This window comes from Chitinophaga skermanii (genome assembly GCF_003259335.1).
GTDB classification, from domain to species: Bacteria; Bacteroidota; Bacteroidia; order Chitinophagales; family Chitinophagaceae; genus Chitinophaga; species Chitinophaga skermanii.
Genome location: NZ_QLLL01000007.1, coordinates 173,014 through 288,356, shown reverse-complemented (window position 1 = coordinate 288,356; position 115,343 = coordinate 173,014). Strand labels below are relative to the sequence as shown.

Here is a 115,343-nt window from a genome sequence, read left to right as displayed (position 1 = left end):
ACGGTTGATCTATTGGCAACACATTGCGTAGGAGATTACTTTCTTCGTTTTCCCCAGCATAAAGAAACCATTACACAATCGTACATGGATAGCGGCAATATGTGGTTACAACGAACTGCTATTCTCTTCCAATTAAACTACAAGGATAAAACAGATGAAGACTTATTGTTTGAGTACATCCTGGCATTAGCCAGTTCGAAGGAGTTCTTTATACAGAAAGCGATTGGCTGGGCCTTGCGTCAATATGCTAAATTAAAGCCCAATGTAGTAAAGCATTTCGTAGAACATCATACACTTGCACCGTTGAGTAAACGGGAGGCATTGAAACATTTCTAATAGCTTTTTTTCATAATGGAATTAACAAGGCGCCGACATTGCATGGCGCCTTGTGTTTTTGTATGTATGCTAGGATTGAGACATGTTGCGTTTCTTCCAAGTTTTGATGACCGCACGTTTTAGGGAAATATGGCGACTAGGAGTTTCCAGCGACTTCATAGCGGTTGTATAAGCATGAAAGATCGTGGCTTCATCAATGGTGCCTATTACACTGCCGTTTGCTTCGTTCATAACGGGGAGTATAGCTTGCTTGGATTCGGCTAGCTTCATCAGCGCATCGTGTAAAGAAGCATGGCTTAGCACTGCTACAGTATTGGTTTTATTGATGAATGAAATGGATTTTAAGGGGTCATCAACTGCCAATAAATCGGCCGTATCAATCATCCCGGCTAGTTGTTGTTGATCGTTTACCACCGGGATGGAAGCCGGGAGATTATATTGATATATATCGTATAACCTAGCGCGTAGTTCACCAATTTTTTCGGCGGTGCTGATGTAAGTAGAAGGCGTGAGGATTTGTTCTTTTACAGCGATAGATTGCAATACATTCGGCAAATACGTATCAGGCGTATGTATACCCCGGCGGGCAATTTTCTCCGTCATAATGCTGTTCTTCATCAACATAAAGCTTACGAGGTATGCAGCTGAACAAGCAGCCACCAACGGCAATAATGCATTGGCGCTTCTTGTGCTTTCCAAAGCGAAAATGATACTTGTTAAAACTGCCCTAGAAGCACCGGCAAACATAGCAGCCATACCAATTACAGCTGCCATCGCAGGGTGTAAATGCAAACCAGGGAATACCATTTCTACACCCAGTGCCGTTAACACCCCTAATGCGCCACCCATTGTTAACAAGGGTGCTAATGTACCACCCGATGTGCCACTACCTAGCGAAATCGACCAAGCAATAAACTTCATCAAACTTAACACTACCAAAAGTTGCACAGCGGCTTGGCCACTTAATAAGTCGTTGATATTTTCGTACCCAACACCCAAAACTTGCGGGTAGAAATAACCTGTTATACCTACAGCAACTGCGCCTATAGCCGGCCACCACATCCAGTGAATGGGTAGCTTCTCGAATATATCTTCAATAAAGTAGATTGCTTTTGTAATGATTGTTGACAATAACCCGATGATCAAGCCCACCATGGAATAACCCAGTAAAGCCGTATTGGAAGGAGCTTCTACAGCCGCCATGTGGAATACGGGCGCGCTACCAAAATACAAATAATGGAAAGCAGCGCCGGTAATACAACTGAGTACAACAGGTACAATACTTCGAGGTGAATATTCAAATAGCAATAACTCGATAGCCAGGATAACAGCCGCTAACGGCGTACCGAAAATGCACGACATACCGGCTGCAGCACCTGCTGCTAAGAGTATTTTGCGTTCCGTGGTGGAAATACGTAATGTTTGACCGGTTACAGAACCCCAAGCACCACCGGTGGCAATAATGGGGCCTTCTGCACCAAAGGGGCCGCCTGTTCCGATGGAAATGGCCGCGCTGAGGGGTTTTAAGAAAGTAACGATCGGCTTGATTTTACTTTTATTCGTTAGCACTTGCTCCATCGCTTCCGGTATACCATGCCCACGAATGGCCTTCGAACCGTAACGCGCCATCATCCCAATAATTATAGCACCCAGGATAGGCACGGCCATTACAAACATGCCGAGCTGGTGGTGTAGGGGAGAAGCTTCATGAAAAGAAAATTTTCCATAGAAAGATATATTCGTAATAAAGTTAATTAGTAACAACAAGGCTTTCGCGATGATGCTAATAATAGCCGCATTGAAAACAGCGATGGCAGCTATATACAAAACCCGCTTCGTTTGAAACCCTGTAGTGGGCTCCATATCGGCACTTTGCAAGGCAGCACCCATAGATGGAGAAATGGGAATCCCTGTTCCGTCCTTCCGAACGGAAAAAATATCATTGAACATGTTGAATTATTTAGTTTAAAGCCTGTACCATGGCCCGTATAAGCTTGGCGGCATATGCTTCAATCGTCCCTAGAAAACGAAAGCGTACAATTTACATTTGTGAAGGTATAACAGGTGTTTCGAATAACCTATTAAGTGTAAACCTCACAAATATTTTTGAACACTTTAAGGAAGCCCAAATGCTTTCTGTATACTTGCAAAGTTTTTGTGCTAAACCAACCTAAAAACCTGTAGAGATGCCATGAATGTGGGATTTCAAACAAACAAAAAATAAGTACTTTAGCCCGTTTTAAATTAACTAGTAGTAATTTTAGTAACCATAACTGTATGGCAAGAGAGTCAACCTTTAACCCGGAGCACCAAGCTTCTAATACGGCTAGTAAAATCGTCGTTGCCTTTGAAAGACTGTCAGAAGCGTTCCGCGTGTTAATGTGGAATGAAGCAAAGCAACACGGTATTAGCAGTACCATTCAAATTCAACTTCTCACCTTCTTATTACATTATCCGAAGGACAAGAAGACGGTCACCAACTTAGCAGAGCACTTTAATTTAACGAAGGCCACCATTAGCGACGCAGTAAAAACGTTAGAGCAAAAAGGATTCGTTCAGCGTAAAGTATTGTTGAACGACACACGTAGTCACACGCTAGTGTTGACGAAAGAGGGTAAGCAAATTGCGCAGAAAGTGGAGCGTTTTGCACAGCCTATTCAACATTCGGTAGGTAGTATTGCTGCTACTAAGCAAGCTGAATTATTAGAGCAATTGTTGGGTATCATTCACGGGTTGAATGACCAGCAGGTATTGAATACGCAGCATATGTGTTTCAATTGCAATTCGTATGAAAAGAAGGGGAAGAATCACTATTGTGAATTCGTGAGCAAGACGCTCAAGCCGCAGGATTTGCGCGTTGAGTGTCCTGATTTTGTGGAAGCGTAAATCTTTTTATAGCTCTGAAGTTTGGCGGTTGCTTCTATACCAACGAACAGCCAAGAAAATGATGATTAAAAGTGGAGCACCAGCCAAGTACAAGATCCCTGAGTTGAGACCTTTTGCTGGGCCTTCGCCTAACTGTTGTGCTGTTTTGGTACATAGGGAGCATTGTGCCATTACTCTCGAGGACATTACCAAGAGCACCATCATTATCAACAAGCCAGCTAACTTTTTCATTGCTATTCCTATTTGATTTTGTTTATGCAAAAATACAAATTTCATGCGTACCTAGGATGAACTAGGTGCGCATGTAAATTTGCGAATATTGTGGTAAAATAAATCTGATTTAAATCATCTCCCCCAAAAGAGTTAACACGAAGAGATCACGATCATTTGAACCTTTTTACAGGCCTTATTTTATTGATAATAAGGGTTGATCATGATGTACACCACAACGCCTGTTACAGCTACATAGAACCACATTGGCCATGTAATTTTTGAAATCTTGCGGTGTCTTTCCACGTCGTTTTGGAAGGCGCGGAGTAGGGAGAATAATACAAACGGTACAATAACCGCTGCTAACACGATATGTGTTAATAAAATAAAGTAATAAACATACCTGGTAGCACCTAATACGGCCTTTTCAGAAGCATCTAATACCAAGTCGTGGTTTAAATCACCATACATGGTTTTAGGAGCTAGGAAGTGGTAGGTTACGTAGCTCAATAAGAAGATGGTGGATAAACCCACGGCAATTAGGTTGGCTACTTTATGTGCTTTGATGTATTTGTTCTTTACAAACCATAAGCTCGCTACTAGCATTACAGCTGTTGCAGAGTTAAGGATCGCATGGAAGAGTGGTAGAATACGAATATCGAATCCAGCTTCAATGCCTGGGTGAGGCAAATAGAACAGGATGGCTACCAATAGAGGGATGGCAATCGATACTATTGCAATAGGTACGTTGAGGTTTTTATTCTTCAAATCCATGTAAATATCTTGTTGTAATCCTAAAAATTAATGATTGCCGCCAGAGAACAAGCGTTTGAACAGGCCGGGTTTATGACGGTCTTTCGCGATATTTAACACCGCTATATCATTCGCACATTGGCCTACAGCAACAGAATCCAATCCATCGTAGTACCCGCGGATATAACGACTCTTATCCAACAATATAATCTTCTCGCTATGCACAAAATCATCTGGTCCACCATCACCTTGTGTGGCAGATACGAAGAACTCGTGGCGCGCTAAATCATAAATTGTTTTCTTATCACCCGTTAAGAACCACCAGTTCCGTTGTTCAATATCGAAACGGTTAATATACCGGCGTAATTGATCAACGGTGTCGCGTGTTGGGTCTACCGAAATAGAAATGAAGTGAACGAGGGTATCGTTCTTTGAGAATGCTTGTTGTAATTGCTTCATGCTTTTGGTGAGGCGGGGGCACACCATGGGGCAGTTTGTGAAGAAGAAATCAACTACAACAATTTTGTCGTTAAGGTCGTCCAAGCTAACTTCTTGTCCTGTTTGATTGGTAAGTGTGAAGTTTTTTACTTGGTGATAAATGGTATCGTAAGTGGTCTTACCGTCCTTAAACACAGTATCCACACCTTCGGCAATGTAATACCGAGGTATGGATACAATATTTTTACCGTAATGATCCACTATCAAATACCCTGTTAGCGGTACTAAAATCGCTAACGCCAATCCTAATAATGCACGTCTAGAGATGACAGTAAAATTTAAACGGTTAGAGAAATGTCGTATTAGTGGCCACCGTGGGCAGGTTTAGCTACTGGTGCTTCTACTTTAGGTGTACCAGGTGCTAAATCTTTACGCATGTTTTTCCATGATTCGCCATCGTATAAGAATGCGATAATGAACCAGATAAACAGTAAAAGTGGCAACAAGATCGTTAAGATCAAGTTTTTTACTTCGTGACCTAAGTGCATGAACTCAGCTACGATAAAGAATGCTTTGAAGAGGGTGAGGATGATAAAGATACCATTCAATACCCATCTTGCAGGGAAACCAGTTTCCAAGTGTAAGAATGCCAAAGCAACTTCTACTACAGTGATACCTAACAAGATCCAGAATGTCTTCCAAATGTGTTTGGTAGATACATCTGCTTGTTCGTGTTCAGTATGTTGAGAATATGTATTTTCCATTGGTGAAAAATTCAAAAAAAATCAAAAAAAGTCTTCGTTACAAAATCAATTACAGTAATGTCCTTGCGGACGGCGTATGCTTACAATAAGTAGAAACAAGTGAATACGAATACCCAAACTAAATCTACAAAGTGCCAGTATAAACCTACTTTTTCCACCATTTCATAGTGACCTCTGTGTTCGTAAGTACCTTTCAACACGTTGATCAAAATGATGATATTCAACACCACACCAGAAGTTACGTGAAGACCGTGGAAACCGGTGATGGTAAAGAAGAAGTCAGTGAAGTTAGAATTCATAGGAGCAGAACCATCAGCGTTATGGAAAGGATTGCTACCCCACCAAGCGCCTACTTCGTGTAAGTGTGTCCATTCCCAAGCTTGGCAGCTTAAGAACGCGATACCACCAACGATGGTCCAGCTGAGCCATTTAACAACTTTCGCTTTTTGCATGTGATGACCAGCGTGTACTGCTAACACCATGGTAACAGAACTCATGATCAAGATGAAGGTCATAACACTCACGAAAACGAGTGGCCAATCTACTCCGTGCATGAAAGGGAATGAATGGAAAACCTCGTTCGGGTCAGGCCAAGCGGTGCTTGAGAAGCGGACAGTTCCGTATGCGATCAAAAATGCGCCAAATGTAAACGCATCAGACATAAGGAAATACCACATCATCAACTTACCGTAGCTCACGTTAAAGGGAGAATGCCCCCCGGCCCACCATTTTTTCTTCGCTGTTACTGCTGATTCCATTTGTATTGTTTGTAAATTTTTTAGCTTCTTTGAAATTGATTGTTTATTTGCTTTGCCCTAGGGACTTAGCGGGAATATTATCTTGCCAAAGTTAAGAAGATCAGCAGATAGATCCACAAAGCGTCCACGAAGTGCCAGTAAGTAGCTGCTACTTCTAGCGGCACTGGGTTATAGCTCTTTATTGTTGTGCTGTATGCTTTTGCAAAAATAACTGCTAAAGCTACAATACCGCCCAATACGTGTAAGATGTGCATACCGAGGATCACGTAGATAAATGAAGCGGAAACCGGTCCATTCAACGGTAGGTTACGATCGTACATTTGTGTAAAGCCGATATACTGGCATACCGCAAAGCCTAGGCCTAAAATAGCGGTGAGTGTCAGTAATTGCTTATAACGAGCGATATTTCGATCTTTAAATTGCTTTAAAGATAATTGGATTGTTAGACTGCTAGCTAAAATCAAGGCAGTAGAAAGCCAGAAGATATGTGGCAATTCAAAAGCTGTCCAGTTAGCCTGTGCGCGTTTAACCACGTAAGCACTCGTGAATGCAACGAACATCATGGTGATGCTACCCATTGCGATCCATAAAGAGTATTTATGTGGATGAATCTTGTTCCTTTGTGCACTCATTGTTACCATCTCCTCGCTTTTTATTGTTTACCGGCTAATAAAGCCAAGAATGTTATCGCTAGGTAAATATAAGAACCCAACATCAACCTCCTTGCAGATGGTACATCCGATTTCTTCACTAACATCAATGCTAAGTAGAAATAGTAAATACCTGCTAAGATTGTTAAAACAGCTGATATAGGTTGGCAAATATTCAACAAAGAAGGTACGACACCGGCAGGAATCAACAAACCCGCGTATACGGCAGACTGTAAGGCGATCGACCTGTTCGGACCTTTATCCGATGGTAATAACCTGAAACCAGCCCTAGTATAATCGTTATGTGCTACCCAAGCAATTGCCCAGAAGTGAGGGAACTGCCATAAAAATTGGATAGTGAATAACGACCAACCGCCTTCTGAAAATTCTCCAGCCCCGGCTACCCAACCAATTAATGGAGGTAAGGCTCCTGGAAATGCACCGATTAATACGGCGAATGAATTCCATTTCTTCCAAGGTGTATAAACAAAGCCATACAATATCAAGGAAGCTAAGCTTACCCATGCACTCAACCAATTAAAGGCAAAGCCCATGATTAACACACCCGCAACACCCGTAATTACAGCAAAAATAGAAGCTTCCAATACAGAAATTCTACCTGCCGGTAAAGGGCGAGGCGCCGTGCGTGCCATTAACTTGTCGGAGTCTTTTTCAATTACCTGGTTCACAGTACTACCAGAACCCGATACTAAAACACCTCCAAGAAATAATAAAAGAACTTTTGTTACATCAAACCCAACGCCTGGCACCAGCAAGTAAGCCACAACACATGTAAATACAACCAAAAAAGACAGCGTAAACTTCATTAGTTGGAAGTAATCCTTGATCCGGCTTGCTACGGTGTATGAAACAGACAATTTTATGGTATTTTCTTGCAACATTTTATTTCAATATATGAGCTATGTTGCCATAGCTCATATTTCACAATATCGATGTACTACGTATAATCTGCTTAGTGTTTCGACTCATGCGCGCCTACTGGTGTAGTTTGCGGAATGAAGTCAACGCCATCCTTGCTGTAGTCATATGGCCATCTGTGTACTTCAGGAATCTCACCAGGCCAGTTACCGTGACCAGGATTGATTGGTGTAGACCATTCCAACGTTGTTGCACCCCATGGGTTCAACTCTGTTACTTTACGGCCTTTGTACATGCTATAGAAGTAGTTCACTACGAACAACAACTGAGCAAAGAATACAATGATTACTACAGATGAAATGAAATGGTTTAATTCAGCGAATTGCTTAAATGATTCCCAAGTAGAATAGTCATAATATCTACGTGGCATACCAGCCATACCTTCGTAGTGCATTGGCCAGAAGATCAAGTAAGCACCTACCAATGTTACATAGAAGTGAATGTAAGCAATGGTATTGTTCATATAACGACCAAACATTTTAGGGAACCAATGATAGATACCCGCGAACATACCGAAGAAGGCAGATACACCCATTACGATGTGGAAGTGCGCAATTACGAAGTATGTATCGTGTAAGTGGATATCGATAGAAGAGTTACCTAACCAGATACCTGTTAAACCACCAGAGATGAAAGTACTTACGAAACCGATAGAGAAAAGGGCAGCAGGCGTAAAGCGAATATTACCCTTCCAAATCGTAGTAAGCCAGTTGAACACCTTGATGGCCGAAGGAACGGCGATCAATAACGTTAAGAGTACGAATACGGAACCCAAGAACGGATTCAAACCAGTTACGAACATGTGGTGAGCCCATACCAAGAACGCCAAAATAACGATCGCGAACATGGAACCAACCATCGCTAAGTAACCGAAGATAGGTTTACGTGAGTTAACCGCCAAGATCTCAGATACCATACCCATCGCAGGAAGGATGATGATATATACCTCAGGGTGACCCAAGAACCAGAATAAGTGTTGATATAAAATCGCAGAACCACCTTCGTTCGGTAATGCTTTACCAGCTACAAACAAATCAGATAAGTAGAAGCTAGTACCAGCATGACGATCGAACAATAATAAGATAGCACCAGATAATAATACAGGGAATGATAATACGCCCAATACAGCTGTGAAGAAGAATGACCAGATAGACAATGGCATTTTCGTCATGCTCATACCTTTGGTACGCATGTTCAAAATAGTTGAAATGTAGTTCAAGCTACCTAATAACGATGATACAATGAACAACGCCATAGAGATCAACCATAAGTCCATACCGATTTTAGAACCGATGGAAGCATCGCCCAAAGCACTCAATGGAGGATAAGATGTCCAACCACCAGATGCAGGACCTGTTTGAACAAATAAAGAACTCATCATCACCATGCTCGCTAAAAAGAAGAACCAGTAGCTAAGCATATTCATGAAAGGAGACGCCATATCACGGGCACCTACTTGCAATGGAATTAAGAAGTTTGAGAACGTACCTGTTAAACCTGCTGTTAATACAAAGAATACAAGGATCGTACCGTGCATCGTTACCAATGCATAGTAAGCCTCAGGTGAAATTCTACCGCCTTTTGCCCAATGACCCAAAATGCTTTCGAGCCAAGGGAACGTTGCATCAGGATAACCTAATTGCAAACGAAACAGTACTGAAAATAATGCGCCGATGATAGCCCAGATAATACCTGTTAAAAGGTACTGCTTAGCAATCATTTTATGATCCAAACTGAAGATGTACTTCGAAATGAAGCTGTCCTCATGATGGTGGTCATGGCCATGACCATCGTGGTGATCGTGTGTCATTGCGCCGTGCACTCCCTCATGTTGACTGTGCAATGTTGCTTCGTTACTCATAATCGGTTCTGTTTATTAAAGGGCCAAAAACGGGGCAAATCGTTGTTGGCAATTATTGCTTGAATATTTTAAAATCTCTCTCAAAAACTAATCAATCACAAAATTAGTGCTTTGCTTCAGCTACTACTTTTTTAGCAGCAGTGCTATCAGCAGCTGGTTTTGCTTCTGTAGCTGGAGCAGCAGGAGCGTCATCAGCGTGAGCGATGTCGTATTGTGATTTTTGTTTAGCGTACCATGCATCAAACTCCTCTTGCGTTTCTACGATGATGTTAGCTTTCATTGAGTAGTGACCTACACCGCACATCTGGTCGCAAGAAATTTCATATACGAAGTCAGGATTACCTGTTTTTTCCTTCATTTGTTTTGTCGTGAACTTAGGAGTAAACCACAAAGTTGTTGGAATACCAGGCACCGCATCCATTTTCAAACGGAAGTGAGGAAGACCAACGTCGTGGATTACATCACGAGAACCGATGATTAATTTCACTGGTTTACCTACTACTAAGTGCATTTCGGTAGCCATGAAGTCATCTTTGTTCAAGTTATCTTCCCAATCTTGACCAACAGGGTTGTTGATTTCGTTGATAAGGTGGAAGTTTTTACGGCCCATTAAGCCGTCTTTACCAGGGTAGCGAATCAACCAGTTAAATTGTTTACCTGTGATTTCTACTACCATTGCATCTTTTGGAGCGTCTGAAGTGATACGGTACCAGTGACGGATACCGAAAGCAACCAATACTGTTAATACGATTGCTGGAACAGCGGTCCAAAGAAGTTCCAATTTATTATTGTGAGGATAATAAAATGCTTTTCTACCTTCTTTCTCTTGGTATTTGAATGAGAACCAGAAAAGAAGAATTTGAGTGGCTACGAAAACGATACCCGTGATGGCTAACGTTACGTAGATCATTTGATCAATACCTTCACCATGGTCGGATGCTGCTTCTCCTAAGATTTTATCCTTTAAGAGATCATTACACCACCATACACCGATCAGTCCTAAGATCAGGAACGCAATCAACAAGAAACCGTTAATACGGTTGCTTTGAGAACGCGCATTTTTTTCTCCCTTCAGAATGGACACATACTCGCTAGCCTTCGAGATCTGGAAGATGACCACGAATATGAGGACAACAACTAAGACTGCTAAAAATCCTGACATTGCTATTTGAAATAATTAAGTTATCTAATTGCTTTACGTTGTTTCTTACTTACAATCCCAACACACGATTAGGTGTGGTGAATGATTGATTCTCTTAAGTAAGGATGATTTTTTGGTGTTAAAGGCGCTTTTGTTAATTGACGACCAGCTAATAGCATGATCAAACCAACAAAACCAACACCAATACCTAACTCAAACCATGGGAAATGTAATTCATTGTTTGAAGTTGCCGGTGCTACCATTTGGAAGAAATCCACCCAGTGACCAACAATGATCAATACAGAAATGAATACAAGTGCTGTATAGTTACGTTTAACGCTACGTTTCATCAAGAATAACAACGGCACAATAAAGTTAACGATCAAGTTAAGGAAGAATACAGGTCTGAATTCACCCCAAACACGTGGTTGGAAGTAAACTGTTTCCTCAGGCATATTCGCGTACCAGATCAACATATATTGTGAGAACCAGAGGTAAGTCCAGAAAATGCTGAATGCAAATAAGAATTTACCAAGGTCATGCATATGCTCTTCGTTTACGTTTGGTAAGTAGCCTTTTGATTTCAAATAAACTACGAACAAAACGATTACAGCGATACCAGATACCCAAGTAGAAGCAAATGTGTACCAGCTGTACATAGTTGAGAACCAATGGGCATCAATGCTCATCAACCACAACCATGGTGTAGTAGAACCAACGCTCAAAGAGAATACTACAATGAAACCTGCACACCAAACGGTGTTTCTCCAAACCAATTTCTTGCTTAAGTCTGGTGTCATTGTCCATGTATCTTCTTCTAACGACATTCTACGAATTTTCACCGTAAAGAATGACCAAAGACCTAAAGTTAAAACTAAGGCTACTGTAAAGAAGGTAGGATTTAAAAATGCGCTTTTCCAACTTAATAAGCGATCGTGTTCAACGTGCTCTTTGTTTACCCAGTGGTAGATGTGTTCTTGACCACCATAAACAATTGCCATTAAAACTACGAAAGTGATAATTGCCATTACTGGCACTACCATTGAAATAGCTTCTGGTACCCTACGGAAGCTGATTTGCCAACCGCCATGAGCCAGGGTTGTAACGCCAATGAAAAAGGTACTCGCAAGCGTTACCAACATGAAGAATGATACGTTTTGCAACAAACCTGCCCAAAAACGTGTACTATGTTCGCCATGAAATACGAAGAACCCGATCAATAAAGTCAGCAAGCCAATAGCCAAAAGCACGAAGCTGGTCGTTTTAAATCTTGCCGGTACTACAAATTGGTCTTTCATTACTGTATATTAAAATACTTAATAGAAATTCTGTTAATTAATAAACCGCTAATTACTTAGCAGTTGAGTCTGCCGTTGCTGCTGGTGCTGCTGCTGCTACTACCGCAGTTTCCGGATGTTGTACGCTCTTAATATAAGCAACTACTTTCCAACGTTGTTCTCTATCGAGTTGACTAGCGTAGCTACCCATCATGTTGAAACCGTAAGTAATAACATGGAAGATGCGTCCTTCAGAGTACGCTGCTACTTTACCTGCTAAGAAGTTAGCTGGAGCAGCAGAGTATGGACCAGAACCACCATTGTAAAGAGGTCCGTTACCATCCAATTTTTGACCATGGCAGATACCACAGTAAATATCAAATAAGCGTTTACCTTCTGCAAGGTCAGCCGCAGTTAAGTTCACCAGTGGATTCTTCATTGCGTTTGCCTGTGCAGTATCTGCTTCTTTCAAATGGTAAGGCAACATTTCCCCTCTTTTCACTGTACCTTCCACGGGCTTCATATTGGCTAATTTGCCATTATAAAATTCATATGCGCGGGATTCGTACATATCTGGCATATAAATCTTGCCGGGCTTTCTGTGATCCTTGCCGCAAGCTGCTAGGAGTGCTCCGCCAGCCAAAGCAGCTACAATCAATATGTTGGAAGTCCTTTTCATCAATTTATTTATTACTTACTTTCTAGTCTTATTAGTTGAATATTAAGCAGTTACTGCTTTATTATAGAAGGTATCTTCTTTGTCATACCTACCAAACCACCAGCCAGTTTCAGCTACTTGCTCGTTGATTTCTTTTGCACCAACGCTCGCTAAAAACGCTTTCACTTCTTCTGCATTCGTTTTTTCAGTAACCTCGATCGCCATAATCATCAAATCATCTGTTTGACGAGGGTGGAAGATGTGTTTCTTTACGAATGGTGCCAATTGGCAGAGATAACAAAATGTAAGTACCATACCCACTGCTGCAAATAATACTGTTAACTCGAAAGTAATCGGGATGAATGCAGGTAATGGGAAGTGTGGCTTACCACCAATGTTCATTGGCCAGTCTGTTGTAAACACCCAGCTCATGAATGATAATGCCGTTGTGGTACCTGTGATACCATAAATGAAACCCGCTGTATGCAAGCTAGTTTCACGTAAACCCATTGCATGGTCTAAACCATGGATTGGGAAAGGCGTGTATACGTCGTGAATCTTGTAACCCGCAGTTCTCACTTTCTTCACTGCTGGAAACAATACTGCTTCATCATCAAAGCTTCCGACAACAAATTTTTTTACAGCCATATGATTGATAAATTCAAATTCCTTTTAATACTGTTTCTTTCCTGGTTTGTAGTAGATGTTTCTCTTCACTTCTTCAATTACACCACATCCTAACTACTAGTGGTGATGAGCGTCGTGCTCGAATTTCTCGATGCTAGATTCTTCCAACGCCACCATTTTATTCTTATAACTTTCACCGCTCACTTTGAGGATGCTCTTAATTTCCGCAACCGCAATTACTGGGAAGTATTTAGAGAATAAGAAGAAGCATGTAAAGAATAAACCAAATGTACCAATGTAGAAACCTAACTCAGGCCAAGATGGACGGTAGTACGACCAGCTCGATGGTAAATAGTCACGGTACAATGAAGTACAGATAATTACGAAACGTTCGAACCACATACCGATGTTTACGATGATAGACATCACAAACGTTACAGCGATGTTCCTTCTCATTTTACGGAACCAGAACACCTGTGGAGAAATTACGTTACAAGACATCATGATCCAGTAAGACCAACCTAAAGGACCAGCTGCACGGAATTTGTAGAAAGTATCGAATTCGTATGGGTTACCACCGTACCAAGCCATAAACAACTCGGTTAAGTAAGCAACACCCACAATAGAACCCGTTAATACAATCACCTTGTTCATCGCTTCGATGTGACCCATCGTGATGTAATCTTCCAAGCCCATGATTTTACGACAGATGATCAACAAGGTTTGCACCATCGCGAAACCAGAGAAGATCGCACCTGCTACGAAGTAAGGAGGGAAGATAGTGGTGTGCCAACCAGGAATTACAGAAGTAGCAAAGTCAAAAGATACAATCGTGTGTACAGAAAGTACCAACGGCGTAGATAAACCTGCCAATACTAATGATAATGCCTCGTGACGTTGCCAGTGTTTGGTAGAACCAGTCCAACCAAATGAAGCAACACCGTATAATAACTTACGTAATTTAGTTTTTGCTCTATCACGTACAGTGGCGAAATCTGGAATCAAACCTGAATACCAGAACAACAACGATACTGTGAAGTAAGTAGAGATCGCAAATACGTCCCACAACAATGGTGAGTTAAAGTTCACCCATAATGGGCCACGCGTATTTGGATAAGGTAATACGAAGAATGCCATCCATACACGACCCATGTGGAAGATCGGGAACTGGCCCGCACACATTACCGCGAAGATGGTCATCGCCTCAGCTGCACGGTTTACACCTGTACGCCAGCCTTGACGGAATAACATTAAGATGGCGGAAATCAATGTACCGGCGTGACCGATACCTACCCACCATACGAAGTTGGTAATATCCCAACCCCAACCAATGGTCTTATTCAAGTTCCACACACCTGTACCGTAGTAAACTTCCCAGGTTACAGAGAAGACACCGAATAACAATAATACTATCGAAATAGCAAAGCCTACATACCACAGTTTACCAGGTTTGGCTTCAATAGGAGCAATGATATCTTCCGTTACCTGGTGATAATCCTTAACCCCATCTACTAATGGTTCTCTCAGTGTGGATTCGTACTTTAAATGCATAGTGTTTTAAGCTTTTAGCCAATAATTGTTTACACTACTAGCCGTTACTTTTTTAATCCTGTTCTCTTCCTTTGAATTTAGCAAGGTACCTGAGGCACCTTGCTAAAAAGTTATGTTAGTGATGAGCCGCCTCTTTGTGCGCTTCCGCTCCGTGACCGTGAGCTTCTGCTTTAGGTGCAGCATCTTTGTTTCTGATTTTTGCCAAGTAGTTGATAGAAGGCAACACGTGCGTTTCTTCCAATACGTAGTACAAACGATCTGTTTGTAATTCGTTTCTCAACTTGTAAATAGCAGAGTCTTTATCGTTTACGTTACCGAATACGATCGCATCAGCTGAACATGCTTGTTGACATGCAGTTTTAGCAGCACCATCTTTCATTGGGTGACCCGCTTTCTTAGCAGCCAATTTCGCATCTTGTAAACGCTGTACGCAGAATGAACATTTTTCCATTGTACCACGTGCACGAACCACTACATCTGGGTTCAATACCATACGTGTTAAATCGTCGTTCATATCGCCAGTGTCGTGCAAGTTACCTTCAAAGCTATCAGCACCGTTCCAGTCTCTCCAGTTAAAGCGACGAACTTTGTAAGGACAGTTGTTCGCGCAATAACGTGTACCGATACAACGGTTGTAAGCCATCTGGTTAATACCTTCAGAACTGTGGTTTGTTGCTGCTACAGGACAAACGTTTTCACAAGGTGCGTTGTCACAGTGTTGACAAAGCATTGGTTGGAACACTACTTCTGGATTGTTTTCGTCGCCACTGAAGTAACGATCGATACGGAGCCAGTGCATTTCGTGTGCTAACACAACTTGTTCTTTACCTACTACAGATACGTTGTTTTCAGCTTGACAAGCGATTGTACAAGCACCGCAACCGAAGCAAGTGTTCAAGTCGATCGACATACCCCATTTAATACCGAGGTTTGTGTGTTGATCTCTGTACAAAGTAGCATCTCTACGGAAATCTTTACCATAGTGCTCTAACGCCTCTCTATCAGCATTTACTTCTTTAGGATTCTTGATGAATTCTTCCAAAGTAGTTTCTTTAACGATAGGGCGACCTTCGTAGCTATTGTGAGTTTGTGTTAAACCGATTGGATACATTTTACCTGCGTCTTCAGCAGTTGCAGATGTGCTGAAGTAATCGAAGGTAGTACCGTTAAAGGATACGAATGGATAAGCGTTTTGACCAACTTCACCCGCAGCTTTACCGATATTTTCTTTTTTACCACGACCGTAACCAACAGCGATAGCGATTACTTCTTTGTGGATACCTGGAAGGATCAACAATGGTAATTCAACTTCTTTGCCGTTAGCTTTGATTTTCAATACTTTTTTCTCAGCATGAATTTCATAGTCGTCACCTAATACGCGGCTATTTAATTTTTTAGCGAGCGTGTTAGAAATTAAAGCGTAGTTATCCCAAGTAGAGCGCGTGATTGGATCAGGCATTTCTTGTAACCATGGGTTGTTGGCTTCTTTACCATTACCGATGGCAACTTTTTCATACAATACCAATTCCAATTCGCCACCTTTCTTCGTAGGAATTTTAGCAGCTGCATCAGCAACATTGCCGCTGAATGTAGCACCACCTAAAGCAGGCGCAGTAGCTGGTTCAATCACACCGTCTTGCAATGCTTTATCCCATGCTTCTTGCGAACCTAATTTAGCGATCCACGCAGATTTTAAGTAGTCTTCCCAAACAGTTGGGTTGCTAGTCCAAGTCAACAATGATTGCTCGAATGCTCTTGTTTTGAACAATGGCGCGATTGTTGGTTGGATGAAGCTATAATAACCAGATTTAGCTTCAACATCACCCCAGCTTTCCAAGTAATGGTGAGCAGGTACAATGTATTTAACTAATTCAGTTGTTTCGTCGTAACGATCGTTGAAAGAGATAGTAGTCGCTACTTTCGCTAAACCGGCTTTGAACTTAGCTGCATCGAAGTAATCGTATACTGGGTTTGCACCGTATACTAATAATGCACCTACAGTACCAGCGTTCATGTCTTCTACCAATTTCACCATGTCGCTATCGATACCTTGACGGTAGTTAGCGGTTGTGTTCCAATCGATAGTAGTACCATTAGCACCTGCGAGGTTGTTGATAGCGTTCACGATGATTTGGATATTCACATCGTTAGAACCAGCAACTACAAGCGTTTTGCCTTGGTTTTCTTTGATCGCTTTTGCAGCTTTCGCGATACCTTCTTTCAAACGTGCATCGCTGATAGCTGGCGCAGAAACCGCACCACCCAAAGCAGCGTACAAGTTCAATACCACAGCACCTAATTCAGATGGTCTGTGTGTATATCTTTCATCAGCGTTTGCACCAGTTAAGCTCATTGTGCTTTCGAAAGCAAAATGTTTAGACATTTCTGGTTTCGCTTGGTTGATCTTACGGGTTTCGCCGAATTGTTTCGTAAACTCAGCAGGGTTTAACCAAGTACCTAAGAAATCGGCACCGAAGTTAACTACTACTTTAGCGTTTTCGAAGTGGTAAGAAGGCAAAGCTCTTTTACCGTAAGAAGCTTCATTCGCGAGGATCATACCTGCGTAAGAAACTGTATCATATGTAACATGACGAGAGCCTGGGTATTTCGCCAAGAACTCACCAATTACTTTTTTAGTAGAAGGAGAGGTAATAGTTGAAGTCAACAAAACCGCTGTTTTACCTGCTAAAGCAGCCAAAATAGCTTTGTCGATTTCAGCAAAACCTTGCTCTTGCAAACCATCTTTATTACCTGGTTTGCTATTGATAGCCGGGAAACGTAAACGTGCTACGTCGTACAAGCCCAATACAGAACCTTGTACACGCGCAGTTGTAGAACCACCGGTTACAGTTGACAAGTCATTACCTTCAATCTTGATCGGGCGACCTTCACGAGTTTTAACAACTACAGGTACGAATTCCCCATCTTGAACGTAAGTTGAAGCATATAAATTCGGTACACCAGGCGTAATATCTTCTGGTTTATTTACATAAGGAATGGCCTTCTTAACCGGGATTTCGCAGCTCGCAGCAATTGTAGCGGCAGCTGTGGTAAACCCTAGGTATTTTAAGAAATCCCTACGAGGGGTAGTAGCATTCAACAGGCTTTCACTCTCTTCAAAAGGGAGTTCGTCCCTGAATTCGTTAGCCACAGCTTCTTGATGCGAAGCGGTATTGTGCAACTCCTCCAAGCCTTTCCAATACTTTTTTTGCTCCATGTTATTATTAACGAGTTACGATTTACAATTTGTTCTTTCTTCTCGCGCCCCTTCCTTATCAGTTCAGACGTAAGGCACGCTTCTTATACCAGGTTCCAAAACAATGGTTGCATAAAGTAATTTATGCAACCGTTGCTCAGAGTATTAGTAGTGACATTTTTGACATTCAGTACCACCAACCATTTCTACTGTTACACTGTCAATTTTCTTATTCTTGATGTCTTCGTGTAATTTTTCGAAAATGCTGTAGTATTTGTTATCAGCGAACTGAACTTTAGTAGTACGGTGACAGTTTACGCACCATCCCATTGAAAGGTCAGCGAACTGATGAACTTCATCCATTTCTTGGATAGGGCCGTGACAAGTTTGACATTGTACTTTACCGGCAACTACGTGTTGAGAGTGGTTGAAGTAAACGTGATCAGGTAAGTTGTGGATTTTAACCCATTCGATAGGTTTACCAGGCTTCGTATATTTCTGAGCGCTAGCATCCCAACCGATCGCGTCGTATAATTTGTGGATTTCTGCTGTACCGTTCACTTTTTTACCTTCAGCAGTAAACAAGTCTGGACCTGTATACTCGTTGATAGCTTTGTGACAGTTCATACACACGTTTTCAGAAGGAATCATAGCAACTTTACCTTTCTCTGCAGAAGAGTGGCAATACAAACAGTTGATCTGGTTGATTCCAGCGTGTACTTTGTGAGAGTAGAAGATAGGTTGTTCTGGCATATAGTCTTGTTGACGACCTAAGCCAATGGCACCTTGAATAGTAAAGTAACCACCTACCATGAATAATATTACGATCACTAAAGCGATGTATGCTTTGTTACGGTAGAACGGAACTGGTTCTGGAACTTTATCGCCAGTTTTATCAGCTGCTAACTTGTGTAAGTTAGAGTTGATTTGCATTAAGATGATCGCTACAACCGCTAAGATCAAGGTAACGATACCGAAGATCAAGCTATTGCTAGAAGAATCATCAGCAGCTGCTGCTGTTGCTGTACCTTCTACTTTTGGACCAGCAGCTCCCTTTTTTTCTTCATCCGCTACGTAAGCAAGGATGTTGTCGATATCAGCGTCAGTGAAAGACTCGAACGAAGTCATGGCTGTTTTGTTATAAGCCAAGTACAAATCATTCGCGTACTTATCACCGGTAGCTAGTACCTTTTGAGAGTTTTTGATCCAAGCATGGAGCAATTTCTTATCTGCCCATCTACCTTCTACACCAGCAAGTGCAGGACCGGTTAATTTCTTATGAACATTGTGACAACTAGCGCAATTAGCCTGGAATAAGGCTTTACCAGCAGCTGGATCAGCAGCACTCACAGTCAATGTTGAAAGTACTAGACCAGCGCATAGGATAAAGACACTCACAAAATGCTTGCGCAAACGAATGGAAACACGACGATACACAGTCTATATTAGTTTAGATTTGACCAAAGATTCCTTAAAAGTGCTCGCAAAAATAAGACAGAATGTTGACAATTTCCCAACAATCCTAAAAAACTTTTACTAGCCTATATGCTTATAAATAACTAATGTTAATTCAATAAAGTGAAGTGAAAAGCCTTGCTGTAGCCGATTTAAAGCCATTCGAACATCTACGATTTGTTGTAAACAAACATCCCAACGTATAAGATATACTTATGCGATTGGATGTTAACAACTATAAATTACAATATCTATCGCGCTATATGCCGAGCCTGGCGATTGAGAGTTTGCCTTTTGCAAAACAGTGCCTTCCTTACCAATTTAACCCGACCAAATTAGTAAATGTTAAAATTCCGTTTCCTGACTTAAATCATATTTCTACGAAAATTGTCATTATTTCTTCACGTGGTGGAATATGGACTGTTGCTAGTTTTTTGTTGTAATGCCCCGTCTATACAGCGTGTAAAGCGATAAATCTCTCGAAAACAAAAAGTGGCGGTACATTGATGCTCCCCCTTAGATTGTTGGTTCTTTTTTGGGTCTTCTTTTCCTTATGCCGATTGCCTGGGTGTTCAAGTACCAGTTTTACCTCTTACCGTTTAACAAGTTTGAATGCTGAATGGTTTACCATGTACGGAATAGTTTTCCACCTACATGCTAAATGTTGGTTTACGCATACCTTCTTTTATTTAGTCGCAATCACACCTTCAAGGTGCATATATATACAAAAGCCTTTAACAACCCTTTGACTTCCCTTTGACGACCCTTTGAAAAGCCTTTGAAATGCCTTTGACTTGCCTTTGGGAGACTTTGGCTTCCCTTTGAAAGACTTTACCCTGCCTTTGAAAGACTTTGGCTTTACTTAACACTTATTCGACTAGTCGCTATTAAACACTATCAAAAAAACACCCAAAGGGGCCAATTGCGGCACATAATTAGAAAAATCAAAAAAACCGCTCCCTGGAACCCACCACTGGCTTAGGTGATGTCGGTGAAATGTCAACAAAAGACTTACTTAACCCTTACTAACACTGGGGGTTTGTCGGTAAAATGTCGGAGGAGAGTCGGTAGAGTGTCGGTAGGGAGTCGGTGGGAAGTCGGTGAGCGCGTGGTGAAAGAATGGCTATCTATATATTATTATATAGTAGTCCGTTGGTTTTCAGCATCTATTGTCGGAATTCACCCCAATTTGCAATCATTTCCTATTTTTGCAGCCATGAAAAATATCGCGATTTTCGCTTCAGGTGCTGGCAGTAATGCGCAAAAGATCATCGATCACTTCCGTGGGAAAGGAACCGTTAACGTAAAATACATTCTTTGTAATAAACCCGGTGCCGGGATCTTCGATATCGCGGAACGAGAAAATATTCCTGCCATCCTCATCGAAAAGGAACAGTTCTTCCGTGGCGATACTTATGTAAAGCTCCTCCAAGAAGCGAATATCGATTTAATTGTATTGGCAGGCTTCCTATGGAAGGTGCCTACCAACCTCGTACAAGCTTTTCCAAATAAAATCATCAATATCCATCCAGCACTTTTACCAAAATACGGTGGTAAAGGGATGTATGGTCACTTCGTGCACGAAGCAGTAGTGGCTGCACAAGAAAAAGAAAGCGGTATCACCATTCACTATGTAAACGAACATTACGACGAAGGTGCTCCCATTCTACAAGAACGCTGCGAAGTGCTTTCAACCGATTCTCCTACCGATGTAGCGAAGAAAGTACAAGTACTCGAACATCAATGGTTCCCCGTAATTGTGGAACGATTATTGTCATAATTTAATATGATACCAGCGCCCATTTTTGCTGGTCCGTTGGCCTTTCATGTTCATTCGTATGAAGAAACTTGTTATCATCCTTATTACTATTTTATCGTGTAATATTTGCGCGAAAGCACAAGACAACACAAGTTCAAAACGACGTACCACTACCATCAAGGTGAATCCTACAACGCTGATTAACGAGCTGGATCTTTATCTTGAACAAGAGTTATCGTCGAAAATGAGCTTGGAAATCGGCATTACAGGTATTTATACCGATTACCCCGATTACGTGCTTTCGAAACGAATCGACATTGGCCAGAAAAAACCCAATATTACCACGGAACAGTTTGTAGATGGTATTGGCTTCGGGGTCAGAGCTGGTTTACGTTGGTATATTTTCGCACCCGAAGGCACACAACATGCCAGCGGAACTTATTTTCAACCGAACTTATTTTATAAACGGGTGTTTTACCCAGCAGAAGACTACGTTTTCAATAATACCACCTACAAAGAAGATGCGCACAAGGATGTATACGGTATCCAATTGCTACTCGGTCGCCAGTACAGGCGCCAACGTTTAGTGTTCGACCCGTATATAGGCGTAGGTTTAAGAGCGAAAGTATACCGGTACGACAACTACACAGAAGTCGACAATAACATGTTACGGAAGGACCGGGGCCAACTGGTAAGTATATTACCCAGCTTGCACCTTGGCGTAAAAGTGGGATTGAACTTGAAGAATTAGCAGAATAATTGCTCCATAATAGTATAAGCCTGCAGTAAAGTGTAAAAACTTTATGCAGGCTTTTTTTATTGTGGCTTTTACAATACGCTTATTTCATGGTGAACCTTGCACCTAAGAAACCGCGGATACCTTGGTTTGGTGCAAATACGTAATTCGGATCGAAGGTAAGCGCGTACGGGTTTTCGGCCGTAGGTACCACATTACCTTGTGGATCGAACTGTACCAATTTATTAAATGGATCGTGTGGGCGGGCAATAGCATTTTTCGGCGGCGTGTAGTTCAGCAAGTTTTTCACCCCACCATATATTTCCCATTGCTTACCCAGCTTCTTCGATAATTGGATATTCTGGATGGACCATACCGGGGAAGTGGGCTTCCTAGGATCCGTATCACTTACAAGGGGCAGCTTCATAGGGCCATAGAGGTTGCCAGTGTAATCTACGCTCAATCCCATTCTTTTGAATGTATAGGTAATGGCCCAGGTAGCAGATACTTTCTCAGTTAAAAGCGGTTGGGATTTGACTTCCTTTCCATCTACTTTATTCACCTGGTATACATCTACCAAAGTTGTACCGGCAATTACCTTTAATGGGAACGGGAATGAAACATCTACATTCAAACTAACACCTTGCGAAACCGCGTGCCCATCGAGGTTATCGTAAATAATTGCCCGGTAGTTGGTGGTATAATCGGGTATAATCTTATTGGAGAACTGGGTATAGAACGCCGAGAAATCTAAACTAACGAAGGTGCGGCCGATGTTGAGTTTGTTCACATAATTGAAGTTAGCATTCCAACTACGCTCAGGTTTCAAGTCCGACTTAATAATTACATCGCGCGCCCCTGTTAAGGCGGCATGGTCTTCCGTGAACAGCGACACAACACGGTAGCCCGTACCGGCATTTAAGCGGAAGGTATGTTTATAATTAGGACTGTATTTGTACGCAATACGCGGGGTAAGAATATTACCATGGATAGAATTATAATCGTAGCGCATGCCTAATAAGAGCGTATGTTCTCTTGAAAGCGCAATTTCATCTTGCAGGAATATGCCGGGTAAGAAGGTGCGATCGGGTTTGTTTTCATCCTTTCCATTTACTTCTCTCATGGTGGCGGCCGTATTATCGTCGTACCAAGTATACCGGAAGGGTAGACCTGCCAGCAAACTATGGCGGCCAATTTCTTTATCCCATGTTAGTTGGGCAAATGCGATTTTTTGGGTGGCCAGGAACCAAGTATCGCCGTACACCGAGTTTTGATCGTGGTAGTTAAGGCTATACTGGAACATGAGTTTTTCGGTGGAAGGCAATTGATAGTTACCAATTACTTCCACGCGGTTGGTATAAATACTTTCACCATACACATCCGAAGAGCCGCGGTATTGGCGGTTCCAATTCATTTGTCCTCCCCAACGATCTTCATAGAAGTAACGCGCAGCGATATTAGCAATACGGTTGTTCTTCCTGGCGAAGGTCCATTTGTTGAACAGCGAAATGCGGTGCTGTTGCGTTAAATCCGTAAAGCCATCGCCATTATGATCGATTGGGTTTTGATAGTTGAAGTAGTTAACACCCAGTAAGGCATTTGCTTTCTTCCCCGCTTTCAACCTTACACCTATATCAGCATTCACCTCTCTCCAAGTAGTTGCCATTATGTCGGCAGTTACAATCGGTGCTTGTAATGGATCTTTCGTAATGATATTGATAAGCCCAGCCACAGCCTCGGAACCGTACAAAGTAGAGGCAGGGCCTTTCACGATTTCTACTCGTTCTACTAAGCTGTTGGGAATGCCGCTTAAACCATATACCGTGGAAAGAGCACTTACAATGGGCATTCCATCAATCATCACCATTGTGTAGGGGCCTTCCAGGCCATTGATATGAATATCGCCGGTATTACAAACATTGCAATTTACTTGTGGACGAACACCGTTCACATTTTGCAAAGCATCGAATATACTTGGCGTGGGGTTCTTGCGGAAGAAGAGCGGCGTGTATACCTCCACTGGCACAGGACTTTTCATTTTGCTCACTGGTTTCAACGTTCCACTTACCACTACTTCACTTAAACCTGTAGCCACAGCCGCAATATTTATTTGTACCGACGAAGCGCCTTCTTTTACCTGTACCTTTTGAAGGAATCTTTCAAACCCTACAGCACTTACAACAAGTTCCCTAGCACCGATCGGTACATTTTTCAATTCAAAAAAACCTTGCTCATCCGACAATGCACCGATCTTGGTGCCTAATACACCAATGCTAGCATAGGGAACAGGCACGGAATCCGACAATATCTTTCCTTTGATATGCCCGGCTTGCGCATGCACTAAAACAGGGGATAGGGCTAATAGGAATAGTTGTATAATTTTTTGCTTCATATTGATGTTGATATAAGGCAAAGGTAAAAGTCAAGAACATACTTGTCTAAATTATTATTTAGACTAATCTAAATATTTATAAAGGAAATGGGTCATAGAAAGGCTTTCCAGCGATCCAATCTAACACTTCATCATTGTTACACAGGCAATTATGGAGATCTTGTTCAATTTGTTTTTGTGGAAGGTGTTGACCAATGATAACGATTTCATTGTACCGATCGTGGAAAACGGGGTGCCAGTTTTCGCGAATTTCAGCTAATTCTTCGGGCGAGAAATCGTTGCCGTGTTGGGCTTCGCTCCACCAGGTGCCGGCAATATCGGCTTTGAGTGAACCACCCGCTTGGCTCCAATTGCAAGCAGTTTTGCTACGCGAGGCTAGCCAGAAGATGCCTTTACTTCTAAGAATAGCGGGGTGCCAGGCTTCATTCAAATATTGCCATAGTCGTGCCGGGTGAAAGGGTAATTTACTTCGGAATACGAATGAAGTGATACCGTATTCTTCCGTTTCGGGCACATGTTCTTCCTGCAAAGCCGCTTGCCATCCTGCGCTGCTGGATGTTTTCTCGAAGTCGAATAAGCCCGTGTTTAATATATGTGATAGTTCTACCACACCATTCACGGCAGGTACAAGATGTGCATCGGCATTTAATTGGCGAAGGACGAGCATTAATTCCTTTAGTTGCGCGGCATCAACGGTATCTACCTTGTTAACAATAATTACATTGGCAAATTCTACTTGGTCGGTTAGCAGGTTTACAATGCTACGTGTATCGGCAATATCGTCGTTCATCCCGGCTTGGTAAACGGTTTGGGCGCTACTGTAATCTTTTATGAATTGGCGAGCGTCAACAACAGTTACAAGTGTATCCAATTTGGCATGTGCGCTAAGGTCGATTTGCAGCTGGTCGTCGACGTAGCAGAAAGTTTGTGCAACAGGCAAGGGTTCTGAAATCCCTGATGATTCGATCAACAGGTAATCAAATCTATGTTCCTTGGCCAGTTCTTCGACCGCCACCAGCAAATCTTCCCGTAAAGTGCAACAAATACAACCATTACTCATTTCCACGAGTTTCTCGTCGGTATGATGCAGGACCGATTCGTTCTTTACAAAATTCGCATCGATATTCACTTCACCCATATCGTTCACAATAACGGCAACACGAAGGCCTTCTTTGTTATGTAATACGTGGTTGAGTAAAGTAGTTTTACCTGCACCCAGGAACCCGCTGAGTACTGTTACTGGAAGTTTCCGTTTCATGTAATATTTTTTGATGATGGTAGCGCGGAAAAGAAAGGCAAGGAAGGGCCCTTAACTATTTTTTAGGTTCATCTAAAAAATAATTTCAATATTTCCTTGCCTTCATCTAACGGCATAATAAAACAAACTGTAAATGAGTCGATTAGTGAATGAAACCGCGTATTTCATTATTCCGACTAGTTACAAACATACACTTTATTGCAACAATGTTGCAAATTATTTTTAAATTTGTAGTAGAAACCAGTACTAACAACACTATAAGGTATATTTAACTATTGTATGATGGTGATTGACGGTTTCTGTAGTAACTTTGGGTATTCATTTAATTAACAGCAGGGAACTATGTCAAAAAAACTGGTTTGGTACGGTGTATTCTTCATTGCACTGAGTGCGGCCTTCTTAGGTTACGCGGCCTATGTTATCAAGGGGGAGAGGGGTACTTATTTTGGTCGTGAAAGGCTGCCTGTTTTGGGTATGCCGGGACATAAAATTCCGAGTTTTTCCTTCACGAATCAAGATGGTAAAACCATTACAGAAAAAGATGTACACGGGAAGTTTTACGTAGCGGAGTATTTCTTTACGACTTGTACAGGTATATGCCCTCGTATGAATGATAACATGGAGAAAGTATATGAGAAGTATAAGACCGACACTAGCTTTTTGATTTTATCACATACGGTTGACCCGGATAATGATAGTGTTCCTGTTTTAAAAGCATATGCCGAGAAACACCATGCCGATTCTAAGAATTGGTGGTTTTTAACAGGCGATAAGAAATCGTTATATAAACTCGCAAGAGAAAGTTATATGGTAGACGACGGCGTTTACACAGGTGCAGAAGATTTTGTGCATACGCAATGGTTTGCTTTGGTGGATGGTGAAGGCCAAGTTCGTGGTTTATATGAAGGCACGAAGAAGTCGGACGTAGAGAAATTGATCGACGATATCCAACGCTTGCGAGAAGAAAATAATCCATAATGCCATGACAACGCAAAAACAAAAAGAGCAAATAGCAGGATGGTTACGTACTTGTAATCTTAGCATTACGGATACACGGGTAAAAATTCTTGAGTTGTTTTTGAAAAGCAACGGCGCGCTTGAACACGGTGATTTTGAAAAATTAGCCGGTAAAAGCTTCGACCGCGTTACGGTGTACCGTACATTACAAACCTTCTTAGACAAAGGATTAATCCATAAAATTCCTACAACAGATACATCTGTTCGCTACGCAATCTGTAAATCAGATTGTAAAGAACATGAACACCACGATCATCACGTACACTTTAAATGCGATGCTTGTGGAACTACTACATGTTTGGATGATACCAGTGTACCGAGCATTGCGCTACCACGTGGATATGCGATGAATAATGTAGAGGTAGTGGTAAGTGGGGTGTGTAAGGATTGTAAATAAACTTCTTTTACTACGTTATTATATAAAAGGTTTTCTCATTTTGGTGGGAAAACCTTTTTTGATTTCTGTGCTGCCAGCTATTTTCAATTAGTATTGACCCTACTTGTTGCTTTCTTTGTTTCACCAAAGAAAGGTGGATCTCTACATATAAAGACTGTTGGATGAGGGCTATGACTAGGCTTTGGTGTCTCGCGTGTAGAGATGGTGAAGGCCGTTCGGGGTTCTTTTTGGAGGAAAGTTTGTTGGGGTTTAGTGGCGTGCTGTGGGTGATATGAATATTATTCTTTGATCGATGGACAATAAAAAAGTCTTCCCGGGGGAAGACTTTTAGTTTTATAGTATGACTTGTAATTAGGCAATTTTGTCTATTTCCGCTTGTACGAATTCGGCTAAGTCCTTTACATAAGCGGGAGAGAAGTCGAATTTAATACCGGCAGCTTCGTAGAGTTGACGGAGTGTTTTTGTATAACCTAGGCTAAGCGCTTTTTCGTAGTTATCGAGGGCTTGTTGTGGATTTTCTTTGTATTGTTTCCACATAGCAATAGCACCTAGTTGAGCAATACCGTATTCGATGTAATAGAAAGGTACTTCGAATAGGTGAAGTTGGCGTTGCCAAGCATTGGCGCGAATATTTTCGTAGCCTTTCCAATTTACAACACCATTCGAGTATTCATCTTGAATAGCATTCCATTTCGCGGTGCGTTCTTCTACTGTATGTTGTGGATGCTCGTAAATCCAGTGCTGGAATTGGTCGATAATAGCAATCCAAGGGAATATGCTAATAGAACGTTCCAATTGTTGCAGTTTCGCACGGCGCAATTGTTCTTTATCGGTGAAGAAAATATCCCAATAGTCCATACTTAACAATTCCATACTCATACTCGCTACCTCTGCGATCTCCATTGGGTATTCTTTGAAGGCCGTTAATGGTAAATGGTGACTTAAGAAAGAGTGTATAGCATGACCACCTTCGTGTACCATGGTAGTAAGATCTTTCATTTGGCCTGCGGCGTTCATGAAAATGAAGGGTACACCTGTTTCGGCTAATGGACAATTGTATCCCCCAGGTGCTTTGCCTTTGCGGCTTTCTAGGTCAACACGTTTCATTTCTTTCATCACGCGTAAGCAATCGGCAAAGAAAGGACGTAGTTCTTGGAAACAAGCGATGGTTTTATCGATTAACTCTTCGCCGGTTTGGAAGGGTTCCAATGGTTTAATACCAGCTGGTTCTGCTTCGGTATCCCAAGGGCGCAAAGTATCCAGGCCTAACTTAGCTTGCTGGCGCTCCGTCATTTTCTTTACTAAAGGCACAATGTGCTCCCTAATAGCTTGGTGGAATTCGAAACAATTCTCTTTCGTGTATTCAAAACGACCAAGTTCTTCGAATTTATAGTCGCGGTAATTTTCGAAGCCGGCATTCAGCGCTACTTCGTGGCGTTTTTGTACAAGTTGTGTGTACAATTCGTCAAGAGCAGCTTTGTCTTGTAAGCGGCGTTCGCCGGTTTTGGTGAAAACTGCTTCGCGAAGAGTGCGGTCGCTGCTTTCTAAAAACTTGGCGGCTTGTTGGAGAGTATATTCTTTCCCTTCGAGCTCGATTGTCATTTTACCGGCAATAGCACCGTATTGTTGTGCCATTACGCTGAGTTCTGCTTGTAGCGGGATATTCTTTTCGTTGAAGAGTTTTACTTGTTTGCGTACGTTACGTAGGTACGGGAAGTATATATTTTCGTCGAGTTGCGCCGTAAACTCGGAATCCAACAGTTTGCGATTGAGGGCATCTGCATAGGGCTGCAGTTTGGGTTGGATTTCCATGCAGAAGTAGGCAAAAGCTTCTTCCAGCGATTTATCGGTTGTGTCGCAAGTCATTTTAATTTGTCGCCAGCAAGCATCTTCACTAATCACGGCTTCTAATTCACTGGTATCGTGTAACCATTTTTCTAAATCTTGTAGGCTGTTGATGGGGCGATTTTGTAATGCTTCGAAGTAAGGTTGCAAAGCGTCCCAAGTGGTAACGGTAAAATCTGCCGGCAGGAAAGTGCGCGGCAATGCTTTTATATGTGCGTCCATTATATGTGTGAGTTTTGCTATAAAAAAAATTCCAAACTACCTGTGGTCGCTTGTAATGGCAATATAATAAACATTACGGCAGCGGTTACAGGAAGTTTGGAATCGGGATATAATATCCTTAGGGAAGAAAAATTATTCTTCTGTAGTTTTCTTTTTGCGAGTTGCTTTTGGTTTTGGAGCAGCATCTTCTGCGCCTTCACCTTCAGCAGCGGTAGCTTTTTTAGCCCTCGTTTTCTTAGGCTTTTCTTCAGTTGCAGCTTCAGCATCATCTGTTGCAGCTACTTCTTTTTTAGCTTTCGTTGCTTTTTTAGGTTTCGCTTCTTCAACCGGGGCAGCTTCTACTGTGGCAGGAGCAGCCTCTTCAGCTACTTCAGCAGTTTCTTCTGCGAAGATTTCTTCGAAGTTCAACAATTCATTTGATTTGAGGATAGCATACCATTTTACCATTTTCTTCATATCAGAAACGTAAACGCGTTCTTCGTCGAACTCTGGGAATACGTTTTTGAAATAAGATTTGATGGCATTATTATCAGCCTTAGCATCTACCAATGGGAAATTTGCTTCTTGATCCTGCATTGATTTGAAAACAGACGCTAAGTTTACATTATCACCAGTTGTAAATACTTCAATGCTCTCCAAAGGGGTAAAGTTATGGATACGAGAAGATACAAAACGTGTGTTTTTATCTTCAAGCGACCTAACGATAGCGCCATCCTGTTTACTGGCTATCAATTGGAATAACCCACCTAAACCAGTTACTGCTACGATTTCTCTGTACTGCATGTTCATTTTTTTAAGAAAGGGCAAATATAAAAAATTAAGGATAGATTGCCCGCTGACAAATTTTCATTTTAGCAGTTCAATATAAATATTTTTCTTTAATATTTCACTAAACCGGCTACTGTATTCGCTTTCGTAGCAAAGCCACTGCTTTTTTCCCGCACCAAGTTGTTCCATTTGGTCGAAATATTTCTATAAATATAATATAATGTCCAACAGGCAATTGTTCGCGGTTATTTCCGAGGCCATTCCAAGAGAAGGTGTTTTGCGTGCCTAATGATTCATTTTGAACAAGATGTCGAACGGGTTTGCCTTCCAGGTTAAAAATGGTGATGTTGGCTTGGGTACCCAAACCGCCATTATTACAATATATATTACAGAGATCCTGGTAACCGTCATTGTCCGGTGAAAAAACAGGGCTTACCTCCCAATCCAGGGCTAGGTTGCTGGGTTGGGATTGAGAATTCTTATATCCCGGTGTAGCATAACCTGCCGTGGAAGCCGCAGAATGCCAGTTTTCCCGGTTGTTACCCAATTCCCAATGCAGCTTTTCCAAAGAAACACCTTGTGTATTGACAATCTGCGGCGCATGAAAATCTTTATGATAAGCAAATTCATCAAGTACCTCACCAATGCTATTGGTTAATACAACGTTCCCACTTGTGGCAGGGTAGGAGGGCAAGGAGGGAATTTGAGAGAAGTTAGCCATTTGTAAACAAGCGTAAGCACGGCAAATCCCGGCCTTATTGGTAGTAATGGCTACATACTCGCCCGGTAATAATAATTGTTGTTGGGATGAAGCAGGAAGCAGTGTTCCTAAACTACCATCAGTACGCCGGTTAGTTAGCAATATATCTTGCAGGTTAATCGCTGTTTTTCCTGTATTCACAATTTCTACAAAATCGGCAGCGATAGCAGGAGGATCGAACAATACTTCATTAATAATAATGTTTCCAGTACGTGGCTTTGTTGGCCGCGCAAACGAGATGCTACCTTCGGTGCTTTCGCCTTTGCAGGAAGGGAGGGCTTTTAATTGTAATTGGTAAATAATACCGGTATCTAACGGTGCACTACAACTAAGTATTACTTGTTGGAATAATGGCGGAATGGGTTGTGCTTTTGTAATAGTAACACTAGGTGTAATTTGATAGTGTAGTAGATTCGTCGCAAAGCTACTATCGAGTAGTACATTTGTTTGCAATATTAGTTGGTTGCTATCGGCAACGGCTATACGAAATATACTATTCATTCCTAACAAACTATCTGTTACAACACTATTTACTAACCCAGGCGTGCCGCCCTTTCCATCTTTACTCGCCATAACATTTTGTGCAGGAAAGCAAACTTGGTACGGCGAAATAAGTTCCAAACTCCATCCCCCATTGGGTTTGTATGGGTGCTGGTAACTATCGGTGTTGTGCATCCATGTATGTATTATACTACCTTTGGCATCAAATAATTGCAGCACATCTTGTTCTTGTAGTACAGGGAAATTATTTATACCGATGGTTGTTGCCGACGGAAATACTTGCGCTCCTTGCATGCCAACTAACAGTAAATAATGACGGGCTGGGATCATTGCATTCGTTATTGTAATACTGCCTTTATTGGTTTTGATGGACCAATTGTCAAGAGCCAAATTTTCATCGCTAGTATTTAGCAACTCTATATATTGATATGGTGGCAACCCATTACTAGGTAAGGGTTTCACCATCACTTCATTGATTAATACATCAAATGGCTTGGGCACATAATAACGCAGCGTGTTGTTGAAATCATTGCTGGTATTACCAATTACATCTTTAAGTCCTTTTACATGTAATATGTAATTGTGCATTTGTACCAAAGGCGTTGACAATGTAACATCTAGCTGTTGAGGGTTGGATGTATTGATTACAAATGTTAGTTTTTCTCCATCGAGCAATATTTGCGTAGCAGCCACGTCTAACATTTTGTCGAACAATAGTTGGATGCTGTTTGCGTTGATGATGGCGGTTTTCAGCAACCGGGGTGGTAGTGTATCGGCGCTGAAAGGCTTTACTTGTATATCATCGAAGTAATGCTTGTTGAAGAAGCTGCTGGTGGATTGTCGAATAGCTATGCCGAAGTATTGGCTGCTGGGGATACTATTGTCGTACACAGTGCCTTCTGTTTTATAGGCTAGGCCTGTAGCGGAAGAGTCGCGGAATAATTGCCAGCGGTGCTGGGCGTCACATATTACTTTGACTTTGCATGTAGTCGATGACCTATTCAGAAATCCGTCAACCCCGTCGATAATTTTCTGTGGTGCTTGGTGAGGTAATTTCTTGAACAAGGATACTTCGTCGCTCGTTCCACCCAAGCGTACAAAGTACGCGTAATTAGCGTCGTTGGTAAGGTCTTGCAGTTGTGAAGCCAGGTAAACGTCGACGTAATTTGTGCTGGATGGGTTGAAATCTAGTTTACAGTGCCATTCCCAGGTTGTTTGTGTAACGAGGGAGCTGGGAGTAGCGATGAAAAACGTGGTATTTGCTTGTTGGGAGGCGCTTTGCAGCTTTCCATCCTTTGCCACGAAATCGTCGTTCACTAGGAACCAGGGGGGTGAATGTTGTAAACTATTGTGATTAAAATCGGCAGAAAGTTGGGCGCAGGCAAAGGCTGGCCACAGTAGCAGGCTACAAACAATGGTTGGTTTCATATTCAAGTGGGTTTATATGAAGATAAAAAAAATTTAGCGCCCTTGGATATTGGTAGTGAAAAAGCGGTATTGATGTATTAATTTTGGCTTCCTTAAAATAAATCTATATAAAAATGAAAGTAGCCGTAGTAGGAGCCACCGGGCTGGTAGGCTCAAAAATGTTACAAGTATTGGAGGAAAGAAATTTTCCTGTTACTGACTTGATTCCTGTTGCCTCTGCGAAGAGCGTTGGTAAGGAAGTGACATTTAAGGGTAAGGCATATAAGGTGGTGGATGCAGATACGGCTATTGCTATGAAACCTAATGTAGCAATTTTCTCAGCCGGCGGCTCAACCTCTTTAGAGTGGGCACCAAAATTTGCTGATGCAGGTATTACTTGTATCGACAACTCTTCCGCATGGCGCATGGACCCTACTAAGAAATTGGTAGTACCAGAAGTAAATGGTAACGCACTTACTCCGGAAGATAAAATCATCGCCAATCCAAATTGCTCAACCATTCAAATGGTATTGGTATTAAAACCATTGCACGAGTTATACAACATTAAACGTGTAGTAGTTTCAACTTACCAATCTGTTACCGGTACAGGTGTTAAAGCTGTTACGCAATTAATGAACGAACGCGCAGGTGTAAGCGGTGAAATGGCTTATGCTTATCCAATCGATTTAAACGTCATTCCTCAAATCGATGTATTTACCGATAACGGTTATACGAAAGAAGAGATGAAGATGGTGAATGAAACGAAGAAAATTATGGGCGACGATTCGATTAAAGTAACTGCAACCACTGTACGTATTCCTGTAATGGGCGGTCACAGTGAATCAGTGAACATCGAATTTGAAAAAGAATATGAATTGGGCGACTTACGCAAAGCTTTAGAAGCACAAGCAGGCGTTATTGTAGTAGACGATCCGTCGAAAGCACAATACCCAATGCCGAAAGATGCGCATGATAAAGATGAAGTTTTCGTGGGCCGTATCCGCAGAGATGAAACCCAAGAAAAAACAGTTAACATGTGGATCGTAGCCGATAACTTACGTAAAGGCGCGGCAACTAATGCTGTTCAAATTGCAGAATACTTGCATGCACAAAAATGGATCTAGTATACATCGCAAATAGATTAAAAGGGAATAACGAAAGTTGTTCCCTTTTTTTATGCATAGAATAGTTAGGAATGCAATACATATATTACACGAATGTAGCAGATACAAATGGGTACCTGTTCCTTATATTCCGCCGCGTAGGAAATATTCTCTTCAAGAATTAATTACATTTTTTTCACTTTGAACATACCGTTTTATCCTTTTTCTGCGGTAATATTGCAGCACAATATGTGTAGAACAAGTTTACACACCAAGATTAAAGTAAAGGCCGAAAGCATTTTGTAGCAAGAAAAGCAGCAAAGTACACCACTGAAACCGCCATGATTGGGAGCAATAGTTAAAAATAACTACTAGGTTTCCTAACAAATACAACGTTGTAAAATCGTATACCCGTTTACGTTAGTTTATATGCTATCTACTCTAACGCGGGCGACTAAACGAATGACAACGGTAAATTTTATAAAAATATTGTATTTGTTAAAAACTTATTGTATATTCACTATCCGCGCAATGCGATAACTAGTATGCCTATACGAAAAGAGGGATGTAAGCTTGAGCACATGTGATATTATGTTATTACTAATCAATGTAGAATAATATAATACCGTTAAAAATTACACAGAAGTAGTATTGATTTGTGGTGGAATAAATTGAATTTTGAAATACAATCCTATATCTATTAGTTCTTTTATTGGATGTTTTTAATCATTTAATAATTACTAAATTCCCTTTTTCCTATGAAAACCAACACCAATCGCGAACTTTTGCTCATGCATAAGTTTACTGAAGAATGGAGCACCAATTTCTCATCTCAAGTGTCACGCATTATGACAATTGTAGATCAGAAAGATACCTTGGATGGCATTATGCCAATCATAGAGGTGGCGAATGTTTATAACCAGCGTTTTGCACAAACGCGTATGGACAAAGAGAATTTACTTAAGAACCGTAAGGCACGTCCGTTTGAGTTTTTGATTCACAAAAACTAGTTCCGGCATTTTTTATTGTTAGTATGTACAACGCAAGTAAGGTATTGCTTTGCTTGTTTGGATGATGTATGCGAATGAAGGCTTAACGCGGATATTCCTTTTCATTAGTCCATTTCTTTATTAACCTATCCTAGTTGTCGGAATTATACACTCATCCGACAACTAGAAAAGAGGAACCCCGTTACCCCGTTACTACATTTTTTCCGAAATTTACTATTCGGCTAATGCCGTGTTCAAGAAATCGTTGAACGGCTGCATAGCAGCAAACAGTTTAATGATTTCCCTCGCCAATGTGGGCTGTGTTAATAGCTCATCGGGTATGTTTTTACTTACGATGAAGCTTTTTAACTTAAGGTACTCGATGGCCGGGTTATCGATGTTATACCCTTGCGGCGCATTTTTCAATGCTTCGCCCTCTACTGTTTTGAATAATTTGATGAACTCTTTCTGGGAGAGAATCGCGGAGAAATCGGCGAAGTTGTAATCTATTTCTTGGCGCACCTTTTTTAAGATCGGCGCTTCGGGCATCCATATACCACCGGCAACAAAGCTTTTGCCGCCAGGCTCGAATTGGAAGTAATACCCTGCAAATGGCGACTTCTTTCCTCCCTTCGACATATACGCACCCATATTTGTTTTATACGGCGTTTTATCCTTCGAGAAACGAACATCTTTATAGATCCTGAATGTGCAATCTTTCGGTTGAAGATGCGCGACCGATTCGTCGAATTTGGCGATTCCTTGGATAAGTTGTTGCGTAAGATTCTCGAAATCTTCCTTAGCGGATTGGTAGGCTTGCTTGTGCTCGTCGAACCAAGCTTTATCATTGTGTTTTTTGAGGTCTTTCAAGAACTTCAAAGAAGAGGCTTGTAACATGATGTGAATTTAGGCGTAACAAATTTATTTTGATTGCTTGGTTTATCAAAGGAATCAAAACAAAAAGTGTGCGATAAAAATATCGCACACTTTAACATAGTTGGTTAGTTGTTAAACCTTTTTCTTATATGAGCCAAATATTCAATTATACCCTTTAAAATTTATAAATGGCTGCTAACAAAACATTGGCTGTTTGTCCTTTCGGAAGATCCTTCTTCGAGAAGATTTTTTCTGAAGCATGATCAAGCCTAAATTCAGGGACCAACGTAAATCCGCCGATCCTATAATTTCCGGAGAGTGTAAAACTCCATACATCACCACCATTAGCGAGTTCATCAGTGCTAGTGAAGACCTTTAATTTATCTTTATCCGAGAAGTATTCAGTTCTAAAAGTAAGACCGAATTTTTCAACGGGATCGTAGTTGAGGTAAAGAGCTGAGCCATACCAATTGCCGAGGTCGTTACTATACGTGCTATACGTACCGTTATAACCTAACGAGAACTTGGAATTAATAGCATAGGTTACAACAGCATCGATTTGATCATTTCTAATATCGAACGTGTCTTTACCACCAATGTAATTGAGGTAAGCCTTTACAGGACCGTCTTTTACATAAGCGAATTGCGCACCGATATATTTGTGATCAGTAAACGAGGCTGATTTTAAATCTGTTGGGTTAAAAACACCTAACATAGCTGAAAAATTACCGAGCGAAAAATCGGCTTTTACGCCGGTATGGAAGAAGGGGCCATAAGAGAACATGTAACTCATACTATAGTTCCTATTGGCGTAGGCGTCAACTAGCTCGTAACCTACGTGCGTAGCATAACTACCTATTGTAAACTTAACTTTATCGCTGGCAGCATATGAAATATTCAATTGCTTAATCGCGATTTCACTTTTACCTGCATCATTGTAGGAGAATTCACCTGCGCGCTTTCCAAATCCTACATCCGCAACCATACTTACATTTTTAAAACTATGTTCTAACTTCAACGATACCATCCCTAACTCGAACGAATTATGCGAGTTAGTAAAACTTGTTTTATTGTCGGTTGCATTGCCATTGAAATTATACTTGTAATACACATCGGCAGAACCAGACAACTTGAGGCCACTCGGGAGCAATCGAAGAGAATCTTGCGCTGAGGCTACGCACACACTACCCAAGGCCACCATAAGAAGAAAGCATTTTTTCATTAGCGAATATTTTGGTTGATAAAATGGGGGTGACTGCTTAGTAACTTGTTAAGGTGCTAATGATGATGATGGGTGGAATAATACAAACTCCGTATGTAAAGAACTTAAAATCGAAACTTCGTAGGCAACAACCGCCGCAGTGCACCACGACAAGGCACCACAACGGTTGTTTTGATTTTTGTAAACTGGCTATTATTGCGGGAGTAATTCCTCTTCTTTCAACGCACCATTGTTGCTCACCGTTAAGGATTGCGCATGGTAGTTTTCGTTGTGTTGAGTAACATCCAAACCAAGTGCTTCTTCTTCTTCAGATACACGTAATGGATGGAACATATTGATCAACTTAAAGATGATATAAGAAACCGTGAAGCTGTATGCAACAACGATCACCATTCCGAGTAATTGCTTCAGGAACAAAGTAGGTGTACCGCTGTATAACCAACCTTGGTCAGTTACAGCACTATTAATAGTAGTTGTAGCGAAAATACCTGTTAACAACATACCTACGATACCACCAACACCATGGCAAGGGAATACATCCAATGTATCGTCGATAGCTGTTTTCGATTTCCAATGAACAACCATGTTAGACACAATGGCAGCAGCAAAACCGATAAAGATACTTTGCGGGATGGCTACGTAACCGGCAGCAGGTGTGATAGCAACTAAGCCCACAACAGCGCCGATACAGAAACCAAGAGCAGATGGTTTACGACCACGTACTACATCAAAGAACAACCAAGCCAAGCCGGCAGCAGCAGTTGCAGTATTAGTAACCGCGAATGCAGAAACAGCCAATGAGTTAGCAGCTAATGATGAACCGGCATTGAAACCGAACCAGCCAAACCATAATAAACCTGTACCTAATAAAACGAACGGGATATTTGCAGGAGTAATTTCTTTTTTCTCTACGTGATCTTTTCTACGCTTCAATACCAAGGCACCTGCCAAAGCCGCACAACCAGCAGAAATGTGTACCACGGTACCACCTGCGAAGTCTAATACGCCCATTTTGAACAAGAAACCGTCGGCATGCCATGTCCAGTGTGCAATGGGTGCATACACCAATACGCTGAACAACACCATAAAGAGTACATACGACGTGAAGCGGATACGCTCTGCTACTGCACCTACCACCAAAGCCGGGGTGATGATAGCAAACTTCATTTGGAATAAAGCGAAGAGCAACATTGGAATGGTTCCCCATGCGGCACCCTCTGGTACTCCTTTAAAGAATAAGAAGGTACGAGGATCACCAATTATACCACCGATTGAATCACCGAAGGCTAAACTGAAACCGCATACCACCCAAATTACGCTGATGATGCCGGTTGCAACAAAGCTCTGCATCATGGTGGAAATAACGTTCTTACGATTTACCATCCCACCGTAGAAGAAGGATAAACCTGGGGTCATTAAAAACACTAAACAAGTAGCTACTAAAATCCATGCAACGTCAGCAGGATTATACTTACTTGTATCAGCAAACGCGGGAGCGGAAGGAATAAATATGCCGATGAGTGCAAAGGCTGCCAGGAAAATGAATGGCAAATAATCTTGAAATGATTTTTTCTTCATAGCACTTGATTTTATAATTCGCAATAAAAGTATGTCGGTACTATATAAAATCAAATAGAAGGCCCTAAAAATGGAAATATTTAAAAATACAGGCCTCAAAGTGCGTCAAAAGACAATCATATATATTTTAAATTATATATTAATTTGATTTTTGAAGTTTTTCGCAGTGAAGAAACTAGACAATATTAGGTTTAACAGTTTGATATTTAATTATTTATAAGAATTTCAAAATACAATTCAATTTTTTCAAAAAAAGCGACCTTGCTCTTTACTGCAAAATCGCTTTTAACGTTATACTGTATTGTATTTCAGAAATATATATTTGAAGATTATTTATTATTATTACTTCAAATATGGCTAAAATAAACAATTCGTATTATAAATAATTCTATATAATGTTTATTTGACCATGTATCTATTTTGCCTTCATTTCGGTCAATTGTTGTTGCAATGCAAACATTTGGTCCCTCAAACGGGCCGCTTCCATGAAATCTAAATCTTTCGCCGCCTTCTCCATCTCTTTCTTCACTTTCGTTATCGCCTTCTCCATCTGCGGAATAGTTGATATCGTGCCTTTGTTTAAAGCCGTATTCTCCTCGGAAACAATGGTTAGCTCGTCGTGTACAGCCAGCGGGTTGTTCTCGTCGTACTGTTTTATTTCCAATACGCTCGTTTGACCCAAGATTTGCTCTTTCGATTTACGTACTGTGCGCGGGGTTATATTATGTTCTATGTTATAGGCATGTTGCTTATCGCGGCGGCGAGATGTTTCATCTATCGTGCGCTGCATACTATCAGTAATTTTATCGGCATAAAAGATAACCAAACCATCTACGTTACGCGCGGCACGGCCGGCGGTTTGCGTTAATGATCTTTCATCTCGTAAGAAACCTTCTTTATCCGCATCCAAAATCGCCACTAACGACACCTCTGGCAAGTCAAGCCCTTCTCTCAATAAGTTCACACCAACTAACACGTCGATATTACCCAAGCGAAGATCACGTAATATCTCCACACGCTCCAAGGTATCTACTTCGGAGTGGATGTAGCGACTCTTAATATTAATACGTCCCAAATATTTATCCATTTCCTCGGCCATGCGCTTCGTTAGGGTAGTTACCAGTACACGGTCGCCTTTCTTCACGGTTTTATCAATCTCGTCGAGCAAATCATCGACTTGGTTCACACTCGGCCTTACTTCGATCGGGGGATCGAGTAAGCCTGTAGGGCGAACAACTTGTTCTACCACCACGCCATCGGTTTGCCTTAATTCATATTCTCCGGGGGTGGCACTTACAAATACGACTTGGTTAGTTAGCTCTTCGAACTCGTAAAAGTTCAATGGGCGGTTATCTAAGGCACTTGGTAAACGGAAACCGTAATCCACGAGGGTGAGTTTACGGGAACGGTCGCCCCCGTACATACCACTAATTTGCGGGATGGTTACGTGGCTTTCATCAATCACCAGTAAGAAGTCATCCGGGAAGTAATCCAATAAGCAGAATGGCCGCTTACCGGGTTGGCGACGATCCAAGAACCGCGAATAGTTCTCGATACCATTACAATACCCCAATTCGCGGATCATTTCCACGTCGTATGTTACCCTTTCCGATAAACGTTGCGCTTCGATGAGTTTACCCTGCTTCTTAAAATATTCTACTTGGGCATTCATCTCGTCTTGGATTTCGTTGAGAATTTGCACCATCATATCCTTGGGTGCCACGTAAAGGTTGGCAGGAAAGATGGCGGCTGTATCCATGATAGCGATGCGTTTACCTGTTTGCGGATCGAAGCTTTCAATTTCTTCGATTTCATCACCGAAGAAGGTGATTCTATAGCCATAATCAACATAGGGTAAGTTTACATCCACTGTATCGCCCTGCACACGGAAGTTACCGCGGTTGAAATCGCCCGTAGTACGAGAGTATAAAGAATTTACCAAGCCATGTAACAAGGTATTGCGTCCCATTACTTGCCCTTGTTGAAGTCGAATGATACTGTTTTCGTATTCTGTAGGGTTACCCATACCGTAAATACACGATACGCTGGCTACCACGATAATATCGCGCCTACCGCTTAGTAGGTTAGAGGTGGCTCTTAATCGAAGTTTGTCCAACTCCTCATTAATCGCTAAATCCTTCTCGATATATGTATCGCTCACGGGCATATATGCTTCGGGTTGATAATAATCGTAATACGATACGAAATATTCCACGGCATTATGCGGGAAGAACTGTTTCAGTTCGCCGTACAATTGCGCTACAAGGGTTTTGTTGTGGGTAAGTACGAGCGTAGGTTTTTGCGTGTTTTGAATAACATTGGCCATGGTAAAAGTTTTACCCGAGCCGGTTACACCCAGCAATGCCTGGTATTTCTCGCCGTTGACAACACCTTCTGTTAGCTGTTCGATAGCTGAAGGCTGATCCCCGGCGGGTTTATATGGAGCTTCTAAACGGAAAGGCATATTATCTTTACTAAATTTGTGATGATTGGGTGTTATAAAAACTTTTTATTTACCAAGTTTGTAGCAACTTTACAATCAAAATTAACTATTCATGCACAAAAAGATCGCGATTAAAAAAATGCTCGTTTTAGCGTTCGCGCTATTTATAACGACATCCTCTTATGCATGGGGACCAATAGGACACAGGGTAGTGGCAGAATTAGCTAGTCGTCATTTGACACCAAGGGCGCAGAAAGCGATTTCCGATTTAATAGGCACCGAAACATTGGCGATGATTGCCAACTGGCCAGATTTCATTAAATCCGACACAACAGGTAAATACAAACACACGAATAACTGGCACTATGTCGATTTCCCTGGCCACATTTCATGCGAAGAAGTGCATAAAATGATTGCCGATGGAAAAGCAAGTGGCGAAGCATATAATCAAATTGTAGCGCTTTCTAAAACATTAAAAGATCCAAAAGCGTCCAAAGAGGATAAAGTATTTGCATTAACATTCTTGGTGCATATCATTGGCGACGTTCACCAGCCTTTGCATGTGGGTCGTGACGAAGACCAAGGTGGTAATAAAATCGCCGTACAATGGTTCAATACACCTTCGAACTTACACCGTGTTTGGGACGAGCAACTGATCGATTATCAACAACTAAGTTACACAGAATATACCAATTGGTTAGATCGTGCCCCTGCACAAAAGATCAAAGAAATCCAAAAAGGCACTGTTATCGATTGGTTATGTGAGTCTCACGTATTAGCAGATAAAGTATATGCTAGCACAAAAGATGGCGATAAATTGAGCTACCGTTACAATTTCTTGTTTGTAAACGACTTAAATAGTCAATTACAAAAAGGTGGCTACCGCTTAGCACAAGTATTGAACGATATCTTCAAATAATCGTTTTCGATATACTGAAAAGCGCTTGCCTTGCAAAAGGCAGGCGCTTTTTTTATGCCTATACTATATCATAAGAACGGGATGGGCGGAAAAGCCCGTCGTTACAGGGGGTACGTTTTTAAACACTTGAAGATAAATCAGTTACAAAGGCGAGGATAGGCTACCTCTATACTGGGCTTGAGTTTGGATAGGGTGGAGATAGGCTTTAGATAGGCTAGGGATAGGGTCGAGATAGGCTTTAGATAGGGTAGAGATAGGGTAAGGATAGGGTAAGGATAGGGTGAAGATAGGAAGTGTCACGTCCTAAAATAGGTTTACACCCTAGTTTGGTAATCCGGGTTAAGGTTTACACAGGGAAATGGTAGGGCAACAATAAGCGATACTATAATATATGCCCAACCATGGGTACCTATTATCTATTACCCAATAAATTCCCTTGTGCCAATAGGCTGGGTAATGGTCTAAACAAAATCACCCGGCTATGCAAGCACAACCGGGTGATTATATATAAGTTTATTTAGTTGTTACACTAAATCGATATCGAAGTTTACCAACTGTACGAATTGTTCCAAACGTGCACTGATTTCTTCTTTAGTTACTTCGCGTAAACGGGTAACACCAAATTTCTCAACACAGAAAGAAGCCATGGCAGAACCTACGATGATGGCAGTTTTCATGTTTTCGAAAGAAATGTCTTTTGTTCTAGCGAGGTGACCGATGAAACCACCTGCAAATGTATCGCCGGCTCCTGTTGGATCAAATACATCGTCTAATGGCATCGCTGGAGCGAAGAACACATGATTTTCGTTGAATAACAATGCACCGTGCTCACCTTTCTTGATAATCAAGTAACGTGGGCCCATAGCCATAATTTGCTTAGCAGCTTTCACCAAAGAGTATTCGCCGGTTAATTGACGTGCTTCAGAATCGTTTACCAACAATACGTCTACCATAGAAATTACTTTTTTCAAGTCTTCCAAGGCAGTTTCCATCCAGAAGTTCATCGTATCCATTACGATTAATTTCGGGCGGGTAGTGAATTGTTCGATAACGCTTTTTTGTACTTGGGGCGTAAGGTTACCTAAAATAAGGAAATCGCTTTCTTGGTAGGAAGCTGGAATCGTTGGATTGAAAGCAGCCAATACATTCAGCTCAGTAGCTAATGTATCGCGTGTATTCATATCCATATGATATTTACCTGCCCAGAAGAAAGTTTTCTCGTCTTTCTTCACTTCAACACCATCCAATTTTACACCCCTAGCAGATAATGCATCCAATTCCGACTGTGGGAAGTCGCCACCTACGATGGATACTTGGTTAACTTGGTCTACGAAATTCGAAGCAGCCCAAGCGATGAAAGTGGCAGAACCACCAATGATCTTGTCCGATTTTCCAAAGGGCGTTTCGATATCATCGAACGCCATGGTGCCTACGACAGTTAGCGACATGCTATTTAATTATTTTATAGTATGATTAATAAGACAATAAGCTTACGCTTATAAAAAAACCACGCAAAGGTAAGCATATTAGGGTGCAATGGCGCCATTTGCCATAAAAATCCCAATACAGCTTTACCTTTCGTGATAATTCATATATAAAATAAGGCTACTAAACCTTTACCAGCTTCCATTTGCCTCGTTTGAACACAATGAAAGCCGCCACGGCAATTAATGTTTCAGCAATACCTATTGCCAAATACACTCCTAATGGCCCTAATGCCAACCAATTAGCCAAAGCATAGGCCAAGGGGATTTGCAATAGCCAGAAGCCAAAAATGTTAATAATCATGGGTGTACGCGTATCGCCGGCGCCATTAAAAGCCTGCATCATCGACATACCGAATGCATAAAACAGTAAACCGGCACTTACCACTCGTAAGCATGTTACAGCATTTTCCACGACGTTAGGATCGCTAACGAAAAAGTGAATAATGGGATGAGCGAAAGCCACTAGGATAATAGACATAATACCTAGCAAAGCCCCGTTATATAATGCTACACGGTAAACAGACTGTTCGGCTCTTTCTGGTTGCTGCGCACCTAGGTTCTGCCCAACAAGTGTAGCCCCTGCATTGGCCAAGCCCCAAGCAGGCATTAAGCAGAAGATCACCATCCTAATACCAATAGTATACCCAGCAATGGCATCTTCTCCGAATTGGGCGATGATGCGGATCAAAATGATCCAACTGGCGGAGTTGATCAAAAATTGCCCCGCACCACTAGCGCCTATTTTGAGTACCTGTAGTATTATATCCCATTTAGGCTTGAAATAAGCCCCTACAATCTTGATTTTACCTTTACCATCGAACAAGTGGTATAATTGGTATAGCACACCCGATCCACGGCCAATTAAGGTAGCAATGGCAGCACCCTCCAACCCGAAAGCAGGAATGGGTCCGACCCCAAAAATGAAAATGGGGCAACATATAATATTTAGAATGTTAGCCAACCAAAGCGAGCGCATAGCCATGGCCGCATTACCAGCCCCCCGGAAGATACCGTTAATCATGAATAGGTAAGTGATTACGAAGTTACTTCCCAGCATAATTTGGGTATAACCGTGACCAATTTCTATTACTTCAGGGGTAGCGCCCATGAGGCGTAATAGATCTTTTGCGAATACGAAACCTACGATGGAAATAACGAGTGATAACATACCGGCGAAGATCATACCTTGAACGGCTGTGATGCTGGCGCCTTTGGGGTCTTCTTCCCCAATTCTACGGGCCACCATGGCCGATGCTGCCATTGTAATACCCATTGCTAGGCTATAAACAATGGTAAGCATCGATTCGGTTAAACCTACCGCTGCTACAGCAGCCTTTCCTAGTTCACTTACAAAATAAATATCGACCACCGCAAAGAGTGATTCCATCATCATTTCTAAGATCATGGGCACAGCTAATAGGAAGATAGCGCGGCGTAAACTACCCGAAGTATATGTATTTTCTTTGCCTACGATCGCTTCTTTCAACAATGAAAAGAAGCTACGTACGCGCAATAATGCTTGCGTTTGTCGCATGGAGTTGTATTATAAAATTGACATGTAAATGTTTGACACGACAAGTTCATCGCATCAACGAATTAAAAGAGGAGGACTGTTTTACTTCTGCCGTAGCTAGAAGATGGGAGCGATTTTCATCAGCGTAAAATTGAGATGCGACAAAGATAGAATAATTATCTAAACGACAAAATATTTCAACAATAATTCATTGCTATATCAATCAATTCAGCATCAAGACAAAAAATAAAAAAAATTAACCCTGTAAACACAGTACCACAAAGCATTACATAGCATATTAAAATACTTTAATGCATAATTTTTCAAAACACCTGTAACTTTTTTTTGCAAGCATTCGTTTAACACATGGATCAACAAATCCAAATATCTAAATCCTAATTTTACTAAAACGGAAATCATGCTTTTATTTAAAAATCGTGCTCTTAAAGTGAGCTTGATGGCTACTGCCATGCTCGGAATTCTCGCTACTGCTTGTAATGACAAAGATGATAATGCTCCAGCATTACGTTCTAAAGAGTATGCGTTTACAGGTTCTGGCAACTCTGCAGGTAAAGTTACTATCAGCGAGAAATCTGCTAATTCAGTACAGATCTCTATTTCGTTGGATAAGTCTACAAAAGACACTACCTACAACTTCAACATTTTCAAAGGTGAAGATTTGACAAAAACTGATACTGCAGTTAAATTCACCGCGCAAAAAAGCACTGGCGCAGCGTTATTAACGAACACGACTGTAACTACAATGAGCTATGATAGCGCATTGAAACTGAAAGCCTTTGCTAAAATCTCCTTCAAAAGTGGCGTTAAAGACAGCGTAGTAGCGACTAAGAAAATCGGCGCTGCAGCTACTAACTAATTCACTTTTTACACACTCAGCGAAAAAACATTTACTTGTTGTATCAATTATTGATGCGACGTGATATTGTATTGTCGTTAAGAATCGTACAAAAGAAACAGCCGGGTAACCATCCCGGCTGCTCTTCGATTCTCATTAAAATTAAAAAACCCCATTGTGATTTTTTACATCAGTCGCAAAGATTTGCAACCGGTTTAAATGCAAGTGTTACAACGGATCGACCAAATGTATCCCTGGTCGACTAACGATTGTTTGTTCCTGTTATGATAGGATATGGTTCTAAAATATCTTTATTGGCCATAGGTTTTAGGCCCAGTTCTCAACACTTTAAATTCAGTTCTACGATTCAATTGACGACCATCTGGATTGTCTTTACCATTCGGTAATGTATTTGGTGCAATTGGTTTCGTTTCACCATAACCATGCGCAATAATCCTGCTGCGGCTAATACCTTTCGATACTAGGTAATCTACACACGATTGAGCACGGGCATCGGAGAGTTTGAAGTTATACGCATCGGTACCTTTACTATCGGTATGCGCGCTTAATTCGATTTCTATTTCTGGGTTATCTACTAAAATATTATACAACGTATCCAATACTACGAGCGACTGCGGGCGTAGCGTGGCTTTGTCGTAATCGTAATAGATATCCTTTAAGATAATTGGTTTACCCACTTCGTACCGTTGTAAACAGAGAGAAGGGTTGAACAATGTATCCGAAGCCAGCAACGATTCTGTATTTGCAGTTAATACTTTCGAGAAGTAGTTTTCTTTCTCGGCTACGATTTTGTAATCTCTTTGTGGATCTACTTCGAAGTAGTAGCGGCCCGTTTCGTTGAGGGTAATTTGTTTCAATATTTTATTACCGGAAGGATCGATGAGCGTGATTTTAGCGCCTGTAAGCGGTGCTTGCGAATCGCAATCCAATACGCTACCCGTCATCATCTTCGCCAATTTCTTCATTTTAAATAACTCTAAGCAACAAACCGATTCACGGTCGGAACTAAAGTAGCCACCTTGTAAGCTAACATCTTTGTTGCTAGAGGTGAAATAGATATCATCTTTCGGCGAGTTCATAGGCCATCCTAGGTTAGTAGGCGTTTGCCAGTTACCGAAATTACCTTGTGCAATAAAGAAGTCCATACCCCCAAATCCGATTCTGCCATTGGTGCTCCACAACAACACTTCGTTTTTCGTATCGTAGAAAGGGGCATCTTCATCGTCCTTAGAATTGATGATATTACCGAAGTTAGTAGGGGCGTTAGGGGTACCGTTTTGTAATTGGCAGTACCAGATATCGTATTTACCCATACCGCCTGGGCGGTTAGAGGAGAATAGTAAATATTTACCATCGGGTGTTACTGAAGGAGCTTTTGAGCTGTAGCCTTCTGCATTTACGTTGGCACTGAGCTTTTTGGGTTCAGACCATACGCTACCAGACTTGGTGGACATATAAATCGATGAATTCTTCTGGCCGTTTTTAGTCGTCCATTTCGTTAGAAACATAGTGTTACCATCGGGAGTGATCGAAGAAACGCCCATATCTACGCCTTTTTCTAAAGGGATATCTAGTTTCTGTTGCACATTGAAATTAGCATCGCCACCTTTTGCGAAATAGAGTTTATTTACGTAGGGATTACCTTTTTTATCGAGTGCACCGGAATCGGGGCGTGAAGAGGTGAAGATCATGGAAGTTTGATCTGGAAGGGCAGCTGCGTAGTTTGCGCCGCCTTGGTTTACACTTCCAGCGAGTTTTGTTACGGTATAGCGAGGAATCTTCTTCATTTCTTCCACGGCGAATTCACAGGTAGCAATCTCTATCAACGTTTTAGCAGAATAATCATCGTAGCCTTTATAGCTGGCTTTAAACTGTTGAAACTGCGTTAATGCTTCTTCATATCTTCCCAAGGCCCTTAAACACACGCCATCCCAATAACGTACCAGGGGGAATAGGGTAGTTGTTTCAGCAGGATTATCTGCAATGATGGAGGCATACCATTTCTCGGCGCTTGCGTAATCGTAGTAATTACGGTACGATTCGGCTAAGCGGTATTTCACTTCTTCGTAATCTTTATTTTTCTTTTGTTCCTTTTTGCTGCTTTTCTCCACTACATAAGGAATGAATGTCCCTGTTTTCGTATCGAACTTCGTCATCGCTTTATTGTAATACTGCGCAGCGGAATAGAAATCCTTCGCTTCGAAGTAAACATCTGCCGTTCTTTTATAATCAACCACGTATTGTGCTTGCAGGGAATTAACTATACCAACCAGCGTACATATCCAGAGAAGTGTAAATTTTTTCATGTGAAGAGTCATTTGTTGTGACTAGGTATATTGGAATGATGTATTGAGTTTTTGACGATCTATTTTGATCATTATAACCTCGGGCAGATAAAGTATTCTGGTTGGAAGATCCTTTTCTTACGGAAGATGTAGGAGAGTGACATTTCGAAGCTGTTGCTACCATTCACTAACCTGCGAAGATCCGAAGTATTGGCGTCGTAACTCAGGCCCAACGTGAAGTTTTGATAACGAGCCCCAGCAAATGGGATAACGCAATCGTTCACGCGGTAATTTGCCCCGATCAATACATCACATTCCAAGCTAACGGTTACCTGTGCATAAGCACCGCCTACAATTTCTTCAGCGTTACCTTGGCGCATGTACAAACCAGTAGGAGTTACAGTAAATTGATCGTTGATTTTAATACGGGCACCACCATGTGCTAAATAGCGGATAGGCAATTTCTTGTCTTCCAGGTTATTCGCCACGAATGGATCTGAAGGTTGTGTAAGGTGCGCAGCTGATACGCCTACAAACGGGTTGATTTGGTGATTGGGGTTCCCGTCGAAGAATAAGATACCTGCGTTAACATCGAATACTGTAGAAGAGGTGTTACTGAAGTTTTCACCGCTGATTCTATCGGGGTCGAAACCGATTACGGGGTTGTATTGACTACCTAATTGGAGTTTATCTACATCGATTCTACGATTGACGAGCCCTGCCGAGATACCGAATGAGAATTGGCTGGTTTGGTTTTTACCCAGCTTCACACCGTTATAAGCAAAAGAGGCCATCGCGTTAAAATAGTTGTAACCTGCGTCGCCGGCCGACATATTTAAGATATTCAAGCCAACGCCCATATTTTTACCGGTAGGAGCATCTGCAGAAACACCGGCGGTTGAAAACGGTTTTCCGAAGTTATTCCATTGGGTACGGTAGTTTGCATTAATCCTATAATCGCCGTCTACGATGCCGGCTAATGCGGGGTTTAACCATAGGGGATAAGCATAATACTGGGAAAAGTGTGGGTCTACTTGTGCTTTTGTTAATGAGGGAACAAATGCACAAAGTGCCAGCACTACAATGATGATCTTACTTCTCATGGGAACATTTTTATGTTTGTTCTGTGATAAGCAGGAATGAGAAGGGATACATTCTCATTCCTGCTGAGGTGAATTGATCTAATGAATTTTGGTTTATCTAATGATGGTAATCGTACCACGTTTATTGATAATCGTACCGTCTTGTAATTGAACTTTTAACACGTAGTTGTATACACCTACAGGCTGTACTTTACCACTCATCGTACCATCCCAACCTACACTTCTGTCACGCGATTCGAATACTTGTTGACCCCACTGGTTGTAGATGTATAATTGCATGGTTTGGATGGTTGTTCCGTACACATACAAGATGTCGTTCAAACCATCATTATTCGGTGTAAATGCATTTGGAACGAATACCAAGTTACCCGCAGGGTTATTTGTTTTGGTAGATGATAACACCCATGCACTGTTCGCACAAGCATTCGCACCGATGGCCATTACTTGGATAGAAGCGTTTTGGTTTGGCTCTAATCCCATTACGGTGTAAGTAAGGCTGTCTTTCGGTCTGAATATGGATGTTTGACCACCATCTATCGAAATTCTATAACCAATTGCGCCAACGATTGGGTTCCATCTGAATGTTACCGAAGTAGCTGTTTGGTTCGAAGAGGTTACAGTCGGTTGCGGTAATACGCTCAATACTGTTACTGTTACAGCCGTTCTAGCAGTGCTTGCACAACCACTGTTCGAGTAAGCTGCTTCAACATAGTATGTAGTAGTTGCCGTTAAGGCCGGTGTTATAAACCTATCGCCTGTGAATACCGGTGTAGTACCACCTATTGTTGTGTACCAATTGAATGTTACACCTGGTTGAGTAGAGGTAGCTGTTAAGGTATCTGTCGTATTCGGACAAATTGGATCTGCATTACCTGCTACTGTTGGAGCATTCGGACGAGGACCAACTTTCGCTTCTGCAATCGCTCTTGCTGGGCTTACGCACGCTCCAGCGATAACTGCTTCTACGTAGTAGTTGATGTCTACTGTTAATGCTGATGTGGTGAATGAAGTACCAGTGAATACCAGGTTACCATTAACTGCCGCATCGTACCAACGGTATGTAACATTTGGTTGTGCATTTTGAATAGCGAATGTAGCCGTGCTGTTAGAGCATGTTGTTACTACGTTGTTCACGAGCACTGGGGTGCTTGGTGCATCGGCAGGCGTAACGTTTACTTGTGTACGTCCGTTGCTTGTACAGCTACCACCCAGTAAGCTAGCTTCTACATAGTAAGTAGTGGCTGCATTTACATTCGGTGTTTGGAATACCGGTCCTTGGAATACGAGGTTACCATTAACTGGTTGGTCGTACCAGCTGTATTGGAGATCCGTTCTTGGTGTACGGATTCTAATAACAGCCCTCGTTCCTCTACAAACCGTTATGTCTGTTGCTTCAACTACCGGTACATCGGCACCATTTACAATAGTTACAGTGACAGCTGTACGTTTAATGCTACTACAGTTAGCTGCAGAAACTGCTTCTACGTAGTAAGTAGTTGTTGCTGTTAATATTGGAGTAATGAAATCGGCACCTGTTCCTACCACTGTACCACCAGTAGGCGCATCGTACCAACGGTACGTAATACCTGCTACTGGGTTTTGTACGTGTAACATTACGTTTGTATTCGCGCAAGTAGAAACATTGTTTGCATCAACCACCACTGTATCCGGCGCTGGGTTCACTGTTATAGCGGCGCTTGCACGGCTTACGCTAGCACAGTTACCTGCGTTCACACCTTCAACATAGTATGTCGTTGAAGTGGTTAGGATTGGCGTGGTGAAGGTTGCACCAGTGTGTACCAATGTTCCGCCGGTGAGCATATCGTACCAATTATAGGTGATACCGCTTACTGGGTTTTGTATTGCTAAGGAAGCCGTTGTTCCGCCGCAAGTTGTGATGGCGCTGTTCACCAAGATTGGAACTGCTGGCGCATCGGTTACGGTGATGGCTACGCTGGTTCTTGTTGCACTTGCGCATCCACCTGTAAGCGCTGCTTCAACATAGAATGTAGTGTTTACATTGATGGTTGGTGTTGGGAAGCTAGCACCGGTGTGTACTAATACACCACCCACTGCCGCATCGTACCAACGATAGATATACAAGCTGTTCGGGTTCGTAACGTTTAACGTTGTAGTAGTGCCTTTACAGATTGTTCTGCTAGCCACGTCAACAGTTGGAGCAGGAGGAGCAGGCGTAACGGTTACTTTCACACTTGCTCTTGCAATGCTTGTACAATTGCTGCCGCTTGCTGCTTCTACATAGTAAGTAGCGCTATCTGTTGTTGGTGTTACTGTGAAGTTTGCACCTGTGAAGATTGGCGTACCACCTGTTGCACTATTGTACCAGTTATAGGTTACACCCATTACTGGGTTTTGAACATTGAAGGTTACAGGTTGACCAGTACATGTTGCCTGGTTATTGTTAGCTACCACAGGTGTAGTTGGTACTGTACCTACGGTTACGATCACTTCTACTTGACCACCAGCATTCGTACAGTTGCCGTTAACAGCCTCTACGAAGTAAGAAGTAGTAGTGGTTAATGTTGGTGTTACATATACACTATCAGTTACTAACAAGGTACCAGCAGCATTGTACCAACGGTATGTTACACCCGGCTGCCTGTTTTGTACTACTAATCTTGCTGTATTACCAGCGCAGATATTTGTACCACCTGCTACGATTGGTGTATTAGGTACAGTGCGTACTACCACTTTCACGCTTGTTCTTGCGGCGCTAGGGCAATTACTACCGCTGAGGGCTTCTACATAATAAGTAGCGCTATCTGTAGTAGGTGTAACAGTGAAGTTTGCACCTGTAAAGATTGGCGTACCACCTGTTGCAGTGCTGTACCAATTATAATTTATACCAGTAACTGGGTTTTGAACATTGAAGGTTACTTGTTGACCAGCGCATGAAACCTGGTTATTGTTAGCTACCAACGGAGTGGTTGGCACTGCGTTCACGGTTACTACCACTTCAACTCTACCACCAACATTACTACAGATGCCATTAGAAGCTTCTACGAAGTAAGAAGTAGTAGCGCTTAATACCGGGGTTACATATACACTATCGGTTACTAACAAAGTACCTGCAGCATTGTACCAACGGTATGTGATACCGGCTTGTCTATTTTGAACAACCAATCTCGCCGTATTACCTGCACAGATATTTGTACCGCTTGCTACGACAGGAGTGCTTGGCACATCACGCACCACAACATTCACAGCAGTTCTTGTAGCGCTGATACAACCAGATGCTAAGCTATCGGCTACATAGTAAGTTGTATTTGCATTCACTGCAGGCGTAATGAAGGTTGCACCTGTGAATAACAATGTTCCGCCTGTTGGAGCATCGTACCAACGGTAGAAGCTACTACCTGTTGGGTTCGATACGCGTAAGGTAGCATTTGCACCTTTACAGATAGTTACAGATGTTGAATCCACTGTTGGTGCTGCCGGGGTAGCCGTTACTCTCACTATGCCGCTTGCTCTAGCAATGCTTGCACAATTATTATTGCTAACCGCTTCAACATAATACCTAGCGCTATCGCCTGTTGGAGTTACCGTGTAGCTAGTACCGGTGAATAACAAGGTACCGCCTGTAGCTGCACTATACCAGTTGTACGTTACACCAGGAATTGGTGTTTGAACAGTGAAGGTAACTGGTTGAGATGTACATGTTTGTAAGTTGTTGTTTACTAACAATGGTATTGTTGGAACGCTATTTACAGTTACTAATACTGCCACTCGACCATTTGCATTGGTACAAGTGCCGTTCGACGATTCCACATAGTAAGTAGTGGTAGCATTCAAGATTGGCGTTGTGAACGCTGTATCAGTTGCTAACAATGTACCGCCCATATCGGCATCGTACCAACGATAGATCACACCTGTTTGTGCATTTTGAACAACTAACCTTGTGTTGTTACCTGCGCAAATTGTAGTGCCTTGTGCTACTACCGGTGTATTTGGTGTTTGACGAACAATTACTTGAACTAATGTTCTTGTATCGCTCGGACAGCCACCTGCGATGCTATCTGCAACGTAGTAGTTTGTATTAGCTGTTAAGATTGGTGTTACGAATTGTGCACCAGAGAACAACAATGTGCCGCCTTGTGGAGCTGAATACCACCTGTACACATGGCCTGTTTGTGGTGTTCTTACGCGTAACACAGTACTTGTATTAGAACAAATGGTTACACTAGCTGTATCAACAACCGGAGCAGAAGGCGATGCACCTACAATTACAGTTGCACTTGTTCTTGTGCTACTTGCACACAATGCTGCGCTAATGGCCTCAACATAGTATGTAGTGCTATCTGCTGTTGGTGTAACAATGTAGTTGATACCTGTGAAGAGTAATGTGCCGTTCACCGGTGCATTATACCACCTGTAGCTAATACCTGCGATTGGGTTCGCTACAGTAAGTGTTGCTGCTTTGCCAGTACATGTACTTACCCTGTTATTCACTAATACAGGAGCTGTAGGCAATGCATTTACATTTGCTGTTACAGCCACTCTACCACCATTATTAACACATGTTCCGCGTGCTGCTTCCACATAGTAGATAGTGCTGCTCGTCAATGCAGGGGTAGTGAATGTTCTGCCAGTGAATACCGGTGTACCACCAGCTTGGCTTGTGTACCATCTATAAGTTACACCTACTGAATCGGATGTTACTTGGAAGGTAGCTGCTGCACCTTCACAGATAGTTACATTGTTAACAGTGAATGTTGGGGTTGGAACCACGCCGTTCACGGTAACTGTTACGGCTCTTCTGCCGCCTGTATTTGTACATGTTCCGTTGAATGTTTCAACGTAGTATGTAGTGGTTGTACTAAGGTTTGGTGTGGTGAAGATGCTATCTACCGCTAACAATGTACCATTAGTAGGTGCATTGAACCAACGGATGGTATCTTTCGGATTGGAGCTGCGTACTCTTAATACTACAGAAGCACCAGGACATACCAAGGTATCGTTCGTTACTAATACCGGTGGTACTGGAATTGGTAATACTCTTGCCGTTACTGCTACACGGATTGGGTTCGGACAGTTTGTTGAAGTTCGAACTGTTTCAACATAGTATACAGTTAATGTATCTAATGCTGGTGTTGTGTATGTATTTCCAGTGCGTAATAATGTACCGCCGCGTGGAGCATCGTACCAGTTGATGGTTACACCAGCTGGTGCTGTTGCTGTGAATGTTGCTGTACTACCTTTACAGATGGTCACATCTTTCACCGCCACAGTTGCCTCAGGCACTACACGGAAGCCATAGTATACGCGTAAGTTACGGAAGAGCGTTGCTAAGCCTGCATCCAATTTAATTTCTACTCTATCAAATGCACCGCTTGGTTTGAATGTTACACGGAATTTATTCGTTCCACCACCAATCAAATCAAGTTTCACAATTTGATTATCTAACCTGGTATTTTCGTTATTGCTTGTATTGCCATTCGCAGAGTTCACCACGATACTACCCAATACCGCCGCATTTACAATTGTATTTGGCACTTCTAAGATCAAGCTAACAGAATCACCTGCATTGCTAGTAGAACCAAATTTTAAGTATTGCGAAATGCTACCCGATAACAAGCCTACCGGCAAGTTCAATTGGGCAAAGTTGGTTGTATCGTTATCAACCGCGTTGTCTGGCGTAGTTACACTACATAATACACAACCAATTGATGTGATGACTGTATCGCTATTCGCGATATCACAACCAGGGTTAAAGTTGCGATCAACAATTAAAGCTGCCGCTGTACGAGGACTTACGCAACCTGTAGTACTTACTGCTTCTACGTAATAAGTTACATTCTGCGTTAAACCAGGTGTTACGAAAGTAGCACCTTCAAAGTCGTACACACCGCCAGTTGGTACTGTATACCAATAGTAACGAGCGCCAGGGTTGGTAACAAACGCAGTTAGCGTGGCACTATCGCCATACATTACTACGCCGTTTGTTGGGATTTTAGTTACGGTAGGTGCTAATGGAGCAGGGTTTACGGTAACTAATACAGGTACACGCGATGCACTTTGGCATTGACCAAATGATGTACTCACGTAGAACGTTGTACTGGTCGACAATACCGGTGTTGTGTACGAAGCACCTGTTGCGATTGGAGAAACTGCCGTTGCGCTAGTATACCAATTGATCGTTGCACCTGGCGTTGAGCTAGTAGCTGTTAACGTTGCCGTGTTGCCCTCACAAATGGTTGGTGCGTTAGGTGTAACCACCGGCAAGCTTGGACGTGTAGACACGTTTACAGTAACTGCCGTACGGGTTAAACTTACGCAACCAGAATTCAAATATGTTTCAACATAATAAATCTTAGAACTATCCAATACAGGGGTGATAAATGTTGCACTGTCGCCTACAGGTGTACCACCTGTTGCTGTTGTGTACCATCTGAATGATGCACCCATTGGACCTGTAGCTTGTAAAGTGGCAGTTGTACCGGCACAAGTAGTTACGGTAGATGCCGCTACAGTTGGTGCTGGAGGAGCAGTTGTTACTACTACACGCACCGGAACTCTTACTGGGCTTACACAACCTGTTGCTGCTACTGCTTCTAAGTAGTAAGTAGTAGTGGTTGATAATGCAGGCGTTACGAATGTTGCGCCGCTGAATAAGAGGTTACCACCTACAGGAGCACTGTACCAGCGGTACGACCTGTTTGGTTGTTGATTAGCAGTTAATGTAGCAGAAGTACCGGCACAAATTACCGCTGAGTCTGCTGTTGGAACAGGCGGTTGGATAATTCTTGCCGCGTAGTTCACATTTACTGCGCTTAATGCTTGTGCTAAACCAGAGTTCAATCTTACTTCGATACGATCGAATGGTTGAGCTGGTGCATAAGTTAAGATTGCACGCGTATTGCCTGGTAACAATCTTAATGTTACACCTTGCGCGTTGATGTTGCGAATATCATTGTTGTAGTTAGTACCACTGTAAGTAGCTACTTGTACACCAGAGAGCAATCCTACATCTGCAATTGTGCTTGGGAATGTTAAGGATACTTGTACGCTATCACCAACATTGCTAACAGTTGGGAAGATGAGGGTTTGTGATGCATAACCATTTACTAATCCTAAGATGACATGGATCGTAGAACCTGTTACAGAACTAGAATCGATCGCTAAACCTGGATTTTCTACGTAACAACCTATACATAAGCCGTTAGCTGCATTTGTTTGTGATGTTGCAGATCCACATGGCACGTCGTTCGGACCAGGTGCTTGGCGTACTGTTACATTCACCGCGATTCTTTGTGCTGTTTTACAACCTATGTTATTAGTTGCTTCAACATAGTACACAGAAGAAACCTGCATTGGTGGCGTTGTAAAGTTCGCACCTGTTGACAATGCTGTACCACCTGTAGCTACATCAAACCATTGGTATGTATATGTTGCATCGGGGTTATTTACACTTAAGGTAGCCGTGTTACCACGATCAACCGTTACGTTGTTAGAAGTTACAGTTACGTTTGGTAAACCAACGCTAACAGGCACCGGTGTTCTTGTTGGAGCTGCACAACCTGATGCAGAAACCGCTTCTAAGTAGAATACTGAATCTACAGTAATTGGCCCTGTTACAAATTGCGATCCTACGAACAAGGCAGCACCACCTACAGGTTGGTTGTACCAACGGTAAGTTGTATTTGGTGTAACAACTGCATTCAACGTAGCAGGAGAGCCGGTACATACAGCTGCAGAATCGCCTTGTGCTTTAGCAGGTGCAATTACACGAGCAGCATAGTTCACATTTAATGCGCTGACTGCTTGTGCTAAGCCAGAGTTCATTCTAATCACAACGCGATCAAACGCTGCTGTTGGTTTAAATGATACTAAAGCTCTTTGATTACCCGCTAACAATTGTAATGTAATCGGAGCGGAGTTGATAGTACGAAGATCATTGTTATTCGTAGTACCGTTCATTGTTCCGATTTGAACGTTTGATAATAAACCAACATCTGCCAATGTGCTTGGGAATGTTAAGCTTACGATTACGCTATCACCTACATTGCTAGGCGTTGGATAAATTAATGTTTGTGTTAATGTTCCGTTTACTAATCCTAATACCAAGTGCATAGTAGAACCAGTAATAGTGCTAGAGTCTACTGCTAAGTTTGGATTTTCAACATAACAGCCTACACAAATACCATTCGCCGCATTGGTAGTAGTAGTGGCAGAACCACATGGTACATCGGCACCACTATTTGGTTGAATTACCGTTACGGTTACAGGCACTCTTTGTGCAGTTTTACAACCTGTTGCATTGGTTGCTTCCACGTAGTACACCGTGGTAATATTCATAGCCGGCGTAGTGAAGTTCGGACCGGTGAATAATGATGTACCACCTGTTGGTGTATCGAACCAGTTGTAAGTATATGCCGCAACCGGGTTGTTAACCGTTAAGGTAGCGGATTGACCACGAAGTACTGATACGTTATTAGAAGTTACTGAAATTGATGGTAAGCCTACAGTTACAGGAACTGCTGTACGTACAGGGCTTACGCAACCTGTAGACGATACTGCTTCTAAGTAGAATACAGTGTCTTTCGTAATGTTACCTGTAGTGTAAGTATCGCCACTGAATAATGGTGTACCACCTGTTGCAGTTGTATACCATCTGAATGTAGTATTCGGACGAGTTACTGCACGTAATGTAGCTGGTAAGCCAGTACATACAGCGGTAGAATCGGCTTGTGCTACCGGTGGTGCAATTACACGTGCTGCGTAGTTCACGTTAACCGCGCTCAATGCTTGCGCTAATCCTGCGTTCATCGTGATTTGTACACGGTCGAATACTTTCGTTGGAGCGAATGTAAGTACCGCTTGTTGGTTATTATTCAACAGTTGTAATTGTATTGGGCCACTGTTGATTGTTTGCATATCGGCATTGTTCGTCGTACCGTTCAATGTACCGATTTGAATATTGGCTAATAATCCTACATCAGCTAAACTGCTTGGGAATGTTAAGCCTACTTTCACGCTATCACCAATATTACTTACAGTTGGGAAGATCAATGTTTGTGATACATTACCACCTGTTAAGCCTAATACTAAGTGAATTGTAGAACCAGTGGTTGTACTAGAGTCTACCGCGAAGTTTGGATTTTCAACATAACAGCCTACACATAAGCCATTCGCTGCATTTGTTTGCGTAGTAGCAGATCCACATGGTACATCGGCAGTGCCTGGCGTTTGACGAACGTTCACGTTCACCGCGATGCGTTGTGCTGTTTTACAACCTGTTGCATTGGTTGCTTCCACATAGTATACACCAGAAACATTCATTGGAGGCGTTGTGAAATTAGCGCCTGTTGCCAAAGCTGTACCACCAGTGGCTACATCGAACCATTGGTAAGTGAAGGAAGTATCTGGATTGTTAACTGATAATAGAGCCGTTTGACCACGATCAACGATGACGTTGTTAGAAGTAACGCTTACGTTCGGTAAGCCTACTTTCACTTTCACCGCTGTACGTACAGGGCTTGTACAACCTGTAGTAGAAATTGCTTCTAAGTAGAAGGTGGTATCACTGCTGATATTACCAGTCGTATAAGAATCGGCTGTTGCCAATGGTGTGCCACCAGTTGGTGTTGTATACCAACGGAAGGCTGTGTTCGGACGAGTTACTGCACGTAATGTAGCTGGTTGACCAGTACATACCGCTACAGAGTCGCCTTGTGCTTTCGCAGGTAAGATCACCCTAGATGCATAGTTAACATTTAATGCACTCAATGCTTGTGCTATGCCAGAATTCATGGTGATACGTACACGATCGAAGGCACTTGCCGGAGCGTAAGAAAGAATTGCATTTGTATTGTTGTTCAACAATTGCAATTGAATAGGACCACTGTTGATCGATTGAAGATCGTTATTATCAGTCGTACCATTCAATGTGCTGATTTGAACATTTGATAACAAGCCTACATCTGCCAAGCTACTTGGGAATGTGAAGCTCACTTTCACAGTATCACCTACGTTACTTACAGTTGGGAAGATGAGCGTTTGTGATAAGTTACCACCCGCTAAGCCCAATACCAAGTGCATAGTAGAACCGGTAGTACTGCTAGAGTCGATGGCGAAAGTTGGGTTCTCAACATAACAACCCACGCACAAACCATTCGCTGCATTTACTTGCGTTGTAGCTGATCCACAAGGCACAACCGGGCCAGTACCGGTTTGACGCACATTCACCGTTACGGCGATACGTTGCGCTGTTTTACAACCTGTTGCATTTGTTGCTTCTACATAGTATACAGACGTTACCGTCATTGGTGGCGTTGTGAAATTAGCACCGGTATACAATGAAGTACCACCAGTTGCTACATCGTACCAATTGTAGGTATATGCAGCTACTGGGTTATTTACGGTTAAGGTAGCCGTTTGACCGCGATCAACCGTTACATTATTAGAGGTTACAGAAATAATTGGTAAACCTACAGTTACCGGTACCGCTGTACGAACTGGGCTAATACAACCATTGCTAGACACCGCTTCTAAATAGAAGACAGTATCGGCAGTGATGTTACCTGTTGTAAAGCTATCGCCACTGTATAATGGTGTACCACCTACAGCCGTTGCGTACCAACGGAAGGTTGTATTCGGACGCGTTACTGCATTTAATGTTGCAGGCGTACCTGTACACACAGCAGCAGAGTCGCCTTGTGCTCTTGCAGGGGCAACTACTTTGCCGGCGTAGTTAATGTTCACGGCATTGAGCAATTGCGCTACACCAGAGTTCAACCTAATTTCAACACGATCAAACACTACATTTGGCACGAAGCTAATGATGGCTTGTGTATTGTTGCTGAGTAAGCTTACTTGTACAGGAGCAGCGTTTAACGTGTTACGATCACCGTTAAATGTTGCACCATTGTAAGTAGCAATTTGGATATTATTTAATGCACCTACGTTCGCAATACTGCTTGGGAATGTTAAACCAATTTTCACACTATCACCCACATTGCTAGCAGAAGGATAAATTAATGTTTGTTGAACGTAACCATTCAATAAACCTGCAATAACATGCAATGTAGAACCTGTAGTAGTACTAGAATCTACAGCCAATGTTGGATTTTCAACATAACAACCTATACATAACCCGTTGGCTGTATTGGTTTGTGAAGTAGCCGATCCGCATGGTACATCATTAGGACCAGCTACTTGACGAACGTTTACAGTTACAGGAATTCTCGCAGAAGTTTTACAACCTGTACCACTGGTAGCTTCAACATAATAAACTGTTGTAACCGTCATTGGAGGAGTTGTGAAGTTTGCACCTGAACCTACGGCAGTGCCACCTGTTGGTGCATCAAACCATTGGTAAGTGAAACTAGCATCGGCGTTGTTCACGCTTAAGGTAGCAGTTTGACCTACGTTCACAGTAACGTTATTTGATGTTACAGTAACGTTTGGTAAACCTACTTTTACCGGTACAGCAGTACGTGAAGGAGCCACGCAACCTGTTGCAGAAATTGCTTCTAAATAGAAGACTGTATCTGAAGTAATATTACCCGTTGTATACGTATCGCCACTGAATAATGGAGCACCACCTGTTGCAGTTGCATACCAGCGGAAGTTTGTATTCGGACGAGCAACCGCCACCAATGTAGCAGGAGAACCTGTACAAACAGCAGCTGAATCGCCTTGTGCTTTAGCAGGAAGGATTACACGGCCGGCATAATTTACATTTACCGCGCTTAATGCCGTTAATAAACCACTGTTCAAACGCACTTCAACACGATCCCACACATTCGCAGGAGCAAATGTTAAGATCGCTTGTGTATTGTTTGCCAACAATTGCAACTTAACTGGCGCTGCGTTGATCGGCTGTAAATCGTTGTTATTGGTAGTACCGTTTAAAGTACCGAATTGAATGCTAGATAATAATGAAAGATCTGCTAATGATGATGGGAATGTTAAGCTTAAACGTACGCTATCACCTGGGTTGCTTACTGTTGGGTAAATCAATGTTTGTGAAGCATAACCATTTGTTAAGCCTAATACCACGTGAATCGTAGAACCAGTTACAGTACTAGAATCTACTGCCAATGTTGGATTTTCAACATAACAACCTACGCACAAGCCATTGGTTGTATTTGTTTGCGTTGTTGCTGATCCACAAGGCACATCATTAGGACCTGCTGCTTGACGTACTGTTACAGTTACTGGAATACGAGCGGCGGTTTTACATCCTGTTGTATTCGTTGCTTCAACGTAATAAACAGAAGTTACCGTCATGGCCGGGGTAGTAAAGTTTGCACCTGTACCTACAGCAGTACCACCGGTTGCAGTTGTGAACCATTGGTAAGTAAAGGTAGCATCAGGGTTATTAACGCTTAAAGTAGCCGTTTGACCAAGGTTCACTGTTACATTATTAGAAGTAACGTTCACACTTGGTAAACCAACTTTTACAGGCACCGGCGTACGTGTTGGAGCCACGCAACCGTTTGTAGAAACAGCTTCTAAGTAGAATACTGAATCTACCGTAATTGGTCCTGTTGTATAAGAATCGCCATTTGCGAGGGCGGTGCCACCAATTGGTGTTGCATACCAACGGAAGTTAGTATTTGGACGAGCTACGGCGGTTAATGTAGCAGGCTGGCCTGTACAAACCGCTGTAGAATCGCCCTGTGCTTTAGCAGGAAGAATAATCCGTGCTGCATAGTTCACATTCAAAGCTGCGAGCGCTGAAGCTAAACCGGAATTCAACCTGATTTCAACACGATCAAATGCATAAAGAGGAGCATACGTGATAATCGCTGTGCGATTACCGTTAAGCAAGTTAATATTGATAGGTGCTGCGTTGATCGTTTGCAGATCATTGTTATTGTTAGCACCGTTTAATGTTCTTACTTGGATATTGTTCAACAAACTAACATCTGCTAGGCTAGATGGGAATGTTAAACCAATTCTTAAGCTATCGCCAACATTACTTACAGTTGGGAATATCAATGTTTGTGATGTATAACCACCCGTTAAACCAACTAATGTATGTAAAGTAGAACCGGTTGTAGTACTAGAGTCAACCGCCAACCCTGGGTTCTCCACATAACAACCAATACACAAGCCATTCGCTGTGTTAGTTTGAGATGTTGCAGAACCACATGGTGCATCAGGTGCTCCTGGCACTTGTAATATGTTTACATTCACCGCAATTCTTTGCGCTGTTCTACAACCAGCTGTATTTGTTGCTTCCACGTAGAAAGTAGAAGAAACGGTCATTGGCGGCGTAGTGTAGTTAGGACCGGTAGCTAATGCTGCACCACCGTTTGCTTGTGCAAACCATTGGTAAGTATAGCCAGCTACAGGGTTGCTTACGCTTAACAATGCAGTTTGGTTCATGTTCACCGTTACATTGTTAGAAGCCACTGTAACGTTTGGTAAACCCACTGTTACAGGAACCGCTGTACGTACAGGGCTAACGCAACCATCGCTAGATACTGCTTCTATATAGAAAATAGTATCATTATTAATAACACCAGATGTAAATGCATCGCTATTCGCTAATGGTAAACCACCCACAGGTTGACTATACCAACGGAACGAAGTATTCGGACGCGTTACGGCGTTTAATGTAATTGTTTGACCCGGACAAGTAGCCGGTGCTGTTTGCTGTACTTGTGGAGCCGCTACGATTACTTTTGCGTAGTTCACAAATACAGAACCCAATAAGCTGGCAACACCAGAGTTCAACCTAATTTCTACCGCGTTATAAGTAGCGGTTACAGGCAATGTAAATACTGCTTGTGTGCCACCATTCAACAAACGCAAGTTTAATAATTGGTCATTTACACCAATTGGAGAACCATTGGCAGTACCATTATTATAGGTTAACACTTGTACAGACGATAACAATCCTACATCCGCTATCGCTGCAGGGAAGCCGATGCCTACTTGGATACTATCACCTGGGTTACCAGTAGTAGAGAAGCTCAATCGTTGCGCAGCATAACCACCCAATAAGCCCACCAAGATATTCAAACGAGAACCCGTTTGCGTACTTGAATCGATCGCTAAGGCTGGGTTTTGTACAGTACAACCAACGCAAAGACCATTGGTCGTATTGGTTTGACCAGTAGCTCCACCACACGACAAATCAACCGCACCATTACTTACCGTAACAGTAACAGCCGTTCTTGCAGGCGTATTACAACCTGCAGCATTTGTTGCCGATACATAATAAGTCGTAGTAGCCGTTAACGGTGGCGTAGTGAATGTTGCACCGGTGAAAATACTTGTTCCACCCGTTTGTTGTGTGAACCAGTTAAAGGTTACACCAGCCGTAGCAGAACTAGCCGTTAAGGTAGCAGTTTGGCCTTGGATGATAGAAGCAGATGGCGGCGTGATAGACACAGCAGCAGGAGAAGCATTCACTGTTACGTTAACAGCCGTTCTTGTTGTGCTGGCACAACCATTCGCGCTCGCTTCTACATAGTAAGTAGCATTTGCCGTTAATGGCAGAGTAGTATAGGTAACACCGCTATCTAAAGCAGCGCCCCCGGTTGATACATTATACCATTTATAAGTAATGCCATTTACAGGAGTTGCAATAGAGAAGGTAGTAGAATCACCCGAACAAATAGCTACGTTATTTAACGAAACTGCCGGGGCGGCTGGGATTTGGTTTACGTTTACTGTAATAGGTACACGGTAACCATTTTCACAACCAAACCTGCCAGTAGCTACATAATATACTTTAGTATTGGTAAGAGCAGCCGTTGTATATGTATTCGTACCTGAAGCCAAAGCAGTACCACCAGATGGAACATCGTACCAATTCACGAAAGCACCAGGCGCAGGCGTTACAGATAAGGTAGCTGTATTACCAGTACAAATATTGATGTTATTGCTAGCCGGGGTAGGAGATGGTATAGTAGCCGCCACATAGAATACATTCAAATTCGACAACAACGCAACACCACCATTGATACTTACCAATACACCGTTGAAGTTATTGTTGGTTGGAATGCTTACGCGGTATTTACCCGTTCCGCCGATAATACCGAGTAATTGGATATTGGCTAAAGCAGAACTTAAGTTCGTAGGTTGATCTGCCGTTGGTACATTGCCTATATAAGGACGCAACACGATGTTGTTTAACAAGGTAGCACTTAACAATGTATTAGGTACTTGTAATACTACCACAATGCTATCACCCGCTGTATACGTGTTGGAAAAACCAATCAGCTGTCCAATGCTACCCAAAGCTCCCACACCTAATGAAATAGTAGAGGCTGTTGTAGTATCATTATCTACAGCTGCAGCTGGACTATTCACTGTACACAATGCACAAACGCCAGAAGTAACAGGACCCAAGTTTTGATTTGCAAAACTACAAGGCACGTTGTTCGCAGCATTTATCGTAGCAGTTACTTGGGTAATAGTACTTACACAGCTACCATTCGATCCTTCAATATAATAAGAAGTAGTACCAAATAAGATAGGTGTAGTATAAGTATTACCCGTTGTGAGGGTAGTTACTTTTGCCGGCGAATCGTACCAAGTATAAGTAACACCTGGTTCGGGCGATGTAATGGCGAAAGTAGCAGACTGGCCGCTATTTATCACTACATTCGACGGCGAGGCTACTGGAGCAGCCGGCGCCGGGTTAACGACGACGGACACTTGCGCCCGCGATGCGCTAACGCAACCTGTTGGAAGCGCTGCTTCCACGTAATAACTTGTGTTGCTATTTAAGTTAGGTGTAGAATACGTAATACCCGTAGCTACTAAAGTACCACCGCTAGCAGCATCGTACCAATTATAGGTAACACCCGCCACTGGGTTCTGTACATTGAAAGTAGCTTGTTGGCCGGCACAAATAGTACGTACAGCATTTAATAAAGTAGGTAATGCAGGTACCGGGTTTGTATTAACAGTAACAGCTGAACGAGTTGTGTTCGTACAGCCGCCTAAGAAAGTTTGTGCATAATAAGTAGCAGGAGCAGTAGGCACTACTTGTAATGTATCACCATTCGCATCTGGGTTTGTAATTTCGGTTCCACCTGTTGAAGTGGTATACCATTTAATAGTAGAACCCGGAGTGCTAATATTCGAAATCAAATTCACAGGAACACCTACGCATGCAGAGAAGGTAGATGGATTTGTAATAACCGGTGAAATTAATTGTACTTTATTGTGGTACGCGTAATACACTTGCAAAGAACCAAGCAATCCTGCTAAACTAGATGATAACGTTAATCTTACCCGATCGAATGAAGCAGAAGGACGAAGTACAATTTCTGCCCTTGTATTACCGTTTAATAAACGTAATAAAGGATCAGTTGTAGCAACGGCATCATTATTGGATGTACCCCCATTGAAAGTTTCTACCGTTAAACCATTGAATAAATTGGCTTGAATTAAAGCGCCCCCATTACTAATGCCTATAACGAGCGAATCGCACCCCTGGTTGGGGTTGACGGTGGGGAAGATCAAGGTTTGTTGGACCGAGACGCCTAGCAAACCAACTGTAATATTGAACCGCGAGAAATCGTCGAGGTTCGTATTGGTGACGGGGTTGGTGGGGTTCGTAACACCACACAACACGCACAAGCCGTTCACTGCATTGGTTTGACTGGTCGCATACACCCTTTGTGCGGTTAATACGCCGGGATACACGAACATTGAAATAATGAGCGTTAGGACAAGGATAAAAGCACGATAAGAGCTTTTAGGAGTAACGTTAAAATTCATAGCCACAATGGTTTGGGTAATAAGATGGTTCTTATCAAAACATTTACTTGGAGTATAGCACAGGAAATGAGGTTAAGAAAGGAATACTGATAATAATTTCGGTTGTAAAACTTGCCGGTTATTAGTAGGATACTTTCTTCATAGTTTGGTTGAAATGCTTATTCGTTTCATAGAATTTGTCGATCCATTCACTATAATGCATACACGAAAATAGAAGCCTATTGTGTAAAAGCACAAATCCATTTTGTTCATTTTACATTCGAATATTCACGCCTGTTCATTCTTTCAAATTCTGTTCATTTTGTTCATTTTTGAATTTTAACAGCACATGCTGTTCATGCTTACGCGAGCGAGTTAGTTAATGACACGTTAACGGGAAGGCATTTTCCTATATATAATCAAGAGGTTCTTTATATTGAGTAAAGAATATATCCCGAATACACGATAGCTGAACGATTTTCAAAAAAATTTTCAGCCATGAAAAACGAATACAATCTACTGATTACAAATACTTATCGCATGAATATCCATTATGATACAATCCATTCATTTCGTTCATTTTCTTTTTTCTAAATCTGTTTGTTCAGTTTCACCGTAAGTAATTACCGTGACTGATATTGTAAATGATTGTATAATAGCACGCCTACTATTGTACTCTTTATGTATTGCATGATTTGAAATAAGTGATTAACCGAATACGATTCCATTAATTGTCCCCTTATGATTGACCTATCATATGATTTTATTGTAACCTTACAAAACGAAGTCGTGCGAACATTCGGGGCTGACTTGAGTACGCCGGCGATGTGTAAGGAACTTTCAAAATCTATCCTCAACAAAACAACTAAACACGTTAGCGAAACTACGCTTAAACGCGTATTTGGATTTGCCATTGCGCAACATAGTTTCTCTCGTTACACGTTGAACACGCTTGCTTTTTATTGTGGCTTTAAAGATTGGGATACCTTCCAAAATCACCACTATCCCATCGCGCTACGAACGCCTCAAATTAATGAAGAATTTAAACGGTGGACCGAGGTAAAAACCAAGGCTACGGCTGTTTCGCAATACACCTTGCAAACGCTTAAGAACCGATCGGGAATTAACTTCCAACACACCGTTCCAAGGCAACATACGCTTCATCATATAGAACGTTTCCTGGAAAGCAATTATGCAGCCACTGTTTTTATTGCTCCTGCGGGTTGGGGAAAGTCACTCTCGCTCGTGCATGCAACAGAACATTTCTGGTTCGGCCCTAAAGCTGTATACCAAAATGATGTTTGCTGGTTTATACATGCACACGCCGCCGGTAGTTTATTAATGAAAGGGTTTTCCCTCGCTACCTGGCTCGATAACCAAATGAACCTCGGCAAAGGCGAAAATTTCAGGGAATATTTTTCTCGTCATATTAATGAGAAAGGTGGTCGACTCGTTTTAATCATCGATGGTTTCGATGAAATTAACCTCGGCGCCGAAAAAACGAAGGTCCTCTATTCCAAACTCGAGGATTTTGTATACTCCAATGATGCCTATCCTTGGATTAAAGTCATTCTCTCCATTCGTTCCAGCACGTGGAGCGAAGTGTTCCAACAATCACATCAATACCCGTCGTTCCGAAGATTTTGGTATCTCGGGCAAGAGATGGATGATGAAACAAACATCAATATGCCGTTAATGACGGAACAGGAAGTGAAATCGATCTTATATAATAATAAATTCGACCCGGCTACTGTCCGCCAATTTACCGAAGCTTTTATTCAGAAACTTAGGCATCCTTATTACTTGCAACTGTTTTGCCAGTTAAATGATGCCCCTGCGGAAGGATTTATTGATGAAAATCTCAGCTTATTCGAAATCACGTCGAAATTCGTACAGAATAAAGTCTTCAACTCCAATACCAATAATTTCAAAATAGAAATCATTGACAAGCTACTGGAATTGCTCGATTATGGTAGGAATGGGATGTATACAGAAAAGACGGTTTTATTGAATAAAAATGCGACGCTCTTTTCCTCGTATAAAGAACTGGTAGGTGATAATATTCTCGTGGAAGAAAATCTTAGCCAGGAAATTATGTTCAATGTGAAAGTACGGTTTGCACATAACTTCCTATTAGAGTACTTCACGGCCATGCATTATTACCAGCAGGCCAACCAATATATCTCTGAAGAACTAATACGCAAAATACTTGCGCTTTATCCTCATTCAAGCTTTAGGATCTCTTTATTTAAGTGGTTACTGCGGTGTGCTCTCAATAACGACCAGGTAAGCAGTATACAATCGATGTTCCAACTTGAATTAACTTCTACCGAGAAGGCGCATTTATTGGAATATATGGTAATGCATCACCAACGCGAAACGCAGCAAGCGATCCCGTTAAATGTGATCTTCCCGCCGGGGTTCTTCAAGAAAAATCCCATTTCGCAATTTATCAACGACGATTTCATCCATTTCAAAAAGCGCCGCGTACTGAATACACTGCTCAACCTCTCGGAATCGAGCGACGATAAACTGAAAATCCGTAGCAACCTCTTCGTAATGGCTTTCATGCAATTGGATGCAGAACAATGTGAACTCGAACTAGCTAACATCCGGAAGCTGTGTAATGCCGACGAATCCATGCAACTGCTTTGGATGACGCCGTATGAAGCCTTCCTGTTTATATATGAATACTTGAAATTCGGGGTCATTAACCCGGTTATTAAAGAAAAGCTGTACAACTATGTGAGGATGTGGGACTTCAATACAAGCAAGAAGTTCTCTATCGGGGAGGAAATTGTTTGCAAAGCCATCTGTTTTGCATTCCTCATACTTGGTGATTATAAACAGCTGCTGCATTTTACACAACGTATGTTCCAACGTTACCCAACCATGTTATTTAGCAAAGCCGATCCATTTAGGCTGATGTTGCTTTGTTGGGAAGCGCAATCGCATATTAGGGTAGGCGAGTTGAAAGAGGCGAAACGCTTATCGGAGCATATCGATAAAGTGTTGAAACAATATTCCACCGATTTCTTGAACGGGAAACACCTGGATACATTACAAAAGATTATTGCCGCCGAAATTAGTTTCTATGAAAAGGATTATTCCCGCGCCATTAGGTTAGCGGAATCGGCAATGGAAATGGCCCACAAATTGGATTTCAAAATGTTTGCCTTGCTGAATTACAATGTGCTAAACAAAATCTATAGGCAATTACAAATGGAACCCCAAAAGCTCGAAGCCATCCATAAAGTGGAAATGATCCGCAAAAGCACCACTTTCAAACAAGTAGTGCCCAGCTTGGTAGGCGAATAACCATCACATATAACATCTAAAATATTCATGATTCCGTATATATAGTTACGGAACATTGTCAATACAATCGTATTGAACAACGTTTTTTACAAGAAAAATCATATATAACAACGGCCCTGCAATTCCTTGCGGGGTCTTTATTTTACGGCATTTTAACAAGGGTTTTAGAACTTTTCCTTGTACCTTGATGTAATAAAATCGTAACCATTACAGGACTTATTGGCATAATTTTACGGCTTATTACATCCCATGGCGCAAGAATCTTCGAAATATACCACCTTCCAAACGTTTTTACTTAACCTGCTAAGCTTGTTAACGCTATTGCCGTTAGCTCCGTTTATCAATCGGTTTATACCGCCTATTTTAATAGGACAGTTGCATATCGATCTATTTGTTTCATTATTAATTGCTTTTCTACTTACGAGGGTGATATTATGGATTTTCAAGCCATTAATAATACCGGCATTTGCCTTGGTAATGGGCGTATTGGTATTCAACTTCTTCACCAAAAGCTATTCATTCAATAACGTCCTCAATGATTATAAAGGCATGGTGCAAGGTAACTGGGGCGCCCGTGATAGTAAACAGCTCGATATCCTAAGCCTTTATCCCAGGAGGGTAGAGTCGTACATGGATAAAACCGTGAAAGGCATCAAAAACAAAGTCAATGACCAAGATTCCGTTGTGCGGAATTACTCTGTTAAACACTCTATCAAATATTTCGACGAATACTTTCCCAAATACGGCAAAATTGTACGGTATTTAAGTTTGTATAAGCACATCCGGTACAACTTTAAGTATGTAAACGACTCTAAACGTGATGAATACTTTGCAACCCCGCAAGAAACAATTGCCAACGGCTTGGGTGGCGATTGCGACGATCATTCCATATTAATGGCATCCTGTTTGCAGTCTATTGGTGCAAAATGTAGGATCGTTTTGGTAAGAGGACATGCTTACCCGGAATTGTACTGCGGAACAAAGGAAGATTTCGAGATTTTTAAACAAGCAGTCGTTCACTTATTCAACAATCCGCCCGTAAAAGAGTTATACTATCATGAAATGAAAGGGGAGTATTGGATAAACCTCGATTATACTGCCCTTAACCCCGGTGGTCCTTATATGAACGATAAAGTATATGCTTTAATTGACTTGTAATCATCATCGGCTCCATTCACGCAAAGTATTAGTCAATTTATTTATCTCACTTAAAACTTCTTCACAATGAAAGTGAACATTGGCGTATCAGAAAAGAGTTTACAAGCTGTAGCCGACAAGCTACAAGTATTATTAGCCGACGAAAGTATTTTGTACACGAAAACGAGAAATTATCACTGGAATGTAGAAGGCGATAATTTCCACGAAATGCATTTATTCTTCGAATCACAATACGGAGAATTAGCAGAAATGATCGATGAAGTGGCTGAAAGAATTCGCCAATTAGGTCATTATAGCGTAGGTCGTTTAGCCGATTTCTTAAAATTGACCCATTTATTAGAACCGGAATATACGAATGATCAAAAAGTGCAATTGAAAAACCTGTTAGACGATCATGAAACTATTGTTCGTTATATACGTGAATGTATCCGCGAATTCGATGAATCTCATAACGATGCCGGCACAAGTGATTTTGTGACAGGTTTAATGGAGAAGCACGAAAAAATGGCGTGGATGCTCCGCTCTTACTTGAAATAGCGATTACATTGATGATAAAAATAAAAAACGCTTGCTATCGCAATAGCAAGCGTTTTTTTATGTTGTTAACATTTATACATTGAATTGACGCAAATGATGATCGAGGTGCTTGTACATCCCTTGGCTCCATTCCGACGGTGTTAGTCTTCCGAAAAATGGGTGCGGGTGGTTTGTGAGTGCGCTTGCACCACCGCTACTGATCCGTTGTACATAATGGATGAGTTGGGATTTTTGTTCATCGAAATTATATTGTCCTTCACATTTCCATGCAGGATCGGTAGGTGCACCTTTCATGAATGGTTTATCGTTTAGAAGTGAACGTTTAGCAATCCTACCAATCAAATATCCAATAAATAATCGCTTCGGCTTATGATCGCCCAAAGCTACACTCATGGCGATATTCATGTGTGCAAGCATCTGTGATGCGTTCATCTTTCCCCATTGTGGTTTTGCGCCTGGCGTTAAGGCCTGAATCCTTGCCAAGGCTGCTGCGGCATCTGCCGGGTTAAAAAAATTCTTCATACTGTCGTTCATTACACTAATATTAACAATGCATGTGCATAAAAGATGCATAAATTTTATGCCACGATCTATACTTCTATTCAACCTTTGCGCAAACAAATTGTTATTAATCCAATGTACACCTTCTAAGCCAGCGTTATGAACTAGAAGCTCAGCTTGCGCACATGTAAAAAGCACTCATTTTAATGTGCGCCCGGATAAAATTCGTTAGCATAAATTTTCAACTTTAAATATAATACGATGGGACAATTATTTGCTGGAAAAGTAGCAATTGTTACTGGTGCAGGCTCCGGAATTGGAGAAGCCACAGCTATATTATATGCTGAAAATGGGGCTAAGGTAATTGTGAGCGATGTAAACGAAGCGCATGGAAATACAGTTGTAGAAAAAATAAAATCCAAAGGCGGCGAAGCTGCCTTCGTAAAATGCGATGTAAGTCATGCTGCTGAATGCCAAAAACTCGTAGAAGAAACCCTGAAAATATTCGGGCGACTAGATATGGCTTGTAACAATGCTGGTATCGGTGGTGAAGCAAACCTAATAGCAGATTATAGCATCGAAAATTTCGATAAAGTAATTGCTATTAACTTAAGCAGTGTTTTTTACTGTATGAAATATCAAATCCCAGCCATGCTAAAAACCGGTGGTGGCGCTATTGTAAATATGGCATCCATTCTCGGGAAAGTTGGCTTCGCAAATTCTGTAGCATACGTGGCCGCGAAACATGGTGTAGTAGGACTCACAGAAAATGCCGGCATTGAATACGCCTCCAAAGGTATCCGTGTAAATGCTGTAGGACCCGGTTTTATTAATACTCCTTTACTCGAAAATACAAACCCAGCGCAAAAAGCAGGTCTCGTGGCTTTACACCCCATGGGCCGCTTAGGTAAAGCAGAAGAAGTTGCAGAACTCGTCATTTGGCTAAGTTCTGATAAGGCGTCGTTTATGGCCGGGGCCTATGTTCCGGTAGATGGCGCTTATTTAGCGTTGTGATTTATTGTTTAATTTTTGTACTACAGGCTGCACCTATTTAGGTGCAGCCTTTTTTAACCCCGTCCATTAAATGTAAAAATTACCCTTTCAATGATTATCTTGTGCCAGCTCAAACTTCTTCCATGAAAAAGTTATTCATTCCACTTATGATTTGCCTGCCTTTATTCGGCATGGCACAGGCTTCGAACATTATTGTGAAAACAGCACATAGTAGTCTTGTTTTCAAAAAAGAAAATAACGGTACGCTCAAACAATTGTACTTCGGCGAAGCGTTGCAAAATAGTAACGACTACAATGCGCTACCTAACCGCCGCGATGTAGCCTACCCAACTTTTGGTACTAGCTACCTATTCACCCCGGCCATTCGCACTGCGCACAACGATGGTAATCCTTCCTTGGACTTACAATACATTTCACATACCCAACAAGAAACTACTACCGGGATTGAAGAAACAATTATTCATCTAAAAGATCCACAATATCCATTCGAAGTAGATCTCCACTTTAAAGCGTATAAAAACGAGGATATTATTGAACAATGGATGAGTGTTGTTCACCACGAAAAGAAACCCATAACGCTAAACAACTATGCCAGCGCGGCTTTAAGCTTGCGGGCACCACAATATTACCTTCAACATTTCCACGGCGACTGGGCAACGGAAATGCAAGCAGAAGAAATTCGCTTAACAGCAGGTATCAAAACACTTGACTCGCGCCTAGGCACGCGTGCACAGATGTACCAATCACCCTCCTTCCTATTATCATTGGCTACACCCGCGGGCGAAGATAATGGTGAAGTGATCGGCGGAACCCTATCATGGTCAGGCAATTTTAAGTTCGATTTTGAAATTGATGAACAAAACCAATTGCGCATTCTCGCCGGTATGAACGAGCAAGGTGCAGAATATACACTTGCACCCAATACTGTTTTCAACACGCCTGCATTACTTTATAGCTACAGCAACACGGGTAAAGGAACAATTAGCCGTAACTTTCACCGTTGGGCTCGTAAATATGGTGTTATGAATGGGTTGGGCGATCGCTTTACTTTGTTGAATAACTGGGAAGCGACTTATTTCAATTTCGATGAAAAGAAATTGACAAGTTTATTTGATGATGCGAAGGAATTAGGTGTACAATTATTCCTCCTCGACGATGGTTGGTTTGCCAACAAATATCCCCGCAACAGCGATAAAACCGGCTTGGGCGATTGGGAAGAAAACAAGGAAAAATTACCAAACGGCCTTGGTTACCTCGTAAAAGAGGCAAATAACCGCGGCTTGCAGTTTGGTATTTGGTTAGAACCCGAAATGGTAAGTCCTAAAAGCGAACTCTATGAAAAACATCCCAATTGGATTATCAAATTACCCAACCGTCCAGAGCATTATTATAGAAGTCAATTAGTACTAGATTTAACTAATCCCGCAGTGCAAAACTTCGTATACAAAATCGTGGATGACATGATGACCAAAAATCCCGGCATCGCGTATATCAAATGGGATTGTAACCGGATGATCACGAATGCTTATTCTCCTTACTTAAAAAACACCCAAAGTAACCTCTATGTAGATTATGTAAAAGGTTTGTACAAGGTGCTCGTGCAACTACGCGATAAATACCCGAAGCTACCTATTATGCTGTGTTCTGGTGGTGGCGGTAGGGTAGATTATGGTGCATTACCATATTTTACGGAGTTTTGGCCGAGTGATAATACTGGCGCTACAGAACGGGTATTTATCCAATGGGGATATTCTTACTTCTTCCCAAGTATTGCTATGAGTGCACACGTAACCGATTGGGGTACGTATAACTTGAAATATAGACTCGCTGTTTCTATGAGCGGCAGGCTGGGTTTCGATTTAGTACCAAAGAAGTTGAGCGCGGAAGAATTAGCTTTATGTCAACAGGCTATTAAAGAATATAACCAAGTAAAACATACCATTTGGCAAGGCGATTTATACCGCCTTCAATCGCCCTATACAAATAACCTAGCAGCATTGATGTACAATAGCGAGGACAAGAACAAGGCCGTTGTGTTTATGTACCACACGCAACAATTATTCGACCCCGGCACTACCTACCCGGTGAAGCTGAAAGGACTAGATCCCAGCAAGCAATACCGCGTAACGGAGTTACTAGTTGCTCCAGGCAAGAAAGCGATGTGTAAAGCAAATGGTAAAACTTTTTCTGGCGATTATCTCATGAAAGCAGGTATTGAAAGTGGCACCAAACGCGCGCAAGATGCCGTTGTACTTAGTATAGAAGCTTTGTAAAAGCAATAACGAAAAAAGGAGCTGTTACAGCTCCTTTTTTTATACCATGTTTCTTGATTTCAAATCCAAGTACCGGTTAATCACATTCACCGTTAAGTTTTGCGGTGTTGTCAGTAACGACATAATCCCGTATTGCGCCAATTCCCGGGCAATTAGTTTCTTATCATCTGCAAACTTCTGCGCGATTACTTGCGTGTAAATACCTTCTAAATCGGATGCGCGTTCTTCAGAGAGTTTTTTCAGTTCGGTGTTCTCGAAGAAAACGACTAACAACAAATGGTATTTCGCCAATGTACGGAGGTAAGGCATTTGTCGTTGTAAAGAAGCATTCGATTCAAAGTTGGTGAACAATATCACCAGGGATCGTTGCGACACAGCATTTCTCAATTGCACGGCCAATCGTTCGTAATCGGCCTCCATCCAATGCGTTGTTTGTGCGTATAACTTCTCTAAAATATTGTTTAATTGTATCTTCTTATTACTCGCCGCTAATACATCTACCGATTGATCGGCAAATGTGACTAAACCCGCTTTATCGCCCTTATTTAAAGCCACGCTACTGAAAACAAGGGTAGCATTTACGGCATAGTCCAATAAAGTAAGTCCTTCAAAAGGCATTTTCATCGTACGACCTTTATCGATCACGCAATAAATCTGTTGCGACTTTTCTTCCATGAAACTATTCACCATCAAGTTCCCGCGGCGGGCTGTTGCTTTCCAATTGAGGGTGCGTACATCATCGCCTTGGGTGTATTCTTTGATGTGATCAAACTCCATACTATGCCCAATTAAGCGACGTTTATGCATACCCAAGTCACTTACTTTGTTATTTACGGCGTTGAGTTGGTAATTGCGCAATTGTAAGAACGACGGGTATACTTTTACCGCTTGTGCTTCACCGGTGGTAAAACGACGGCGAATGACGTTCAACATACTTTTCACAAATACATTCACTTGCCCAAACTTATATTCGCCCCGTTCTGTAGGACGTAGCGAATAATGAACTTGTGTTCCTTCGTTTGCCGGTAGTTGATCTTTCTTAGAAAAAGTACGTAATTGGAATTGAACAGGCAACTCGTCGATGATTTCCACTTGTGTGGGGAAAGAATACTTATTTGATATATCAATCACTATTTCATTCTCATCTCCATTACTTAACCTGTCGCTTACAATACGGGTGGCAGTAACGGCTTCACCTGGTAAATAAAGGATGATAAAATCGAGCAGCAAAGCGATCATTACCATCACGAATACCCCTTTTGCCACGAGGAATAGTGGTGGCAAAAAGAAGCCCAGCACGAATAAAAATACATTCACGCCCAGTGCGAGGTAAAGGTTTTGCCCCAAATACAATGATTGGTAAAATCTCTTTATCAATGTAAACTGTATTAACGTGGCACTTCCACGGATTTAAGAATCTCTGTGATCACATCATTCGCACTAATGCCTTCCATTTCCTTTTCAGGTGTGAGTATAATACGATGACGAAGGATGTGCGGTACTACATATACAATATCATCCGGCGTTACAAAATCCCGCCCTGCCATTAATGCAATGGCCTTCGATGCATTCAAAATGGCAATAGAGGCACGCGGCGAAGCGCCCATGTATAACGATGCGTGCATGCGTGTTTCTTGAACGATATGCGCCACGTATTGCAGCAATTTCTCGTCGGCTAATACACTTTTAGTGGTGGCTTGTAGCTTCGTTATCTGCGTTGCTGTAATTACTTTAGTAATATTGTTTAATCCATCTACACCAAGTTCATTCCTATTGGCCGCTTGCAGCATAAGGATTTCTTCGTTGAGAGCAGGATATTTCACTTCTATTTTGAAGAGGAAACGATCGAGTTGTGCCTCTGGCAAGCGGTATGTACCTTCTTGCTCGATAGGGTTTTGCGTAGCTACCACCATAAAGGGAGCATCCAATACATGTGATATACCATCATTGGTAACTTGTCTTTCTTCCATCACTTCGAACAGCGCAGCCTGTGTTTTCGCCGGGGCGCGGTTGATTTCGTCGATGAGAACGATGTTACCGAAGATAGGGCCACGTTTGTATTCAAACTCGCGGCTTTGCGGGTTGAACACGGAAGTACCCAATACATCGGCCGGCATAAGATCGGGTGTAAACTGGATGCGTGCGAAATGGGCATCGATCGATTGTGCGAGCAATTTAGCGGTAAGTGTTTTTGCTAAGCCTGGTACACCTTCAATAAGCACATGTCCGCCACTCAGTAAACCGGCCAGTAGGAGGTCGACCGCTTGATGTTGACCAACAATTACTTTCCCGATTTCATCTTTAATCGCTTGAATTTGCCCGGCTACGGCCGTTAAATCTGTTCTTGGTGAAAAAGTATCAGCGTGTTCCATTTATTGCGCGTTTTGATAGAATTCGAATGTTAGGTTATAAAAATGTGCCAGTAAAGTATCGCTTAGTTGTTCGCAATGGCGTAGATCTTTCACCAGGGCAACAAGCGCATCTGTATCGGCTAATGCATAGTTTGATTTCCGGGAAAGGGTACGAACAAATTCCTCGTCGAGCTTTTGCGTGCTAATGAAGTATTTACTGCGTACAAACTCCAAGAAGTGCACACACATCTTTCTAGCGAGGTTCGCATTATTGTGATGCGAGTAATAGAGCTTACCCAAGGTATTTGCAAAATCCAATGAGCTATTATTATTGGGTGCTACAACAGGAATGATCCGTTGACGGCGTTTCCCTTCAAAAATCACAAACGCCACCAACAACGCAATTAACAACCATAATGCCCAGCGGAAGGTGCTGTGTTTCATTAATACTTGCCAAGGACTAAATTCGCTCTCACTATCTGCAGAGGTTTTGTATTTATAATATTCATCCCAATAAATCTTCCTTGTATTACCACTGATAGAGGCCATCATATAAGCGAGCGCTTGGTGGTTATTTCCGTGTAAGAGGAAGTAGTTGGAGAATACCACCGGGTTTAATGAAATATAAATATATCCATTGCCCCGGGCCATGCGAATAAAATTGGGTCTACCTTCACTATTGGTTCCAATAATTGTAGTTACGGAAGAATCTAATTTAGAGAAGTAGCCCCTACTTACATAGCCATCATAATGAAAGAAATTAGGTTGCAGGTTTTCATTCACAAATCCTTGCGAGGTATCGCGCATTCCTAAATCCAATATGGCTGAACGATAGTCGAACCCAAATTCTTGTGCTAAGCGAGCTCCGGGATCTGTTGCAGCTATAAATGCTGTATTACCCAGTGACACATAGGTGCTTAAATAGGTAGCATCTGTTTTTGTTCCATAGAAAGTTTTCGCCACTACCAAGTACAAGCAATTACGCTCCGTTTCGGGCGTAAGGTTCATTTGCTTTTCAATTGAACGCTTAACGATGGTGGGCGATTCTTCGCGGAAGTATTGCTTCAATAGGTTGAAGGCTACATACGAACCATAAGCCCTTTTATCTTTATAATTAAACGATATACCGGAAGGCAAAAAATCTCCCGCGTTGTTCTTTTTACTTTTCCCGGAATAGGAAAGTATTACAACGCACGCGAATAAAACTCCCAGCACAGCAAGTAATATGTAAGCAGTTTTCTTATTCACGTTAGCGCAGATCGTTTTTAAATGATTGGAAATCGTTTTGTATTTGCTGGAATTGACTTTCGTTGATATCGATATGACCGTACCAAACGTATTCATATTGTAACGTTAAGCCGGCAAACGTTTTATAGAATCGCTGTTTCGCTACTTCCATCAAATATTCACGGTTGGTTTTATCTTTTGTTACCACCACGTAGCTTTGTTTGCCAAGCATTACCAGTACTTGTAAGAACATGTAGCGCACCCCGTTTCTCCATTCTTTTTGGGCAACGGCATTTTTGATCAGCTCATCAAAATTCACTTCATGCAACACCTCTTCTGTTATATTTTCCGGTGTAATTTTTTTAGAGCGGTAACCAAAGTAAGCGGCCAAGTTAGTAGTGCGCAGGAACAAGAATACTAATAGTGCCACCACACCAAATATTAAGCTATAAAAAATGAAGCTCAGCACGCCTTTATTGCGCATAATAAAGTCGATAAAACTCCAAGTACTTTGCTCTCTATTTTCTGCTGCTTTTTTAAGATCGGCGATTTGTTGGTCGTATTGCATCTTGGGATCTGTTTTCAATTCTTTTAAATTGAATTCATTCACCTCGTGCTTTTCATAGGTATCTACAAAACCGAAAACAGTATCACGTTCTCCAAATGTATATTCATCGTAGGCGATAGGACCGTTTTCGATACGTAATTGTTCCTCCCGCGTTAACTCTTCGTCTTCCGTATCTACATCCGACTCTTCTTGCATTTCGGAACGGTTGTAATGGGTGGTATCAGTTATTATTACCTGCGCATGCGCAACCGGCGTTATACCGAATAACAGCACCACGACGGGAAATATGATAATCGTTATGATGCGTTTCATGCTGTTGTTTTAATCTTATTTTTCTTCGGGTAACAAACCTTGCCGGCTTCATCTAACGAGTAACCTTGTCGATGTAACACAAATGGCAACACCACGTAGTACCCAACGATGATGCATAATGATATGAACAAAATGAAAATGCTTAATGCTTTAGGCATATCGGTATGGCGGGTTACATATCCTTCTAAAAAGGCCGCAACCACCAATAAAGGCACTACCGACACCAGTATTTTCAACCCTTCTTTTGCAGCCCGTTTTAGCGAGTCGACCCGTTTATGAGTGCCGGGGAATAAAATTCCATACCCCATAATAAACCCAGCAGATCCGGCTAGTACAATAGCCGATATTTCTAAAGTACCATGTATCCAGATCACCAGTATAGAACTCCAACCTAAACCTTTCGCGAAGAACATGTATTGAAAAGCGCCTAGCATAAAGCCGTTTGTGAGAAGTATATACACCACACCAATGCCCAGGAAAATGCCCGATACAAATGTGAATAAAGCGATCTGCACATTGTTAAACATAATCCGCAGCCACATTACCATTTCGTTTTGATCTTTATAAACACCGAAAGGATCGCCGCTGGCAATGTTTTGCTCCGTCATATCTACATAATCATCGCCTAAAATACCGCGCACGAAGGAATCGTCGTGTGCAGCAGAAAATGCGCTGATAGTGCAAACCAATACGAAAAATGCCAAGGTAAATAGAAATATCTTGCGGTATTTTGCTACGATGAGCGGGATATTATACAGGAAAATACGTTTGAGCTTACCGGGTTCGCCGCGGGTATTGGCATAAATGGATTGATAAATGCCGCCTGCTAGCGTATTTAGATACCGGGTTATTTTACTGTAACTATAGAATGTTTTGGCATACGCGAGATCATCTACCAACGAGGTGAAACGCTCTGCCATTTCATCGGGATCATTCGTAGGCTGTTCTTGGTACTTCTTCCAACGCTCTAAGTTTCTTTTTATGAATAAAGATTCTCTCATATTCGGCGCCTGGTGAAAATTGTCAGCATAATTAGGTAAACATATTCGTGAATGGAAAGATAATATTTTTAAATTTGTTTCATGGCATCCATTCTCGTACCTACTGTATTTAATATCGACTTAGAATTTGAAGCGGCGGATATTTCGCGGCGCTTTTTAGCGTATTTGATTGATACGGTGATACGAATTGTGTATGTATACTTAGCAGGGTTGTTATTCCCGGGTACATTATCCGATATTTTTGAACGTGGTACGAATTACTTGGCCTATATGCTGGTTGTGGTAGTGCCGTATATGTTTTACTTTTTGATTTTTGAGTGGTTGATGCAAGGGCAAACCCCGGGTAAGCGAATTATTGGTATTAAAGTAACGAGCATTATGGGTAACCCGCCGAGTTTCGACCAACTGTTAATGCGTTGGTTATTTAGGATGATTGAAAACCCATTCCTCTTTTTCTTCCTCGTTCCCGTTGCCATTCCCATCGTTAGCATATTACGCTCTCCCTACAAGCAACGCCTCGGTGATATTGTAGCTAACACGATTGTGATTGAATCAAAACAGAAACTATCTATCCAAGAAACCATCTTCCGTGATATTAAGCAAGAAGACTACAAAGTGCAATTCCCTCAAATTACCCGCTTAAGCGACCGCGATTTGAATAAAGTGCGCGAATTGCTAGAACGTGCCAGGGCCCAAAAAGATGAAGTATTAGCCGCCAGGGTAGCACAACGCATCAAAGAAGTACTGAACATCGAAACCGACATGATGCCGATGGAGTTTTTGGAAACGCTATTCAACGATTACAACTACCTTGTTACGAAGAACAACTAACGAGATTGCTTTCGTTATGCACAACAGTATATGCTGTTGTATACTCAATTTAACAAGCTATCAAAGAACTTACAATATTGCATGCTTGTAATTACTACCTCAAATTACACCCTTCCTTTTTCACAAAAAAGCACCGTGCCGCTTTTAACCGCTTTTAACCGCTTTTTACCGGTTTTTGCCGGTTTTTGCCGGTTTTTGCCGGTTTTTGCCGGTTTTTGCCGAAATATGCCGGAAAATACCGGTTTTTGCCGCTTTGTGCCGGAAAATGCCGCTTTTTGCCACAATGCGCATAATCACCTTTACGGGCAACTCGCGACAAAACACTACTAAAAATCCCAAAATCACCCTCCAGGAACCCGCTACAGGCTTACGTGATGTCGGAAAAATGTCGACAAAAGGCTTACTTAACCCTTATAAACACTGGGGGGTTGTCGGAAAAATGTCGACAAACAGTCGACTAACCCCTTATATCTACTGGGTAGAGATCGGTGAAATGTCGGAGGGAAGTCGGAGGATAGTCGGAAAACAGTCGATGAAAGATCGAAAATGATTCGATATTAGGTAAGTAGAACAAAGCCTGGAGAAGCAAATGCTATCATACAAGCAACCACTACGAAATTTTCTATGCTTGTAATTGAATCTATTGCCAGGTATTATGTTGTATTCAACCTATGCAATTAAATTTTTTGACATTTTTAAAGAAGAACAGGGTATTGGCAGCCAGAAATTTTCAGTAACTTACCATTGTACTCCATTTTAGAATACGAAGGCATTTTCATTTATAGTTTAAACCCCCTGTATATGAAACCAGCAACGCCTTTAGCTCGATTCTTAGTTTGGCTGCAAGATTGGCCGTTATTATTCATGCGCCTAGTATTAGCGTACGGATTTTTCACGCCTGCCAAAACCAAGTGGAGCGATATTTCCAGTATAGGAGCGTGGTTCCAGCAACTTGGGATACCATTACCCATGTTAAATGCATACCTCGCTGCCGGCACCGAAGCCCTCGGCGTTGTATTACTTACCCTGGGCCTTGCTACTAGGATTATCTCCATTCCTTTAATGGTAGTCATGTGCGTAGCCATCCGCACGGTACATTGGAGCAATGGGTTCGACGCAGGAAACAATGGTTTCGAGATTCCTTTGTACTACCTCATTATGTTATTCACTTTATTGGTATATGGACCCGGAAAGATGAGCGTTGACCATTTGATTCAAAGAAACAAACAAAGCCGTTAAGCAAAACATACGACACAATACGATTATACCCAATTGCTTTTCATGGTACATGAAATAGTATCTTATACCTATGTGCTAAAGAGATTTATCAACCCCAAACCCTACTATTATGAATTACAACAGGGACCCCAAGTATATGCACCCGTATATACGTAAGCAATTGCCCCAAATCCTCGCGGCGATTACGGCTAAGTTACCCGCCGACCATCGCGTAGCCGTTGTATCGGCTTTTAGAACGCCCGCAGATCAATTCGAACTGTACAAACAAGGTCGCACTTTTAAAAACGGTAAATGGGTAAAAACAGGTAGCGTGGTTACCAATATCGATGGGTACACGAAGCTATCGCGTCACAATTATTTACCTTGTACAGCTATCGACATTGGGATTTTTAAAGGCAACGAATACCTCGGTAATAGCCCCTTGTACAAACATGTTAAACAAGGAGCCAAATTCGGTTTTGATTGGGGCGGTGATTGGTCGAGCTTTAAAGATTTACCACACTTAGAGATTTCTACCAGCAATCTCAAACCCAACATCGAGAAAAACATTGCCATCGTATGGCAACAATACCTAATAAAGGCTGGCCTTTATGACGGCGCTTTAGATGGTATTTTCGGTCCGAAATCTACGGCGGCATTACAATCGCTAACAGGAGAAAGTCAACGTAATAAAGCAGCGTACGATAAACTGTTTGATCAATTTGGCCCCCCAGAAAATTTGTAAACACGCAACAAAAAAGCCTTGTCACTTGGCAAGGCTTTTTCTTTATACTTCTTTTGCTAATACTCTACTGGCTTCATCATCTTCATACACTTCGATCAACGACTTCATACGCGCTTTTAATTTATTTGTCACTTTCTCGTAACCCGGCTTACCATATAGGTTATTGATTTGCCCGGGATCTTTTTTCAAATCGTACAACTCCCAATTATCGGCAGGGCCGTAAAATCTTATTAAAGTATATTCTTTCGTACGCACCCCAAAATGCGGCGATACTTTATGTGGTTCAGGATATTCGTAATAATGATAAAACGCAGCATCGCGCCAAGCTGTTTTCTTTCCACTTAGTAATGGCAAGAACGATACGCCTTGCATATCGGCAGGGGCTTTTACACCTGCAATATCGAGCATGGTAGGCGCCCAATCTACATTTAGCATTAAATCGTTTACAACGGTACCTGGTTTAATCTTCTTTGGCCAGCGCATCACGAAGGGTGTTTTTAACGATTCTTCATACATAAATCGCTTATCGAACCAACCGTGTTCCCCCATGTAAAAACCTTGGTCGGAGCAGTAAATCACAATTGTATTTTCTGCTAATCCTTTTTGATCTAAGTAGTCCAATATTTTGCCCACATTCCGGTCGAGCGATTTAGCCGTAGAAAGGTAGTCTTTAAGATAGCGCTGGTACTTCCATTCGGTTAAAGCATCGCCGGATAATTGGAGGGTATTGAATTCTTTGGTTACTTTTTTATCATAATAATCTTCATAGGCTTTACGCTGTTCGGGGTTTAAATTCCGGTACAACCAATCTTTATTGTAATCGACGCCCACTTTTAAATCTTCGCGGAGGCGCATTGTCGTAGAGATCGTCATATCCTGGTTGGCAGCGGCTACACGGTTTACGTACTTGTCTTTGAAACTACTGGGTAAAGGGAAAGTACGATCATCGTAGGCGCCAAGATCCTGCAAATCGGGTTGCCATTCGCGGTGGGTTGCTTTTTCTCCTACCACTAAGAAGAAAGGTTTCGAAGTGTCGCGTTGTTGGATCCATTCTTCGGTCATATTCGTAATAATATTCGTGATATAACCTTGGTGACGAACGGTATCATTTTTAGGCCCGATAAAAGAAGGGTTATAATAACGCCCTTGGTCGGGCACTATATTGAAATAGTCGAAATCTTGCGGGAGTGATTCTAGGTGCATTTTCCCAATCCAAGCAACTTGGTAACCGTTTTGGTGCAAGATGCGTGGGAAATGTTGTTGCGACATGTCGAACTTGGTGCCATTGTTCACCTTGAACCCGTTTTTATGGCTGTATTTTCCTGTTAAGAAACATGCACGTGCCGGTCCACAAATAGAATTGGTGACCAATGCATTTTTAAAAACGGCGCCTTCTTTGGCAATACGATCGATATTGGGTGTTTGCGCTAGTTGGCTACCATAGGCGCTAATAGCTTGGTAGGCGTGATCATCGGAAATGATGAACACCACGTTTGGTTTTTTCTGTTGCGCATGCAAGCCGCCTAGCGTAAGCCAGCAGGCGAGGGCTACAAGGATTGTTTTCTTCATGGTGGTGTGAAAAAAATGATCGGTTTAAAATGAAATTAAAAGTAGTGAATATATACGCGGAAGAGTAATGGAATACTGGCTAATTATGATACAAAATACCGCTCATATTGCGCGTTGTCACGTTGATAATGGTTAGTTATTGATTTTCAAACCCAAGTATTACATTCGTTCCCGGTAGCAAACTCCTTTTTGCTGCAAACCAACATTAAAAAACATATACCACCACCAACAATGAAAAAACTCGTGTTATCAGCGGGCGTCATCCTCGGCACCGCGCTAAGCGTTTATGCCACCGACAATGCCATTATTAAAGGAACTTGGTCGAGAAAAGGCGAAAAGAAAATTTCGCTCTACCATGTTGAAAACGGTCGATTAGAAGAAGTGAGCACATCGAAACTCGATGCTCAAAATCGCTTCGGCTTCTACCTCGAACCAAAGGCCGCAGGCAATTATGTGATCGGTACAGGCAACGTGAATCAACTTACCAATAAGTATTTCTTCTACATCAAACCAAAAGACGCCGTAGAAATTAGTGTAAACGATTCTTCCTACACCCTCGTAGGTAAAGCCAGCGCCGAAAACCAAGCGTTGAAGAACTGGCACGATTTCGTACTGCCTATGGAAAGAAAAGCCATTTACTTTTTACAAGTGCGTGGCACGTATGAAGATTTCTTCCCGGAATTGGAAGCAAAAGTGAAAGAATTACCGAATTACAAAGTGAAATCAACCGGTAACAAAGCTTTCGATGCCTTCTTCGCACAATACCGCGATTTCAACTTCAAACAAATTGCGGCTTCTTACCTCTTCACCCCAAGATCTAAACATCCTGGTAAGAACGATTACCCAGCCCTTTATAGAAACATCAAAGCAACCGATTATACGCAACAAACCAGCATCTTGGAAATTCCATATGCTTTGAATGCCCTTAGCAACTTCACCTTCTTGGATGGTATGTTGCAAGACAAGCCTTCACAAGAATTGGACGCTCGTTTAACTTATTATAAAAACGATACCCTTAAAGGCGAAATCGTTATCCAACATGCTGCTACTTTGAAATCTTACGTAGGGTATGAAGAGTTGATCGCGAAAAAAGGTCAATACGTACTTACAGCCGACCAAAAATCCCGCATGAAAGAAATTGAAGCGAGATTGGCCAAGTTAGCCGCAGAACCAGGTAAACCAGCTGTTAACTTCACCGCGGAAGACGTAAACGGTAAAAAAGTATCGTTAAGCGACTTTAAAGGTAAAGTTGTGATCGTGGATGTATGGGCAACTTGGTGCGGCCCTTGTAAAGCGGAAATTCCGTCGTTGAAGAAAATGGAAGAAGAATTCCGTGGCCAGGCGGTAGAATTCGTGAGCGTGTCTATCGACCAGGAGAAAGACAAAGAAAAATGGAAAACATTTGTTGCCAAAGAAGAATTGAAAGGTGTACAAATTTGGGCAGGTACAAAGAATGACATTACCACCAATTACGAGATTAAGTCTATCCCACGATTCATGGTGTTCAATAAAAAAGGAGAAGTAGTAAGTACCGACTCTCCACGTCCTTCGAACCCAGAATTGAAGCAAATTCTGTTGGCGGAATTGAAGAAATAAAATATTGTAAAAAATACACAATCCCGCTTCTACTGCGTAGAGGCGGGATTTTTCATAAAATTTTAGGTCGCTTAATATACTGAAAATCAACTATATGATTTTGTGTAATACTGCCGCAAAATGTGAATTGACCATGCCTACCTTTGTATTGATAACCAATTCACAGGGAAATTAGCTTAATATGTAATATTCGTCATGACAACCTGTAAACCAAGGAAATCATGATAACTATATAGCAATTGGGATAACCTTTTGTCCTAAAAAGCGGGGAGAGATTTTAAAACAATATGACCTTCGAAAGAAATAACAATAAAGTGTTAGTTGTATCTTTGCGGCCTTTAAGGCTAACAGAGGTTACAGCAATTATCAACAGACTTGTAGTTATAGAGTATATATGAAAACGAAAACAGCAGCCATCACAGCAGTGGGCGGATATGTACCGGAGGATGTGCTTACCAATGAAACATTGGCTACGATGGTGGACACGTCCGACGAATGGATCATGACGCGCGTGGGCATTAAGGAACGTAGGATTTTACGCGATGAAACAAAAGCGACGTCCGACTTATGCGTTCCCGTGGTGTTGCAGTTGTGTGAGAAGAGAGGCATTTTGCCGAGTGAGATCGACGTAATTATTGTAGCCACAGCTACGCCAGATATGTTGATGCCGTCAACGGCTACCATTTTAATTGGGAAAGTGGGTGCAACGAAAGCTTGGGGTGTGGATGTGAATGCTGCATGTACCGGTTTTTTAGCTGCTTTGGAAATGGGTGCCGCGATGGTAGCCGCTGGAAGATATAAGAAAGTGATTGTGATTGGTGCCGATAAAATGAGTGCTATGATCGATTATACCGATCGTGCTACTTGTACCATTTTTGGTGATGGTGCCGGTGGGGTTTTATTAGAACCTAGTTACCAAGGCTTTGGTTTAAGAGATTCTATTTTGGAATGCGAGCCTAGTGGTCAACAGCATTTACAAATCCGTGCAGGCGGTTCTTTACGTCCTGCTAGCATCGAAACCATCAACAACAAAGAACATTTCATGATGATGAATGGTGGTACGATCTTCAAGCAAGCCGTATCATTGATGTCGAATGTGGTGCAAGAGGTAATGGATAGGAACGAATTAACGGTGGATAACCTCAATTGGTTAGTGCCGCATCAAGCGAACCAACGAATTATTAGTTCTGTTGGGAATTCTCTTGGGTTACCACTCAACAAAATCATGTTGAACATCGAAAGATATGGTAACACCACTGCCGCTACGATTCCTTTGTGTTTATGGGATTACGAGGATCAAATTTATCCTGGCGACAATCTTATCCTCACTGCATTTGGTGCCGGCTTCATTTGGGGCGGCGCTTATGTGAAATGGGGAGCCGACGAATAAACGAATGGAGAAGCCTCTACGATTGTAGGGGCTTTTTTTATAGAATTAAGATAGAATTTCACCCCAAAACGCACGAATACCTTAACTTACAGGTATAAAAGACAGCAGAATGGCCTTCCCCTATAAAACGATTATCAACACAAAAACACGGCAGACCATTACTTTTATACAAACCGCAGCCAGCACAAAAGGGGCCTTATTGGAAATGGAAACTACCTATGCAGCAAATTCCATGATGCCACCACCACATTTTCATCCCCAGCAAAGCGAAGATTTTACCGTGCTTGCGGGCAGCGTAAAAGTGAATATCAACAATGCCACCCAAATTTTGCAACAAGGCGATACCCTGCATATTCCGGCAGGCACCGTTCACGCCATGTGGAACGATGGCCCTGTACCTGCTAAACTGAACTGGAAAATCCAACCTGCACTTAAAACAGAATTCTTCTTCGAAACCATTACCGGCTTGGCTAACGACGATCAAACAAATGCACACGGCGTTCCCGGGATTTTACAATTATCCCTTACCGTACCGCATTTTAAAGAAGAGATTGTGCTAACGAAGCCAGCGCCATCATTACAGAAGTTCCTGTTCATCTTTTTACGTCCTTTCGCCACCTGGCGCAAGAAACAGGCGATTTACCCCGCTTATATTAACTAGCCGAGTTTCTTGATAGCATTTGCAGAAGGTAGTACCACTTGGATTTCTGTGCCTTCATTCATTCTACTATTAACAATGATTTCTCCTTTGTGCATCCGGATAATGTTGTTCGTAAGTGGCAAACCAATGCCATAACCTTTGAACTTATCGGTATTAGAAGCCCGGAAGAAAGGGGAGAAGATATAGGGCAAGTCGCGCTCCGGGATACCAATGCCCATATCTTTAATGATAATAATGTTTTTCGTATCCGTTGCCGCCAATGCCAGCGAAACAGGTTGATTGCTGGAATACTTTACGGCGTTATTCACAATGTTGCTAATTGCCAACTCCAATAACTGGAAGTTCCCCATTACGGCCATCTTTTCCTCTTCTTCCGGGAAAAGGCTATAGTCGATTTCAACAAGGTTGCCAGGCGTAATGCGGTCGGCCATTTTCTTCACCGAGAATAGGAGTTCGTCGGTTCGTACGATGTCGAAGTATTGTTTTTTCCCTTCGAAGCCGGTTTGGGCAAGTTGCAACAAGCTTCGCGTAATGTGGTTGAGGCGTTCGGCTTCCCGCAGCATATTGGAAATAGCTGCTTTGTAGGATTCCGGGTCGCGTTCGCCGCGCAATGCAAGGTCGGCCTCGCCGATAATGGCTGTTAAGGGCGTACCTAGTTCGTGGGAAGCGTTGCTAACGAAGTTATTTTGGGTTTCGAATGCTGTTTCCAGGCGATCGAGCATGTTATTAAAGGTAGCAGCTAGTTCTCCTATTTCATCTTCTCCATCATTCACTTCTACCCGGAGGTGCAAATTACTGGAGCTAATGTTCTTCACCTGGTCCATAATATTATGCACAGGCCGTAAGATATAATGCGAGAAGATTAACCCGGCACCAATAATAAGCGCTGCTGCAATGATGAAACAGATGAATAAGATTTTCCGCAACTCGTCCATATACTGCCCACGGTATTCATTCACCGCCGATACCACTACAATTACCTTCCTCGCTTCATGCTGGTACAATACACCGGCGTAAAATCGCTCGCCATTACGGTAGTTCTCCCGTCCTTGGCGTACCACTTCTTCGTAGAAGGAGCGGGGGAGGTCTAATTGCTTCGGTACGGCAATTCTACCGGCAGCATATTCTACGGGAATAATATATTCTTTTTCAGAAGGCAATTTATCGAGCTGGCGATCGCGGATGTAGTTATACGCCAACGTATCGGTACCTACGGGTGGAAAAGCCGCGTTAGCGGTTAAATAGGCACGAATCTCCAATCTTTTATAGAAATCCCCGAAGGAATAACGGTTCGCCAAGTAATACACGAAAAAGCTCATCAAAAAGATGATCGACACCGTTAGAACGGAGAACAGCAGCATGATTTTATTACTAATCTTCATGCCCTACGGTTTCTTTTAACATATAACCATGGCCCACTACGGTGTGGATTAACTCTGGCTCGTCGGATTTATTGATTTTCTTGCGGAGGTAATTAATATATACATCCACCACTTTCGTGTTCATATTAAAATCGATCCCCCAAACATGCTCTAATATATCGGCGCGCGATAATACTTTGCGGGGGTTGAGCAACAAGTACTCCAATAAGCGGTACTCCGTAGCCGTAAGGGTAAAAACACGTTTGTTGCGGCTGGCAGCGCGGGTATCGGTGTTCAATTCCAAGTCGCCAATACTTAAAATATGGCTGGGCTTATCCGGCACTGCGGGTTGCCCATTGGCTGTAGCAGAGGGAACCCCTTGCTGGCGGCGTATAAGTGAACGAATGCGGGCTTCGAGCTCCTGTAGTTTGAAAGGTTTTACCATGTAATCGTCGGCACCGGAATCCAAGCCAATTACCACGTTTTCCACCGTTGAAAGGGCGGTTAACATCAAAATGGGGGTTGAATTCTTTTCGGCACGTAAATGTCGACATACATCAATCCCGTTCATCCCGGGCAGCATAACATCCAGAATAATGATGTTAAAATCGTTATTGCGTGCCATTTCTAACCCGATTAAACCATCAGGCGCTACACTTACTTCGCCGCCCGATTCGCTCAAACCCCGTACAATCACAGAAACAACCGCAGGCTCATCTTCCACCAATAATATTCGTTTATTATGCATATATTCAAATTTACGACCCTGGGATTTGAAAACAGCAAAAAAGGAAATTCTCTTACCGAATTCTTACCCGGGTTAAACCAAATTTTTACCAGGTTATTAACTTCTTATAACCTTCGCTTTACCTGTTCTTTACCCTGTGCGGGTAATTTTGTTCAAAAAATAACTGGATATGAAAAATGTTATGATTCCTACCGATCTGTCCATTCGTTCGCTCAGCTATTTACACAATTTTGCTGAACAAATGGAAGAACCGTGCCATGTAGTGTTAATGCATGCACAGCGTTTACCGGAGTCTATTTTGGAATATTGGCAGTTTACCCGCAACAGCTTAAAACACGCTCAACTCGATAAAGATTTCCTCGATGCTATCGAGATCATGAGAAACCGCTACGCTAATTGTATTCAATCCATGCGCGTAGAGTTCTTTTACGGAACGTCGAAACCCGCTTTGCGCAACTTCCTTTATGCACATCAAATAGATGCGATCGCTATCCCGGAACAATTACATTATCACCACGCCAGTGAAAGCAGCTTCGATCCTTGTCAATTAATCAAAGGTTGTAAAGTACCAACGATGCAATTGAGAATGACGATGCCGCGCTTAGTGGTGAAGTCGCCGACTTCTATTTCGGCTTTACTGGGTGCTAATCACTGAACATCTAAAAACTTAATACATGCTACTGAAGAAAGGAATTCCGTTGGGCTACATATTTGGCAAAATTAAGTACGAATTATTAGCTGTTGTCGTTTACACGCTTGTTATAAATGTTCTATACTACCAATATAATTTCAAGGAAATGGCCATTCCATTGGCTGTTCCCATGGTACTAGGAACGGTACTTTCCCTTTTATTGGCCTTCCGCTCAAACCAAGCGTACGATCGCTGGTGGGAAGCAAGAACCGTATGGGGTGCCATCGTAAACGATTCAAGATCGCTTGTAAGGCAATTACTGTCATTAATGGATGGTGCAGAAGAAAATGAAGAAACAAGGCATTTCAAAGCACAATTCGTAAAACGACAAATTGCTTGGACATACGCACTGGGTCAATCACTTCGTAAGAAAGATCCATTACGCGGGCTCGACAGGCTTTTATCGCGCCGCGAATTAAACTATTTATCCAAGTTCGATAATATTCCATCAGGACTTTTGCAAATGCATAGCCGCGATTTAAAATACGCTTTACGTCAAGAATGGATCAATCCATACCAACAAGTAGAGCTCGACCGAACTTTAACGCGCTTGTGTGATGCGATGGGTAAATGTGAAAGGATTAAAGGAACAGTGTTCCCGGCAACATACAGTTTATATACTCATTTTGCCGTGATCTTCTTTATCGTTTTGCTACCGTTTGCTTTAATCGATTCACTGGGTATCATGGAAGTACCTTTAGTGGCCGCTATTTCAGCATCATTCTTATTGATCGAGAAAATGGCCGTGAACTTACAAGACCCGTTCGAAAACAAGCCTACAGATACACCGATGACCGCCATTGCCCGCAAAATCGAACGCGATTTGCTGCAATTGCTCGACGATGATAAAGCCAATATTGATCCAGAACACGTGGAAATTATACCGCAAGAAGAAGGATCGTATTACATCTTATAAGGAAGCCATAACATTCCCAATACAATCTTAAATTTTCTGTTTGTAAAGCAGGTGGGACAAGGGTTGCAAAGGAATCAGCTACACTGCAAGCAAGCATTTCTTTGCCCCTTTTTTATCCATGGTAAAGCTATTATTACCACGTTATGGAACCCTAAAAATTCAGTAGCACAACAGTGTATCGTTTGCATGAAAACATAAACTGCGCATGCTGATTGCAAATGGTACACCGTGCTGCCTCGTGAAAGGATTATGTGAATGAGCATTATAACTTACGTCAACGTAGTTGCGTCGCACACTTCAGCTTTCTAGCTGCGGGTGAGCCTTTGAATCATACAGTTGAATAACGAAGTGGGTATTTCGTGCGCGAAGTACCCGCTTTGTTTTTATCACCATATTCCATTGCAGTCATGTAACAAACCCGGTTGAGTTTGGCCAAGGTGAATAGTATAGTTTTGGTGTGAGGAGATATACTCAACCGGTTTATTTTTAGTGTAGTAAAGTAAAAATCCCGTTCAGCTAATATGCTGCTGAACGGGATTTTTCATGTTAGAAGAATTACCTTCTAATGAATAGTTTAGAATAGCTATTTTTAAGATAGAATGATCACATGCTTATTCGTTAATCCACCTACATGACACAACAACAAATTGCCAACATTACCATTGAAAAATGGTTAACAGGCTGGGCCTTATCTAGGCACTTACCTTTACCCATTCCTTACCGATCCGGTTTTAAAGTAGATGTCGGCTATAAAGAACAAATCGCCAGGTATGTATTTCCAGCACTCCATCGTGATTTCTTTGACTTAGCGAATACGATAGAGCAGCCTTGGATACACCTGAAGGTTTGCGCACCACCAGGTGCGTTGAAACAGGACTTACCTGAACGTTGGGTTATTCTTCCACAAGGCTACTTCATGCATTGCTACCATGAAATGCCAGCACCTCGGAAATCGCTTGGTAATGAATATGCTCTATTAATCGAGAAGGATGCTGCCACGTACGTGGTTAAAATTATGCATCAACAAGGTGAGCTTGCTGCCAGCGGTCGCATTGTACTTGTTGATGATATAGCTGTATTCGACCAGGTCGTTACCGATCCTCAGCACCAAAGGAAAGGATTAGCATCTATCGTTCTGAAAGAACTAGAGAAAATTGCTTTAGCGGAAGATATTAGCGAGTATTGTTTAGTGGCTACTGATGAAGGGAAGTTGTTGTATGAATCGCTAGGGTGGGAGATGCGTGCTTATTATACTTCGGTGGTGATTACGGGGGAGTAACGAGGTGGGACTGCTTTTTTTAATAAAGCATCAAAATTGAATATATTCATAATACCTCTTTATGAACAATGTTTCTTAGCTCATCTCATCTTAGGGCCCATAAGTAATTCAAACACTTTTTATAACGAAAAACAATATAGTTAAGAAATAAAAATTATCTTTCGGGCACATTTCAAAAAGACATGAACAGAATTAAAGAAGTGTTGGAGAAAAAAGGCATAAAACAGACCTGGTTGGCCGAACAACTGGGCAAAAGTTACAACGTCGTTAACGGCTATGTGCAAAACAGGCAACAGCCAAGATTGGAAGTACTTTTTGAAATTGCCAGGATATTAGGAGTTAAACCACAAGAATTAATAAAGGATAAATAATGACAAGCACCGCACAAAGGCAAGAGCTGCAAAATAAAATTTGGAAAATCGCCAACGAAGTTCGTGGCTCGGTAGATGGATGGGACTTTAAACAGTTTGTGTTAGGAACACTATTCTATCGCTTCATTAGTGAAAACTTCACCAATTATATGGAAGGTGGCGACGAAAGTATCGACTATGAACAACTATCGGAAGATGTAATAACGAAGGAAATAAAAGATGATGCCATTAAAACAAAGGGGTACTTTATATACCCTAATCAACTATTTGCAAATGTTGCTAAAACAGCCAATACCAATCCAAATCTAAACACGGATTTAAAAGCCATTTTTGATTCGATTGAAAGTTCTGCAAATGGTTATCCATCTGAGCCAGATATTAAAGGATTGTTTGCTGATTTTGATACCACCAGTACGCGCCTCGGTAACACTGTTGAAAATAAGAATAGCCGTCTAGCTGCTGTTATAAAAGGTGTAGAAGAGTTGAAATTCGGAAATTTTGAGGATAATCAGATTGATCTTTTTGGTGATGCCTATGAATTTCTTATTTCCAATTATGCTGCCAACGCTGGAAAATCAGGGGGTGAGTTTTTTACGCCACAACACGTTTCTAAGTTGATTGCACAACTGGCTATGCACAAGCAGGAAAAAGTAAACAAGATATATGACCCTGCTGCTGGTTCTGGCTCCTTGCTTTTACAAGCCAAAAAGCATTTCGACAATCATATTATTGAAGATGGCTTCTTTGGGCAAGAAGTAAACCATACAACATATAACCTTGCACGTATGAACATGTTTTTGCACAACATCAACTACGACAAGTTCAACATTGCCCTAGGCGATACCTTACGCGATCCCCATTTTGGCGATGAAAAGCCCTTCGACGCCATAGTATCCAATCCTCCCTATTCCATCAACTGGATAGGTAGCGACGATCCGACCCTCATTAACGACGACCGATTTGCACCAGCAGGTGTATTAGCCCCTAAATCTAAAGCAGACTTCGCCTTTGTACTGCATGCGCTTAGCTATCTTTCAGGTAAAGGCAGGGCTGCTATAGTTTGTTTCCCTGGCATCTTTTACCGTGGTGGCGCAGAACAGAAAATCAGGAAGTATCTTATAGACAATAACTTTGTAGAGACCATTATTTCTTTAGCACCCAACTTATTCTTTGGTACTTCTATAGCCGTAACGATCCTAGTTCTTTCTAAACATAAAACAGAAAATAAAACCCAGTTTATTGATGCTAGTGGCGAAGATTTCTTTAAGAAAGTAACCAACAACAATGTGCTGGAAGACAAACATATTGCAAAGATCGTGGAACTGTTCGATAGTAAATCGGATGTGGCGCATGTAGCCGTTTCAATCGACAATGCAAAAATTGCCGAAAATGATTACAATCTCTCTGTAAGTTCCTATGTAGAAGCAAAAGATACACGGGAAAAATTTGATATAGCGGAATTGAATAATCAAATTTCAAAAACAGTGGAGAAGATAGATATGCTCCGTACTGATATTGATAAAATTATTAAAGAGATTGAAGGATGAGTTATATAGAGAAATTATTGGATGGTGTAGAAGTGGAGTGGAGAACTTTGGGGGAAATTAGTGAAATCTATGGTGGACTAACTGGAAAAAGTAAGGCGGATTTTGAAAATGGCAATGCAAAATATATTTCCTACAAGAGCATTTTCTTTAATCTAAATACAAGGGACAACATCCTTGAAACAGTTAAAGTTGCCAAATCTGAAAACCAACATATAGTAAAATACGGAGATATTCTATTTACCGGCTCGTCTGAAACAGCTGATGAAGTTGGAATGTCTTCTGCAGTTACTACTAATTTTGAAGAACCAGTCTATCTGAATAGCTTCTCATTTGGTGTAAGATTCAATGAAGACATTCAACTAATTCCAGAGTTTTCCAAATATTTATTCCGCAGTAAGTTGATACGTGCTGAAATATCAAAAACTGCAAGCGGTGTAACACGCTATAATGTTTCTAAGGCAAGGTTTAGAAAAATACTAGTTCCCATCCCACCCCTCCCAGTTCAAAAAGAAATCGTTCGCATTCTAGATAAATTTACAGCGCTTACTGCAGAGCTTACTGCAGAGCTTACTGCAGAGCTTACTGCTCGTAAAAAGCAGTATAGCTATTATCGGGAAACACTGTTAAGTTTTGAAGAAGGAGAAGTGGAGTGGAAAACTTTGGGGGAGATTATTCTAAAGTCTTATTCAGGAGGTACTCCTCAAGCGGGCAATCCTAAATATTACGAAAACGGCACAATTCCGTGGCTTCGAACACAAGAAGTTAAGTTTTCTGATATTGACAATACAGAAATTAAAATAACCGATTTTGCTCTCAAAGAAACTGCAACAAAATGGGTTCCTGCTAATTGTGTAATTATAGCTATTTCTGGTGCAACTGCAGGGCGATCAGCTATTAACAAAATTCCATTAACCACAAATCAACACTGCTTGTGTTTAGAAATCAATCCTCAAAAAGCATTGTATAGATTTGTTTTTCACTGGGTCAGTTTTAATTTTGAAAAGCTTAAAGCTTTAGGACAAGGTGCTAGAGGTGATCTTAACTCAGGAATTATAAAAAACTTCAAAATCCCCATCCCATCCCTCGAAGAACAAGCCCGAATCGTCTCAATCCTAGACAAATTCGACATACTCACCACCTCCATTAGCGAAGGCCTCCCAAAAGAGATTGAACTAAGGAAAAAGCAGTATGAGTATTACCGTGATTTATTACTAACATTCCCTAAAAACAATATAGAACCGTAATATGGGCCAGTCATTAAAAGAAATAGCTCAAAACCTGAAAAATACTGATAAAAAAGTACAGTTAATCTATGCTTTTAATGGCACTGGAAAAACACGGTTGTCTCGTGAATTCAAAGAATTGATTGCTCCCAAAAATCCAGCAACCGAAGAAACAGAAGAGAAAATCAAAATAATGTACTACAATGCATTTACCGAGGATCTGTTTTATTGGGATAACGATTTAGAAAAGGATACAGATAGGAAGTTGAAAATCCAACCCAATGATTATACGCATTGGATACTTGTCGAACAAGGACAAGAGCCTAATATTACAAGGCATTTTCAACGATATACGAATGACAAACTAACACCTCGTTTTAATGAGGAATACACTATTACGGATAAGGAAAATAACAATGTAAAAACACCCGCTTTTTCAGAAGTGCATTTTTCATTTGAACGAGGAAATGACGAACCATCTGAAAATGTAAAAATTTCCAAAGGCGAAGAAAGTTGCTTTATCTGGAGTATTTTTTACAGCTTGCTGGAACAAACAATCAATGTATTAAATGTAGCAGAGGAAGAAGAACGGGAAACAGATCAATTTAATGATTTGGAATACGTTTTTATCGACGATCCAGTTAGTTCTCTAGATGATACACATTTAATTGAACTGGCTGTGGATATTGCAGAACTAGTAAAGTCTAATCAATCCGACCTTAAATTTATTATTACAACACATAATCCACTCTTTTATAATGTACTGTTCAATGAATTCAATAACCCCAATTCGAGCACTGGTTATAAAGTAAAGCACTGCGCAAAAAAACGCTTTGAAAAATTAGAAGACGGTACGTATTTAATGAATGATCAACCCGGCGATTCGCCTTTCTCATATCATCTATTTCTTTTAGCTGAATTAGAAAAAGCAATAGAATCGCCCATTACTATTCAAAAATACCATTTTAATTTCCTCCGCAACATTTTAGAAAAAACATCTACCTTTTTAGGTTACCATAAGTGGAGAGACCTTTTACCACAGGAGTCACGGGAGGCATATTATAACCGCATTATCAACCTGTCAAGCCACTCTAAACATCATGGGGAAGAAGTGGCGATCATCGATGAAAATGATAAGAAAGTGCTGGGATTCTTGGTAAGTGAGTTAAAAAGAATGTACAGCTTCAAATCAATTGTTAATAATACCGAAATAGAGCAAGATGGCAACAAATAATACCATAGCAGAATCAAATAATTTCATTGTTCTCAATGCATATACCAAGTATGCAGAATTGCATGAGCCATCTTCTGAATTTCAAACGGAGGCTGCCTTAGAGTCTGAATTTATCCAGGACCTAGTTGATCAAGGGTATGAATATCCATCAAACATAAATACAGCCGAAGCCCTGTTGGCCAATGCTAGGTTGCAACTACAAGCTCTCAACAATATGGTATTTTCGGATGCCGAGTGGATCCGATTCATAGAAGAATATTTAGACAAACCAAGTGATAACCTTGTTGAGAAAACAAGAAAAATACATGACAATTATATATACGACTTCGTTTTTGATGATGGCCACATCCAAAACATTTACTTAGTCGACAAAACGAATGTAGTCCGTAATAAGGTACAGGTAATCAAGCAGTTCGAACAAAAAGGCACACACGCCAATCGCTACGATGTAACCATCTTAGTGAATGGATTACCCTTGGTACAAGTAGAACTTAAAAAACGAGGGGTTGCCATCCGCGAAGCTTTCAACCAAGTGCATCGCTATACAAAAGAGAGCCTCAATAGTAACAATTCGCTCTTTAAATACTTACAGATCTTTGTTATCTCCAATGGAACGGATACTCGGTATTTTGCAAACACAATTGAGCGAAGTAAAAACAGTTTTGACTTTACTATGAACTGGGCTAGGGCTGATAATTCTTTGATTAAAGACCTTAAAGATTTTACAGCTACTTTCTTCCAGAAGCATACGTTGCTAAATGTATTACTAACTTATTCGGTGTTTGATACAAACGATACACTCCTTATCATGAGGCCCTATCAAATTGCCGCAACAGAACGCATGTTGTGGAAAATCAAAAGTTCCTATTTATCCAAAAGATGGTCCTCTGTAGATGGCGGCGGCTATATTTGGCATACCACAGGCTCCGGCAAAACCTTAACCAGTTTTAAAGCGGCAAGACTAGCAACAGAACTCGACTTCATTGATAAGGTATTTTTTGTGGTGGATCGCAAAGATTTGGACTATCAAACAATAAAAGAATACCAAAGATTTTCACCCGAAAGTGTAAACGGTTCGAATAGTACGGCAGGATTAAAGAGAAATATTGAAAAAGATGATAATAAGATTATAGTAACAACTATTCAGAAGTTGAATAATCTCATGAAAAATGAGCATGAGTTAGCCATTTACCAAAAGCAAGTAGTTTTCATTTTCGATGAAGCGCATCGTTCGCAGTTTGGGGAAGCCCAAAAGAATTTGAAAAAGAAGTTCAAAAAGTACTATCAATTTGGTTTTACAGGAACCCCCATCTTCCCACAAAATGCGCTAGGTGCAGACACAACAGCAAGTGTATTCGGCACGGAACTACATTCCTATGTAATTACAGACGCCATTAGAGACGAAAAAGTACTGAAATTCAAAGTTGACTACAATGATGTTCGCCCGGAGTTTAAGAGCATAGAAACAGAAGTGGATGAAAAAAAATTAAGTGCAGCAGAAAACAAGAAATTATTGCTTCATCCTAAACGCATTACAGAAGTTGCTCAATATATTCTAAATAATTTCAGGCTAAAAACCCATAGAAATCAAGGTAGTAACAAGGGCTTTAACGCTATGTTTGCCGTAAGCAGCGTGGATGCGGCCAAATGCTACTACGAAGAGTTAAACAAGCTGCAAAAAGAAAGTGACAAACGTTTAAAAATTGCCACCATCTTCTCCTTTGCTGCTAATGAAGAACAAAATGCGATAGGCGAAATAGTTGATGAAACGTTTGAACCTTCGGCAATGGATAGCAGTGCCAAAGAATTTTTAACGAAAGCCATCAACGACTACAACACCATGTTTGCAACCAGTTATAGCGTTGAAAATAATGAATTTCAGAACTATTACCGCGACCTTGCTAAACGGGTAAAAAATAAAGAGGTTGACCTGGTTATAGTAGTCGGGATGTTCCTTACCGGCTTTGATGCTCCTACACTCAATACCTTATTTGTTGATAAAAATTTACTTTACCACGGTTTGATACAAGCCTTTTCACGCACCAACCGCATTTATGATGCTACTAAAACCTTTGGCAATATTGTTACGTTCAGGGATCTAGAAAAAGCGACAATTGACGCCATTACACTTTTCGGAGATAGCAATACCAAAAATGTAGTGCTTGAAAAAAGCTACAAAGAATACCTAGAGGGCTTTACAGATCTTATTACAGGTGAAGCCCGGAGAGGTTACATCGAAGTTGTAAGAGAGTTAAATGAAAATTTCCCGAACCCAGATGCAATTCTAACCGAAAAGGATAAAAAGGGATTCTCGAAACTTTTCGGTGAATACCTGCGTGTAGAAAATATACTCCAGAACTACGATGAATTTAATACCCTCAAAGCACTGCAAGCAATTGACATAAATAACGCAGAAGCTGTGGCGGAATTTAAAAAAGTGCATTTTGTAACGGATGAGGAAATAGCCTCGATGCAAAAAATTGAACTACTAAAAGAACGTACTGTCCAGGATTATCGATCTACTTATAACGATATACGTGACTGGTTAAGACGCGAAAAATCTGGAAAAGCAACCGAGGAATCAAAAATTGATTGGGACGACGTAGTGTTTGAAGTTGACTTATTAAAATCACAAGAAATAAACCTTGACTATATTCTTGAATTAATTTTTGAGCATAACAAAAAAACGAAAGACAAAGCTTCTTTAATCGAAGAAATACGTAGAGTTATTCGTGCTAGCATAGGAAATAGGGGAAAAGAAGGTTTGGTTGTTGATTTTATAAACGAAACCAACCTTGATACCCTTAAAGACAAAGCCAATGTAATTGATTCATTCTTTTTATTTGCTCAAAGCAAGCAGCAAATGGAAGCAAGAGCGTTAATAGCAGAAGAGAATCTAAACGAAGAAGAAGCAAAACGGTATATAAGAGCTTCTTTAAAGCGCGAGTATGCAAGTGAGAATGGAACAGAGCTTAACGCTATTTTGCCAAAAATGAGCCCTTTAAATCCTTTATACTTGACTAAAAAGCAGGGGGTCTTCCAAAAGTTGACCCAGTTTGTAGAAAAGTTTAAGGGTGTTGGCGGTCAACTTTAAGTAAATAAAGTACATCAATAAGGAATCCCAGGGCTTTCAAACAGTGAAAGTTCTGGGATAATTTGTTACTTAAAGGAAAGGCTGATGAAGTTTAATGATATGCTATTCTACCAAACAGCTTACAAATTGTTATAAAAGAAAAAGGATCACATAATGTGATCCTTTTTTCTTTTTTTGCTCCCCCTGTTGGACTTGAACCAACGACCCTCTGATTAACAGTCAGATGCTCTAACCAACTGAGCTAAGGAGGAATATTTTCTTTTTTTGTGTCCCGTTCTGTGCGATTGGGATTGCAAAAATAGATAAATTTTTATTCCTGCAAAATCTTTGTTCAACTTTTTTGAAAAAAATTTTAAAATTCATTTTATCAATTCGTCTCAAACCCAATGACAGCAAGCATTACAGCCGGTGAAAAAAATTTTAAAATTTTTTGAAGAACGAATACAAAATCGTTTTTCTCTTTACAAACTCATCCAACTTTTATCAAATCCTACATGTAATATTCCTTCTCTTTCTTCTACCGGGTACGTCTTTAAACAATACCCTTCGCCACTCGAATTATAACCATTGCGGATGTTGAACTTGTATTTATGTAAAGGACAAATTACTTGTCCCTGCGCATCTACATACCCTTCATTCATCGGGGCACCTGCATGCGGACACTTATATGCAAATGCGTACAATTGGCCATTGTAGCGGGTTATACAGATCTTTTTTCCTGCCACGTCTTCTACCAATATCTCTTTTTCTGCTAACACTAAAGCCGGCAATGCATGCCAATTGTACTCTTTGCCCATCTTGTTTTAGAAGAAATATTCCGTTTTGTAAGGATAACGTTCGCGGTAAAGTTGCATCACTTTATCTAGTATCGTTTTACGCAACTCATCAATGTTCATGCGCTCTGTAGCGGATACAAACACGCAGTTACCATGTGTCTTATGCTGCCAACTTTCTTTTAAATCCGTTAAAATGTCTTGCTTTACTTCCGGCGATAACCATTCGTCGAATGTTTGCTTTTCGTACAAGTCCATTTTATTAAAGATTAATATCGTTGGCTTCTCCAGCGATTTTAATTCCGCCAGGGTTTTATTGACCACATCGATCTGGTCTTCATATTTCTGGTGAGAAATATCTACCACGTGCATTAAAATATCACACTCGCGCACTTCATCCAAGGTAGATTTAAAACTCTCTACCAAGTGATGCGGAAGTTTACGGATAAACCCTACTGTATCACTCAGCAAAAACGGGGTTTGCTCAAATACTACCTTCCGGGTTGTTGTATCCAATGTAGCAAAGAGCTTATTCTCGGCAAATACCTCGCTCTTGCTAAGTAAGTTCATGATGGTCGACTTACCCACGTTGGTATACCCCACCAAAGCCACGCGGATATACTCGCCACGCTCCTTACGCTGGGTGAAAGATTGTTTGTCGATCTCGGCCAAACGCTTGCGCAACAGGGAGATTTTGTCCTTTACGATACGACGATCCGTTTCGATCTCCGTTTCACCGGGACCTCTCGAACCAATACCACCACCTTGGCGTTCCAAGTGGCTCCACATACCCCTTAACCGAGGAAGGATGTACTGGTATTGTGCCAGCTCCACCTGCACTCTCGCTTGCGCGGTACGGGCACGGCGGGCAAATATATCTAGGATCAAATCGCTTCGATCGATTACTTTAATCTTTAATACCTTCTGGATATTGTTGATCTGGGAACCGGTTAATTCATCATCAAAAATGACTAAACTAACATCCTTACCCGATACATACTGCTGGATTTCCTCCAACTTACCTTTACCTACAAAGGTAGCCCTGTCGGGATGTGCGAGTTTTTGGGTGAAGCGTTTCACGGAAACCGCACCGGCCGTTTCCGCTAGGAATGCCAACTCGTCGAGATACTCTTGCACTTGTGGCTCTGTCTGTTCCTTATGAATCAAACCTACCAGCACACAGCGCTCTTCTTTGTTTACGACTTGCTTTTTATCTAACAATGTATTTCAAAAATTTTCACGAAGTTACTAATTAAAATCGACCCCAAAACGGCCCGTCGACCCAAGCCGGTTTCATCAATCAACCAGCTTTTCCTACATTTATACATCTTAACAAAATCTACACCAATGCGTAGTACATTTTTATTAGCAGGAATTCTATTTATGCAACAAAGTATGGCACAACAAAAGATGACGCCGGAAATGCTCTGGCAACTGGGAAGGGTGAGTGGCGAAACGCTTACGGCCGACGGGAAATCCGTGATTTACGGGGTTTCCAATTACAATATTGCAGAAAACAGGGGTGAAAGAAACCTTTTTGTTATGCCCGTTACCGGCGGCACTCCCCGCCAATTAACCAGCAGCAAAGGGAACGAAGGCAATGTACAAACCTTGGCGAATGGCCGCTTAGGCTATAATTACAAAGGTCAATACTGGGAAATGGATGCCGACGGCAGCAACGCCGTACAAAAAACCAATTTTCCACAGTCAGTAAGCAATATCCGCGTTTCTGCCGATGGTAAATACATCCTCTTTTCTAAAGATGTGAAAATCGAAAAGGTGAGCGGGGCCGACTTCTACGAAGATATGCCGAAGTCGAACGTACAAATCTATACCAACCTCAACTACCGCCACTGGGATACTTGGGAAGACGGCTACTATTCCCACATCTTCGTTGCACCGTACAACAACGGCCAAGTAGGGGAGGCCATCGACTTATTAGAAGGGAAACCATACGACTGCCCACAAATGCCTAGCGGCGGCGCAGAAGACTTTATCTTCAGCCCAGATAGCAAAAAGGTGATCTACGTGTGCAAAAAGAAACACGGGAAAGAATATGCAGTAAGTACCAATACCGATATTTACGCTTACGATATTGCAACCAAGCAAACCACCAACCTCAGCGAAGGCATGATGGGCTACGATGTACAACCCGCTTTTAATAAAGATGGTAGCAAGCTCGTATGGCTTAGCATGGCACGCGACGGTTTCGAAGCCGACAAACAAGACGTAGTGTTATACGATTTCAAATCCAACACGCGCACAAACCTTACGAAAGACTGGGATGGCACCGTTAGCAGTGTACGCTTTTCTAACGATGAAAAGAAAATCCAATTCCTCGCTGTTGTAAAAGGTACCTCCCAATTACACGAAATCGCCCTACAGCCTAAAGCTGCAATCAAACAAATCACGAAAGGTCAATTCGATATCAACGATATTATAGGCGAAACTAAAGACGCCCTTATCGTAAGTAAAACCGATATGAACCATGCCGCTGAATTGTTCAATTTATCGCTTAAAACAGGCGCTTTAACGCAATTAACAACGGTTAATAACGATACATACAGCAAAATCGGTCAATCAAAAGTAGAAGAACGTTGGGTAAAAACAACCGACGGCAAAGACATGCTCGTGTGGGTAATCTTCCCGCCGAACTTCGACCCGGCTAAAAAATATCCAACTTTATTATACTGTCAAGGTGGCCCACAATCGGCTCTTTCCCAGTTCTATTCTTACCGCTGGAACTTCCAGTTAATGGCTGCACAAGGTTACATCGTAGTAGCGCCTAACCGTAGAGGTATGCCTGGGCATGGTGTTGAATGGAATGAACAAATCTCGAAAGACTGGGGTGGCCAACCCATCCGCGATTACTTAAGCGCGATCGACGATGTAAGTAAAGAATCGTATGTAGATAAAGACCGTAGAGCAGCAGTAGGTGCTAGCTATGGCGGTTATTCAGTGTTTATGCTGGCAGGTGTACACGAAAACCGCTTCAAATCTTTCATCGCGCATGATGGTTTATTCGATATCCGTAGCTGGTATGGTACAACAGAAGAACTATGGTTCGCTAACTGGGACATTGGGAACTATTGGGATCGTGCGAATGCGCATATCTACGAAAAATTCAATCCTAGCCAGTTTGTTGATAAATGGAACACACCTATTATGATCGTACAAGGTGGTATCGACTTTAGGGTAGGTATCGAACAAGGGTTACAAGCCTTCCAAGTGGCACAATTAAAGGGTATCAAAAGCAAGTTGCTTTATTTCCCTGAAGAAAACCACTGGGTATTAGGTCCGCAAAATGCCATCATCTGGCAACGCGAGTTCTTTAAATGGTTGCAAGAAACTTTATAATTACACCAAAACATACACGAAACAATCCATTTATGTACGAAACCTTAATCCTCGATATTCAACAAGGCGTGGCAACAATAACGTTGAACAGGCCAAATGTATATAATGCATTTAACGACGCGCTAAGTTACGACTTACAAGACGCGTTGAAACAAGTGGAGAAGAACAAGGAAGTACGCGCAGTTGTTTTAACAGGTGCCGGGAAGGCGTTCTGTAGCGGGCAAGATTTGAAAGCCGCGTCGGATTCGGGGAAACGCAATTTGGGAGAATCGTTGCACAAGCGATATAACCCCATTATTCGCGCTATCCGTAACATGCCAAAACCTGTTATTTGCAAACTCAATGGTGTAGCGGCCGGTGCCGGTTGCTCGCTCGCTTTAGCTTGCGATGTCATCATTGCCTCGGAAGTGGCCAGCATGATCGAGATCTTTATTAACATCGCGCTGGTACTAGATTCCGGCTCGTCTTACTTTTTACCAAGAACCGTGGGGTATCACCGCGCTTTCGAATTGGCCACTAAAGCTACCAAGCTATCGGCTACAGAAGCACGCAACATGGGATTGATTAACAAAGTAGTTACCGCCGAAGAACTAGATGCCGCTGTTGCCGCCGAAGCTACCTTCTATGCCAATGCGCCAACAAAAGCCATCGGCCTTATGAAGAAAATGCTTACGAAAGGGATGACAGAAGATTTGGATACCGTACTCGACTACGAAGCCTACTGCCAAGAAATTGCCGGTAATACGAGCGATAATGCAGAAGGCATCCAAGCTTTTATTGAAAAAAGAGCGCCCGCTTTTAAAGGCGAATAAATGGACGCATTACATTATAAAACGGCTGCTTCGTACATTTCGAAGCAGCCGTTTTATATATTATACTAGTAAGATGAATAGCTTGCAACTCCCAATTGGCCCCAACAGCTTCTCCTAAACCTCAATATTCAAAAAAGGCATCCAAATTATATCCCAAACAGGCCATTTTAGACTTATTAGCCTATCTCTTTATAACCCTAAGCCTATCTAAAGCCTATCTTTTGCCTATCTTTTGCCTATCCTTTGCCTATCTCCACCCTATCCTTACCCTATCTAAAGCCTATCTCGACCCTATCTTTAGCCTATCCCCACCCTATATAATACATTATTATACAACGTGTTAGTTGTTTTAGTGCCAGGCTACACCTTTGTAAACCATTATTAGTCATAACGTTACAAAGGATTGGGTAGAACATTGGGTATATAAAAAAAGAGGTCCCTACCGAGTAGAAACCTCTTTTATGTGCTGATAAAAGCAATATTATAGACCGCTTAAATAGATACCCACAGAGTATGGTGTAATATCTAAACCGCTGTTATCTTTAAACAATTTGCTGAAGCTGTAAGTACCGAACAAACCTACCGGGCCATAACCAATACGTGCAGTACCTGCATAACGCCAAGAGTTAAAGTAACGTTTGTTTTGTTCTTTGATTATGTTACGATCGCCACCCAAAGAGTTTTTACCTTTTGTATGTGCGTTCAATAATGTACCCACTTTCACACCCAATGCAGCTTTGAAACCCTTATTAGCGTTTTCTTTATCGCTGTAATATCTCAATTCTAAAGGAATATCAAGATAAGTTGTAGACACTTTGTACTTCTTATATTCATCCGTTGCCACGAATTTCACCGTACTAGAGGTGTTTTGCATGTCGATCTTTTGGTTTCTTAAGAATACGTTGCTAGAACCAACGCCCAAACCTGCTGCCACCGATAAGTTCGTTTTCTTAATCGGGAAGTCATACATAAAATACATATTGAATCCACGCGAAAGGCCTTTGGTATTCACATCTGTAGGTGTGCTAGCCCATCCATCGTACGATAACTGGATCATTAAGAAGTCACGAGAAATACCTTTCGACTGGGTAGCTTTTGTCATAATAGCGCCCGCAGCTCCCGTATTTTCCTGTGCGAATAATCCATATGTAACGCCTAAAAGACAGAGCGTAAAAATCAATTTTTTCATAATATCTTATAAATGCTTTGCAAATCGAATATTAGGCAAATTTAATGGAATGCCAATAATCAAAGGTTAAAATATTGCAAAAATAAAAGCCTGTACCCCTCAAACGCTTTTGAATCTTTTAACGTATATTGTTAAAGACTAGCCAATATCTCCGTTTTAACTATGCCGATAGCGCCCGGTTACTTTGTTTATTGTTAAAAACAAATCACCTCAACCTATCACCTTTTATTGTTTGATTCCTTTAATTGTTTGAAATCCTTAACCTCCAAGATATGCTGGCAAGGAAATTTATTAGCAACCCCTTATTTGCCGTCTTTATCGCCGCGCTTGCGTTGATATCCTGGTTTACTTACTATATATACGAGAATAACCAAAAAGCACTTGCCGCAGGTAACGATGTTTCCATCCATGGCACCACCATCAATCACCTCGAAACTTTATACGCCACCATGCTCGAAATAGAATCGGGCTCCCGCGGGTTTCTGATCACCGGCGATTCTTCCTTCATTCCATCTGAAGAATACGTGCACGAAAATATTGATGAAAGAGTTCAACACTTACAGCTTCTCCTTGCCAAATACCCGGAAGATCTTATAGCGCTCGACAAATTATACACCGGCATCACAAAAAAGCTGGTCTACATGAACTTCCTCATAAAAGAACGACAAGTCAATAACCGCTTCCCCACCAGGTTCCTACACCAACGCTATGGTGTTGGCCTCATGAAAGATATTAAAACCCTGTCACTACAATTATTAGCCAAAGCCCAAGAACGCTTACTGATCGGGGTACGCACCGATAAGTACTTCACGCAACAAACATATCGCTTCTCTATCATCGCCAGCAGCGCAACGCTCATCCTATTTCTCGCCGCCATCGTGCAATTATTCCGTTACATCCTTAAGAATGTACGGAAAGAAGAAGCGCTTGTGCGCAGCGAAGAAAAATACCGCAAGCTCATCGATGATGCGGCTGTTACTATGTTCACGGCCAACCGCGGCGGCTACTTTACCTACGTTTCTAAACAGGCCACCGAAGTAACCGGCTACGATACTGATGAGCTGGAAGGACAGCATTACAGCATGTTCTTGAACGAAGAACAATTCTCGAAACTTCGTTCCTTCTACCTAAAACAAGCAGAAAAAGATATTCCCCAAACAAAACGCGAGTTCCAAATCAAATGTAAGAATGGGGAGCTTAAATGGGTAGAACAAATCGTCAAACTCGTGTGGATAGACGGCGAATTCCGCGGATTTCAATGTATTGTAACGGATATTGATGAACAGAAGAAAGCCCAGCTCAGCTTGAAAGCTGCGGAAGAGGAGATGATTATTATACAACACCGCTTCCAAGCTATTTTGGATAACACCACCAGCCTTATCTACGTGAAAGATGTGGAAGGTCGCTACCTCATGGTGAACAAACAATTCGAAAAGGTTTTCCAACTCGATAAAACCGAGATATGCGGCAAGAAAGATAACGAGCTACCCGCCGTATTCAAATCGCAACGCTACGCCGAAACCGATACATTCGTTATTAACCGGGAAATGCCGGCCGAAGTGGAGGATGTTGTAGAATTTCAATCCCAGAAAGCGTACTACCTCATTAATAAGTTCCCCTTACATAACCAGCAAAACGAGCTGTTCGGGATTTGTGGTATTGCCACCGATATTACCGACCGTATTACCTACGAACACGAAGTAATGGAAGCCCGTACCAAAGCCGAATCGGCCATGCGTACACAAGAGATTTTCATGGCCAATATGAGCCACGAAATTCGTACTCCCATGCACGGGATTATTATGAATGGGAACCTATTGTTGCACGAAACCCTAACTCCTTTACAACAAGAATACCTCGGCGCCATCCGCGAATCAGCAAATAATCTCATGACGATCATCAACGATCTACTAGATTTCGAAAAGATTCGTTCCGGTACCTTAGCGCTCACACCGAAGAACATCGACATTTGTTTCCTTACCGCCAAGTTGCTGATTCAATACCAAGAAAAAGCTGCTGCCAAAGGTTTATCATTGAAGTATTTCTTCGACGAGAAAATCCCCCATCATTTACTCGCCGACCCTTTACGCACGAAACAAATTTTGCAAATACTCCTTAACAATGCTGTTAAGTTCACCAACGAAGGTCATATCATCCTCCTTATTCGCGTTGTAGAGGAAGTAGGCACACAAGTAAAGTTATCCTTCGAAATATCCGATACCGGCATTGGCATTCCCGACGAAAAGCAATCCGATATTTTCAACAGCTTCACCCAAACCAATTCAAGCAACAGCCGTTCCTACGGTGGGGCAGGGCTGGGCCTCGCTATTTGTAAACACTTAGTCGGTTTATTGAAAGGAGACATTTCGGTACAATCCACACTCGGCAAAGGTTCTACCTTCAAAATAATACTACCATTCGAGAAACCTCTTTTACAAGAACCGGCGCAGCAGGTACAATTACCCATTAACGAAGTATCGCTGAAAGGCAAGCGAATTCTCGTAGCAGAAGATAATCTCATTAATCAAAAAGCGATGTTGCATTTGCTGAAACGAGCAGAAGTAGAAGTGTTGATGGCTAATAATGGACTAGAAGCTATTGCCTTGGTACAACAGCACCATGTAGATTGTATTCTTATGGATATTCAAATGCCCACCTTGGATGGATATGCCGCGGCTGAACAAATACGCCAGTTGGGTTACAAGTTGCCCATTATTGCCGTAACGGCTTCTGCTATTAGGGGAGAACGAGAACGTTGTATTCAAGCGGGGATGAACGATTACTTATCGAAACCTTTCAGCGAATCACAATTATTCAGCATCATACAACATTACCTACCACCGCCTAGCGAGCCAATTATCGAAGCCGGTAAGCTAAAAGAATTCACAAAGGCCGATAAACATTATATGGACGATATCGTGCAGATCTTCATTGCCGAAAGTCACGACATGCTCTACCAATTAAAATCTGCCGCCGATGAACAGAATTGGAGCGAAGTGAGGTTTATTGCCCACAAACTAAAATCGAGCTTAACCGTGGTACGCATCCCGGCACTTATGGAACTGATTCTACAACTCGAGCTCCGTGCTACCGATAACCCGAACGAACACAGCATCCAGGCCGATATTGCTCAATTACAAAGTACTTTCGAAGAAGTGAAAAACATGCTACTTCGTGATGCGCAGCAGAACTAAGCCACGGGCAAACTAAAATAAAAGGTACTACCCATGCCTATATCACTTTGCACCCCAATGCTGCCTCCCTGCGCTTCAATAAATTCCTTGGCAATAGCCAAACCTAAACCGCTGCCTTTTCCATCACTCACACCCGGTACTTGGAAAAACCGCTCGAATATCTTCTCTTTAAAACTGGGATCAATACCCTTGCCATGGTCTACCACGCTAAAGGTAAGCTGGTGTTCATTCGCCGCTACGTTCAATTGAATCGATTTTCCCGCAGCAGAATAACGGATGGCATTAGTCAGTAAGTTGACCAACACCCAAGCTGTTTTCTCTGCATCGGCTTGTAAAGCCGGCGGGTTAGGGGGGAGCGACGTTTGTATGCTGATGTTCTTATTCTCTGCTTCCTTTTGCACCGTATTCATCGCGTAATGAATAATATCCGACGCTTGCACAGGTTGTATTTGCAATTGGATTTTACCGCTTTCTACCTGCGAGAAATCGAGCAACTCGCTCACAATACGGATCATGCGCTTATTATCTTGCTTTAAGCTATCTACTAATTCACTCTGCTCTGTATTTAACTCGCCCACCCGTTTATCTTCCAGCAACTTTAAACTAAAATCCGATGCGGCTAGCGGCGTTTTTAATTCGTGGGAAATGGTGGCGATGAAATGTGTTTTCGCGAGGTCTTGCTCTTTGAAGGTGGTGATATTGCGTAAGATGATGACGGTGCCAATGTGTTGCTGATCGTGTACAATGTTAGCCGTTTCCTTCATGTAGAAACCTTCTTTATTGTTTACAACAATTTTCAACGGCGCATTATCTTGTTTATTAATCAAAGTTTGCAGTAAATCGTTGTGCTGTGCTACTTGCGTAGCAGGTTTACCTACCATATCCTTCTCCGCGATGTTCAACATTTCTACAGCAAGTGTATTGGCAAACAACATGATCCCTTTTTCATCTAAGCCAATCGTAGCATCTTTCAAACTACTAATCACGGCCTCTACACGTTTTTTCTCGAATACAATACGGGCAAGGTTGCTATGCTCGTATTCATCGAGCTTTTGGGCCATAGTATTGAAGGCCGTGGCAAGCTCCCCAAACTCATCGTTATTCGAGAAATGTAAGCGTTGTTCATAGTTCTTCTCTGATATGCCTTTAATACCTTCAGTGAGCGCTTGTATGGGATCGGCTATATAACCAGGGAAGTTATACACAAATGATATCCCCAACAAGAAACATACACCGCCAATTATAGCGATATACATCAAAGCCTTATCCGATGCCTTCTTCGCGGCGTCGTTCTTCGCGGTAATGGCCGCCATGTTCAAATCAATCACGCGGAAGGCGTTTTGCTTGATGTTGTTCTCCAGTTCGGGTGTAAGTATTAAATGCGCCTTCAAACTATCGAAGCCTGCACGTAATTGGCCCGTGGCTTGCACCTCGCCTGGTTCGGTTACGTTTTCTTCTTGCTGCGACAGGTTCTTTTGATAGATAGAAAGAGATTGCTGCGCGTTGTTATCGAACAGGTCTAACGACTGCGTAATATTCTTCGCGTATTCGATAGATTCGTAGTTGTCTTTCAGAATTTCCTTCGTGTTTTTGCTCATCATATTGAGATAGTAAAACCCCAATACGCTCACCACCATCAACATGGCGAATAAGAATAACACGCCCAAGGTAATCTTCGTTTTTAATCGTAGCCGCTTCATGAGAGAATAACAATATCAATATCGTTTGAAGAAAAGGATTTCAACAACTGGTTGAAGATGTTTGTACGCAAAATTATGCGAAACAAACTAATATGCGGCTTCCCAATACAAACAGTGGTGGCCTGCTGCTCGTGCGCCACCCGTATAATGGTACCCGGCACATCGTTGCTTTGTTCCCGTAATACGGTAGCCCCCAGTTCTATGGCTAATTTAAAGTTATTCACGAGGTGACGTTGCGCAGCCAAATTCACCCGGTCTACGCTTTCGCGGGTGGTTTGTACATACAATACACTCCAGTCGGCCCGGTAATACGCGGCTAACCGTGCTGTTTTGCGGATCACTTTACGGGCAATTTCGTCGTTACTGGAAATACATGCTAAGAAACGTTCGTGCCGCAATTGGAGGTTGCGCGGCACTTCGGTTTCTACTTTTCGCTCTACTTGCGTGGCTACCTCTTTCAGTGCCAGCTCGCGGAGCTGTAATATTTTTTCGGGTTGGAAGAAGTTTTGCAGGGCCGTAGCCACTTTGCCGGGGTCGTATATTTTGCCTTCTTTCAGGCGGGTAATTAGCTCGTCGGCTGTTAGATCGATGTTCACTACTTCATCGGCCATGTGCAGCATACTGTCGGGTATACGCTCGGTAATATCTACCTGCGTAATGTTTTCTACTTGCTGGTTGATGCTTTCGATGTGTTGAATGTTCACCGCCGAAATCACGTTTATACCAGCTTCTAACAGTTCTACTACATCTTGCCAACGCTTTTCGTTACGAGAACCTGGTATATTGGTATGGGCTAACTCATCTACAATTACCCAAGCCGGATGCAGGAGCAATACGGCATTGAGATCCATTTCTTCCAGCTCTTTGCCTTTGTAGAACACTTTGCGTCGATCTATAAGGGGTAAACCCACTAACATGGCCTTGGTTTCGGCCCTGTTGTGGGTTTCAACATACGCTACTTGCACGTTTTCGCCGTTACGCAGCAAGGTGTGGGCTTCTTGCAACATGCGGTAAGTTTTACCCACACCGGCACTCATACCAATGTAGATCTTGAATTTACCACGACCCGCGTGCAAATAACGATTTGTTGTCTTTTCTGTCATGCTACCTTTTTAAAAACTGATGGCAATAGAGGTGGTTAGTAATCCAGCATTCTTCTGCAAACCCTTTTCGTATTTACTATAAATCGCTTGCCGGCTATCAAATGTTTTTCCTTCTACCCGGATCAATACATTCCGAATAGGCGCATAATCCAAATTCAACGAGTAACCTGTTGTTTCAAAGCCTACATTGCCCGGTGTGCTGATAATCACGTTGTTTTCATCTTTATAGTATTCCATCCTTCCTGCAATAGCAAAATTACCAGGCAAAGCATAACGCGCAATTACAATTGGGCTATACCACTTGTTGTAGTCGGAACTACCTTTTGCTGTTTGTTCCATACCGTAATCCATGCCCGCAATTACACTGAATTTATTCGTGATGTTGAAGATGCCATATACATTGTTGAAATAACGCATTTGGCGAACGGTATCGGGTTTATCGTTACCTATAAAGGTGCTCCAGTTTAAGGTAACGTTGCTACTTGGTTTAAATACCACTTGCGAACCAACGCCGGGTGTTTGGTTACCATCTACCCGTTTAATCCTTTGCCAACCGTTCAAATACATCACGCTGAAAGCCCATTTATCGTTCGGGTTATACGTTAGCTTAGCACCAGCTTCGTAGTAAGGCGTATTTTCCGCCATAATGCTACGGGTAAGTGTATAACAATCTTTCGACACCGCGCTTTCAAAACCAATATGCGAAGGCATCACCCCGGCATCTAACCACAAGTTCTTCGCAACTCGCACGCCTACATTGGCTTCATACACATGCTGCATAATGCTCGATTCCGCGGCGTAATTCGCTTGTGCATAAGTACCGGCCATTAAGGCAAGGTTACCACGTACACGGTCGCTCGTGTAATTCGCTTTAATGAAAGCAAGGTTGATGTTCACTTCATTATGCCGGTTATGGCTATAAATAAATCCCGGGCGGTTATGATCACTAGGTCGTAAGAAATCGTATCCATAATAGGCTTCTACATAACCACTAAAAGTGAGGGAAGCCGTTGAGTCTTTTTCTTGTGCGAAGGTGGCACTGCTCGCCATTAACAAAGCAGCACCGATTAATACTTTTTTCATGTTCGTTTATAGGAAGTAAATTTTCAACTGGTGATGAGCTTTGGTGCACCCGCAATTATTGCCGCAGCAATAACCGCGGATACTGTACAAAGCCGGGGTTTTTCATAGGTCTAGTAGGAATCAATATCAACACTATTTCAATCCGTCGAGGGCGACGTTCAACTGGAGTACGTTTATAGTACTTGGCCCGAATAAACCGAGCAAAGGACCTTTGGTATTTTCTTTTACTAATTGTTTAATTTTTTCTTCGGAGATATTCCTTGCTTTCGCGATGCGTGGGATTTGTACTTCCGCAGCGCGGGGTGAAATATCTGGATCGAGACCGCTACCGCTGGCTGTTACCAATTCGGCAGGAATATCGCTTATTTTCATACCTGGATTGTGCACCAAGAATGTGTCGATCCTATCTTGCACGGTTTTAAGGTAATCTTCGTTAGAAGGACCTTTATTTGAACCTGCAGAGCTGGCAGCATTGTAGTTCGCGGCCGATGGGCGCGACCAGAAATATTTATCTTCCGTAAAATTTTGACCAACTAAAGCATATCCCACTACTTTACCATCTTTCTTCACCGTAACACCATCACCTTTACCGGGCGCAAACTTGGCTACAGCCGCAATAAACAGGGGATAAGCAACCGCGAATAATACAATCAATACGATGGTTAATTTGATAGAGGGCAAAAGATATTTTTTCATATTGCGTTCGAATTAAAAGAAGAGAGAAACAACGAGATCAATTAATTTGATACCGATAAAAGGCACCACGATACCGCCCAAGCCATAGATAAACAAGTTGCGACGCAACAAGGCACTAGCGCCTATTGGTTTATACGCCACACCTTTTAAGGCTAATGGAATAAGCATCGGGATAATGATAGCGTTGAAAATAACGGCCGATAGAATGGCCGATTCTGGGCTATGCAAGTGCATGATATTTAAACCTTGCAAAGCTGGAATGCTGGCGATAAAGAGGGCCGGTACAATGGCGAAATATTTGGCCACGTCGTTGGCGATAGAGAAGGTGGTTAAAGTACCGCGTGTCATCAATAACTGCTTCCCGATTTCTACGATTTCGATGAGCTTGGTAGGATCATTATCGAGGTCTACCATGTTACCCGCTTCTTTCGCGGCTTGTGTACCACTGTTCATGGCTACCCCTACATCGGCTTGCGCGAGCGCCGGTGCGTCGTTTGTACCATCACCCATCATGGCAACAAGTCTGCCTTCCTGTTGTTCCTTCTTGATGTAGTTCATTTTATCGGCCGGTTTCGCTTCGGCAATAAAGTCGTCCACACCGGCTTTCTCCGCAATATATTTTGCTGTTAAGGGGTTATCGCCTGTTACCATCACTGTTTTCACACCCATTTTGCGCAAACGTTCGAAACGTTCTTGTATGCCGGGTTTGATAATATCTTGTAGTTCAATCACACCTTTCACTTCTTCATTCACACTTACCACCAATGGTGTACCACCGTTGGCCGCAATTTCTTCCACAAGTGTTTTTGTTTCAGTAGGGAAGCGATGACCGGCTTTTTCTGTCATATTTCGAATGGCATCGTACGCACCTTTTCTAATGCGGGTACCGTCGGGAAGATCGATACCACTGCTGCGTGTTTCTGCGGTGAATTTCACGAGGGCACCACCGTTGATAGAGAGGCTTTGGGTGATGTCTTTACCCGCTAACTCTACAATACTTTTACCTTCCGGGGTATCATCGGCTAAAGAGCTAAGGGCGCTGAAGCGAATGAAGTT

General features: G+C 41.9%; 80 protein-coding genes and 1 tRNA gene (2 of these 81 only partly in view). 33 read left to right on the top strand and 48 right to left on the bottom strand.

Features of this window, described 5'->3' with window-relative positions:
- Positions 1 to 336 carry the 3' portion of a DNA alkylation repair protein gene (locus LX64_RS19385; protein ID WP_111599348.1) on the top strand. 333 nt of this gene lie to the left of the window's left edge, so the window shows 336 of its 669 coding nt (coding positions 334–669); the start codon falls outside the window, past its left edge; its stop codon occupies positions 334 to 336.
- A 69-nt stretch (positions 337 to 405) separates the two neighbouring features.
- On the opposite strand, the gene LX64_RS19380 is transcribed toward LX64_RS19385, so the two are convergent.
- Positions 406 to 2,286 (bottom strand): chloride channel protein, encoded by a 1,881-nt coding sequence (locus LX64_RS19380; protein WP_211324850.1) that lies wholly within the window; start codon positions 2,284 to 2,286, stop codon positions 406 to 408.
- A 327-nt stretch (positions 2,287 to 2,613) separates the two neighbouring features.
- Between LX64_RS19380 and LX64_RS19370 the strand changes: the two genes are divergently transcribed.
- Complete coding sequence (locus tag LX64_RS19370; RefSeq protein WP_111599346.1) at positions 2,614 to 3,222, top strand: MarR family winged helix-turn-helix transcriptional regulator; 609 nt, start codon at positions 2,614 to 2,616, stop codon at positions 3,220 to 3,222.
- 6 nt (positions 3,223 to 3,228) lie between these two features.
- On the opposite strand, the gene LX64_RS19365 is transcribed toward LX64_RS19370, so the two are convergent.
- The 15 genes from LX64_RS19365 to LX64_RS19295 form a co-directional block, all read right to left on the bottom strand.
- On the bottom strand, positions 3,229 to 3,453 hold the full coding sequence (locus tag LX64_RS19365) for a hypothetical protein (protein WP_111599370.1): 225 nt from the start codon (positions 3,451 to 3,453) through the stop codon (positions 3,229 to 3,231).
- Positions 3,454 to 3,633: 180 nt separating this feature from the next.
- Positions 3,634 to 4,206, bottom strand: a complete 573-nt coding sequence (locus tag LX64_RS19360; protein WP_111599345.1) for a DUF420 domain-containing protein — start codon at positions 4,204 to 4,206, stop codon at positions 3,634 to 3,636.
- 27 nt (positions 4,207 to 4,233) lie between these two features.
- The gene (locus LX64_RS19355; protein ID WP_158538681.1) at positions 4,234 to 4,926 is read right to left on the bottom strand and encodes an SCO family protein; all 693 of its coding nucleotides are present in this window, start codon (positions 4,924 to 4,926) and stop codon (positions 4,234 to 4,236) included.
- 59 nt (positions 4,927 to 4,985) lie between these two features.
- Positions 4,986 to 5,387 (bottom strand): cytochrome C oxidase subunit IV family protein, encoded by a 402-nt coding sequence (locus tag LX64_RS19350; RefSeq protein WP_111599343.1) that lies wholly within the window; start codon positions 5,385 to 5,387, stop codon positions 4,986 to 4,988.
- An 80-nt stretch (positions 5,388 to 5,467) separates the two neighbouring features.
- A complete protein-coding gene (locus LX64_RS19345) occupies positions 5,468 to 6,145 on the bottom strand; it encodes a cytochrome c oxidase subunit 3 (protein ID WP_111599342.1) in 678 nt (225 codons plus the stop codon).
- 77 nt (positions 6,146 to 6,222) lie between these two features.
- Positions 6,223 to 6,786: a cytochrome c oxidase subunit 3 gene (locus LX64_RS19340; protein ID WP_111599341.1), complete on the bottom strand. Its 564-nt coding sequence runs from the start codon at positions 6,784 to 6,786 to the stop codon at positions 6,223 to 6,225.
- 11 nt (positions 6,787 to 6,797) lie between these two features.
- Positions 6,798 to 7,697 carry a heme o synthase gene (cyoE, locus tag LX64_RS19335; protein ID WP_111599340.1) on the bottom strand — a complete coding sequence of 300 codons (900 nt, stop codon included), beginning with the start codon at positions 7,695 to 7,697 and terminating at the stop codon, positions 6,798 to 6,800.
- Between the two features lie 71 nt (positions 7,698 to 7,768).
- A complete protein-coding gene (locus tag LX64_RS19330) occupies positions 7,769 to 9,595 on the bottom strand; it encodes a cytochrome c oxidase subunit I (RefSeq protein WP_111599339.1) in 1,827 nt (608 codons plus the stop codon).
- Positions 9,596 to 9,698: 103 nt separating this feature from the next.
- Entirely contained in the window at positions 9,699 to 10,757 is a 1,059-nt protein-coding gene (locus LX64_RS19325; protein ID WP_111599338.1) for a cytochrome c oxidase subunit II, read from the bottom strand.
- 68 nt (positions 10,758 to 10,825) lie between these two features.
- Positions 10,826 to 12,034, bottom strand: coding sequence for a quinol:cytochrome C oxidoreductase (locus LX64_RS19320; protein WP_111599337.1), 1,209 nt, complete (start codon positions 12,032 to 12,034; stop codon positions 10,826 to 10,828).
- 52 nt (positions 12,035 to 12,086) lie between these two features.
- Complete coding sequence (locus LX64_RS19315) at positions 12,087 to 12,692, bottom strand: c-type cytochrome (RefSeq protein WP_148707393.1); 606 nt, start codon at positions 12,690 to 12,692, stop codon at positions 12,087 to 12,089.
- Between the two features lie 42 nt (positions 12,693 to 12,734).
- Complete coding sequence (locus LX64_RS19310; protein ID WP_111599335.1) at positions 12,735 to 13,319, bottom strand: DUF3341 domain-containing protein; 585 nt, start codon at positions 13,317 to 13,319, stop codon at positions 12,735 to 12,737.
- 96 nt (positions 13,320 to 13,415) lie between these two features.
- Positions 13,416 to 14,849: an NrfD/PsrC family molybdoenzyme membrane anchor subunit gene (gene nrfD, locus LX64_RS19305; protein ID WP_111599334.1), complete on the bottom strand. Its 1,434-nt coding sequence runs from the start codon at positions 14,847 to 14,849 to the stop codon at positions 13,416 to 13,418.
- 115 nt (positions 14,850 to 14,964) lie between these two features.
- Positions 14,965 to 18,066: a TAT-variant-translocated molybdopterin oxidoreductase gene (locus LX64_RS19300; protein WP_111599333.1), complete on the bottom strand. Its 3,102-nt coding sequence runs from the start codon at positions 18,064 to 18,066 to the stop codon at positions 14,965 to 14,967.
- A gap of 144 nt (positions 18,067 to 18,210) precedes the next feature.
- Entirely contained in the window at positions 18,211 to 19,395 is a 1,185-nt protein-coding gene (locus tag LX64_RS19295; RefSeq protein ID WP_245952737.1) for a c-type cytochrome, read from the bottom strand.
- A 1,321-nt stretch (positions 19,396 to 20,716) separates the two neighbouring features.
- Between LX64_RS19295 and purN the strand changes: the two genes are divergently transcribed.
- Positions 20,717 to 21,280, top strand: a complete 564-nt coding sequence (gene purN, locus LX64_RS19290) for a phosphoribosylglycinamide formyltransferase (RefSeq protein ID WP_111599332.1) — start codon at positions 20,717 to 20,719, stop codon at positions 21,278 to 21,280.
- A 58-nt stretch (positions 21,281 to 21,338) separates the two neighbouring features.
- A complete protein-coding gene (locus tag LX64_RS19280) occupies positions 21,339 to 22,010 on the top strand; it encodes a hypothetical protein (RefSeq protein WP_148707392.1) in 672 nt (223 codons plus the stop codon).
- An 88-nt stretch (positions 22,011 to 22,098) separates the two neighbouring features.
- Here LX64_RS19280 and LX64_RS19275 read toward each other — a convergent pair whose 3' ends face one another.
- A complete protein-coding gene (locus LX64_RS19275; RefSeq protein ID WP_111599330.1) occupies positions 22,099 to 24,387 on the bottom strand; it encodes a TonB-dependent receptor in 2,289 nt (762 codons plus the stop codon).
- A 76-nt stretch (positions 24,388 to 24,463) separates the two neighbouring features.
- Entirely contained in the window at positions 24,464 to 25,645 is a 1,182-nt protein-coding gene (locus LX64_RS19270; RefSeq protein ID WP_111599329.1) for a GTP-binding protein, read from the bottom strand.
- Between the two features lie 342 nt (positions 25,646 to 25,987).
- On the opposite strand from LX64_RS19270, the gene LX64_RS19265 reads away from it, so the two are divergent.
- Together LX64_RS19265 and LX64_RS19260 are read left to right on the top strand one after the other, a co-directional pair.
- Positions 25,988 to 26,623: an SCO family protein gene (locus LX64_RS19265; RefSeq protein ID WP_111599328.1), complete on the top strand. Its 636-nt coding sequence runs from the start codon at positions 25,988 to 25,990 to the stop codon at positions 26,621 to 26,623.
- 4 nt (positions 26,624 to 26,627) lie between these two features.
- Complete coding sequence (locus LX64_RS19260; RefSeq protein WP_111599327.1) at positions 26,628 to 27,059, top strand: Fur family transcriptional regulator; 432 nt, start codon at positions 26,628 to 26,630, stop codon at positions 27,057 to 27,059.
- A 351-nt stretch (positions 27,060 to 27,410) separates the two neighbouring features.
- Here LX64_RS19260 and LX64_RS19255 read toward each other — a convergent pair whose 3' ends face one another.
- From LX64_RS19255 to LX64_RS19245, 3 genes are all read right to left on the bottom strand, one after another.
- Positions 27,411 to 29,126 carry a M3 family oligoendopeptidase gene (locus tag LX64_RS19255; protein WP_111599326.1) on the bottom strand — a complete coding sequence of 572 codons (1,716 nt, stop codon included), beginning with the start codon at positions 29,124 to 29,126 and terminating at the stop codon, positions 27,411 to 27,413.
- A gap of 132 nt (positions 29,127 to 29,258) precedes the next feature.
- Entirely contained in the window at positions 29,259 to 29,909 is a 651-nt protein-coding gene (locus tag LX64_RS19250) for a DUF5606 family protein (protein WP_111599367.1), read from the bottom strand.
- A gap of 115 nt (positions 29,910 to 30,024) precedes the next feature.
- Positions 30,025 to 32,583, bottom strand: a complete 2,559-nt coding sequence (locus tag LX64_RS19245; protein ID WP_111599325.1) for a lamin tail domain-containing protein — start codon at positions 32,581 to 32,583, stop codon at positions 30,025 to 30,027.
- 113 nt (positions 32,584 to 32,696) lie between these two features.
- Between LX64_RS19245 and LX64_RS19240 the strand changes: the two genes are divergently transcribed.
- Together LX64_RS19240 and LX64_RS19235 are read left to right on the top strand one after the other, a co-directional pair.
- Positions 32,697 to 33,686, top strand: a complete 990-nt coding sequence (locus tag LX64_RS19240; protein ID WP_111599324.1) for an aspartate-semialdehyde dehydrogenase — start codon at positions 32,697 to 32,699, stop codon at positions 33,684 to 33,686.
- A 737-nt stretch (positions 33,687 to 34,423) separates the two neighbouring features.
- The gene (locus tag LX64_RS19235) at positions 34,424 to 34,675 is read left to right on the top strand and encodes a hypothetical protein (RefSeq protein WP_111599323.1); all 252 of its coding nucleotides are present in this window, start codon (positions 34,424 to 34,426) and stop codon (positions 34,673 to 34,675) included.
- Between the two features lie 213 nt (positions 34,676 to 34,888).
- Here LX64_RS19235 and LX64_RS19230 read toward each other — a convergent pair whose 3' ends face one another.
- The 4 genes from LX64_RS19230 to uvrB all read right to left on the bottom strand — a co-directional run bounded on the left by LX64_RS19230 (position 34,889) and on the right by uvrB (position 40,794).
- Entirely contained in the window at positions 34,889 to 35,551 is a 663-nt protein-coding gene (locus tag LX64_RS19230) for a DUF2461 domain-containing protein (RefSeq protein ID WP_111599322.1), read from the bottom strand.
- Positions 35,552 to 35,705: 154 nt separating this feature from the next.
- Positions 35,706 to 36,752 (bottom strand): porin, encoded by a 1,047-nt coding sequence (locus LX64_RS19225; RefSeq protein WP_111599321.1) that lies wholly within the window; start codon positions 36,750 to 36,752, stop codon positions 35,706 to 35,708.
- A 192-nt stretch (positions 36,753 to 36,944) separates the two neighbouring features.
- Positions 36,945 to 38,330 (bottom strand): ammonium transporter, encoded by a 1,386-nt coding sequence (locus tag LX64_RS19220; RefSeq protein ID WP_111599320.1) that lies wholly within the window; start codon positions 38,328 to 38,330, stop codon positions 36,945 to 36,947.
- Positions 38,331 to 38,745: 415 nt separating this feature from the next.
- On the bottom strand, positions 38,746 to 40,794 hold the full coding sequence (gene uvrB / locus LX64_RS19215; protein ID WP_111599319.1) for an excinuclease ABC subunit UvrB: 2,049 nt from the start codon (positions 40,792 to 40,794) through the stop codon (positions 38,746 to 38,748).
- 91 nt (positions 40,795 to 40,885) lie between these two features.
- Here uvrB and LX64_RS19210 point away from each other — a divergent pair, with 91 nt between their 5' ends.
- A complete protein-coding gene (locus tag LX64_RS19210; protein WP_111599318.1) occupies positions 40,886 to 41,692 on the top strand; it encodes a S1/P1 nuclease in 807 nt (268 codons plus the stop codon).
- Positions 41,693 to 42,216: 524 nt separating this feature from the next.
- Here the strand turns inward: LX64_RS19210 and LX64_RS19205 are convergent.
- Both LX64_RS19205 and LX64_RS19200 read right to left on the bottom strand, forming a co-directional pair.
- On the bottom strand, positions 42,217 to 43,140 hold the full coding sequence (locus LX64_RS19205; protein ID WP_111599317.1) for a PfkB family carbohydrate kinase: 924 nt from the start codon (positions 43,138 to 43,140) through the stop codon (positions 42,217 to 42,219).
- 160 nt (positions 43,141 to 43,300) lie between these two features.
- The gene (locus LX64_RS19200) at positions 43,301 to 44,713 is read right to left on the bottom strand and encodes an MATE family efflux transporter (RefSeq protein ID WP_111599316.1); all 1,413 of its coding nucleotides are present in this window, start codon (positions 44,711 to 44,713) and stop codon (positions 43,301 to 43,303) included.
- A 397-nt stretch (positions 44,714 to 45,110) separates the two neighbouring features.
- On the opposite strand from LX64_RS19200, the gene LX64_RS19195 reads away from it, so the two are divergent.
- Positions 45,111 to 45,569 carry a hypothetical protein gene (locus tag LX64_RS19195; RefSeq protein ID WP_148707391.1) on the top strand — a complete coding sequence of 153 codons (459 nt, stop codon included), beginning with the start codon at positions 45,111 to 45,113 and terminating at the stop codon, positions 45,567 to 45,569.
- A gap of 290 nt (positions 45,570 to 45,859) precedes the next feature.
- Here LX64_RS19195 and LX64_RS19190 read toward each other — a convergent pair whose 3' ends face one another.
- The 3 genes from LX64_RS19190 to LX64_RS19180 form a co-directional block, all read right to left on the bottom strand.
- Entirely contained in the window at positions 45,860 to 47,875 is a 2,016-nt protein-coding gene (locus tag LX64_RS19190) for an OmpA family protein (RefSeq protein WP_158538680.1), read from the bottom strand.
- 71 nt (positions 47,876 to 47,946) lie between these two features.
- Complete coding sequence (locus LX64_RS19185; RefSeq protein ID WP_111599313.1) at positions 47,947 to 48,957, bottom strand: PorP/SprF family type IX secretion system membrane protein; 1,011 nt, start codon at positions 48,955 to 48,957, stop codon at positions 47,947 to 47,949.
- A gap of 93 nt (positions 48,958 to 49,050) precedes the next feature.
- The gene (locus tag LX64_RS19180) at positions 49,051 to 65,667 is read right to left on the bottom strand and encodes a gliding motility-associated C-terminal domain-containing protein (protein ID WP_148707390.1); all 16,617 of its coding nucleotides are present in this window, start codon (positions 65,665 to 65,667) and stop codon (positions 49,051 to 49,053) included.
- A gap of 720 nt (positions 65,668 to 66,387) precedes the next feature.
- Here LX64_RS19180 and LX64_RS19175 point away from each other — a divergent pair.
- From LX64_RS19175 to LX64_RS19165, 3 genes are all read left to right on the top strand, one after another.
- A complete protein-coding gene (locus LX64_RS19175) occupies positions 66,388 to 68,964 on the top strand; it encodes an NACHT domain-containing protein (RefSeq protein ID WP_111599311.1) in 2,577 nt (858 codons plus the stop codon).
- 249 nt (positions 68,965 to 69,213) lie between these two features.
- Positions 69,214 to 70,122 (top strand): transglutaminase domain-containing protein, encoded by a 909-nt coding sequence (locus LX64_RS19170; protein ID WP_111599310.1) that lies wholly within the window; start codon positions 69,214 to 69,216, stop codon positions 70,120 to 70,122.
- A 66-nt stretch (positions 70,123 to 70,188) separates the two neighbouring features.
- Positions 70,189 to 70,659: a Dps family protein gene (locus LX64_RS19165; protein ID WP_111599309.1), complete on the top strand. Its 471-nt coding sequence runs from the start codon at positions 70,189 to 70,191 to the stop codon at positions 70,657 to 70,659.
- 72 nt (positions 70,660 to 70,731) lie between these two features.
- On the opposite strand, the gene LX64_RS19160 is transcribed toward LX64_RS19165, so the two are convergent.
- The gene (locus tag LX64_RS19160) at positions 70,732 to 71,181 is read right to left on the bottom strand and encodes a DUF1569 domain-containing protein (RefSeq protein ID WP_158538679.1); all 450 of its coding nucleotides are present in this window, start codon (positions 71,179 to 71,181) and stop codon (positions 70,732 to 70,734) included.
- A 240-nt stretch (positions 71,182 to 71,421) separates the two neighbouring features.
- Here LX64_RS19160 and LX64_RS19155 point away from each other — a divergent pair, with 240 nt between their 5' ends.
- Together LX64_RS19155 and LX64_RS19150 are read left to right on the top strand one after the other, a co-directional pair.
- Positions 71,422 to 72,174, top strand: a complete 753-nt coding sequence (locus LX64_RS19155; RefSeq protein ID WP_111599307.1) for a glucose 1-dehydrogenase — start codon at positions 71,422 to 71,424, stop codon at positions 72,172 to 72,174.
- Positions 72,175 to 72,296: 122 nt separating this feature from the next.
- Positions 72,297 to 74,447 carry an alpha-galactosidase gene (locus LX64_RS19150; protein ID WP_111599366.1) on the top strand — a complete coding sequence of 717 codons (2,151 nt, stop codon included), beginning with the start codon at positions 72,297 to 72,299 and terminating at the stop codon, positions 74,445 to 74,447.
- Positions 74,448 to 74,486: 39 nt separating this feature from the next.
- Here LX64_RS19150 and LX64_RS19145 read toward each other — a convergent pair whose 3' ends face one another.
- From LX64_RS19145 to LX64_RS19125, 5 genes are read right to left on the bottom strand one after another with little or no spacing between them, the layout of a single operon-like run.
- Positions 74,487 to 75,824, bottom strand: coding sequence for a DUF58 domain-containing protein (locus tag LX64_RS19145; RefSeq protein WP_170132825.1), 1,338 nt, complete (start codon positions 75,822 to 75,824; stop codon positions 74,487 to 74,489).
- An 11-nt stretch (positions 75,825 to 75,835) separates the two neighbouring features.
- Positions 75,836 to 76,819: an AAA family ATPase gene (locus LX64_RS19140; protein ID WP_111599306.1), complete on the bottom strand. Its 984-nt coding sequence runs from the start codon at positions 76,817 to 76,819 to the stop codon at positions 75,836 to 75,838.
- On the bottom strand, positions 76,820 to 78,046 hold the full coding sequence (locus LX64_RS19135; protein ID WP_111599305.1) for a DUF4350 domain-containing protein: 1,227 nt from the start codon (positions 78,044 to 78,046) through the stop codon (positions 76,820 to 76,822).
- Between the two features lies 1 nt (position 78,047).
- Entirely contained in the window at positions 78,048 to 78,905 is an 858-nt protein-coding gene (locus tag LX64_RS19130; RefSeq protein WP_111599304.1) for a DUF4129 domain-containing protein, read from the bottom strand.
- A complete protein-coding gene (locus tag LX64_RS19125; protein WP_111599303.1) occupies positions 78,902 to 79,906 on the bottom strand; it encodes a stage II sporulation protein M in 1,005 nt (334 codons plus the stop codon). Before LX64_RS19125 ends, LX64_RS19130 begins: the two co-directional genes overlap by 4 nt.
- A gap of 81 nt (positions 79,907 to 79,987) precedes the next feature.
- Between LX64_RS19125 and LX64_RS19120 the strand changes: the two genes are divergently transcribed.
- The 4 genes from LX64_RS19120 to LX64_RS19105 all read left to right on the top strand — a co-directional run bounded on the left by LX64_RS19120 (position 79,988) and on the right by LX64_RS19105 (position 82,700).
- Entirely contained in the window at positions 79,988 to 80,737 is a 750-nt protein-coding gene (locus tag LX64_RS19120; RefSeq protein WP_111599302.1) for an RDD family protein, read from the top strand.
- Positions 80,738 to 80,818: 81 nt separating this feature from the next.
- Positions 80,819 to 81,067 carry a hypothetical protein gene (locus LX64_RS25870; RefSeq protein WP_148707388.1) on the top strand — a complete coding sequence of 83 codons (249 nt, stop codon included), beginning with the start codon at positions 80,819 to 80,821 and terminating at the stop codon, positions 81,065 to 81,067.
- A gap of 471 nt (positions 81,068 to 81,538) precedes the next feature.
- The gene (locus LX64_RS19110) at positions 81,539 to 81,976 is read left to right on the top strand and encodes an HvfX family Cu-binding RiPP maturation protein (protein ID WP_111599364.1); all 438 of its coding nucleotides are present in this window, start codon (positions 81,539 to 81,541) and stop codon (positions 81,974 to 81,976) included.
- A 109-nt stretch (positions 81,977 to 82,085) separates the two neighbouring features.
- The gene (locus tag LX64_RS19105; protein WP_111599300.1) at positions 82,086 to 82,700 is read left to right on the top strand and encodes a M15 family metallopeptidase; all 615 of its coding nucleotides are present in this window, start codon (positions 82,086 to 82,088) and stop codon (positions 82,698 to 82,700) included.
- Between the two features lie 42 nt (positions 82,701 to 82,742).
- Here LX64_RS19105 and LX64_RS19100 read toward each other — a convergent pair whose 3' ends face one another.
- Positions 82,743 to 84,269 (bottom strand): sulfatase family protein, encoded by a 1,527-nt coding sequence (locus LX64_RS19100; protein ID WP_111599299.1) that lies wholly within the window; start codon positions 84,267 to 84,269, stop codon positions 82,743 to 82,745.
- 231 nt (positions 84,270 to 84,500) lie between these two features.
- Here LX64_RS19100 and LX64_RS19095 point away from each other — a divergent pair, with 231 nt between their 5' ends.
- The 3 genes from LX64_RS19095 (at position 84,501) to LX64_RS19085 (ending at position 87,916) form a co-directional block, all read left to right on the top strand.
- Complete coding sequence (locus LX64_RS19095; RefSeq protein WP_148707387.1) at positions 84,501 to 85,865, top strand: TlpA family protein disulfide reductase; 1,365 nt, start codon at positions 84,501 to 84,503, stop codon at positions 85,863 to 85,865.
- A gap of 394 nt (positions 85,866 to 86,259) precedes the next feature.
- Positions 86,260 to 87,255, top strand: a complete 996-nt coding sequence (locus LX64_RS19090) for a beta-ketoacyl-ACP synthase III (RefSeq protein WP_111599297.1) — start codon at positions 86,260 to 86,262, stop codon at positions 87,253 to 87,255.
- 109 nt (positions 87,256 to 87,364) lie between these two features.
- Positions 87,365 to 87,916, top strand: a complete 552-nt coding sequence (locus LX64_RS19085; protein WP_111599296.1) for a cupin domain-containing protein — start codon at positions 87,365 to 87,367, stop codon at positions 87,914 to 87,916.
- On the opposite strand, the gene LX64_RS19080 is transcribed toward LX64_RS19085, so the two are convergent.
- Positions 87,913 to 89,298 carry a sensor histidine kinase gene (locus LX64_RS19080; protein ID WP_111599295.1) on the bottom strand — a complete coding sequence of 462 codons (1,386 nt, stop codon included), beginning with the start codon at positions 89,296 to 89,298 and terminating at the stop codon, positions 87,913 to 87,915. The two genes, LX64_RS19085 and LX64_RS19080, sit on opposite strands and share 4 nt — an antisense overlap.
- Complete coding sequence (locus tag LX64_RS19075; protein WP_111599294.1) at positions 89,288 to 90,025, bottom strand: response regulator transcription factor; 738 nt, start codon at positions 90,023 to 90,025, stop codon at positions 89,288 to 89,290. Before LX64_RS19075 ends, LX64_RS19080 begins: the two co-directional genes overlap by 11 nt.
- A gap of 169 nt (positions 90,026 to 90,194) precedes the next feature.
- On the opposite strand from LX64_RS19075, the gene LX64_RS19070 reads away from it, so the two are divergent.
- From LX64_RS19070 to LX64_RS19035, 8 genes are all read left to right on the top strand, one after another.
- Positions 90,195 to 90,680, top strand: coding sequence for a hypothetical protein (locus LX64_RS19070; protein WP_111599293.1), 486 nt, complete (start codon positions 90,195 to 90,197; stop codon positions 90,678 to 90,680).
- A 19-nt stretch (positions 90,681 to 90,699) separates the two neighbouring features.
- A complete protein-coding gene (locus tag LX64_RS19065; RefSeq protein WP_111599292.1) occupies positions 90,700 to 91,632 on the top strand; it encodes a bestrophin family protein in 933 nt (310 codons plus the stop codon).
- Positions 91,633 to 92,263: 631 nt separating this feature from the next.
- Positions 92,264 to 92,911 carry a GNAT family N-acetyltransferase gene (locus tag LX64_RS19060; RefSeq protein WP_111599291.1) on the top strand — a complete coding sequence of 216 codons (648 nt, stop codon included), beginning with the start codon at positions 92,264 to 92,266 and terminating at the stop codon, positions 92,909 to 92,911.
- Between the two features lie 182 nt (positions 92,912 to 93,093).
- Positions 93,094 to 93,282 (top strand): helix-turn-helix domain-containing protein, encoded by a 189-nt coding sequence (locus tag LX64_RS19055; protein WP_111599290.1) that lies wholly within the window; start codon positions 93,094 to 93,096, stop codon positions 93,280 to 93,282.
- The gene (locus LX64_RS19050; RefSeq protein WP_111599289.1) at positions 93,282 to 94,829 is read left to right on the top strand and encodes a type I restriction-modification system subunit M; all 1,548 of its coding nucleotides are present in this window, start codon (positions 93,282 to 93,284) and stop codon (positions 94,827 to 94,829) included. The genes LX64_RS19055 and LX64_RS19050 overlap by 1 nt, the downstream gene beginning before the upstream one ends.
- Complete coding sequence (locus tag LX64_RS19045) at positions 94,826 to 96,073, top strand: restriction endonuclease subunit S (RefSeq protein ID WP_111599288.1); 1,248 nt, start codon at positions 94,826 to 94,828, stop codon at positions 96,071 to 96,073. The genes LX64_RS19050 and LX64_RS19045 overlap by 4 nt, the downstream gene beginning before the upstream one ends.
- Position 96,074: 1 nt before the next feature.
- A complete protein-coding gene (locus LX64_RS19040) occupies positions 96,075 to 97,286 on the top strand; it encodes an AAA family ATPase (protein WP_111599287.1) in 1,212 nt (403 codons plus the stop codon).
- The gene (locus LX64_RS19035) at positions 97,273 to 100,380 is read left to right on the top strand and encodes an HsdR family type I site-specific deoxyribonuclease (RefSeq protein ID WP_111599286.1); all 3,108 of its coding nucleotides are present in this window, start codon (positions 97,273 to 97,275) and stop codon (positions 100,378 to 100,380) included. Before LX64_RS19040 ends, LX64_RS19035 begins: the two co-directional genes overlap by 14 nt.
- Before the next feature lie 177 nt (positions 100,381 to 100,557).
- Here LX64_RS19035 and LX64_RS19030 read toward each other — a convergent pair.
- The 3 genes from LX64_RS19030 to hflX form a co-directional block, all read right to left on the bottom strand.
- Positions 100,558 to 100,631: transfer RNA gene (locus tag LX64_RS19030), tRNA-Asn, on the bottom strand.
- Positions 100,632 to 100,841: 210 nt separating this feature from the next.
- Positions 100,842 to 101,177, bottom strand: a complete 336-nt coding sequence (locus tag LX64_RS19025; protein ID WP_111599285.1) for a Rieske (2Fe-2S) protein — start codon at positions 101,175 to 101,177, stop codon at positions 100,842 to 100,844.
- Positions 101,178 to 101,183: 6 nt separating this feature from the next.
- Positions 101,184 to 102,374: a GTPase HflX gene (gene hflX / locus LX64_RS19020; RefSeq protein WP_111599284.1), complete on the bottom strand. Its 1,191-nt coding sequence runs from the start codon at positions 102,372 to 102,374 to the stop codon at positions 101,184 to 101,186.
- Between the two features lie 126 nt (positions 102,375 to 102,500).
- Between hflX and LX64_RS19015 the strand changes: the two genes are divergently transcribed.
- The gene (locus LX64_RS19015; RefSeq protein ID WP_111599283.1) at positions 102,501 to 104,510 is read left to right on the top strand and encodes a S9 family peptidase; all 2,010 of its coding nucleotides are present in this window, start codon (positions 102,501 to 102,503) and stop codon (positions 104,508 to 104,510) included.
- Between the two features lie 32 nt (positions 104,511 to 104,542).
- Positions 104,543 to 105,322: an enoyl-CoA hydratase-related protein gene (locus LX64_RS19010; RefSeq protein WP_111599282.1), complete on the top strand. Its 780-nt coding sequence runs from the start codon at positions 104,543 to 104,545 to the stop codon at positions 105,320 to 105,322.
- A gap of 481 nt (positions 105,323 to 105,803) precedes the next feature.
- Here LX64_RS19010 and LX64_RS19005 read toward each other — a convergent pair whose 3' ends face one another.
- A complete protein-coding gene (locus tag LX64_RS19005) occupies positions 105,804 to 106,511 on the bottom strand; it encodes an outer membrane beta-barrel protein (protein WP_111599281.1) in 708 nt (235 codons plus the stop codon).
- A gap of 272 nt (positions 106,512 to 106,783) precedes the next feature.
- Here LX64_RS19005 and LX64_RS19000 point away from each other — a divergent pair, with 272 nt between their 5' ends.
- Positions 106,784 to 109,705 carry a PAS domain S-box protein gene (locus LX64_RS19000; RefSeq protein ID WP_111599280.1) on the top strand — a complete coding sequence of 974 codons (2,922 nt, stop codon included), beginning with the start codon at positions 106,784 to 106,786 and terminating at the stop codon, positions 109,703 to 109,705.
- On the opposite strand, the gene LX64_RS18995 is transcribed toward LX64_RS19000, so the two are convergent.
- The 5 genes from LX64_RS18995 to kdpB all read right to left on the bottom strand — a co-directional run.
- Positions 109,702 to 111,405, bottom strand: a complete 1,704-nt coding sequence (locus LX64_RS18995) for a sensor histidine kinase (protein ID WP_111599279.1) — start codon at positions 111,403 to 111,405, stop codon at positions 109,702 to 109,704. The genes LX64_RS19000 and LX64_RS18995 overlap by 4 nt on opposite strands.
- Positions 111,402 to 112,508 (bottom strand): sensor protein KdpD, encoded by a 1,107-nt coding sequence (locus LX64_RS18990; RefSeq protein WP_111599278.1) that lies wholly within the window; start codon positions 112,506 to 112,508, stop codon positions 111,402 to 111,404. Before LX64_RS18990 ends, LX64_RS18995 begins: the two co-directional genes overlap by 4 nt.
- 9 nt (positions 112,509 to 112,517) lie before the next feature.
- Complete coding sequence (locus LX64_RS18985) at positions 112,518 to 113,591, bottom strand: porin (protein WP_111599277.1); 1,074 nt, start codon at positions 113,589 to 113,591, stop codon at positions 112,518 to 112,520.
- A gap of 132 nt (positions 113,592 to 113,723) precedes the next feature.
- Positions 113,724 to 114,287 (bottom strand): K(+)-transporting ATPase subunit C, encoded by a 564-nt coding sequence (locus LX64_RS18980; RefSeq protein WP_111599276.1) that lies wholly within the window; start codon positions 114,285 to 114,287, stop codon positions 113,724 to 113,726.
- Between the two features lie 12 nt (positions 114,288 to 114,299).
- On the bottom strand, positions 114,300 to 115,343 hold the 3' portion of the coding sequence (gene kdpB / locus LX64_RS18975; RefSeq protein WP_111599275.1) for a potassium-transporting ATPase subunit KdpB. It continues 990 nt past the right edge of the window; only the last 1,044 of its 2,034 coding nucleotides appear in the window; its start codon lies off the right edge, out of view — the gene reads right to left on this strand; its stop codon occupies positions 114,300 to 114,302.

What these genes read in the sequence shown, in the direction of transcription:
- LX64_RS19380 (WP_211324850.1), bottom strand. Translation starts at nt 2,286, where the DNA reads ATGTTCAATGATATTTTTTCCGTTCGGAAGGACGGAACAGGGATTCCC.
- LX64_RS19370 (WP_111599346.1), top strand. Translation starts at nt 2,614, where the DNA reads ATGGCAAGAGAGTCAACCTTTAACCCGGAGCACCAAGCTTCTAATACG.
- LX64_RS19365 (WP_111599370.1), bottom strand. Translation starts at nt 3,453, where the DNA reads ATGAAAAAGTTAGCTGGCTTGTTGATAATGATGGTGCTCTTGGTAATG.
- LX64_RS19360 (WP_111599345.1), bottom strand. Translation starts at nt 4,206, where the DNA reads ATGGATTTGAAGAATAAAAACCTCAACGTACCTATTGCAATAGTATCG.
- LX64_RS19350 (WP_111599343.1), bottom strand. Translation starts at nt 5,387, where the DNA reads ATGGAAAATACATATTCTCAACATACTGAACACGAACAAGCAGATGTA.
- LX64_RS19345 (WP_111599342.1), bottom strand. Translation starts at nt 6,145, where the DNA reads ATGGAATCAGCAGTAACAGCGAAGAAAAAATGGTGGGCCGGGGGGCAT.
- LX64_RS19340 (WP_111599341.1), bottom strand. Translation starts at nt 6,786, where the DNA reads ATGGTAACAATGAGTGCACAAAGGAACAAGATTCATCCACATAAATAC.
- cyoE (WP_111599340.1), bottom strand. Translation starts at nt 7,697, where the DNA reads ATGTTGCAAGAAAATACCATAAAATTGTCTGTTTCATACACCGTAGCA.
- LX64_RS19330 (WP_111599339.1), bottom strand. Translation starts at nt 9,595, where the DNA reads ATGAGTAACGAAGCAACATTGCACAGTCAACATGAGGGAGTGCACGGC.
- LX64_RS19325 (WP_111599338.1), bottom strand. Translation starts at nt 10,757, where the DNA reads ATGTCAGGATTTTTAGCAGTCTTAGTTGTTGTCCTCATATTCGTGGTC.
- LX64_RS19320 (WP_111599337.1), bottom strand. Translation starts at nt 12,034, where the DNA reads ATGAAAGACCAATTTGTAGTACCGGCAAGATTTAAAACGACCAGCTTC.
- LX64_RS19315 (WP_148707393.1), bottom strand. Translation starts at nt 12,692, where the DNA reads ATGAAAAGGACTTCCAACATATTGATTGTAGCTGCTTTGGCTGGCGGA.
- LX64_RS19310 (WP_111599335.1), bottom strand. Translation starts at nt 13,319, where the DNA reads ATGGCTGTAAAAAAATTTGTTGTCGGAAGCTTTGATGATGAAGCAGTA.
- nrfD (WP_111599334.1), bottom strand. Translation starts at nt 14,849, where the DNA reads ATGCATTTAAAGTACGAATCCACACTGAGAGAACCATTAGTAGATGGG.
- LX64_RS19300 (WP_111599333.1), bottom strand. Translation starts at nt 18,066, where the DNA reads ATGGAGCAAAAAAAGTATTGGAAAGGCTTGGAGGAGTTGCACAATACC.
- purN (WP_111599332.1), top strand. Translation starts at nt 20,717, where the DNA reads ATGAAAAATATCGCGATTTTCGCTTCAGGTGCTGGCAGTAATGCGCAA.
- LX64_RS19280 (WP_148707392.1), top strand. Translation starts at nt 21,339, where the DNA reads ATGAAGAAACTTGTTATCATCCTTATTACTATTTTATCGTGTAATATT.
- LX64_RS19275 (WP_111599330.1), bottom strand. Translation starts at nt 24,387, where the DNA reads ATGAAGCAAAAAATTATACAACTATTCCTATTAGCCCTATCCCCTGTT.
- LX64_RS19270 (WP_111599329.1), bottom strand. Translation starts at nt 25,645, where the DNA reads ATGAAACGGAAACTTCCAGTAACAGTACTCAGCGGGTTCCTGGGTGCA.
- LX64_RS19265 (WP_111599328.1), top strand. Translation starts at nt 25,988, where the DNA reads ATGTCAAAAAAACTGGTTTGGTACGGTGTATTCTTCATTGCACTGAGT.
- LX64_RS19260 (WP_111599327.1), top strand. Translation starts at nt 26,628, where the DNA reads ATGACAACGCAAAAACAAAAAGAGCAAATAGCAGGATGGTTACGTACT.
- LX64_RS19255 (WP_111599326.1), bottom strand. Translation starts at nt 29,126, where the DNA reads ATGGACGCACATATAAAAGCATTGCCGCGCACTTTCCTGCCGGCAGAT.
- LX64_RS19250 (WP_111599367.1), bottom strand. Translation starts at nt 29,909, where the DNA reads ATGCAGTACAGAGAAATCGTAGCAGTAACTGGTTTAGGTGGGTTATTC.
- LX64_RS19245 (WP_111599325.1), bottom strand. Translation starts at nt 32,583, where the DNA reads ATGAAACCAACCATTGTTTGTAGCCTGCTACTGTGGCCAGCCTTTGCC.
- LX64_RS19240 (WP_111599324.1), top strand. Translation starts at nt 32,697, where the DNA reads ATGAAAGTAGCCGTAGTAGGAGCCACCGGGCTGGTAGGCTCAAAAATG.
- LX64_RS19235 (WP_111599323.1), top strand. Translation starts at nt 34,424, where the DNA reads ATGAAAACCAACACCAATCGCGAACTTTTGCTCATGCATAAGTTTACT.
- LX64_RS19230 (WP_111599322.1), bottom strand. Translation starts at nt 35,551, where the DNA reads ATGTTACAAGCCTCTTCTTTGAAGTTCTTGAAAGACCTCAAAAAACAC.
- LX64_RS19225 (WP_111599321.1), bottom strand. Translation starts at nt 36,752, where the DNA reads ATGAAAAAATGCTTTCTTCTTATGGTGGCCTTGGGTAGTGTGTGCGTA.
- LX64_RS19220 (WP_111599320.1), bottom strand. Translation starts at nt 38,330, where the DNA reads ATGAAGAAAAAATCATTTCAAGATTATTTGCCATTCATTTTCCTGGCA.
- uvrB (WP_111599319.1), bottom strand. Translation starts at nt 40,794, where the DNA reads ATGCCTTTCCGTTTAGAAGCTCCATATAAACCCGCCGGGGATCAGCCT.
- LX64_RS19210 (WP_111599318.1), top strand. Translation starts at nt 40,886, where the DNA reads ATGCACAAAAAGATCGCGATTAAAAAAATGCTCGTTTTAGCGTTCGCG.
- LX64_RS19205 (WP_111599317.1), bottom strand. Translation starts at nt 43,140, where the DNA reads ATGTCGCTAACTGTCGTAGGCACCATGGCGTTCGATGATATCGAAACG.
- LX64_RS19200 (WP_111599316.1), bottom strand. Translation starts at nt 44,713, where the DNA reads ATGCGACAAACGCAAGCATTATTGCGCGTACGTAGCTTCTTTTCATTG.
- LX64_RS19195 (WP_148707391.1), top strand. Translation starts at nt 45,111, where the DNA reads ATGCTTTTATTTAAAAATCGTGCTCTTAAAGTGAGCTTGATGGCTACT.
- LX64_RS19190 (WP_158538680.1), bottom strand. Translation starts at nt 47,875, where the DNA reads ATGAAAAAATTTACACTTCTCTGGATATGTACGCTGGTTGGTATAGTT.
- LX64_RS19185 (WP_111599313.1), bottom strand. Translation starts at nt 48,957, where the DNA reads ATGAGAAGTAAGATCATCATTGTAGTGCTGGCACTTTGTGCATTTGTT.
- LX64_RS19180 (WP_148707390.1), bottom strand. Translation starts at nt 65,667, where the DNA reads ATGAATTTTAACGTTACTCCTAAAAGCTCTTATCGTGCTTTTATCCTT.
- LX64_RS19175 (WP_111599311.1), top strand. Translation starts at nt 66,388, where the DNA reads ATGATTGACCTATCATATGATTTTATTGTAACCTTACAAAACGAAGTC.
- LX64_RS19170 (WP_111599310.1), top strand. Translation starts at nt 69,214, where the DNA reads ATGGCGCAAGAATCTTCGAAATATACCACCTTCCAAACGTTTTTACTT.
- LX64_RS19165 (WP_111599309.1), top strand. Translation starts at nt 70,189, where the DNA reads ATGAAAGTGAACATTGGCGTATCAGAAAAGAGTTTACAAGCTGTAGCC.
- LX64_RS19160 (WP_158538679.1), bottom strand. Translation starts at nt 71,181, where the DNA reads ATGAAGAATTTTTTTAACCCGGCAGATGCCGCAGCAGCCTTGGCAAGG.
- LX64_RS19155 (WP_111599307.1), top strand. Translation starts at nt 71,422, where the DNA reads ATGGGACAATTATTTGCTGGAAAAGTAGCAATTGTTACTGGTGCAGGC.
- LX64_RS19150 (WP_111599366.1), top strand. Translation starts at nt 72,297, where the DNA reads ATGAAAAAGTTATTCATTCCACTTATGATTTGCCTGCCTTTATTCGGC.
- LX64_RS19140 (WP_111599306.1), bottom strand. Translation starts at nt 76,819, where the DNA reads ATGGAACACGCTGATACTTTTTCACCAAGAACAGATTTAACGGCCGTA.
- LX64_RS19130 (WP_111599304.1), bottom strand. Translation starts at nt 78,905, where the DNA reads ATGAAACGCATCATAACGATTATCATATTTCCCGTCGTGGTGCTGTTA.
- LX64_RS19125 (WP_111599303.1), bottom strand. Translation starts at nt 79,906, where the DNA reads ATGAGAGAATCTTTATTCATAAAAAGAAACTTAGAGCGTTGGAAGAAG.
- LX64_RS19120 (WP_111599302.1), top strand. Translation starts at nt 79,988, where the DNA reads ATGGCATCCATTCTCGTACCTACTGTATTTAATATCGACTTAGAATTT.
- LX64_RS25870 (WP_148707388.1), top strand. Translation starts at nt 80,819, where the DNA reads ATGCTTGTAATTACTACCTCAAATTACACCCTTCCTTTTTCACAAAAA.
- LX64_RS19110 (WP_111599364.1), top strand. Translation starts at nt 81,539, where the DNA reads ATGAAACCAGCAACGCCTTTAGCTCGATTCTTAGTTTGGCTGCAAGAT.
- LX64_RS19105 (WP_111599300.1), top strand. Translation starts at nt 82,086, where the DNA reads ATGAATTACAACAGGGACCCCAAGTATATGCACCCGTATATACGTAAG.
- LX64_RS19100 (WP_111599299.1), bottom strand. Translation starts at nt 84,269, where the DNA reads ATGAAGAAAACAATCCTTGTAGCCCTCGCCTGCTGGCTTACGCTAGGC.
- LX64_RS19095 (WP_148707387.1), top strand. Translation starts at nt 84,501, where the DNA reads ATGAAAAAACTCGTGTTATCAGCGGGCGTCATCCTCGGCACCGCGCTA.
- LX64_RS19090 (WP_111599297.1), top strand. Translation starts at nt 86,260, where the DNA reads ATGAAAACGAAAACAGCAGCCATCACAGCAGTGGGCGGATATGTACCG.
- LX64_RS19085 (WP_111599296.1), top strand. Translation starts at nt 87,365, where the DNA reads ATGGCCTTCCCCTATAAAACGATTATCAACACAAAAACACGGCAGACC.
- LX64_RS19080 (WP_111599295.1), bottom strand. Translation starts at nt 89,298, where the DNA reads ATGAAGATTAGTAATAAAATCATGCTGCTGTTCTCCGTTCTAACGGTG.
- LX64_RS19075 (WP_111599294.1), bottom strand. Translation starts at nt 90,025, where the DNA reads ATGCATAATAAACGAATATTATTGGTGGAAGATGAGCCTGCGGTTGTT.
- LX64_RS19070 (WP_111599293.1), top strand. Translation starts at nt 90,195, where the DNA reads ATGAAAAATGTTATGATTCCTACCGATCTGTCCATTCGTTCGCTCAGC.
- LX64_RS19065 (WP_111599292.1), top strand. Translation starts at nt 90,700, where the DNA reads ATGCTACTGAAGAAAGGAATTCCGTTGGGCTACATATTTGGCAAAATT.
- LX64_RS19060 (WP_111599291.1), top strand. Translation starts at nt 92,264, where the DNA reads ATGACACAACAACAAATTGCCAACATTACCATTGAAAAATGGTTAACA.
- LX64_RS19055 (WP_111599290.1), top strand. Translation starts at nt 93,094, where the DNA reads ATGAACAGAATTAAAGAAGTGTTGGAGAAAAAAGGCATAAAACAGACC.
- LX64_RS19050 (WP_111599289.1), top strand. Translation starts at nt 93,282, where the DNA reads ATGACAAGCACCGCACAAAGGCAAGAGCTGCAAAATAAAATTTGGAAA.
- LX64_RS19045 (WP_111599288.1), top strand. Translation starts at nt 94,826, where the DNA reads ATGAGTTATATAGAGAAATTATTGGATGGTGTAGAAGTGGAGTGGAGA.
- LX64_RS19040 (WP_111599287.1), top strand. Translation starts at nt 96,075, where the DNA reads ATGGGCCAGTCATTAAAAGAAATAGCTCAAAACCTGAAAAATACTGAT.
- LX64_RS19035 (WP_111599286.1), top strand. Translation starts at nt 97,273, where the DNA reads ATGGCAACAAATAATACCATAGCAGAATCAAATAATTTCATTGTTCTC.
- LX64_RS19025 (WP_111599285.1), bottom strand. Translation starts at nt 101,177, where the DNA reads ATGGGCAAAGAGTACAATTGGCATGCATTGCCGGCTTTAGTGTTAGCA.
- LX64_RS19015 (WP_111599283.1), top strand. Translation starts at nt 102,501, where the DNA reads ATGCGTAGTACATTTTTATTAGCAGGAATTCTATTTATGCAACAAAGT.
- LX64_RS19010 (WP_111599282.1), top strand. Translation starts at nt 104,543, where the DNA reads ATGTACGAAACCTTAATCCTCGATATTCAACAAGGCGTGGCAACAATA.
- LX64_RS19005 (WP_111599281.1), bottom strand. Translation starts at nt 106,511, where the DNA reads ATGAAAAAATTGATTTTTACGCTCTGTCTTTTAGGCGTTACATATGGA.
- LX64_RS19000 (WP_111599280.1), top strand. Translation starts at nt 106,784, where the DNA reads ATGCTGGCAAGGAAATTTATTAGCAACCCCTTATTTGCCGTCTTTATC.
- LX64_RS18995 (WP_111599279.1), bottom strand. Translation starts at nt 111,405, where the DNA reads ATGAAGCGGCTACGATTAAAAACGAAGATTACCTTGGGCGTGTTATTC.
- LX64_RS18990 (WP_111599278.1), bottom strand. Translation starts at nt 112,508, where the DNA reads ATGACAGAAAAGACAACAAATCGTTATTTGCACGCGGGTCGTGGTAAA.
- LX64_RS18985 (WP_111599277.1), bottom strand. Translation starts at nt 113,591, where the DNA reads ATGAAAAAAGTATTAATCGGTGCTGCTTTGTTAATGGCGAGCAGTGCC.
- LX64_RS18980 (WP_111599276.1), bottom strand. Translation starts at nt 114,287, where the DNA reads ATGAAAAAATATCTTTTGCCCTCTATCAAATTAACCATCGTATTGATT.